Consider the following 88,473-nt stretch of genomic DNA (forward strand, 5'->3'; position numbering starts at 1 on the left):
TAACCGCGATATCTCGCGGATCCCCCTCCCTTGCCTGCTCAGTATCCTTATTTCCATACACTCTTCCTGTGTCTTCATGCCGACCTCCTCGGTCGGCATCTTTAACGGAAAAGTGGGTCAATTTTTAGGTGCCGCGGTGGGGCATTTTTATTCGTCCGAAAAAGAAGGTTAAAACCCCCGCCTTTCAGGCGGGTAGCATTCTGCTAGCAGCTGACTTGAAGAATTTCCCCACGTGAAAAAGCGCTATTTGTGCCGGAATTTTTGTGCACGTGGCTATTTTTGCGTAACGGCTGGCGAACTGACAAAAGAGATGATCTCGGAGTGCCTTTTGCATCATTTTGAACCAAATCCTCGTGACAGTTTTGATGTTGAGCCGTGAACCGGCTGCGCAGCCTGCCGGTATTGCTGGACTTTCAGTCCGCGATTTCAAACCCACCGACTTCAAGTCGGTGGTTGTTTAGTTTGCCGCTAACAGGATTGAAACAACGCAATCAAGGACTACGTTCCGGAAGACATGCCGTCGCCCCTCACGCAGGGGCTTGGATTGAAACATCCATTGTTACCCGGTTATCCCGACTGGCCTTCTGGTAGCCGAGCCCCCCCTTCATGCTGATCAAAGACCGGAATCGCGCTCGATTCCATCACCACGGTCTCTCCGTCCTTGCGGACAAAGGAACGGCAGAGCTGGTCATAGTGGCTGGTGCGCGGCGATAATCTTTTGAAACCGTTTGATGTCTTGCGGGGTTTCAATATCCTTGGCCGCTGTCCTCGTCCACGCCCCGGTACACCAGGCTTAAACGATGGCCGAGCGCGTCCGCCTCCTCACAGCCTGTGAGCCGTTCGGCCGGCGGATTCAAGCGGGTGACGAGGCGAGAGAAAGGTCGGAGATGTAGCCCCGTTGAACGATCTTGTCGTTGGCCGCCTGCGATGCCGCAGCAGGTACTCGCACTCCTGGCGGCGCTTGAATGCTTTCCACTGTAGCAGGTCAAAGGCGGGGCGCACCATGAACGATGAATCAATCAATGGCCTCGTTTTTGAAGCACTCCATGGTTTTGTTCAAGGCCCCGGTCAGGGGCAGGAGAAGGCCGCGCAGGATATGGGGGCTTTTCCAGATAGCTCCAGGCGCCCGATTGAATGGCGTGCTTGGCGCCGTTCGAGTCGCCCGAGCCGGTCATGATGATGATGTCGGGGCTGGAAGGGGTTGCGGCAAATCGGGGAAACCAAGTCCGTTGCCGTCGGGCATTTGCACGTCCAGAAAAATGACATCGAAGGCATCGGCGTGCGCTTGCTCCACGCCCAGCTACAGGGTGGACGCCATCTGGGCCCGGTAGCCGGCCCGTTCGAAATGCTTGACCAGCATCTGGGTCAGCATCACATCGTCGTCAACTACCAAAATATACGCCACAATAAACACAAATGAGGAAAAATTGAGAAGGGGAACCCAAGCGGCGGACAATGACCGTGCTGGCCCGCACCAGGGGTGGCATCCAAAGTTGTTATTGGCAAACAATTTGTCACAGCCGCAGTCATCCTTGCCAGAAGATAACACGTTATTTTGCGTACGAAATGATTGGCGTTATCCTGCAACAGCAAGGTTATCGAGCGGTAACGCGATAACAGATCCATGCTTTTGCGATGTTGCAGGCTAGCTGTTTGGCAAGGGATTCGCTTGATCCTTTATTGGTTGACCAATAAGCAGTGGTTGCATATTTTGCTTGCCCAGGGAGCGTTTCCGTGTTATTGGTTGAACCAATAAGCAGGAGGTATGGACCCGTGACATCGTCGCTTGCAAAAGAAGACAAGAAGTATACCTACGCAGTGCTGATCAAGCGGATCGGCGCCATGATCCGCAACGGTGAGTTGCAGCCGGGCAGCAAGCTGCCGCCTGAACGTAAGCTGGCTGAGACGTTCGGCGTGTCCCGCAGTAGCCTGCGTCAGGCTTTCCAGGCCCTGGCGGAGCGGGGCGTCATCGAGAGCCGGCAAGGGGATGGTACCTATCTGTTGACCGCCATCGAGACCCCCTTGTCCACCGATGCCATTGCCGATGCCATCAACGAGCAGAGTGGCCTGCTGCACGAAGTGCTCGAGTTCCGGCGATTGGTCGAACCACAGCTCGCCGTCCTGGCGGCCCAACGAATTTCGGCCGAAGGCATAGACCGGTTGAAGATATTGGTCTGCGACCAGCAGCGGGCCTTGACGGTCGGCCGCGAAGCCGACGGTTTTGATGCCGAGTTCCACCTGGTGCTGGCGGAAAGTACCGGCAACCGGGTGATTGTCCGGGTGATGGCCGCCATTCAGTCGATCGTGAACGAAAGCCGGTCGGTCTGGCTACAGACCAATGAACGCCGGCTGGCCTCAATGGAAGGGCATCTACGGATTATCGACGCCCTGGCGACCAGGAACGCTTCGGCGGCCGGTCTGGCCATGGAGCGGCACATCGCCGAGATCGAACGGCACATTTTCGGCGAGCAGCAGAAAACATCGCAACAAGTAGCGCAGGAAGGACCGGGCGGCACGATCCGGCCGTCAAAGTCAAACACTTCGGAGTGATGCAAGGAGAAGCAGGTTATGTCTGTAGAGATTATTGTGATGTATCTGGTTGTGGGTTTGATCGCCGGGGTGCTGGCGGGTCTCCTAGGCGTTGGCGGGGGGGTGGTGATCGTGCCGATGCTGGTCTTTTGCTTTACCAAGCAGAGCATTCAGCCCGACCAAATCATGCACATCGCCTTGGGTACCTCGCTGGCCAGCATTATTTTCACCTCGATTTCGAGTTTCATGGCCCACCACAAGCGGGGCGCGGTGGAATGGGTGATCGTCAAGCGAATCGTCCCCGGCATCCTGATCGGCACCTTTGCCGGGACCTTTGTGGCCTCACGGTTGCCCACCGCCTTTTTGAAGGGTTTTTTCTGTCTGTTTCTCTTCGTGGTCGCCACCCAGATGCTGTTCAACAAAAAGCCCTCGGCCTCGCGTGACCTGCCCGGAACCGGCGGCATGTTCGGCATGGGATCGCTCATCGGCGTGGTCTCGGCCCTGGTCGGCATCGGCGGCGGCTCCCTGTCGGTGCCCTTCATGATTTGGTGCAATGTCGCTGCCCATCGGGCCATCGGCACCTCGGCCGCCATCGGTTTTCCCATCGCCATTGCCGGCGCTGCCGGCTATATCGTCAACAACCTGGGCGGAACCGACCTGCCGCCATACAGCCTCGGCTTTGTCTACCTGCCCGCCTTGGTCGGCATCGTGTGCGCCAGCATGTTGACCGCGCCCATTGGCGTCAAGTTGGCCCATGCCTTGCCGGTGGACAAGCTCAAGCGAATTTTTGCCCTGTTCCTTTACGCGGTCGCCGCCAAAATGGCCTGGAGCCTGATCTTTTAACTCATCAGACGGAGGCAAAAAAAACGACGCCCCGTTGCAGCCGGGGCGTCGTGGTCAAAACGTTTGGAACCTGGTGGGGCCAGGCGTTTATTGCAAGGGGGAGGTCATGGGCGTTGCGGCCCCGCGCCTGGTCCTTGCTGCTGCATCCGTTGCTGTTCTTCTTGCCGGCGCTGGACTTCCTGTTGCTGCTGCCGCTGGCTCTCTTCCTGCTGACGGCGCATGTTTTCCTGTTGCATTCGCTGCTGATCGGCCTGCCGCCGTTGAAACTCCTGCTGTTGCTGCCGCTGGGCTTCTTCCTGCTGACGGCGCATGTTATCCTGCTGCATCCGTTGCTGCTCGCCTTGCCGGCGCTGGAACTCCTGCTGCTGTTGTCTTTGGCTCTCTTCCTGCTGACGGCGCATGTTTTCCTGTTGCATCCGTTGCTGCTCACCCTGCCGGCGTTGGACTTCCTGCTGTTGTTGCCGCTGGGCTTCTTCCTGCTGACGCCGCATGTTTTCCTGCTGCATCCGTTGCTGCTCACCCTGCCGGCGTTGGATTTCCTGTTGCTGTTGCCGCTGGGCTTCTTCCTGCTGAAGGCGCATGGTATCCTGCTGCATCCGTTGCTGCTCGCCCTGCCGGCGTTGGACTTCCTGTTGCTGCTGCCGTTGGGCTTCTTCCTGCTGACGGCGCATGTTTTCCTGCTGCATCCGCTGTTGCTCTTCCTGGCGGCGTTGGACTTCCTGCTGTTGTTGCCGTTGGGCTTCTTCCTGCTGACGGCGCATGTTATCCTGCTGCATCCGTTGCTGCTCGCCCTGGCGGCGCTGGAACTCCTGTTGCTGTTGCCGCTGGCCTTCTTCCTGCTGACGGCGCATGTTTTCCTGCTGCATCCGTTGCTGCTCGCCCTGGCGGCGCTGGAACTCCTGCTGTTGTTGCCGCTGGGCTTCTTCCTGCTGACGGAGCATGTTTTCCTGCTGCATCCGCTGCTGCTCACCCTGCCGGCGCTGGACTTCCTGTTGCTGCATCCGTTGCTGCTCACCCTGCCGGCTTGCTCCCGGGTCGCGCGGCTGTCGGCGTTGTGGGAAAGACGGGCCGCCTTCCTGGGACGACATCTCCCGAGGCGATCTGATCCGCCGCTCGCCTCCCTGGTCCCCCGGCTCGCGTGGCCCCAGATTGCCTCGCTCACGATCTCGATCCTGCGGGCCGGGACGCCGGTCACCGGAGGACTTGTCCAACTCGGCCCCAGGTGTTGCCGGGGCGGTGTCTTGCATCACCCGGTCGCGTGCGTCCTGGGCAGAGCGCATCCGCCGCCAGTCATCCTTCTGACCCGGCATCGGCCGTCCCTGACCGACATCGCCGCCACCGCGTTGGTTGATCGTTGACTCGGGCCCGGCATTTATAAGCTGCCGCTGGCGATCCTTGGGTTTCAACTCCTGGGTTGGGAAGGAAAGGCGTTCGGCCGGTTGGCTGGCCTGGCCGGCACCCACCACCTTGTTACTCACCAAGGGGCTGCGGATGGTGGTTGTCGTCGGTATCGCGGTCACCGTGGCCTTGTCGAGATCCTGGCGGATCTGCTCCCGTCCGAGAGGGCCGGCGTTCTGGAAAAGCCGCCGGTTATTGTCGATCCGGCCGAGCACGGTGGCATGCGGCTTGCGATCCACTTTGGTGTCGTTGAAGGTGAATCGCCGCCGGTCGGTATCGTAGCTGCCGATGACGTTCTTGTTGATTACCGGGGCGGGCTTGTATTTATTGACAATGGCCGTCCTGCTCAACCGCTGGACAAATGGGGTGTAGCGGTTGCCGCGGTAGAGGCGGTCGGCGGAAACGATGACCGCGCGGTCGAGATAACGGTACCGGTCGATATTGAGGTTGACCGCCGGGCCGCGGTTGATCACTATCCCCCGGCGTCCCCAGGGGCGATGGCAGTAGTAGTCCTCATTCGGCGCCAAGGGGACCCAGCCGATGGTGGAGCCGCTGTGAATCCAGCCGACCCGGCCCGGATACCAGCCAAAGGCGATGAACAAGCTGGGGGCGGTGTCGATGATCCGGACCACCGGCGGCATCCAGTACCAGCTCCGGAAGGCATCGACCCACACCCATGAGCCGTAATGGTGGGTGACATAGCCAAAGGACTCGGCCGGAATCCAGCAGTTATCGCCGTAGTAGACGCTCCAGCGGCCTTCGGTGAAGGGGCGCCAGCCCGGATCGATCCTGGTCGGCCGCCACATGTTGCGATAGTCGCCTTCGTAATAGACGCGTTCCCAGCGGCCATTTTCTTCCAGGGCATAGGATTCGTCGCGGATCTGCTCGGGCAGATATTCGGCCCCCTTACCCTGCGAGCGCAGCCGCTTGGCCCAGAGGCTGTCGCGTTGGCCGTTCCAGTCGTCCCAGGCCGCGTCGACCGTGCCGTTGCCGCGGGCAATGCCGCGTCGGTCGGCGATCAGCGAGGCATCCCGCTCCCGAACCTCGTAGCGGTTGCCGGTGGCCTCGTGGACGAAATCGACATTGCCGCGCACGGCGATCAATTCCATCGATTCGTCACCAACATAGAGATCGAAAACCGCGCCTTCCGACGCCACCGCATAGCCGAACGGGGTGGTTGCCTTGATCACCGCATCCCGGTTCTTGTTGTACATCCGCGCCAAGCCGGAGGCCACGTCCACGGTGGTTGCCTCGGGATTGAGGGCGATCATTTGCAGTTGGGTATTGCCGCCGATCCGAATCCAGGTCCGGTTGGGCAGGAGGAATTCCGCCTTAGCGCCGTTTTCGGCGTACAGGGCATCTTCCAAACCGAAGGGCGCATCCTGGACCGTTGCCACCCAGTCCTTGTTTTCACCGACATAGCGCAGCAGCCTGCCTTCCAGGTGCGCGATCCGGCCCACCATGATGCCGTCCTGATCGTCGTCGGCCGCGGCCCAGGTGCCAAACAGCAGCGGCACCCAGCAAAAAAACAGCAGAAAAAGGGGAATTCGTCCGGTTATGGGCATGGTTGTCTCCTTGATGTCGGTTACCGGGGTGCGTGCCTGGCTGGGCAGCCGGATAGGGTGCCGCCCGAAACATAAACGGTAGTGTAAAGATTCGCGCCGAGGAACGCAACGGATTGCACACGCGACCGAGCAGGGGAAATCGATTTTATCTATTTATCTGTACGATCAATCCGAGAACGGGATGGGGCTGCTGAAGTCGGGATTGTAGTGGCCGGCGCTGGCCATGTCCTGCAGCCAACCGTTGGTGAAACCGAGTCGTTCCAGTTCGGCGACCACCTGTCCGTACTCCGTCGGCACCAGCGGCCGGTCAAGCGGCGGACAGTCGGCCGTGGCGACGGTCGGCTGATATTGGGCCATCAGCGACAGGGTGAGGCGGGGCGAGAGTTCGCGCGCCAGAAACCGGAGCACCTGCAGGCTGTTCGCCACGGCACCGGGCAAGACCAAATGGCGGACGATCAGCCCGCGTTCCGCCTGGCCGCGGTCGTCGAGATGAAGGATGTTGCCTTTCTGGCGATACATCTCCGTCAGCGCCGCTGCCGCGACTTGCGGGTAATCGGCGGCGCCGGACAGGGTCCGGGCCAGGTGCGGATCGGCGTACTTGCAGTCCGGCAGATAGACATCGATCCACTCTTCCAGGGCCCGCAGGGTTTCGACGCGGTCGTAGCCGTTGCTGTTGTAGACCACAATCGGGCGAAAGCCGCGTTGCCGCACCGCCGCCACGATAGCCACCATCTGCGGCACCATGTGCGAAGGGGAGACAAAGCCAAGCCGGTTGACACCGGTTTTCAGGATGGCGGCAATGGCATCGGCCGCCTGTTCCGGCGAGCGGAAGGAGGTGGGGACGGGTCGGTGGTTGCCGGAAATCTGGTGATTCTGGCAGAAGCGGCACTGCAGGTTGCAATGGGCGAAGAACACGTTGCAAATGCCCAGGGGACCGCTGATCGCCGGTTCTTCTCCCCGGTGCAGGGTGATGGCGGCAATGTTCATCCCGGCGTCGGTCCGGCAAAAGCCATGGCCGCCGCCGCTTCGGTCGCAGGTGCATGCGCGGGGACAGACGCGGCAGGTTTGCAGGGAAGAGAGGGAGAGATTCGGTTCGATGGCTGTCGGCATGGTCGCGATTGTTTCCGTCTATAAAATGGCTGGTTGCGAAACGAGGCAGGGGCTCCCCGGTGTATCCCGCGGTGGCGGATGCCTGGAAATCAGCTGGTTCCCAGCCGCGATCTACGGTATACCGGTTTCGGTCTTCCTTCCGGCAGATTCCTTCAACCCGCGAACAAAAAAACATGGACGAGCAGAGCCGTTTAGTATCGCGCCTGCGCACCAGCTGCCGCTCCTCGGTCGCCAGCGCGCTGCTGATTCTCAAGTATGTGGTGCCGCTGCATATCGCCGCCGACCTCTTGCTCTATTTCGATGCCCTGCGGCCCCTGACCGTTGTTTTCGCGCCCCTGACCGCACTCTTCGACCTGCCGCCCGAGGCGGCGATGGCCCTGGCGGGCGGCGTGCTGCTCAACATCTATGCCGGCATCGCCTTTGCCGCGCCGCTGGGCCTGACCCCATACCAATGGACCATCCTCGGGGTTTTTCTCGGGGTCTGCCATTCGATGCTGGTGGAATGCGCCGTCATGTCCCGGCTGGGCATTGCCACCGTTTACTCGGTGGTGCTGCGCACCGTCGGAGCCTGTTTGGCGGTGGTGCCGGTGCTGATGCTGCCGGCCTCGCTGTTCGGCTCGGCCCAGCAGGCGAGCACGGCCGCTGCGCCCCAATACGCCGGCCTGGGGCAGGTGCTCGTCCATTCGCTGGGCAGCGCCCTGATTCTGGCAGCCAAGATCATCCTTTTGATCAGCGCGGTCATCGTGGCCATGGACCTGCTGCAAACGACCGCTCTGGTGCGCCGGCACCTGGCCCGGGTCAACACCGCCTTGCCCATCATCGCCGGCCAGCTGCTCGGCATCACCTATGGGGCCGGCATCCTGCTGCACGAAGCGGACCGGGGTGTGCTCAGCCGGGAGGATATTTTTTATATCGGCACCTTTCTCATGATCTGCCACTCGCTGGTCGAGGATGTGCTGCTGTTCGTCCTGTTCGGGGCAAGCTATTGGGTTATAATCGGGGTCCGCCTGTCGGCGGCCCTGTTGCTGAGTAGCCTGCTGCTGCGCCTGTTCCGGACGACGGCCCTGGGCCGGGTCGTCCGCCGCTGAAACGCGCTGTTGCGGCTGATTCCATCGGACCGCGCCGCGCAACCGATGCGCCTAAACCAAGGAGAGCGAACTTGTCCGAGCCCGCTTCAAGCCACCGCGATGGCCCCCTGGCCACCATCTACTTCTGCACCGTCGTCACTTTTTGCACCCTGTACGCGGCCCAACCGATTCAGCCGGTTTTCCAGCAGGAATTCGACCTGAGTTCGTTTCAGGCCATCCTGTTCACCACCTTGATGATGCTGCCGCTCGGGTTTGCGCCCATGTTCTACGGCGTGCTGCTGGAATCGTTTTCGGCCCGGACGATCGTCCGTATTGCCATCCTGCTGCTGGGCCTGCTCGAACTGATTTTCAGTTTGACCAGCGATTACCTGGTGCTCCTTGTCCTGCGCGGCATCCAAGGCATGGCCATCCCGGCGATTTTAACCTCGCTGGTCAGCTATATTTCGTTCACCGCCCCGAGGGAGGATATCCAGGCGGCCGTGGCCCGCTACATCGCCGCCACCATTCTGGGCGGTTTTCTGGGCCGCTTGCTCTCTGGCCTGTTCACCGACCTGTTTGGCTGGCGCTTTTTCTTTTTCCTGCTCGGGCTGCTTTTACTCTGGGGCTTTTTTCTGCTTCGCAATCTCAAGCAAGATGCCAATCTGGCATACAGCCGGCCCACCATGGCCCAGGTGGCGGAGTTGGTGCGGCAGCCCCAGTTCTTGTGGCTTTATTGCGCCATCTTTGCCGTTTTTTTTGTATTCGCCGGCCTGCTCAACTTTCTGCCGTTCCAACTCAAGCTCATCGATCCCAGTGTGGGCGAAACCGGCATCGGCCTGATGTATTCCGGTTATGTGATGGGCATTCTGGTTTCGCTCAATGTCCGCCGGTTGATCCGCCTGTTCGGCACCGAAATCCGGGTGGCCATGGCCGGGCTGTTGCTCTATGTCGCGGGTATCGGCGGCTTCACGATCCCGGACCGCTCGACCATGTTCGTGGCCATGTTCGTCTTTTGCACCGGCATGTTCATGGCCCACTCGCTGCTTTCCGGCTATGTCAACACCCTGGCCCGAAGCAAGAAGGGCATAGCCAACGGCGTCTACATCTCGTTCTACTACCTCGGCGGCACCGTCGGCTCCTTTGCCCCGGGCGCACTCTACGAGCATTTCGGCTGGAAGGCGTTTTTGGTCGGGCTGGTGGCCATGGTGGGCGGGGCCATGTTCTGCCTGTTCCGGTTGCAGCAGGCGGTCGCAACACTGCAACCGGCCGTTGAAGACGACGATTGAGGCCATCGGCACAAGCATGCCGCCAGGGGCAAACAAGGGAGGGAAGGGGACCGGCGCCGCGTGCGCCAAATAAAAACCCGGCCGCCCCTGGGCGGGGTCCGGGCCGGTTTACTGGCAAGCGACGGGTCAGCGGCTGGTGCGCAGGCAGCAGATCATGGTCTTGTAGACCAGCTTGGCGGCAAGCAGATGGGCATGCAAGCCGTTTTTCTGGGGAACCAGGCCGGTGACGTCAAAGCCGATGATCGCCTTTTCCCGGGCCACCATCCGGATCAGGTTGTTGAGCGTGTACCAATCGAGGCCGCCGGGTTCGGGCTTGGCCACCGCGGGCATGCAGGCCGGATCGAGGATGTCCAGGTGGATGGCCAAATACACGGATTCACTCAGCACATCGATGGCATCGGCCGCGGCGTTGAGGCCGTTGTTGTAGATGTCGCGGGCAAAGACCAGGTTGTCGATATGGATCTTGCTCTTTTCCGCCTTGGCCATGCTCCGGATGCCGATATGGGACACCATGCATTTTTCCTGGACCCGGGCCATGACATCGGGCTCGTCGGGCGCAATCGGATCGATCAGGTGCGGGTGGGCGCCGAGATGGAGGACGCTGAGGTTGTTATCCTGGGCCAGGGCGGCACGGACCAGTCCCTCGGTGATCAGGTGGCTGCCGCCGATGGCCGCGACCAGTTTGCCTTTCTTGAAGTGGGGGCTGCTTTGGTTGGCGATCTCATCCAGAACGTCCTGCCGGTTTTCCGGACAGATCAGGGGCTCCAAGGTTTGCGGACTCAACTCGTTGAGGTCGGTATTGGTCTCGACATCGTAATCCGACAACATCTGCGAGGCCTGGAGAATGGCCTCCGGTCCCTTGTCCATGCCGGGAATGCGGCCTGTGCCGCTGTAGGGAACCGGCAGGATGACGGCTTTGACCTGGTTGTACGGAGGCTTCTTTGCCGATAAATTGAGAAAATTCATTCGTCAACACCTCAAAAACGCAAATTCATAAGAACGACGGGGCCTTGGCTTGAAGACGAGAGTCTGTCAGTCATATTCCTCGTCGTAACGGTCATCCGATTCATCGAGATCGGCATCGATATCGTCATCGAGCAGTTTAAGGCGCAGAGGATCAAGCGAACGAATCATGAATTCGGCCTCGCAGTCGTTACAGTAGACAATATCCTCTTCCTCGCAAAAGCCATCCACGATGATGTCGCCGCCACAGATCGAGCACTCCTCGACCTGGACATCTTCCTCATCGTGTTCTCTATCAACAGCCATGGGTACCCCTACAAGATTGGGTTTATAAAGTCAGGCGCCTGTCCTGTCCTTGTTGCTATCCTGTCGCCGCGGCCAGGAGTCGCTTCTTTCCTGGCAGGCATACGTTCGCTGATGGAAATATACCGCATCCGCTCTGTCAATAAAAAATTGGTAAATTGCAACAATACCTGCAAGGTGGCTTCGTAATGCGACAGGTCGAGATCGGGCCGGCGAAAGACGATATTTGTCGCTTTTTTCAAGAGGCGCGCAGAGTGGAAATGACCGTGAGTGTTTGTCGTACCGGTAATTTGCTTGCATTTTGCCGAAAGACCCGTTAAGCGGAAACCAACCGTCCGGCTGGCGGAAAGAAGGTCGGCGCACTGTCTGGACACAGCGACGCGGCGTTCGGCGAAAGACGCCATTGCGGAATGCGGCAAGGGCGCATGTGTCGCCTGCGACGGCAGCGCGCAAACGCGGCAACACCGCGATCGAAAAGGAACATTCCATTTCTTCACCGCCGACCGGATGGTCGTGCCCGGTTCGCCGTATTGGAACACCTGGGGGGGACCGGAAGAAAAACGAGGTTGCCGAAGACAGGAAAAGGATCGCCGCCATGGGCGGCTCGGATGGCAACATGGCTTGACCGTTGCAAAAGTCCACGGCGCGCGATTCGGCACCGCCAGCCGGAATGATCAAGCAACTTCTTGATTTGTTAAAAATTAATTTGACCGGCGTTTGGTAAAACCATATAACAATAACTAATACTACGGCCGGACAAAGGCACGCGGGCCGGGTCGATAGTCCATGGATCGAATTTCAGCACTTGGAGAAGGACATGCTGGCGATTTGCGAAGAGTGTTCGAAAAAATACAACATTGACGAATCCAAGATGAAAGGGGAACGGGCTCGTTTTTCCTGTCAGGAATGCGGCCATATCATCGTGGTGGTGAAGCAGAAAAACGGTGCCCATGCTCCTGAAACTACGTTCGATGCCACCGGTTCCGGCAATAAATCGGCCTGATTTCTCCCCGGGAAGAGATCGGCCGCACCGACGCTGTTAATCCATGCTGCTACCGCGCGAAAAACCCTACCTCAACGGGCTGAACAGCTATTACCTGCACCTGGAGCGATTCATCGAACACATGCAGGGCGAGATCGGCTCAGGGGGAGTGCACTGTCTGTCGCCCAACCTGGAAATGATGATTTACTTCAATGAATACGAAGTGATCAGCAATCTGCTCCAGGAAAAGGGCCAGCACGCGAGCTTTGCCGCTACCCATGAAATCGCCCGTAGCGCCTTCTACGGTTCCATGTATTCGGTCAGGGTCTTTCAGCTCGACCCCAACGCCATTTTCTTTTGGGCCCAGATGCAGCCGTTCCAGCGGGCCAAGGCCTCGTTGAAATCGACCGAAATTCCCTTGCCCGATCTCATCTTCCGCCTCAAGCAGAAACAGTTTTCCGGATTCATCGATGTGCAGCTGATCAAGAAGAACGACGGCGGCACCTTGTTTTTCAACGAAGGAGAGCGGGTCGGCGGCTCGTACTCCTGGGGCAAGGGCGGCATGAGCACCTCCGATGAAGACTACAACTCCCTGCTCAGCCGCATTCAAATGAACGAAGGCAATTTCACCTTCGGCACCTTCCTCAAGGAATAGGCGGCGGGTCGGCGGCCTCGCACCCATCCGCTGTTCCGTATTTTTCTTCCCTCGTCTCCTCCCACCCCTTGCCAGCCAATTGGCCGCAGGCGGCGGCAATGTCCTCCCCCCTGCTTTGACGGATAAAGACCGTATAGCCGCAGTTGCGAAGGATGAGTTGAAAGCGGAGAATCCGCTCCGGATCGGGGCTGGCGAAGGCGGGATTGCCGGCGGGATTCACTGCCAGCAGGTTGATCTTGCACGGCACCCCCCGTAAGAGCGTGGCCAGCTGCTCCGCGTCCCGGTCGCTGTCGTTGATGCCCTTAAGCAGTGTGTACTCGAACATGATCCGTTTTCGCCGCTTTTGGCGGTAACTCCGGCACGTTTCGACCAATTTCGCAATGGGATAGCGGTTATTGACCGGCATCAGCCGGCTTCTGGTCGCATCGTTGGCCGCGTGCAGCGAGACCGCCAGATTGACGTCGGTAAGGTCGCCGAGCTTCTTCATCTGCGGCACCAGCCCACAGGTGGAAACCGTGATCCGCCGGTTGGAAAAATCCAGGCCGCGCTGTTCGGTAAAGATGGAGATGGCGTCGAGGAGATGGTCGAGATTGGCCAGCGGCTCGCCCATGCCCATGAACACCAGGTTGGTGAGCGGTCCCCGGTCGTGGGCCAGGGCCCAATCCCTGACTGCGCAGACCTGGTTGACGATCTCCGCGGTGCTCAGGTTGCGGATGAACCCCATGGTACCGGTCAGACAAAAGCCGCAGCCCATGGCGCAGCCCACCTGCGAGGAGACGCAGAGGGTGTTGCGGTCCTCCTCGGGAATCAGCACCGATTCGATCAATCGCCCGTCCTCGAGGAAAAAAGCGAATTTGACCGCGCCGTCGCGAGAGCATTCCACCCGGCAATCGTCAAACCGACTCATGGTCGCCGAACGGGCGAGAACGGCGCGAAATTCCTTGGCCAGATCGGTCATCTGGGCAAAATCGCCGATGCCGGGCTTGTAGATCCAGGCTAGCAACTGCCGCCCCCGAAAAGAAGGCTGGCCCAGGGATTCGACAAAGCGGACCAGTTGCTCCTGGGTGAGGTTTTTGAGGTCGGTTTTCGGTGATTGCGTATTCATCCGGCAGGTGAAGTATTTGGGGTAATTATCTGTTGGGGCAAATTGATTGCGGCTTGCCTACAGGGCGCGCCACAACTCCGGCTTGAGCGGCAGCAAGCCACCCACGGCCCGGTCGATGGTGGCCAGCATGCCCTCCCGGTCCTTAGGCAGGCGGCCGCTTAAGGAAAAATAGTTCGAGGCATGGTTGGCATGAAACTGGGTACGAAACGGCTCCAGTTGCTCCAGCAGGCAGCGCAATTCCTGGAATAGCCGGGCAGGATCGGGCAGGACGAAGCGGCCGGCGCGCATCAGTCGGTACAAAGGAGTTTCGGGGATCAGCATCAAGGTGAGAACCGCGATCTGATGCGGTTGCATGCGGCTGAGCGCGCGGGCGGTGGCGCTCGCATGTGCAAGCGAATTTTCCGCACCGGCAATGCCCAACAAACAGGTGATCGATAGGAAGATGGCGGCCTTGCGGACCCGCTGGCCGGCCTCGATCATTTGGGCGCTGTCAACGCCCTTGCCAATGGCTCGCAGGGTGGGGTCGTGGCCGGTTTCCAGCCCCATGTAGAGCCGGCTCATCCCCAATCGTTTATAGTCGCTGAGCTCGGCATCGGTCCTGGCGAGAATGTTCTGGCAGGAGGCATAGGAACTTATTCGGCGGATCCACGGCAGTTTGTGCCGGATCCGCTCCAGCAGGGCGATCAGGTGCGTATGGGGCAGGGCCAAGGCGTCGCCGTCGGCAAGAAACAAGGTGGTGTGGCGCTGGCACCAGGTGGCGGCAAAGTCGAGATCGGTCTCGATTTGCTGCCAAGGCTTGATCCGAAAGGGTTTGTCGCGGTAGGCGCCGCAGAAGGTGCAACGGTTGTGGGAGCAACCGGTCGTGACCTGGAGGATCAGAGAAAAGGCCTCGCTGGGCGGGCGGATGATGTCGCCTTGGTAGTCCACGGGCAGCGGGCAGGCCCGGACCGCAGCGGGTGGCCACGGTCCGGGCTTGGAGTGCGATCAGCCGTTTTTCTTTGCGAAATCGGCCATAAAGGCCACCAGTTTTTCCACCCCTTCCTTGGGAAAGGCGTTATAGATCGAAGCGCGGCAGCCGCCCACCGAACGGTGTCCCTTGAGTCCGTCGAGCCCGATGGCGCCGGCCTCACGGATGAATTGCGCCTCCAGTTCCGGCGTGGGCAGGTTGAAGGTGACATTCATCAGGGAGCGGGATTCCTTTTCCGCGTGGCCCCGGTACAGCTCGAGGCTGTCGATCGCCTCGTACAGCAACGCCGCCTTTTCTCGGTTGATCTTCTCGATGGCCGCGGCGCCTCCCATCTGCTTGAGCCAGCGCATGACCAGGCCGACACAGTAGAGGGAGAAGCAGGGCGGAGTGTTGAACATGGAGTCCTTGTCCGCATGGGTTTTATATTTGAGCATGGTTGGCACCTTGTCGCCGACCCGGTCGAGCAGATCGTCGCGGATGATCACCACGGTCACCCCGGCCGGACCCATGTTTTTCTGGGCGCCCGCGAAGATCAACCCGAATTTGGAGACATCCACCGGCCGAGACAAAATATCCGAGGACATGTCGGCAATCAGCATGGTGTCCCTGGCCGGCATGGTGGGGAACTGAGTACCGTAAATGGTGTTGTTGGTGACAAAATACAGGTATTGACTGTCGGCCGAAACCGTGTATTCGTCGTCGCGCGGCACGCGTTTGTAGGTGATCTCCTCGCTGGAATAGGCGACTTCCACCTGGCCGAACAGCTTGGCCTCCTTGATCGCCTTTTTCGCCCACACGCCGGTATTGAGATAGGTGGCTTTCTGGCTGCTGCCCAAGAGATTCATGGGCACCATGAAGAATTGGCTCGAAGCGCCGCCCTGGAGAAAGAGCACCTTGTAATTGTTCGGAATGCCCATCAATTCCCGGATCAGGGCCTCGGTTTCCTCGGCCACGGCCATGAAGGGCTTGGAACGATGGCTGAGTTCGATCAAGCCGATGCCGGAATTCTTGAAGTTGACGATATCGGCCGCCGCTTCCTGAAGCACGGCAGGGGGCAGGGTGGCGGGACCGGGGCTGAAATTGAAAATTCGTTCGGGCATTGGTGTTCTTCTCCTTGGAACAGAAGGGGTGATTGAAAATACAATTATCGGCGGATCTGCCGCAGGGCTTCATAAAGAACGATACCCGCGGCCATCGCGAGATTGAGGCTGCGGATATGGGGATTGCTCATGGGGATTGTCAAACAGCGGTCACTATACAGTGCCAGAATATCTTCCGGCAAGCCTTTTGTCTCCTTGCCGAAGATCAGTTTATCGCCGGGTTTGAACCGGACTTGGGTATAGGATCGGCTGGTTTTGGTGGTGAGAAAATACAGATGCCGTTCGTCCTGATCCTGCAGAAACGCATCGAAACTATTCCAATTGTTGATCCGGACATGGGGCCAGTAATCGAGCCCGGCCCGTTTGAGATGCTTGTTGTCGACAGAAAACCCCAAAGGATGCACCAGGTCGAGGACGGTGTCGGTGGCGCCGCACAAGCGGGCAATGGAACCGGTGTTAGGCGGTATTTCAGGTTCCACCAGAACGATATGCAGATCGGATGCGGACATGGTAACGGTTGAGCACGGAAACGGGAAAATTGCCACCGTATGTACTGAAAATGGATAGATGTTGCAAATTTAAAAATACGTCTTAGATTCTTCTTTCCTTTTTTTGATGGCGCTGTGACGCACCCGCCCGCGCCTTAGGCGGGCGGGCGACTGTTCCCTTCATGTTTCCAGTATCTTATCCCTTTTTTGTGCGGACACAATCATGGCATTGATCGTTCAAAAGTTTGGTGGGACCTCGGTGGGCTCCACGGATAAAATCAAGGCGGTGGCGCAACGGGTGCTGAAAAACCATCGCCAAGGCAACCGCATGGTGGTGGTGCTGTCGGCCATGTCCGGCGAGACCGACCGGCTGACCGGCCTGGCCCTGGCCATGCAGCATATTCCCGACCAACGGGAGATGGACATGCTGCTGGCCACCGGCGAACAGGTGACGGTGGCGCTGTTTGCCATGGCGATCAAGGAAATGGGGGCCGACGCCGTCTCCCTTTTGGGCGACCAGGTTGCCATTCGCACCGACAACATGCACACCAAGGCCCGGATTCATTCGGTCGATCCCGACCTGATCAATAAACACCTCGACCGGGGAAAGATAGTGGTTATCGCCGGTTTTCAGGGCGTGACCGATTCAGGCGATATCACCACCCTGGGCCGTGGCGGCTCGGATACCACGGCTGTGGCCCTGGCAGCGGCGATGCGCGCCGATGCCTGCGAAATTTTCACCGATGTCGAGGGCGTGTACACCACGGATCCCAACGTCTGCCCTCAAGCTCGAAAAATCGATTATATCAGCTACGACGAAATGCTGGAACTGGCCAGTTTGGGGGCCAAGGTCCTGGATATCCGGTCGGTTGGACTGGCGAAACGGTTTTCCGTGCCGGTGCACGTCCGTTCCACTTTTTCAGAAAATATTGGCACCTGGGTTGTCGAGGAGGACAAGATCATGGAATCCATGCTGGTTTCCGGCATTACCTATAGCAAGAACGAGGCTCGAATCACCATTAAGCAGGTTCCCGATCAGCCTGGAATCGCGGCGAAAGTCTTTTTGCCCATTTCCGATGCCGGTATCCTGGTGGACATGATCATCCAAAACACCACCGACGGCCGCCTGACTGACATGACCTTCACTGTCCTGCGGCGCGACTACGACCGGGCCATGGAACTGTTGAAAAAGGTGGCGGCCGACATCGGCGCCCAGGCCGTCAGCGGTGACGAAAGCATCGCCAAGGTATCGATTGTCGGCGTCGGCATGCGCAATCATCCGGGGATCGCCTCGACCATGTTCCAGATTCTGGCCAAGGAAGGGGTTAACATGATGATGGTGTCGACCTCGGAGATCAAGGTCTCCTGCATCATTGCCGAGAAATACACCGAATTGGCGGTTCGGGCCCTGCACGACGCCTTCGCCCTGGATAAAGACAATCTGCCGGCTGAAGAGGCCGAATAACACCGGAACACCATGGCCAGAGTCATCGAACTGTACGATACCACCCTGCGGGATGGAACCCAGGCCGAGAATTTCAATCTCTCGGTCGACGATAAAATCAAGGTCTGCCGGCAACTCGACCGGATTGGCATTGATTTCATCGAAGGCGGCTGGCCCGGTTCCAATCCCCTGGCCGTCGATTTCTTCAAGCGGATGCAGGGCGTGGAACTCAAGCAGGCGAAACTGGCCGCCTTTGGTTCGACCCGCCATTTCCACAAGAAACCGGAAGACGATGCCAATCTCCAGGCCTTGCTCGCGGCCCGGACCCCGGCTGTCACCATTTTTGGCAAGAGCTGGGATATTCACGTTATCGATGCGTTACGGATCGAACTTGAAGATAACTTGCAACTTATCGAGGATTCGCTTGCTTACCTGCGGCCCCGCGTCCAACACCTGATCTACGATGCCGAGCACTTCTTCGACGGGTTTAAAAACAACCGGGAATATTGCCTGGCCACCCTGGGCAAGGCGATTGCCGGCGGCGCCGAAACCATCGTGCTTTGCGACACCAACGGCGGCACTCTGCCGCACGAGATTCCGGAAATCGTGCAAAGGGTGATGCAGTATCGTACCGAACAGGGCAGCCAGGTCCGCATCGGCATTCACGCCCATAACGATTCCGAAACCGGAGTGGCCAATGCCTTGATGTGCGTTCACACCGGGGCCACCCATGTTCAGGGCACGGTCAATGGATTCGGCGAACGCTGCGGCAATGCCAACCTGACCTCGATCATCCCGGCCCTGGTATTCAAAATGGGACTGGAATGCAAGGTGGGCAAGCGGATCGACCAGCTGTACACCACGGCCCGCACGGTCAACGAACTGGCCAACCTGCCGCACAACCGCTATCAGCCGTATGTGGGCGAATCGGCCTTTGCCCACAAAGGCGGCATCCACGTCAGTGCCGTGCAGCGCAATCCCATGACCTATGAGCACATTGCCCCGGAAAAGGTCGGCAACGCGCGCCGGGTACTCATCTCCGATCAGTCGGGCAAGGCCAATGTCCTGATGAAGGCGCAAAAATACGGATTGAACATCGACCAGGACGACCCGGCGATGGCAGCCATTGTCAACGAGCTGAAAAATCTGGAAAACCAAGGCTATCAATACGAGGCCGCCGAAGCCAGCTTTGAACTTTTGATGCGCCGGGCCATGGGACTGCAGCGGGAATTTTTCCAGCTCGAAGCCTTTCGAGTGCTGCACCATAACCACGACAAGGCCAAGCAGCCGATCACCGAGGCCACCATCCGGCTCTATGTCAATGACAGTGAAGTGCACACCGCCTCCATGGGCGAAGGGCCGGTGAATGCCCTGGATCGGGCCCTGCGCAAGGCTCTGATCAGATTTTATCCAAATCTTGAGGAGATGGACCTCACGGACTACAAGGTTCGGGTCTTGACCGGCGAGCACGGCACCGGTGCCAAGGTTCGGGTCCTGGTGGAGAGCAAGGACATGGAGGAGAGCTGGGGGACGGTCGGCGTGTCGGTCAATATCATCGAGGCAAGCTGGCAGGCTTTGGTGGACAGCATCAACTACAAGCTGATGAAGGATGAAAAGCATCGATGCTGAGCGTCCGGCGATGGACAAGGCAAGCAGCAAGGACAAGCAAGTGCTTGTCCTTTTTCTTTTGGCCTGCGGCATCCTCGGGCTGCCGCTTCTGCACCATCAGCCTCAGCCGCATGTGCCGGTTTATGCCGTGGAACGCCTGGCCCACACCGAACAATGGCAGGTGGTCAACACTCCTTCCGACGCGTGCCGCTCACCGCAAGTGAATGGCGAAGAGGGAGCAATATCTCGCCTATCTTTTCAACAGTCCGGGGCATCGAACTGTTTTTCCGATTTGAATACATGGTGTCCATTGCCTCCTAGGCTTGCCCTGTTTTTTCGTTGCCCTTTGCCGATCAACCAATGCCGGCTTGAAGATCTCATGATGCTGCCCGGTATCGGGCCCCATCGCGCCACGCTGCTGTTGGCCGAACGCCGGAAAAAAGGACGGTTGCACTGCGCCGAGGATCTGCTGGCCGTCCCGGGCATTGGGCCCGCCACGCTGCAGCGCCTCTTACCCCTGATCAGTTTCGAATGATTGCCACCGTGCCCGCCATTGCCGCGCCGATCCTGGCCCTGGTCGGTCCCACCGCCATCGGCAAGACCGCCTTATCGCTCCGAATTGCAACCCGATTTCGCTGCGAGATCATCTCCATGGATTCGATGCAGGTGTATCGTTACATGGATATCGGTACCGCCAAGGCCAGCCAGGAGGAACAGCGGCTGGTTGCGCATCACCTGATCGACATCGTCAATCCGGACGAGCAGTACGATGCGGCCAGATTTGTCCAAGATGCCCTGGCAGCCATCGCCAGCATCCACCACCGTGGCCGCATCCCACTGTTCACCGGCGGAACCGGGTTATATCTTTCGTCGTTAATCAATGGCATGTTCGACATAATTAAAGTTCCGGATCATATTCGTGCCAACCTGCGCCAACGCCTGGAGCAGGAGGGGAGGGCGGCATTGCACCGGGAACTCTTGACCGTGGACCGGGAAAGCGGTGAACGAATCCATTGCAACGATACCCAACGTTTGTTGCGGGGACTTGAAATTTTCCATGCCACCAACATCCCCTGGTCGCAACACCTCCGCCGCCAACACCAAAACCAGACCAAATCGCCGTTTGCCCGGTTGCTCTTGGTCGGGCTGAGTTGCGAACACGAAGTACTTTACGATCGCATTCAACAACGGTCAATCGCCATGATGGGAGACGAATTTGCCCAAGAAGTTGAAGGGCTGCTGGCCCGGGGATACAAAGCCGACCTCCCCTCGATGCAATCGATCGGCTACAGACACATGCTGGCCTATCTTGCCGGCGATTGCGACCACCAAACCGCTCTTTCCACCCTGATCCGCGACACCCGTCGCTATGCCAAGCGCCAATTGACCTGGTTCAGGAACCAGCAACAGGTTGCCTGGCATCAGGTTGAACAGCCCGATATGGTGCTCGCGGCTGTCAACCGCTTTCTCAATTCCTGACGGAAAAGCCGGATGATACTTGCCAACCCAAATTATACGGTAGCCTGTAGCGGCAACGAGCGGGAAAGGGCGTTCGGTGCCGCGATTGCCAAGGCATTCGGTCTTGCACCCCAGGTGGGCGAAATTCTTTTTTCACGTAATATCGATACATTAGAGAAGGCAGAAGAGTTCCTGTGCCCTCAACTAAGCATGCTGCCGTCTCCGGAATCCATGAAAGGGATGCGCGAGGCCGTGGCTTGCGTTCACGCGGCCTGCGACACCGGCCAACCGATTTTCATCCATGGCGATTACGATGTCGACGGGATCAGTGCCACGGCGCTGTTGGTTTCTTTTTTTCGGGAACTGGGACGGCAAACCTATGCCTACATTCCCAACCGCCTGCAGGAAAACTATGGCCTCTCCATTGACTCGATCGATCAGTTGATAGCGCAGGGGCCGGGGCAGGGTGGGGTACTGATTTCGGTCGACTGCGGCATTTCGGCCGTGGCGGAAGTTGCATATGCCCGGCAAAGGGGACTTCGGGTCGTCATTACCGATCATCACGAGCCCAGAGGTGTGCTGCCAGAGGCCGACGCGATTCTTGATCCCAAGCAACCGGGATGCAATTTTTCTTACCCAACGCTATCCGGGGTGGGCGTGGCATTTTATCTGCTCATGGCTCTCCGTAAAGCGATGGGGCTCCGTATCAACCTGAAGCAGTACCTCGATCTGGTGGCGCTGGGTACGGTTGCCGATGTGGTGCCGTTGACCGGTGTGAATCGTATTTTGGTTCGTGCAGGGCTTGAAGTGTTGACCGCAACCAGCCGTCCAGGGCTTCTTTCTCTCTATTCGCATGCCGGGCTGGGAAAGCGCGACATTCTCGCGGAAGATATTGCATACAAATTAGCGCCCAGAATCAATGCCTCCGGCCGACTGGGGCAACCGGAAACAGGTTTGGCACTTTTGCTGGCCAACGACATGGAAAGCGGCCAGTCTGCAGCCAGCGTCTTGGAACAAATGAACAGTACTCGAAAACAACTTGAAATCGATGAATTGTCATTGGCCGAGGCGGCATGCGCCGAACAGGTGGGGGCTGGTAAGAACGGACTGGTCGTTTACCAGCCGCAATGCCATGCCGGGGTCCTGGGTATTTTGGCCTCGAGGTTGGTAGACAGGCACCGGCGGCCGGTACTTGTCTTTGCCGATGAATGCAAGAATGGGGTAGAGGGAATCATCAGGGGATCCGGACGCTCTGTTAAGGGGATCAATCTTTTTCAGATACTGACTCGTTGCGACCACTGGATCGAGCAATTCGGCGGTCATGCCATGGCGGTCGGCTTGACCCTCAAGCAGGAGAACTTAGAAGGATTTACGGCCAATTTTAATCAATATGTCAGCTCGTTGGAATGCGGATTGCAAACGATGAATCAGATTTGGATCGATTATTGCTTGGCCGATGCCTCGCTATTGACCGACCGCCTGATGCAAGCCGTACAACGGCTGCAACCGTTTGGCGAGGGCAATCCCGAGCCCATTTTCCTGCTGCCGGAACAGCGGCTGATTGCTCCTAAAAAAAAGAACGGACACCTGATGTTTCATCTTCAAGGGCAGGGGAGGATTTTCCCGGGCATTGGTTTTCATCTGGGGCAACCTCACCTCGACACGACCAAGCCGACCGATGTGCTGTGCCGGTTGAAACGTTCGTGGTTCAGAGGGGTGGAACGAAACCAACTCCAGGCCATTATGCTTGTATCGCCCTGATATAATCATATAAACAAAATTTAACATAATATATATTATGCGACATTAAATATTGCGGTGAGAAACCTTGTTTTGTGATGCCAATCCCTGTGCTTTGAATTAGCAGTTATGGTTTTTATAGCAACACCTTGTTTATTCGTTTGTATTTTATTTTCAACAAGCCGATACTGATAGATTTTCAATGAAGAACGATGCCGCAACCCGCTCCCAAACCATACAAATCAAGCGCCCGATTTTGGACACCTTGCCTTGATCAATTTGCTGCGGCCTGGGCGTGAATGCAGTCACACCGTTTCTGTTTTTCTGCTCAACTCTTCAAGCAAACCTGCGCCATATATTTTTTGAGAAGCCGCATCGGTTAGCTTCCTCACGTTTGATTGCCGACGGCGTGTGGATGAGTTTGAATTTGTTTGAATGACAACTTTAACTTCGAGCATCTCCCCTTCCCCGCGTCGTAGATGCAGATGCATTTTTTTGTTTTGTGAAACTTGGCCATGTTTATGAGCTATGGCCCCTCTTTTAGCTCGGCGCAGATGCTACGGACATAAAACTTGGCCTTGCTGCTCAGGTGGTGTAGTTTAATAAGTTTGATGACTTGCGCTTTTGTGGTTGAATCTTGAGCCATGACGCGTTGTGTTTTAGACAATGCATTGAATGCGTTTTTTAACCATGTGTATTGCCTTTTATTTTTAATGTTCAACAAGGCGAGCTTTTATGAATCGTGACATCTATCAAGAACCCTTGGTTTCTCGTTACACCAGCCGTGCGATGCAAGAATTGTTTTCCGAAAAATACAAATTCACCCATTGGCGCAAATGCTGGGTGGCCCTGGCCGAAGCTCAGCACGAACTAGGGTTGACTGCGGTAACCGCCGAGATGGTCGCCGAGCTCAAGGCTCATATTGACAATATTGATTATGAAGTGGCAGCTGCCAAAGAACGTGAAATCCGCCACGATGTCATGGCCCATGTCTTTGCTTACGGCCAACAGTGCCCCCTGGCCGAGCCGATCATCCATCTTGGCGCAACATCGCAGTTTGTGGTCTGCAACACCGACCTGCTTATCCAGAAACGGGCCTTACGGCTGATCAAGGGGGGCTTGCTTAAAGTGATCGCCAATCTTGCGAACTTTTGCGAGAACAACAAGGACATTGCCACATTGGGCTACACCCATTATCAGCCGGCGCAACCGACGACCGTAGGCAAGAGGAATACGCTGTATCTTCAAGATTTATTGATGGATCTTGATTACATCGAACACCTGGAGCGCCAGATTAAGGCCCGGGGGGCCAAGGGAACGGTCGGAACCCAGGCCACCTTTATCGAACTGTTCAATGGTGATCACGAGAAAGTTCGCGAACTCGACCGGTTGGTTTCCCGCAAAATCGGTTTTGGCGATGCCTTTCCGGTCACCGGTCAAACCTATCCCCGTAAGCTCGACATGAAAACCGCGGAAACCCTGGCCGGTATCGGCGCTTCTGCCCACAAATTCGCGGTTGATCTACGACTGCTTTCCAACCTCAAGGTGCAGGAAGAGCCTTTTGAGAGCAAGCAGGTCGGCAGTTCCGCCATGGCGTACAAGCGCAATCCGATGCGGGCCGAACGGATGACCGGTCTTGCTCGAAAACTGATGGGACTGCCGATCAATTTTGCAGCAACCGCAGCAAATCAATGGTTTGAGCGCACGTTGGACGACTCGGCCATTCGACGGATGGATATGGCCCAGGCCTTCCTGTTGACCGACGCTATTTTGAAGTTGTACATCAATATCACCAGCAATATGGTTGTCTATCCAAAACAAATAGAAAAACATTTGCGCGAAGAGCTGCCTTTCATGGCCACGGAAAAAATCCTGATGGCCTGTGTCGAGCGCGGTAAAAGCCGACAGGAAATGCACGAGGTAATACGTGAGCATTCGGTTGCATCCGGCTTTGCCGTCAAGAATAACGGCGAATCGAACAATCTGCTTGAATTGCTGGCCAGGGATAGCCGCATCCCCTTTGATCGGGTGGAACTGGAGAGCCTGATCGGCGATTATCAGCAGTTTACCGGCCGCGCCGCCGTGCAGACCACGGAATTTCTTCGGGAACAGGTTAAGCCGGTTCTTGAGCGCTACAAAGACATCGTTGCCCAGGATGTCGACGCGTCTCTTAGTGTTTAATGTTGTCCCGCAATCCCGTCGTTGCCATGCCTGTGGTCGTCGAATGGTTTCTCTTGATCCGACCTGAAAAAATCAGCTGGCTCCGCTTTATCCTTGAGGGATACGATGGGCTGGCCATTCTCTCCACCCTTGCGGTCGAAAGAGGCCTGGTGCGCATCCAGACGCTTGACTGCAATATGGCGGCCACCATGCGGCTTCTTGAAGAATTGGCTGAACAGTTGAGTCTATTTTCTTCTCAATCCAGTAATGATCGGACCTTGGTTTTATGAGTAAGAATTTGTACATCAAGACCTTTGGCTGCCAGATGAACGAGCGGGACTCGGAAATCATCGAACAGCTGCTTGCCCAGGAAGGGTATGTCGCCATCGCCGAACCCGAAGGTGCGGACCTTATCTTGATCAATACCTGCAGTATCAGGGAGAAGGCGGAACAGAAGGTCTTCTCCCTGCTCGGCTCTTTGCGGCCGGAAAAGCAAAAAAATCCAAAGCTGCTCCTCGGTGTGACCGGCTGCGTGGCCCAACAGGAGGGCGAACAGATTCGCGAGCGAATGCCCCATGTCGATCTGATCGTGGGCACCCAGCAGATCTACCGGCTGCCGGAACTGCTGGACCGCCTGAGCCAGGGCGTGACCAGCAAGGAAATCGCCACCAACATGGAGGCCTCCTTTACCATCCCCCCCTTTCAGAAACTCCTGAACAGCGCATTCCCCTCCCCTTCTTCGGCCGCGTATGGTTTCAAACGATTTGTCACCATCATGCAGGGTTGCGACAACTTCTGCAGCTATTGCGTGGTTCCGGGCACCAGGGGGCGGGAAATCAGCCGACCAATGGCCGATATTCTGGAAGAGGTGGAAATCCTGGTTTCGCAAGGGGTGCGGGAAATCACCCTGTTGGGGCAAAATGTCAATTCTTATGGCGCTGCCAACCAGGTTGCCGAACAGCCGGTCAACTTTCCCCGATTGCTGCGGGAAGTGGCTGCGATCAAAGGGGTGCAGCGATTACGCTTCACCACTTCTCATCCCAAGGATCTTACCGAAGAACTCATGCGTTGTTTTGCCGAGATCGACAATCTCTGCCCCCATTTTCATTTGCCGGTCCAATCGGGTTCCAATGCGGTGCTGCGGCGGATGAACCGAAAATACACGGTGGAAACCTATCTGGAAAAAGTGGAGTTGCTCAGGCGCTACCGGCCCGACATTGCCCTCGCGACCGATATCATTGTCGGTTTTCCCGGCGAAACCGACAATGATTTCCAGGCGACCATGGATCTGCTCAACCATGTACGGTTTCACGGCTCCTTTTCCTTCAAATATTCCGACCGCCCCCACACCCGCTCCGTCGAATTTGACGACAAGATTCCCGAAGAGGTGAAAAGCGCGCGGCTCGCGATGTTTCAGGAGCGGCAGGATGCGATATCCTTAGAGCGAAATCGAGAGTATATAGGGAAAAAAGTTGAAGTGATGATCGAAGGGGTGAACGAGGCCGGCCTCAAGGGCCGTACTGCGGGCAACCACATGGTTCACTGTGCAGACGGAGCAACTTGCCTGCTTCCCGGCGATCTTGCCACGGTACACATCCAGCACGCCGGCAAGCATTCCTTGAAGGGTGTGCTCGAGAACTGACGTTAACAATTTGACGCAAGGCACCAGAACAACATGATAGATCTGCATACTCATACTTTTTTCAGCGATGGCGCCTTGGTGCCGGCTGAGCATGTTCGCCGGGTCGAAGTGCTCGGATATACAGCCATAGCCATTACCGACCACGCCGATTCCTCCAATATTCACTTCCTGATCCCGGCGCTGCTTAAAGCGGCCAGGGATTTGAACCCCCATACCACCACTCGATTGATTGTCGGGGTCGAATTAACCCATGTGCCACCTGCCCTGATCGGCCCCTTGACCCAGGAATCGCGGGCCTTGGGTGCCCAGCTGGTGGTGGTGCACGGCGAAACTCCGGTGGAACCGGTTGCCCCGGGAACCAATCGGGCCGCCTTGGAAGCGGGCGTCGACGTTCTGGCGCACCCCGGTTTCATCACCGAAGCGGAAGCGAAGCTGGCGGCAAAAAACAATATCCTGCTGGAATTGTCCGGCCGCAAGGGGCACAGCCTGACCAACGGCCATGTGGCCCGGATGGCAGCCCTGACCAACGCGCCCTTGGCCATCAATGCCGATGCGCACGCACCGGGCGATTTCCTCACCGCTGCCATGGCGGAAACCGTGGGGATGGGCGCCGGACTCAGCCGGGAACAATATCAGACGGTCCGGAACAACATGGCCGCCCTGGTCGAGCGACTGCCATCAATCGGCTAACACTTTAATACGTAGAAAATTCCATGCATTATCAAGGAACGGTCTATCGGCCGCCCAGCGAGGCCAACAGCATACTGCTGCAGGTCACCACCGGTTGCTCGCACAACAAGTGCACCTTTTGCGGCATGTATAAGGGGCAGCGGTTTTCCCTTACTCCCGACGAGATTGTTTATGCCGACATCGACTATGCCGCCCGCCATTTCCCCCATGCCCGGAGACTGTTTCTTTGCGATGGCGATGCCCTGATTCTGCCGCAGAACACATTACGGGCCATTCTTGCCCGGATTCGCGAACAACTGCCCCATATCGACCGGGTCGGCATTTACGCCAACTGCAAGAGCCTCAAAGCGAAAACCGTCGAGGAATTGGAAGAATTGCGGCACCTTGGCCTGAAGATCGCCTACATGGGACTGGAAAGCGGCGACGACCGCACCTTGGCTGCCATCAATAAAGGGGCGACCGCTGCGGACATGGTCGCCATGGCGAGCAAGGCCAAGGCCGCCGGCATCATGTTGTCCGTGACCGTGCTGCTCGGCATCGCCGGTCCGGACCGCTCCTCGGTGCATGCCGAGGAAACCGGTCGAGTACTGAGTGCCATCGACCCGGAGTATGTGGGGGCGCTCAGCCTGATGATCGAACCCCAGACCAAGCTGCACGCCGATGTCCTGGCCGGTGATTTCGTCGTCCCCGGTCCCCTGGCCATTCTCGGCGAGTTGCGCGCCATGATCGCCGCCACCAATCTGCGCAACGGCCTGTTCCACGCCAACCATGCCTCCAATTATCTTCCGATTCGGGCCAAATTACCGGAAGAAAAGGCGGCAACCCTTGACCTGATCGACCAGGCCTTGGTCGGCAACCTGTCGCTGCGGCCTGAATTTCTTCGGGCCCTGTGAGCAATCTGCCGATATTCCTCAGGAAACCAAACACGCCTGCGACACTGGAGCAGTGCCCAACCTCCATTCCCATGAAGCCATGAAACCGGCGATCATCAATACCGACTATATCGAATTGGACAAGCTGCTCAAACGGGAGAATCTGGCGGCCAGTGGCGGCGAGGCCCGCTATTTGGTCAGCCAAGGCCTGGCGTCGGTCAATGGGGAGGTGGAAGCAAGGAAGCGGCGCAAGCTCTATCCCGGAGACCGGGTCGTCTGCCTCGGGGTCGAACTGCGGGTGGAGGCACGGCCCTGTTCCGCTCCGGAAGACGGGTCGGAACAGGGCGGGTAAACCGATAGGTTTGCGCCGGACGGAACCGAAAAGGAATCAGCGGGTCAGCCGTTCCTGGGCTTCCTGATAGCGACTGCGGGTTTTGTCCAGAATGTCCGCCGGTACCGGCGGCGGCGGCGGTTGCTTGTTCCAGGTGAGGCTTGAAAGATAGTCGCGCAGAAACTGTTTGTCGAAACTCGGCTGGCCCTGGCCGGGTTGATATCGATCCAAAGGCCAGAAACGCGAGGAATCCGGGGTGAGGACCTCATCGACCAGAGTCAGGGTGTCGCCGTCCAGGCCCATCTCGAATTTGGTGTCCGCGATAATGATGCCCTTGGTACGGGCATAATCGGCGGCACGCTGGTAGAGCTGCAGACTGACGGCAGCCATCTTCTCCGTTAGCTCCGCTCCGACCGCCTCCCGCATGCGTTCAAGAGAAATATTCTCATCGTGCAGGCCCTGCTCGGCCTTGGTGGAGGGGGTGAACAACGGTTGGGGAAACCGGTCCGACTCGCGCATCCCCGCAGGCAGAGTAAAGCCGCACACGGTCGTGTTTTTCTTGTAGGCGCTCCAGAACGAACCGCTCAGATACCCCCGGACAATGCATTCGATCGGCACCACCTTGGTCCGCTTGACCAACATGGAGCGGCCCTCCAACTGATCGCGGTACTGATGGCAGATCGCGGGGAATTGGTCGACCTCGGCACTGATCAGGTGGTTGGGCACGATGTCGGCCAACAGCTTGAACCAAAACAGGGAAATTTCGGTCAGCATCCTGCCCTTGCCGGGGATGGGATCGGCCATGACCACATCGTAGGCGGAAATCCGGTCGGTGGCCACCATCAGCAGTTTGTCGGGATGGCCGGAAATCTCGTACATGTCGCGCACCTTGCCCCGGTGCAGCAGGTGCAGATCCGGACAATCGGTGGCCAGCACAGCCTTGCTCATTGTTTCACTCCTTTCCTTCTTGATTAGAAAACATGACGATTGCTGCCGCCCACTGTGGTCATTGCCGGCACAAAATGCAACCGTCTTTTGATCGTGTCGGCATCCTTGACAAGTCGTGCCGGCACCTTACAATTTTCCTACACCGCGCCAACCCCAACCCCAACCAGGAGGTGCAGCCATGCCGTATGTCCGTTTCATAGACCGGCCGACATTCCGCAACCCGTGGGCCGAATTCGAGCGCATCCGCCAGGGACTCGACGAACTGTCCCGGTCGTACGCCGAAAAGAGCAAGGGCCAGGGCCGGGCCAATGTCTATCCGGCGCTCAATATTTACGAAGAAGCCGACCGGCTGGTGGTCACCGCCGAGTTGCCCGGCGTCAAGGCGTCGGATCTCGATCTGTCCATCGAGGGGGACACCCTCACCCTTCAGGGCAAGCGCGAGCGGCGGCAAAACGAGGCCGGGATTTCCTATCATCGCCGCGAAATCGAATCCGGCGGTTTCAGCCGGGCCATCGCCCTTCCGACCAAGGTGGATGCGGAACAGGTTGGCGCCCGACTGGTCGACGGCATTCTCACCATCACCCTGATGAAGGCTTCCGCCGTCACCCCGCGCCAGATCCAAATTACCGCCGAATAGGAGGAGGATGCCATGAGCGAACAGGAATTGAAGGTCCAGGAAAAGAAAGCGGCACGGCACGGCGGCGAAAACACCAAAAACGAAACCTATTTCGCCCCCCATGTCGACATCTACGAAACCGATCGCGAGGTGACGGTGATTGCCGACATGCCGGGGGTAACGGTGGAGGGTGTCGACCTGGCCCTGGAAGACAACATCCTTACCATCCAGGGCCATCGGGCGCCCCAGGCGCAACCTGGCCGGCTTATCCTCGAGGAGTACGAAATCGGCCATTATCTCCGGCGGTTCACCGTGGCCGAGAGCATCGACCAGGAGAAAATCGCCGCCTCCCTGGTCGACGGCGTGCTCACCGTGCGCCTGCCCAAGGCGGTGCCGGCGCAACCCCGAAAAATCGCGGTCAAACTCGGCTGACAGGTTGTCTGCCCGTCCGGCGCCTCACTGTCAACGGTTCTTCGCCTTGGTCAACTCGGGACAGGCGGGATTGGAGTAGTCGACCAGTTCCGCCACCAACGAACCGATCACGATCCTGGAATGGATCTCCACCGGTACCCGGCAGCGGTCGTCGGTGAGCCAGAGGGTGGTGTTGCCGCTTTTCTCGTACAGCCCCTTGAACTCCATCTTGGGCTGGACCACCAAGGTCGGCCTTTTGCCGAACATGGTTTCCCGCTCTTCCCGGTTGACGAGCGACACCTGCACCTCATGCCGCTTTCGATCGGCAAAGGTCGGAACCACGATGGGTTCACCCTCGCGGAGCACCAGGGCCCTGGTGATGATGAACGAGGCGAATTCGTTGTAGACCGAACCGGTGAGCTCGAATTGCTGCTCCTCTTCCTTGTTTTTCCGGTACCACACCATTCGCTTATCCTGGTCGTAGCGGGTCAGCCGGGTGATTTTCTTGCCGAATCCCTCCTTTTGCTCGACCTCGTAGCGGTACGGCAGCTTCATCGGGCCGCTGACGAAACAGACGAACCGGTCATCCACCGGATAAAAAACCTCCAACGGACCGTAATCCTTGACCTTTGCCGAGATGGCATAGGCGTCTTCCCTGCCCTGTTGCTTGTGGATATCCATGTAGATATCGCCGATCTTGAGACCGCCGCTCCAGCTGACCGCATAGTGCATGATCTCGCCCCCGGAAAAGACAACGGCAAGCACCTCCGGATCGAGCTGGGAAGGCCGAGTTTCGATGGCCTCGGCTTTTGCCGCGGCAACCGGACCGCTCAGCAGGATGGTCAACAGACAAACGATAATGGCCAAGGGCATGTCAGGCACCGGTTGCCAAGGCAATGCAGGTGGTTACGAACAGGGTCAGCGAGATCAAGCCGTTCATGGAAAAAAACGATTGCTTGATCCGGGAGAGATCCTTGGGCGTGACGATGAGATGCTGGTAGAACAGCGCCCCGCCCGTGACCGCGATGCCGCCGTAATACCAGTAGTTGAGCCCGGTCTGCAACCCGGTCAGGATGAACAGGAGAAAGGCCAGGACATGAAAGGCCACGGCGATCCGGAAACCGTTTTGGCGCCCGAAGATCGAGGGCATGGAAAACAGGCCGGCCTCGCGGTCGAAATCGGCGTCCAGGCAGGCGTAGACGCAGTCGAATCCGGCCACCCAAAACAGCACGCCCAGTGACAGCACCCACGGATATCCCTGGAAACTGGCGGATACCGCCACCCAGCCGCCCAACGGAGAGAAGGCCAGCGCCAGTCCGAGCACCACATGGCACAGCCAGGTGAACCGTTTGGTGAGCGAGTAGAAAAGCGTCAGGCCCAAGGCCAGCGGCGCCAGTTGCAGGGTCAATGGATTGAGCATGAAACAGGCGAAAAAAAACAATAAACCCGCCGCGATCACCATGGCCCAGGATTCGAGCAGGCTCACCTGGCCGGCAGGCAGGGCGCGGCTGGCGGTACGGGGATTGGCGGCGTCAAAGCGGCGGTCGACGATTCGGTTGAACCCCATGGCGCAGGTACGGGCACCGACCATGGCCAGGATCACCCAAAAAAACACCCGCAGCGAGGGGAGTCCCCGGGCGGCGAGAAAGGCGCCCATCAGGGCAAAGGGCATGGCGAACACCGTGTGTTCGAACTTGATCATCTCCAACAGGATTTTGAGTTTGTGCCACATGCTCATCCCTCTTGCCAGCGGTCGATACGCCCATCTTCCACCGGAATACCCAGTACATCGCAGAGCCGGGCGGCAAAATGGCGGGCTAGGTCGTCGGTGGTGCGCGGATGATGGTAAAACGAGGGCATGGGAGGGCAGATAATCGCTCCGGCCTCGTGGGCGGCCAGCATGTTGCGCAGATGGGTCCGGTTGAGCGGCGTTTCCCGTACGGCCAGCAGCAGGGGCCGCCGCTCCTTGAGGGCGACATCGGCACTGCGGTGAATCAGATTGCCGCAACAGCCGTTGGCAATGGCGGCCAGGCTGCCCATGCTGCACGGCAGCACGACCATGGCGTCGTAGCGGGCGGACCCGGAAGCCGGTGGCGCGAAGAAATCCTCGGGCGCAAACCAGCTGTTCACCAGGGGCAACTGTTCCGGTACCAGGCCCAATTCAAAGGCCAGCACCTTGCGCCCGGTCTCGGAAGCGATGCCGTGGACCTCGATGGATTGACCGGCCAGCAACTCGAGCAGCGCCGGAATATAGAGCATGCCGGTGGCGCCGGTGATGCCCAGAAGAATGCGTCGACACTCCGCCATGTTCACTCCTTGATGCCGATGTAGATGGAGACGATGCCGAAAGTCAGCGGCAACCGGGTCGCCGTGGCGAAACCGGCCTCGCGCATCATGGCCAGCAGTTCCTCCGGCTCGTAGAAGGCGGCGATCGAGGACGCCAGATACTGATACGCCTCCTTGTCGCCTGAGATCAGGCCGGCGATGACCGGCAGCACCCGGTTGAGATAGAAGGTGTAGATGGGTTTGACGATCGGGTTGGTGGGGCGGGAAAATTCCAAGATCAGCAGCTTGCCCGAAGGCCGCAGGATGCGATGCATCTCGCGCAAGCCTTGCAAGGTCCGGGACAGGTTACGGACCCCGAAGGCAACGGTGCAGCCCCAGAACATGCCGGACGGCGCCGGAATGACCTCGCCGTCGCCGCAGACCGGAACGATCCGGTCCCTGCGGTTGTCGTCAGGAAGGGCCCCGGCCCCGGCCCGCAGCATGTCCTCGCAGAAATCGACGGCCAGTACTCTTCTGGCTTCGGCCTGACGGGTCAGCTCCAGGGCCAGCGGCAAGGTGCCGGCGCAGAGATCGAGCACCCAGCCGTCGGGAAAGGCGCGCAACAGCCGGGTGGTCCGCCAACGCCAGTAGCGGTCGATCTGCAGGGAGAGCAGCGAATTGAGGAGATCGTACCGACCGCTGATCGAAGAAAATTTCTCGCGAACGAATTTCTTCTTGGCGTCAGGGGATTGCATATCGTTCATGCGCGCGTCGTTGGCATACTCCGGCCGGGGGGCACGACCGGTTTATTGGAATATCTTCAGGGGCAGGGCCGAGGGCGGCGCCTCGCCACGGTCGATCAGATATTGGAAGAAACGCTCCAGGGCCTGGCACTTCACCGGTGAAAGATCGTGCTGGATGCCCATGAGATAGGCCGAACAGGTCTCGCAATCCATGGGAATGCGGCGTGCGACCCGGTCGCAGATCTCGGCCATCCGCACCGCGCCCTGCTGTCGGCATTCGACCAGCATCTTGCGGATGGCCCTGGCGTTTTCCGGCTGTTCGGCCAAAAACGCCTCGCGCACCGCGCACACCGAAAACACAAAGGGCAGGCCGGTTCTCTCGTGCCACACCTCGCCCAGGTCGAGCTGCACCGGATATGGCCCCTCGGTCCGGAGCCGCAGGGCATCGTCGCCGATGGCCAGCACCGCGCTGACACCGTCAAGCCGCACGCCTTCGCCGCAGACCTCGCCGATCTCGTAGCGCGGCTTGACCCGGTAGAATTCCTCCAGAATGATCTTGACCAGCCGGACCGAGGTGTCGGATTGACCGGTCAGGCGGATCAGCTTGCCGTCCAAAGTCTCGGGTTCGGCCTGGGAAAAGAGGAAAACCGAGCCCACCGGGCCGGTGGCGCTGATCGACAGGTCGGCCAGGATCTGGTAGCGCTCGGGCCGGGCGGCATAGGCGTAGGAAGAGACAAAACCCATGTCGATCCGGTCCTCGGCCAGCAAAATGTTCAGTTGGCTCGGCTGCCCCTCGACCACCTGCCAGTCGTCGGGCAGAATTTGTTCCTTCCATATCTCGTAGATAGGGGCAACATTGATATAGTTCACCATGCCTATGCGTGCCATCGGTCGTGCCTCACTGCAAAATCCGGTCTAACTCGGCCTGTTCGCCGTTTTCCACCAAATAACGATAGAGCTGCTCCTCGCTCTCCACATCCTCGGGCAGCGGCACGGCCAGCAGATCCGCCTTTTTGCCGGCAGCCAAGGTCCCCAGGTGGCGGTCCATACCCAGGGCCTGGGCTCCGCCGAGGGTGGCCATGCGGAAGATCTCCGCCGCCTGCACCGCGGGATGCGCCATGGCCAGCAGCCGCATTTCCCGCCACAGGGAAAGCCGCGGATTGCTGGCCGCGCTGTCGGTGCCCAAAGCCGGCAACATACCATGATCGAGGTAGGTGCGCACCGGTGGCGTGCCGGTGCGCAGAAATTGATTGCTGCCGGGACAAAGGCAAACCTTGACGCCCTCCCCGGCCATGATCCGGACTTCCTCGTCGGCCACATGAATGGCGTGAATGCACAGGGTGCGGCTGTCGAGCAGGCCGAGATCGCGGAAATAGTGGATCGTGCCGCCACTGCCGCGGGGGACGAAGGAGCCGTCCCAAAAACCGCGCTGGCGAATGAATTCCACCATCTCTCCCCTGCCCTCCCGGATCATTTCGCCTTCGGCCGCAGGTTCGGCGGTGTGGATGGGAAAAACCTGTCCCAACGCCCTGGCCCGCTCCTTCAGCCGGCGTAGCAGGCGGGGATGGGTGGAGTACGGGGCGTGGCCGGAGCAGAGCGTGGCATCGTCTTCCCCATCAAGCCGTTGCATGTTTTTGGCCAGGCCGCGTTCGGCCAGGCCGAGATACTCCACAAAGGGCAGCAACCGGCCGGGAAAGAAGGCGGCCAGCGAGCGGCCGATGGCGGTGTTGCCGATATCGGCCAGCACGCCGGTACCACTGCGATACTGGTTTTCGGCAACGCAACGGGCCGCCTGTTCGGCCAGCTCTCCGGTTGCGCCGAGGCGGTCGCGGAGCTGCAACAGCCGGTTGATCCAACCGGTGAAGGTGGTGTCGAGGGGCGAGGCGGCCAAGGCGGCCAGATGCGAAAGTTCCAGGTGAATGTGGGCATTGATCAAGGCCGGGGTCAGGGCCATGCGTCGGTGCTCGCTCACCGTTGCCCCGGGATATTGCCGGCCAAGCCGCGCGGTTTCACCGACCGCGAGCAGGATGCCGTTCTTCACGGCGACCGCGCCGTTCTCGATGGGGGCGCCTTCGACCGGCACGACCCAGGCGGCGCTGTGAATGCGGATCAAGTCGGGGGCCATCACACCAGAGTGTAGTCCATCAACCGCTGCCTGGGGGTGAAACCGGCATCGGTCACCAAGCGCCTGATTTCCTCTTCCGACAGCCGGAAGCGGACTCCGGCCGCGGCCACCACGTTTTCCTCGATCATGGTGGAGCCGAAGTCGTTGGCGCCGAAAAAGAGCGAGAGTTGGGCGATTTTCGGTCCCTGGGTCACCCAGGAGGCCTGGATGTTCGGGACATTGTCCAGGAAAATCCGGCTTAGGGCCAGCATCCGCAGATAGCTGATCGCCGTGGTCTTGTCGATGGCGCGGGCGGCGGCCAAGGGGGTATGGTCGGGTTGGAACGACCAGGGAATGAAGGCGGTGAAACCGCCGGTCCGATCCTGGAGGTCGCGCACCCGCTGCAAATGCTCAAGCCGCTCCGCCAGGGTCTCGATATGGCCGAACATCATGGTGGCCGTGGTGCGCAGGCCGAGACCGTGGGCAGTGGCCATCACCTCGATCCATTGATCCGCATCGCACTTGTTCGGTGCCAGTTCCCGCCGCACCCGGTTGCTGAGGATTTCGGCGCCGCCTCCGGGAATGGAATCGAGCCCGGCGGCCATCAGCCGCTTGATCACCGTGGTCACCGAACAGCCGGATATCTTGGAAAAATGCACGATTTCCGGCGGAGAGAATCCATGAATATGGATGCCGGTGGCCTTCATGAACCGGAGCATGTCCTCGTAAAACTCCAGGGACAAATCCGGATGCAGGCCGCCTTGCAGCAGAATCTGGGTGCCGCCCAGGGCCTGGGTTTCGGCGATTTTCTGCGCCAGTTCCGCCTGGGTCAGCACCCCGCCGTTCCCCTCTTCCGGTGCCTTGAAAAACGCGCAGAACTTGCAGGCGGACATGCAGACATCGGTATAGTTGATGTTGCGGTCGATCACATAGGTGACCAACGGCTCCGGATGCAGCCGCATGCGGACGGCATGGGCCAGGAAGCCCAGTTGATGGAGGCTGGCCTGTTGCGCCAGGCACAAAAATTCCTCGCCGTCGATCCGCTGGCCGGACTCAATTTTCGCAATCGTCGTCTGCAACATACCGCTCAATAGGTAGCCAGGACATTGTAGAGGGTGTCGCGTTGCACCGGCTGCCGGCCCGCTTCCTGGATCAACCGGATCAACGTCTTGTGGCCGAGCGCCTGTTCGGTTTCCGCGCCGGCCATGTGCGTGATCACCTCCTCCTTGACCGTGCCGTCCATGTCGTCGGCGCCAAAGGCCAGGGCCACCTGGGCCATTTTGGGGCCGATCATCACCCAGTAGGCCTTGATGTGGGGGAAATTGTCGAGCATCAGCCGGCTGACCGCGATATTCTTGAGGTCGTTGATCCCGGTGGTGTTGGCGTGCTCGGCCATGGCGGTATTCTTGGGATGAAAGGCCAGGGGGATGAAGGCCAGAAAACCGTCGGTCTCGTCCTGGGCGCGTCGCAGGGCATCGAAATGCTCAAGCCGCTCCTCGATGGTTTCGATGTGGCCGTAGAGCATGGTGGCGTTGGTTTTCAATCCCACTCGATGCGCGGTTTTCGCCACCTCGATCCAGCCTTCGCCGGACAATTTTTTCTCGCAGGTCGCCTGGCGAATGCGCGGACTGAACACCTCGGCCCCACCGCCGGGCATCGAACCGAGGCCGGCATCGATCAATTGGCGCAGGGTCTGTTCCACCGACAAGCCCGCCATCTGGGCCAGATGGTGGATCTCAACGCAGGTGAAGGCCTGGATGTGCACCTCGGGCCGCACCTCCTTGATGCCGCGCAACATATCTATATAATAGGAAAAAGGCAGCTCGGGATGGAGACCTCCGACTATGTGCACCTCGCTGATCGGCTCGTCGAGCCGCTGCCTGACCTTGTCCTTGACCTCCTCCAGGGTCATTTCATAGGCCAGGGCATGGCCCTTTTCCTTGCCAAACGCGCAGAACTTGCACAGATTGATGCAGATGTTCGAATAGTTGACGTGTTGATTGTAGATGAAAAAGGCCTGGTTGCCGTTTTTTCGCTCCCGGACGATGTTGGCCAGATAGCCCAGGGCGAGGATATTGGGATGCCGGTACAGAGTGGCACCGTCGGCAAGGGACAACCGTTCCCCTCCCTTGACTTTTTCCAGAATGTTCCCCAAACCTGCCTGTTCGATATACGCATCCATAACGTGCCAACCTCGAAAACAAAAAAAGAAGCCCCTTGAAAAGGGGCTTGTCTTGATCAAAACCGGTAAAAAAACTAATCGAGGAAGAAACGGAGCTTTTCCCGGCGGCTGGAATGCCGCAGCCTGTTGAGCGCCTTCTTTTCGATCTGTCGGATGCGCTCGCGGGAAACATTGAACCGTTTGCCAATTTCCTCAAGGGTGTATTCCGCCTTTTCGCCGATACCGAACCGCAGGCGGATGATCTTTTCCTCGCGGTCGGTCAGGGTCGACAGCACCTCGGTCACCCGATGGGCCAGCTCCCTGTTCTGCACCGCGTCGTAGGGCGACTCGGATTCCTGGTTCTCAAGGAAATCGCCCAGGGTCGAGTCGTCGTCGCCGACCGGGGTTTCCAGGGAAATGGGTTCGCGCGAGGCTTCCAGGATGGCCAAAATCTTGTCCATGGGCAAGTCGGTCATCTTGGAGATTTCCACCGGGGTCGGTTCGCGGCCCAGTTCCTTGAGCAGCGAGTAGAAGGCCTTGAAAAACTGGCTCCGCAGCTCCAGGAAATGCACCGGCAACCGGATGGTGCGGGTCTTGTCGAGGATGGCCCGGGTGATGGCCTGGCGGATCCACCAGGAGGCATAGGTGGAAAATTTATTGCCTTTTTTGTAGTCAAAACGAAAAACGGCCCGCATCAAGCCGAGATTGCCTTCCTGGATCAGGTCGGCCAGGGTCAGGCCCTGGTGCATGTAGCGTTTGGCAATGGACACCACCAGGCGCAGGTTGGCCCGGATCATCGAATCCTTGGCAAATTCGATCGAACGGTTGTAGGCTTCGATTTTGGTGTTCAATTCGAACAGCTCGCGTCTTTCCGGATAATTCCGGTTGGCAATGCTGACGCAGTGCCGCATATAATTGAGCTGCTGCTTTTTCGGCTTGAGGGTCGGGTCGCGGCGCTGCCAGAGGTCGATGCGGTCGACTAGCATCTTGATTTCGGACACGCCGGATTGATCCTGGCGGATGGCATCGATGATGGCATCGAATCCCTCCCGGATCGTCTTGGAATACTTGGCTTCCTCTTCCGGGGTCAGCAGGTCGAACTGCCCCATCTCCCGCAAGTAGGTGGTGGTGGTTTCCTCGGATTCGTGCTCTTCGCTGTCAGGCAGGCTGTCGGAAACAGCTTCGTCTTCGCCGCACTTTTTCCCGGTCCATTCTTCGCCGGAAAGGGTCTTGCGCTTGCCCGATTCTTCCTGGGTGACAATCTCGATATTGTTTTCGCCCAGAAAATCGAAAAGTTCCTCGATGGCCCCAGGGTCTTTTATCTGTTCGGGGAGGAGTTCGTTGAGATGTTGAAAGGTAATACAACCTTCGTCTTTTCCGGCCTCAAGAAGGTCATTTTTTATACCAGAGAGCACCGCCTTCTCCTATCGATTTGTGCGTGGACACAAAGGTTTTAAAGACAAAAAGAATTTTATAGAATACTCTCTTGCAAGAAAAAAGCAACCGGAGAGTACCCCGCATGCGAAAAAAAGCAGAGACGCGAACCTTTTCATCGAATGGGCACTCACGCCCAAGCCCTTTGTTTCCTCGGACGGAAAATAAAAATATGAAGAACAATAGAACATTCGTAAACATTCTCCGGCAAAGGTCAAGCGGAATTTTGCTGCCGATTTTCTCCCTGCCGGGCCCGCACGGCATCGGCGATCTGGGCCCATCCGCCCTGCAATTTGTCGATTTTCTCAAGGCGGGCGGACAAAGCTGCTGGCAGATCCTGCCCATCGGTCCGGTCAACCCGCTGTTCGGCAATTCCCCTTACATGAGTCCTTCGGCCTTTGCCGGCTCTCCGTTATTGATCAGTCCAGAATTGCTGGTAGTCCAGGATCTGCTCCGGCCGGACGAGACCGAACCGCCGGAGTTTTCCGAATACTGCGTCGACTACGGCCGGGCCGCCCAACACAAACACAAGCTGCTGACCCTGGCGTGGCAGCGGTTTCAGTGCCGTTCCGACCGGGCCGACTTGCTGCAAAAGTTTATCCACGGCCATCCCTGGTGCATCGATTATGCCCTGTTTGTGGCCCTCAAACAGCGTTATCGCGACAAACCATGGTACGAATGGCCGGAAGACATTCGTCAACGCCGGCCCGAGGCTCTAGCCCAGGCCCAACGCGCCCTGCAGGACCAGGTCGACGCCGTGGTGTTCCAGCAGCATCTTTTTTTCGATCAATGGATTGAATTGCGAAATTATGCGCAGATACAAGGCATTCGCCTCGTTGGCGACCTGCCCATCTATGTGGCATTGGACAGCTCCGACGTCTGGGCCAATCAGGGGATTTTCCAGCTCGACGACAGCGGCACCCCCACCGATGTGGCCGGAGTGCCGCCCGATTACTTCAGCGCCACCGGACAGCGCTGGGGCAATCCCCTCTATCGCTGGGCCGCCGACGAAACGAAAACCCGTGCACAACTCTGGGATTGGTGGGAACAACGCCTGCGGCTGAATTTCCTGCTGGCCGACACGCTTCGGATCGACCATTTTCGTGGATTTTCAGCCTATTGGGCGGTCGCTGCAACGGAAGAAACCGCCATCAACGGTCGCTGGTTGCCGGGACCGGGCCAGCCATTTTTCGAGGAAATGGATCGACGGTTGGGGGGGATGTCCATCATTGCCGAGGATCTCGGCCTGATCACCCCGGATGTGGCATTGCTGCGGGACAACCTCGGCTATCCGGGAATGAACATCCTGCTTTTTGCCTTCGACGGCAATCCCCGGAACTCGTATCTTCCCTACAACATGGAAAAAAACAGTGTGGTCTACACCGGAACGCACGACAACGACACCGCGGTCGGCTGGTTTCTCAACCCCGAAGTCGCCTGGGAAAGCAAACAACGGGCCAAGCGGTTCGTCAACCGGCCCGACGACCATGCCGGCTCCTTCCATCAGGAGCTGATCCACCTAGCCCTGTCCGCGCCGTCCAACCTCGCGATTTTGCCGATGCAGGATGTGCTCGGCTTTGGCAACGACTGCCGCCTGAACGTCCCCGGCGTTTTGGCCGGCAATTGGCAGTGGCGATGCGCCGGCCACTACATCAACGCCGAAGTCGCGGCCTGGCTGCACAGCCTGACCGATTTGTTCGGCAGGTTGCCGCAAGCGCTCGACCATCAAGATAAAGATCAACAAGATTCATGAGTTACACGGAAAAACCAAGGAAAACTCAAGCGCGTGTCCTAATGGCGACCAAGGCGCCGGCAACTCCCGGTTCCGGAGTAAAGGAGACCAACATCGGCCTCGATAAGGGCGCAGCATGCACATGCACGGCTTGATGCGCGCCAAGTGGAGGCAATGCAACCACCGGCGGCAAATCGAACGAAGCGAGCGCACGGCTCAAACCTTGGCCCGCAGCCTTTAAAAAGGCCTCTTTCCTACTCCAAAGGGAAAAAAAGAATGCCTGTTGTTCGGCGGCGTCGCACGCTTTAAGGGCGTCAAATTCCCTGGCAGTGAAAAACGACTGCGCAATTTCCGCATATTCGCAAACAGGGCGAATCCGCTCCACATCGACCCCGATTCGACACCCCAGGACCAGCGCGATACAGGCCAACCTTTGGGTGTGCGAAACGTTAAACGCCAGGCCTTCGCCGTCTTTCATCCCGCACAACAAGGGCTTGCCCCAGGCATTGCAAGTCAGCCGCACCTCGCCGGGCGCGATGCCCAGGCAACGCGCCAATAGGCATCGCAGCACGCTGCGAACCAGAATGAAACGGTGCCGGTCCCGGTCAAAACGAAATCGTGCGGCCCGCTGCCATTCATCCGCCGTGAGCCCGGAATAAGCGTGCGGCGGCAGGCAGTGGCCCTGATCGCAATCAAATAAATAGAGGTAAATGGCCTTGTCGTGCACCTCCCCTGCTTCGGGCGACAGCAACAGCCGTCGTTCAAGACGGTGGAAATGAATTTCCACCGAAACGTTCGGATGAAAGATCGGCATACGCCGGTGTTTGACCGGCGACAGCGGCATGTAACCGGCCGCTTTCCGGCTGACGCAGCAAACCGGAGATATCGCGAAGCAACTCGACGAGCACCAAGTCCTGGGCACTTTTGATGAAAAAATGGTTACCCGCAAACATGCGGCAGCAAAAAATTCCGGTGCTGTGCCGCTGCCAGGCCTCAAGTTCCTCTTGCGCCACCTCCTTGTCCGCCAAACCGCCGTACACCGTGAGCGGACATGGCAACGGTGCTTCCTCGGCATACACGTAGGTTTCGTCCACGGTAAAATCCGCTCGCAAGAGCGGCAGATAGAAGGCCATGAGTTCCTTGTTTGCAAGCAACACTTCAGGGGTGGCCTCGTAGCGGCGTAATTCCTCAATGAAAACATGTTCCGGCAATTGATGGAGCGGACGCGGTTCCCGCAAATGCGGCGCCCGGCTGCCGGCGACAAAAAGATGCCGAGGCTGCGGTTGATGCTTCTTGCGCAGCAAACGGGCCAGTTCAAAGGCGAGTTTCGCGCCCAGGCTGTGGCCGAAAAAAGCAAAGGGTTTGTTCAGAAAAGGCAGCAAGCCTGCAAACATCTGCTCCACCAACAGCCGGAGATCGGTGTGGGGCGCCTCGGTGATCCTGTTTTCCCGTCCCGGCAGTTGCACGCCGCAGACTTGCACGCCAACGGGCAAATGTTCCTGCCATTGGCGGAATATCGACGCACCCCCGCCCGCATAAGGAAAACAAAACAACCTGAAATCAGGCTCCGAGCCAAGGGGTTGGGGAAAAATCCAAGAAGTGTGAGAGGCGTTGTTCAATCGCATATCCAGGTCTCCGTGCGGTTGGATTTGTCCAAAAAAAAGCGGTATTCCCGATAGAGGATCGGGTCGGGCACGGCACGGATCGTCTCTTTCCGGCGGACATGCCGAGGTTTGCCGCACTGACGCATCGCCGCGACCCACAGATGAGCCAGCGCCACCAAATACGACTCACTCTGAAACATGGGGATTTCACCGGATTCGACCGCGTGCCGGAGCGTGGCGAGCGCGCCATGGATGCCTTCCGGCCAGTGGATGGCGAAGATGTCGGCATAGGAGGGCGCGTCGCCCGGCGTGAACTGCACCGTGGTCGGCTCGTGGCCAGCCCGGTGACCGGCGTGAAAATGGCGGGCCATGACCGTATCCGGCGTATGTCCATGGGAAGACTGCTCCGCCGGGCCGGATCGAGGATATCCCTGGGTCCAGATCACAGGACCGAAAGGGCTGAGCAAAATAACGTTGCCGCTCTCCGAACCGATGCAGATCCGGTGCATGACGAGGTAGTTGTGCACCGCGTCGTCCGGATCGAAATAGTGTTGTATTTTCAGGTACACCGGTATGCCGGCCAAGGTGCCTTCGATGCATTTGAACGGTGCCGGGCCGGTTTCAGCCCCAACGTTCGGTGCGATTTCCCGGCCCAAGGGGTCGTGCAGGACGAACGGATCGAGGCCGCCCAGGGCCTGGCCCACGATATCCAGGGCGGAATACGGCAGGGCGGTGGTTATGTCGATGAACAGCGGCCGTTCGTGACGGCTGCTTTGCCGCACATAGTCGATGAAGGTTTGTACGGCCCGGACATGCACAAAATGGCTGTTGACATGGTAGTGCGTCCCCAGCCGGTGCGACAGGCGCAGGCATTCGAGCAGGTCCGCGGGATGGAGCGGATGCTCCTGGACGACATGGATGCCCCGCTGCAGCAATTCCATGGCGATTCTGGTGCCGTTGCCGCCCAGAAGGGTCGACTTGACGGCCACGCAAGCCATGTCGATATCTCCAGGCAATTGGACGGTTTTCGTGTACAAGGGCACGCCCAGTTCCCTCGCCAGGGCTTGCGACCGGGCGCTGCCCGCCGCCAGGATGCCGGCAAGCTCAAAGTCGCATGGTTGCCGCGCAAAAGCGGAAAGATAGAACCGGCCGTAATTGGTGCCGCAGACGAGCACCCGAGGTTTGGACCGCATCGTGCTCAACTCCGCCGGGTATGGAGAAGATGGCCGGCCAGCCGTCCGCCCAGGGCAAGAATGGTCAATACCGGCGGCACGGCCAGGGATTCGGGCAGAACGCTGGCATCGGCCACATAGAGATCGTCGACGCGAGTCTTGAGATTGGCGTCGACAATATCGCCGATTCGGCAGGTTCCGGCCGGATGCACCGCCGAAATCCGGGAAAACCAGATGTCCTTCGCCCCGGCGTTCTCCAGAACGTCCTTGGCCACTCGCTTGCCGTATTCGAGTTTGTTGCGATCGCCCGCGGTCAAGGGCTTGTGAATCGTGCCCTGGGCATCCAGCGAGCCGTTGCTGTCGTCGGCGATCTCGACCAACAGGGACAGGGCCTGTCTGCCGGCAAACATCCGGCCCCGAATCCCCTGCTCCCGCAGCATCTGCATATAGACCATGCCTGGCACGGACGCATCGGCCAGGGTCACGCCGCGTTCGAGCAGCACTCCCGCCTGGCGGTTGGATTCGCTTTGACCGGACAATTGACTATCGACATAACCGAAGGCAATCACGTAGGGATCGTTGAACAGCGATTGCCCGGCCTCGGCCAGACCGGAATTCCTCAAAATCTGCGGTGAGCCGATGCCACCCGCAGCCAGAACCACGGTCTCGGCGTTAATCCGAACAGGCTCCTTGCCCCTGCTCACCGCTTCCACTCCGACGGCTCGGTCGCCCTCGATCAATACCTTTTCGCAACGGGTGGCATTCAACAAGGTGGCGCCATGGCCGACCGCCTCGAGCACCCAACGACGCGCATCCCAGCGTGCGCCGGTCCGATCGCCCATGAACAGGGATCCTTGCTTGAATTTAGCGGGATCGACGAAGAAGCGATCGCAATTTTTCCAGGGCAAACCAAGTTGCCGGGCCGACCGGGCCAGCATACCCGCTTTTTCGCCCAACTGTCCGTCCGTCAGCGGCCTGATAACGATGTCGTTTTTGATGGCCCGGACCTCATCTTCGAGATCGATGCCGTGCGCTCTGAATTTTTCCCAAGGCGGTTCCTCGCAAACCCCGGCGTACATCATGGTGCTGCCACCGGTGGTCAACCCCCGGACCATTTTCATGACCGGTTCGGAACCGGTGCGCATGACGCTCTTTTTCAGCAGACGCAAGCCGCCGAAATACCGGATGGGACTGGCCCAGGGTCCGGAGTTTGGCGGGTGATCGTTTCCCCATTCAAGAATGATCACCCGTTTGCCGGCGGCGCTCAGTTTCCTGGCCACCGCCGCGCCGCCTGGACCGGAGCCAATCACCACCACCTCGGCGGTCATCGTTTGTGTCGTTGCCATGCAAGGCATCCTTTCATGTTATTTTTTGAGGGAGTGGCGCGGAAGTCGATCCGTCCTGGATACCGAACCAACAGGTTTTCCCGGCAAAGGGATAGGTGGGCAGGGAAATGCGCCGGCCGCCGCTGCCCGCGCCATACCCCAGCCAATCGACATTGGCACCGGCCTCGTAATAACGGGCCAAGGCCCGAACTGTTTGGTCATGTGGTTCCTCGCTCGAACCGGGTGCGGCCAGCCACAGACCTCGACGGGTCGCCGAGGTTTTCCAAGGGACAAAGCAAGAGGAAGCCGCGCCGATTTCCACAAAACAGACGGCCTGTTTTTGGATCAGGCCGGCAAGCTCGGCGCCGGGCAATGCCATTTCCTGTCCAGGCAGGTCGAAACGCCGATCCGGCCTGGGTTCCTCGGTGCGGCCGTCCGGCCCCAGCAACGAAATGCCGGTCTGCCGAACATCGATGGAACCCAGTTCCTCTTCCGGCGACAGTGCCAGTAGCTCCAGACCTTGTTCGGGGGCGATCCCCGCGGCCAGGCAGGAAGCCGTCAAGCGGCCAATGCCGCATCCGAAAACTGCATCCGGCCGCACCCCCCAGGATATCCACAGGGCGGCCAGGCCACGCTGCACCACATAGGCAAGGCAGTGCCGGGCGCGTTCGTCGTGCACTGTGGATTCGCCGGCCAGAACAGCATGGAGGGAAAGGCCCGTCAGGTGGGCGAACAGGGGTTGGCAGGCATCGATCACCGCTCCGAATCCGGGATGGCCCGCATGGAAAAGCCGATAGCCTTGGCCGGCAACGCGATCGGAAAACAAAAAGAATGTCGGATGGTCAGCCTGTGCTAACCTTGTGTTTTCCTCCGCCGACAACGGCACGGCCATGGCCAGGGCATCGGCCAGCGCCTTGTTGTCGGCGGCGGCCAGTGCCAGACGATGGCGATAATGCGGCCTGCCCACGTTGCTGGTCCAGCAGATGTCGGCAAAAAATGCCTCCGGATGCGCGGCCAAAAAATGGCGGTATTTTTCGATCAGTCGTGCAAGTGCCGCCGTGCTTTTTGCCGACAGGGTCAGCAGGAGACAACCCGAATCCGAAGGAATTTCAGGTGGTTCCCGATTCTCGGGTTTCGGTGCTTCCTCCAAAACGACATGGGCGTTGGTGCCGCCGATGGCAAAGGCGTTTACCCCGGCCCGTCTGGGGTGGACGTCGCTTTTCGGCCAGGGACGCAAGCGGTCCACCACGTAGAACGGGGTGCCCTGCAACTGGGGATTGGGGGTTTCGTAGTGGAGGCTGGGCGGCAATTCCCCATGCTTGAGGGCGAGGATCGTCTTGATCAGCCCGGCGATGCCGGCGGCCTGGGTCAGATGGCCGATATTGGTCTTGACCGAACCGATGCCGCAGTACGGGGCTTCGCTCGGACCGCCAAAGGCCCTGGCCAGCGATTCGATCTCGATGGAATCGCCGATGAAGGTACCGGTACCGTTGGCTTCCACGTAGGAGACCGTCCGAGGCTCGACCCCGGCCATGGCCAAGGCCTCGCCGATCACCGCGGCCTGTCCTTCCGGACTGGGTGATCGGTAATCGACCCTGGCCACGCCGCTGTTGTTGACGGCGGTTCCCCGGATCACCGCATAGATCTGGTCCCGGTCGGTCAGGGCGTCCCGCAGGCGTTTGAGCACCACAATCCCGGCGCCGCTGCCCGGCACCACCCCGCCCGCCTTGAGATCGAAGGCCCGGCAGCGGCCATCCGGCGCGAGCAGCGCCCCTTCCTCGTACAGATAGCCATGGTTCTGCGGCACGAACAAGGCCGAGGCCCCGGCCAGGGTCATGTCGCATTCGCCGCTTTGCAGGCTTTCGCAAGCAAGATGTACCGCCACCAAGGAAGAGGAACAGGCGGTCTGGACGTTGATGCAGGGACCGGTCAGATCAAGGCAATAGGCGATGCGCATGCTGCCTTGGTCGACCGCGTTGCCAAGGATCGCCTGCAAACTTTTCACCGTTCCCTGGGGGATCAACACCGGCGCCAACACGCCGGTATAGGTGCTGGTGCGCAGGCTGGTGAACACGCCGGTGGTGATGCCGTTGGCCGTCTCCGCCGATTTGTCGGCAAATTGGCCGGCATCTTCCATGGCCTCGTAGGCGCAAGCCAGCAACAGGCGCTGCTGCGGATCGATGTAGACCGCGTCCTCTTCGCTGTAGCCGAAGAATTCCGCATCGAACCGGTCGTAATCGGCGATCGTGCCCCGTTTGTTGACATAGTTGGGGTGCCGGAAAAGCTGCTCCGGAATGCCGGTTGCCCGCAGTTGTTCTTCAGTGAACGCCGAGAGCGATTCCACTCCGTCCCGCAGATTCGCCCAAAAAGCTTCCGGCGTGTCGGCGCCGGAAAAACGGCAACTCATGCCGATAATCGCTATTGCTTCTCTATCGCTGCACAATTCAGTCATAACTTCTCGAAATTAGATGTATCTATCAACATGACCCGTGCGGATTCAGGAAAAGAGCATCCCGGACTCCGGCGTCAGGCGTTGCAGCCTCAACCCTGTTTCCTGGGCCAGCTCCTCCAGGGTGAAGGTGTGCCAGAAATTGGTATTCTCGATCACGCAGGGCGGGCCGCCGCCCCCGCTGATCCGCCACCTGGCCTTAATCCGCATCAGATCGCCCTGCTCGGCCTTGCCGGAATACACCGCCTCGTAGCTGCGGCGGCCGATCTGCTCGCCCTCCACCAATTTCTGCTCAAAGTCCATGGGTTTGCCGATGGGAAGCAATTCGACGAACATGGGAGCGCCCGCTTCCAGTTTCGGGATCAGCCGGCGCCACAGGTGCTGCCGTTCATCCCGGTCAAAATGGCCGAGCACGCCGTACGCCACGACCGCGCCCAGCTTTTCCGGCAACGGCACGGCATGGATCGGGTCGCTGTAAATAGTGACCCGTTGGCGCAGATCCCGATCCTGCATGACCCGATGCATCAGCACGGCCCGCATGGTGGTGGAGGGCTCGACCGCGATGATCTCCACCACCGGCAGCGTTTCGGCGATGGCCAGGACCGTTCTTCCGGTCCCCGAACCGATGTCGAGCACCGGCCCTCCGATGGGGGCGAGCCGGCCGAGTTCCTGCCGGAACATCTGTTCGCTTTGGGAAAAGGATTGGAGGCTCAAGGGATAGAATTCCGCCACCTTGGTGTAGTTTCTGTACGAATCGTTTTTTGCCGGCATGGCTTCTGCGTTTGTCATGCACCTCTCCTTGATTGGAAAAATTATTCATGGATTTCCATCACGATTGCGTTCCGGTGGTCCTTCTCCGCAACGAAGCGCCGCGCCGTTTTGCCCGGCCGGCAGCCTGCGGCGGTTGCTGTCGGTCGCTTTGGCCTGCCGGTTTTGCAAGGAAGCGGGCCAATTGTTCAACCGACGGGTGGGTGAAGAAATCCACCACGCTGACCTCGCGTTCGAGCAGGCGGTTGAGTCGGTTCTGCATGCGCACGATATCGAGCGAATTGGCGCCCAAGGCGAAGAACTGCGCCGTCGGATCGACCTCGTTCAGATCGAGTACCTCGGCCACCACCCCGGCAATTTTTTGTTCCTCCTCGCTCAACGGCCGCATCGGGAGAATGCCGGCCGGCGCCGATGCCAGGATGCGCGGTGGCGGCAGGGCGCGGCGATCCACCTTGCCGTTGTCGCTGAGAGGCATGGCTGCCAGCACTCGCATCTCGGCTGGGATCATGTAATCGGGCAACAGGGAGCGGAGAAAGACCGTCAGCGCCTCGGGTTCGAGTGAAGGACCGTCGGCTGCGCCCACCAGATAGGCGACCAGGTGTTTTTCCTCGTTCCTGCCGGTATCGAAGCCCAGCACCAGGGCTTCTTCCACCTGGTGATGACGTTTCAGGGCCGCTTCGATCTCGCCAGGTTCGATGCGGTAGCCGTTGATTTTCAGCTGAAAATCCTTCCGGCCGAGAAACTCGATGGCGCCATCGGGCAAATACCTGCCCAGATCGCCGGTGCGGTACAGGCGCTTGCCGCTTTGCGGATGTACGATGAAACTGGCCGTTGTTTTGTCCCGGTCTTGCCAATATCCCCGCGCCAGGCCGATGCCGCCGATATACAGCTCGCCCGCGACCCAGTCCGGGCAGTCCCGCAGCTCTTGGTCCAACACATGCATTTTCTGGTTCGCCAGGGGAAAACCGTAGGGAATGCTCGGCCAGGCCGTGGTGTCGGCGTCCACGGCAAAATAAATCGACCAGATCGAGGCCTCGGTGGCGCCGCCCAAGCTGACCAGACGCGCCTGGGGCGCCAGGGTGCGGATGCCGGCGGGCAGATCCGTGGGCAGCCAGTCGCCGCTGAGCAGGGCCAGGCGCAAATCCGGCAGTGCGGTGTCTTCCCTGCCTTGGACAAAAGCCACCAACATCCGCATCAGGGCCGGTACGGAGTTCCACACCGTGATCTTTTCCTTTTGCATGAGCTCAAGCCAATGGGCGGGATTCTTGCCTTGAGTGGGATGCGGCAGCACCAGGGTTGCCCCGGCGGCCAGGGTGCCGAAAATATCGTAGACCGACAGATCGAAATGCAGTTGCGACAGGCCCAGAATCCGGTCGTCGCCGCCGATTGCCCAGCGCCGGTTGATATCGGCAATGGTGTTCACCGCACCCCGATGATCGATCATCACCCCCTTGGGCCGGCCGGTGGAACCGGAGGTATAGATGACATAGGCCAGATGGTCCTGGCGCAGCTCCGGCCGGGGCGCAACCGACGGGCCGTTGTCGACCGCATTGTCCTCGCGTACCGCCAAAGGAGTAACGGTCTTCGGCCATTGCAGGCTGTCCAGCAACCAGGGCTGGGTCAGGGCATATCGGACCCGGCCGTCTTCCAAAAGAAAAGCCAGGCGCTCGGCGGGCAGGTCGGGAGCAATGGGCAAATACGCCGCCCCGGCGATCAGCGTGCCCAGCACGGCCGCCACCTGCTCCCAGCCCTTTTCCATGACCACCGCGACCAGTTCGTTTGTGCCTACTCCCTGTCGGGCAAGAAGCGAGGCCAATTGTTCGGCGCGGTCCGCCAACTCGCCATAACTGAGGCGGCTCCGAGTGTCGATCACCGCGGTTTTGGCCGGATTTTGCCGCGCTTGGCGCAGAAACAATTCATGCAGTAATTCCGGCGGCGCTGCGGTTTCGGTGGCATTGACTCCGGTTCGTCGCACCTGCTGTCCGGCAGGCAGGCTGGCTGGCAACGGATCGTTCCAGGCGTCCTCGTCCCCGGCCAATTGCTCCACAAGGCGGCAATAGGCGGCAAACATCGCCTCGACCAGGCCGTCCGGGAATACATCGACCACATGGTCCCAATGCACGGCCAGCTCGCCCTCGAACACGCCCACCTGATTGTCGAGCACCACCTGGGGCGTCTGGCTGACATTGTGGATCATCCGGCCCAAGAGGCCGATAGCCTGGTGGTCGTCCCGATCGTTCTGCTCCATGCCGAGGAAACTGGTGAACACCACCGGCATGATGGCCGCCTGGGGCGTGCCGCGCTGTCGAGCCAGCTCGCGCAGCACCCGAACGCCGCCGAAATAGCGGTGATCGAGTCCCTGCCAGAGTTCCTGCTGGATCGCGCCGGCTTGCCGGAAAAATGCCTCTTCCGGTGAACGACGGACCGGCAACAGCTGCACCGAAGTGAAATCGCCGACAATATCCATCACCTGGGGATGCAGCGGCAAGCGGTTGAAAAAGGAGACATTCACGGTAAAGGTTTCGCTGTTGCTCCAGGTGGCCAGAACGTGGGCATAGGCGGTCAGCAACACCCCGGCCAGGGTCAGGTTCCGTTGGCTGGCCTTGGTTTGCAGGCTTTCCCGCAAAGCGGAGGGAAACCGCCGGCTCAACCGCCGAAAGCGCGGCCGATCGACCTGGGCAAGAGGCATGGCCAGCGGCAGGACCGGGGCCGGAGGTAGATCGGCCAGCCGGGCCAGATGATACTCCCGGTCGCGGCGAAAGAGCGGGGTTTCCCTGAAGGCCGCATCCGCCAGGACATAATCCCGGTAGGACAGCTCCAGCGGCGGCAGCACCGGGTCGGATTCCCGATAAAAACGGCTCCAATCCGTAAAAATGATCCCCATGCTCCACCCGTCCAGGATGAGGGCGTCGAAGCTTAAATGCAGTCGATTGGTGGCCTCGTCGATCCGGCTGATCCGGATGTCGAACAGCGGCCAGGTGTCGACCGGGTGCATCTGCTGCTCCATTTCCTTGCGTATCGCCAGCAGGGCCTCCAGCCGGGCTTCGGGGCCCAGCTCCCTGAAATCCTCGGTCCGGAAAGGGGACTCCGGCACGGTTTTCAGGATGCGTTGACGGCCGTCGACCAGTAGGACTGCCCGCAGCATCTCGTGGCGGGCCACCACTTTGTGCCAGGCGCGTTCGAGCCGTACCGGGTCCATGTCCACGGTTTCGATCTCGAAATAGGTATGGGTGGCCACGTTACCCAATTCATAGACAGCGCTGCGGCCCAGCCAATAGGCCTGTTGGACGTCGGTGAGCGGAAATGGCTGGTGCCGTGCGTCCAAGTCGGGCTGAACCTGAGGTAACGGAACACGCTCCTCTTGACCCGCACCATCCCCCGCCACCGCGGCCAGGGCCTTGGCCATGCCGGCAACGGTCGGCACCTGGAACAGCTCGGTCAGCGACAGTTCCACCTGGAAGGCCTTGAAAAAGGCGTTGGTCAGCTCCACCGCGTTGAGGGAATCGCCGCCGGCCTCGAAAAAGTTGGTATGCAGGTCGATCCGCGACTGTTTCAACACCTGCTGCCAGATGGCGACCACCGCCGCTTCCTGTTCGGTCGCCGTTTCCTCGCCCGGCCGGTCCGGGCATAAGGCGGCATGTTCCGGCACCACCAGAGCCTTGCGGTCGACCTTGCCGTTGGCGGTCAGCGGCAATTGCGGCAAAAAGACCAATATTTCCGGAACCATGTACTCGGGCAGGATGGCGCGCAGCGCGGTTTTGATCGCCGTGCCGTCCGGCCCCGCGCCGTTGTCGTCGGCACCGACCAGCCAGGCGGCCAGAAACGGGTTGGCTGCCTCGCGCTCGATCCGCTGCACCACCGCATCCCGCAACGAGGGCAAGGATTTCAACACGGTTTCGATCTCGCCGAGTTCGATCCGGTGTCCCCGAATCTTGACCTGGTGGTCGTCGCGCCCCAAAAACTCGATGGTGCCGTCCGGCAGGTACCGTCCCCGGTCGCCCGTGGCATACAGCCATTCGCCGGTCCGGGGGTGCATGAAAAACGATGCCTTGGTTTTCTCGGCATCGGCCCAGTATCCCCGCGCCAGGCCCACGCCGCCGATGTACAGCCCGCCCCGGACCCAATCCGGGCATTCTTTCAAGGTCTCGTCGAGCACATACATCCTCTGGTTCGCCATGGGCCGACCGTAGGGGATGGGCGCTTTTCGGGAGTGGGCCGCCGGGATGGGATGGCAGATGGACCAGATCGAGGCTTCGGTGGCCCCGCCCAGCCCCACCACTTCGGCCTGTGGATAGAGAGTTTCGATCGCGGCGGGCAGCTCCGGCGCGATCCAGTCGCCGCTCAAGAGCGCCAGCCGTAGCGAGGCGGTGATTTCCTCAGGCCGAATTTCGGCGTACTGCACCAACATTTGCATCAGGGCCGGCACCGAGTTCCAGACGGTGACCCGATGCTCGCGCATGCGCCGCAACCAATGGCCCGGGTCCTTCAGGCCGTCCGGATCCGGCAGCACCAGGGTGGCTCCGGCAGCCAGGGTGCCGAACAGGTCGTACACCGAGAGATCGAAATGCAGGGCGGAAATTCCTAAAATCCGGTCTTCGGGTCGCACCTTGAAGCGCCGGTTCATATCCTTGATGGTGTTGACCGCGCCGCCGTGGTCGATCATTACCCCCTTGGGCAGGCCGGTCGAGCCGGAGGTATAGATGACGTAGGCCAGATCCGCGGGTTGTTGCACACAATCCGGCAGGGGCGCGGCCAAATCCGCCTCGGTCGGTTCTGTCGCCACCACCAGCTCGACGCTGTCGGGCCAGGGGTGCGCATGCCGCAGATGCTCCTGGGTGCACACCAGGCGCGCCCGGCCGTCGGCAAGCACATGGTGCAGCCGTTCGGGCGGCATGTCGGCGGCAATGGGCAGATAGGCGGCTCCGGCCATGAGGATGCCCAGGGCGGCCGCGACCTGCTCCCACCCCTTGTCCATGACAATGGCAACCAGGGTGTTGGGTTCGGCCCCGGCCGCGCGGAGCCTGCGGCCAATCGTGCCGGCATGGGCCGCCAGTTGGCGATAGCTGATGCTGGTCCGGCCCGCGAGAACGGCCGGTTGGTCCGGCCGCAGGGCGGCCTGTTCCGCAAAAAGCTCATGGAGCAACTGCGGACCGGCAAACATTTCGGCGGTGGCGTTCATGGCCCGGTGCCGGGCCCGCTGCCGGGCCGGCAGATGCAGCACCTCGTCCTGCTGCCAGAGATCGGCATCCGTGGCCAGGCCGAGCAGCAGTTCCAGATAGGCGGCCATCATATCCTCGATCATGCCATCCGGGAAAAATTCCCTGGCCGTGTCCCAGACCAGCAGCAACCGGCCCGAAATTTCAAAGGCCTGGTGATCGAGCAAGACCTGCGGGGTTTGGGAAATGCCGTAGACAAAGTCGCCCAGGCTGCTTTTACCGATGGCATCCTCGTCGCTCCGGCTCAGGCCGAGCGCGCTGGTGAAGACGATGGGCATGCCGTCGCCGGCACCGCCTTGAACCTGCCCCATCTCCCGCAGCAGCTCGACGCCGCTGTAGCAGGGATGGTCCAGATCTTCCCAGAGTTGTTGTTGCAGGTTGAGGCAGCGTTGGGCAAAAGATCGGCCCTGGCCGCTGTCCACAGCCAGCAAGGTAAGCGAGGTGAAATCGCCGACAATGGCGTCGATCTGCGGATGAAGGGGCAGACGGTTGAACATGGTCAGGTTGATGGTGAACCGCGACTGGCCGGACCAGGTGCCCAGCACCTCGGCATAGGCCGCCAGCAGCAGGCCGGACGGACTGACGCCCATGGCCTGGGCCCGCTGCTTCAGGCTGCTCCAGTTTTCGCTCGATACCTCCTCGCGCAGCCGATGAAACCGGTACCGGTCGCCGGCAAGAGGCTGGCGGGCCAGGGGCAGTTGCGGCGCCGGCGGCAGTTGCTCCATCCGATCGAGCCAATAGGCCCGATCGCGCTGGTAGGCGGCACTTTTGCCGATTGCCGCCTCGTTGAGCACATAGTCGCGGAAGGACAACTGCGGCCGGGTCAGGGAAGCGGCGGGGTCCGCATAGAGCCGCGACCAGCCGTTCAGGACGTGGAACATGCTCCAGCCGTCCAGAATCAGGTTGTCCAGGCTGATGTGGATGCGGGCTCGGTTGGGGCCGTACAGGGAGACCCGCACGTCGAACAGGGGCCACCGGTCGATGGGCAGCACCTGGTGCGACATCTCCATCCGCACCTCGGCCAGGCCCTTTTCGGCGTCCGGAAGCGCAAGCGCGGTGAAATCGTGGCAGGTCAAATGATATTTCGGCACCTCGGCCAGAATCTGCTGGCTGGTGCCGTTTTCGAGAAACACGGCCCGCAGCATGCCGTGGTGGGCGATCAAGCGTTGCCAGGTGGCCTCGGCCCTGGGCAGATCCAGATCGACGGTGTCGTATTCGAAGTAGCAGTGCGCCGCGACCCGGCCCAGGGGATACAGGCCGCTGCGGCCGACCACATAGGCGTGCTGCACGGAGGACAGCGGAAAAGGTAGATGTTCCCCTTCTGGATCGGCAACGATTGGGGGTAGATCCGTTCTCGATGCGCTGTCCGGCCGGGGATCTCTGGCCTCGATCTGCAGGCCGGCGGCCAGCTCGCGGACGGTCGGATGGGCAAAAAGCGTGCGAAGGGGCAGTTGGACCTCGAATCGGTCCCGCACCCTGGCCGCGATCCGGGTGGCCAACAGCGAATCCCCACCCAATTCGAAGAAATTGGCCGACACGCTGACCTGTTCCAGCTGCAAGACATCCGCCCAGATCGCGGCCAGCTGCTGCTCCGTTGTCGTGGCGGCAGCGGTGAATTGACCGGTGTCGCCGCGTTCCAATCCCTGCGGCACAACCAGCGCCTTGCGGTCGATCTTGCCGTTGCCGGTCAAGGGAAAGGCGGTCAGCGACACGCAATGGGCCGGCCGCATGTAGTCCGGAAGTTTATGGGCAAGGAAATCCTGGAGCAGCTCCGGGGCAAAAACTCGGACCCGATTCGGAGCTTGCGCCATGAGCACGGTCTGGCCCAGGGTCGTCGACATCTCGCCGAACGGCACCTCGACGCGATGAAATCCGGCCTCTTGCAAAACAGCGGCCCACCGGTGGTGGTTTAAAAACGGTTGCCTGGTAATGGCCCGTTCGTCGGTGAACCGGAGAAAACCTTCCTCGAGCAAGGCGGCGCTGAGCTGTTGCAGATGGCTGTTCACGGTGCCTTCCCGCGCCAACAGCAGGCCACCGGGGGCGAGCAGGCTTTGGAGGTTGGCGAGCGCGGTGGGAATATCGCCGGCCCGATGCAGGGCCTGATCGGCGACGATCAGGTCAAAGGCATGGAGAGACCATCCTTGCAGAACCGGTTCCCGGTCGATGTCGAGCAGGCGGATGTCGACCGAGGACAAGTCGGCAAAGGCTGTCTGCAAGTGCTCGACAAAAAAGAGTGACTGCTCGCTGAAGGTGCAATGGACAGGCAACGATGCCACTTGGTCCAGCCAGGCACGGGCCGCCTTGAGGCTGCGGGTGCCGAGGTGGAGGATTCTGAGCGGCTTGGCCTCGGTTGCCTGCCGGGCCAGGACACCGGCCACGGCCCGCATGGTGTCCAGGGTCTCGGCCGCGCCCGGCAACAGGCCGGACAGCGATTCCGGCGTCAGTTGGTTTTCCTCGGCAAAAAAGACCTCCAACGCCTGCCGCTCGCCGCGCAGCAACGGCACGCAGAACGGCTCGACCCGGTCCAGCCAGGCGTGGATTGCCCCGGCCGCATCAGTGGCAATACTGCCGTCTTCGGCAATCGGTTCGGTTGAGCCGATTGCGCGGCTCGGCGGTGGTTCGGGCCAGGCAACAGGATCGGCAGCAAAGGTATCGTTTGCTTTCCGCACCAAGCCCTCGCGCACCAGAATGACCAGCCATTGCCGGAAAAGCTCGTGATAACGGGGTGTAATTCTCGACTTTTCGAGCAATTCCTCAGTGTGGCGTGGCTTGTCGGTTCCCGCGAACAGCCCCAGAGCGTTCAGGATGCGGGCCAGGGCCGCCAGGGCCATCCGTTCGATTGTCCGGTGCAAGGTTTTCAGGGCCGCCGGGTCGATTTGGCCCCTATCGAGCCGTATCCGTTGTTCCGCGCCGGCCCGGCTGCCCTGCCAGCGCGCATCCGCCTCTTGTGCCTCGATTTCACGAACCAGGGACAGCTCGTCCCATTCCGGTTGCAGGGCCAGGAACGCGCACAATTGATTGTCCGCCCCCACGGTGACCACCGCTTCCCGGACTGCGGCATGGCTCTTGATGGCGGCCTCCACCTCACCCAATTCCACCCGGTAGCCGTTGATCTTGACCTGATGATCCTCACGGCCGAGGAACTCGATATCGCCCGAGGGCAGATACCGGCCCAGGTCGCCGGTTTTGTACAGGCGTTCGCCGGAGTCCGGGTGCCGCAAAAACACGGCCCCGGTCTTGTCGGCATCCTGCCAGTATCCGTGGGCCAGGCCGATGCCGCCGATGTAGAGCTGCCCGCTCGTCCAGTCGGGCCTGAGCCGCATGGCCGCGTCGAGCACGTACAACCGTTGATTGGCCAGTGGCCGGCCATAAGGAATGCTGTTCCAGTCGGCGGGGACATCGTGGTCCACGGGATAGGCATTGGACCAGATGGAGGCTTCGGTGGCGCCTCCCAGGGCGATCACCCTACCTCCGCCGGTCATGGTCCGAATCTTGGCGGGCAGGTCCACCGGAATCCAGTCGCCGCTCAACAGCGCCAGCCGCAGGGACGGATACAAAGTGCCGGTCTGTTGCCGGTGTTCCACCAGCATGCGCATCATGGCCGGCACGGAATTCCAGATACTGACCTTGTGTCGCCGGATCAGCTCCACCCAATGCGCCGGCTCCTTGACCGCATCGCTTTCCGGCAGGACAATGCCGGCGCCGGCGGCCAGGGCGCCGAAGATATCGTAGACCGAGAGGTCGAAGCCCAGATTGGCCAGGGCCAGCACCCGGTCGTCCGGTCCCACGGCAAAACGACGGTTGATATCGACAATGGTGTTGACCGCGCCCCGATGGTCGATCATCACTCCCTTGGGTTGGCCGGTTGAACCGGAGGTGTAGAGGACATAGGCCAGGTCTTCCGGTTTTTGGACCGGCGCGGGCAAGAGCGTTTCCCCCTCGCCCTCGTCAAGATCGTCGACAGCAATCGATTCGATCCCCTCGGGCCAATCCAGGACCGGCAGCAGCCACGACTGGGTGAGCACGGTGCGGACCGCGCCTTCCGCCAGCAGATGGTGCAGGCGCTCGCGCGGCTGGGACGGATCGATGGGCAGATAGGCTCCGCCGGCAACCAGAACGGCCATCGTCGCCACCACCTGCTCCCACCCTTTTTCCATGACCACGGCAATCAGGCTGTTCACCGATGCGCCCCGGTCGCGGAGCAAGAGGGCCAGATGTCGGGATCGCCGCGCCAATTGCCCGTAGCTCAGGCTGCGCCCGGGGGCGATGATTGCGGGATGGTCGGGCCGTTTTGCGACCTGGGCTGCAAAAAGGGTGTGCAGCAGCTCATGGCATTCAGGCGCCCGGGTGGCATTGATCTCTTCCCTGTGTTGCTGCTGGCTTGCCGGCAGCAGGTCGAACCGCCGTTGTTGCCAAGCCGCCTCGTCAACGGCCAGTTGCCGGAGAACGCGGCCGTAGGCGGTAAACATCTGCTCCAGCATGTTTTCCGGGAACAAACCGGCCACGGCATCCCAGATGAGCACCAGTTCGCCGTCCTGCTCGAACACCTGGTGGTCCAGCCAAACCTGAGGTGTCTGGCTGATATTGTAGACCAGTCGGCCCAGCCAGTTGTTGGCCGAGGTGTTATCGGCAAGTTGATCGACTCCCAAGGCGCTGGTGAAGACAATCGGCATGAAGCCGCCGCCGTATTCCTTGCGCTGTCGGGCCAGTTCGCGCTGGATCTGGACGCCGCCCACCAGGGGATGGTCGAGATCCTGCCACAACTGGCGTTGCAGGGCGCGGGCCCGGTCGACGAAATGTTCTCCCGCATCATTATCCACCGCCAGCAGGGTCAGCGAGGTGAAATCGCCGATCAACTCGTTGACCTGGGCATGGAGCGGCAAGCGGTCGAACTGGGTCAGGTTGAGGGTAAATTGCGGACTCTTGCTCCAAAAGGCGATAATTTCGGCAAAAACCGCCAGCAGCATTCCGGACGGAGTGATGCCGGCCGCCCTGCCCTTTTGCCGCAACGCCTGCCAGGTTGCGGCATCGAGACGATCCGCCAGGCGGGTGAAACGATGCTCCTTCAGTTCGCCGGGGCCGCATGCCAGCGGTAATTCCGGTGCCGGCGGCAGTTCCGGGATTCGGGCGAACCAGTATTCCCGGTCTTTCCGGTCGTGGGGCGAATCGCGCAGGGCCTCTCGGGCCAGAACATAATCCCGAAAGGAAAGCGCCAGCTCCGGCAGGGCGCCTTCGGGCTCGTCGTAGAGCCGCCGCCACTCGCTGAGCAGGTGGAACATGCTCCAGCCGTCGAAGATGAGATTGTCGAAACCGATGTGCAGGCGCACGCCCTGGCCGGGCACAAGCGTGGCCCGGACATCGAACAGCGGCCACTGATCGCTGGGCAGCACCTGGTGGGACATGGCCTTCCGCAGCCGCATCAGCTCGATTTCGGCCTGGGAGGGGCTGTGATCCCGCAGGTCGAGCACCCGGATGCGATAGGGTTCCACCTGGGCAAGAATGTGCTGGCGGCCGTCGGCCAGCATCACCGCCCGCATCATGTCGTGCTGCTCGATAAGCCGCTGCCAGGCGCGGTTGGCGCGCTCGAGGTCAAGCGTTTCAACATCGAGTTCGAAGTAGCAATGCGAGGCCACCTGCCCCAGGACATAGTCGCCGCTGCGGCCGATCAGGTAGGCCTGCTGGATCTCGGTGAGCGGAAAGGGTTCGTGCCGGTTGGGCACATCTGGAACCAACGGCGGATATGCAGGGGAAACGGCCGGTTTTTCAGCAGATTGGCCGTCGTCTTGCCCCAGCGCTTTTGCCAGTTCGGCCAGGCTCGGGTTGGCGAAGAACTGCTCCAGCGACAGGGCCAGTCCCAACTCGTTCTTGATCCGGGTGACGATCCGGATCGCCAACAGGGAATCGCCGCCCAGCTCGAAGAAATTGTCGTGTCGGCCAGGTTGCGACGACAGCACCTCCTGCCAAACGGCCGCCAGCTTGGTTTCCAGCGGCCCCTGGGGGGCGCGGTCGCCGCCGGTGCGCTCTTCCTGCACGGCAACCTGTGGCAGGGCGGACCGGTCCAGCTTGCCGTTTGTGGTCAGCGGCAAGGCTTCCAGCAGGGTATAGATCGCCGGCACCATATAGGACGGTACCTGTTGTTCAAGAAAAGCACTCAGCCGGTCCGGGCAAAATTGCCGCACCCGCAGCGGCGACCGGGCCACCAGCACATGCTGCTCGAAAAAGGCGGCGCCCAGTTCGTTGCGCTCGGGAAAGGTCGCCAGAGGCTCCAGGCCACTTTCCGCCAACAGGGCCTGCCACTTGTCCACCGCCACCAGGGGCAAGTTGTCCTTGAGCCGTTCGTCGGCAAAATGGCTCAGTCCCTCGATAAAACCGATGCTGAGCATTTGCAGGCGGATGTTTTTGGTGCCCTCGAGGATGACGAAATGGCCGCCGGGAGCCAGCAGCCGACCGAGCGCGGCCAGGGTGGTGTTCAGATGGCGGGCGTCGTGCAGGACGTTGGCGGCCAGGACCAGGTCGAAACTGTGCGGCGTGAATCCCTGCAGCAGCGGATCCCGGTCGATATCGAGCTGCCGGTATTCCACAAAGGGATAAGCCTTGAACTTTTCCTGGGCCCCGGCCACGAAAAAAGCGGTGATATCGGTATACAGGTAACGGGTCCGGCTGGCCGGCAAATGCGGCAGGACCGAGGCGGCGGTGCCGCCGGTGCCGGCGCCGATTTCCAGAATCCGCACCGGGCGGTCGGCAGGCAGGGCCGCGACAATGGCCGCCACGATTTGGCCGACGATGCGGTTGTAGTAGTCGGCCAGGAGGTTGTGCTGATAGAGGGCTTCGGTGACATGCCAGGAACCTTCGGGGAAAAAGAGTTGCAGCGGGTTGAGTTCTCCCCGCAGCAGGGCGGGATGGCTGGCGCAGCACTGCCGCAGGTAATCGAGCAGGATGGCGGCGTGGGTATCCCGCTGCGCGGCGGCGGTGATTTTCTCCCAGCGCGCGGCCAGTTGTTCCGGTGAGGTTGCTGCTGCCAGGGCCCGCGTGCTGATCCAGGTCTGGGCATCTTCCCGGTGCAACAGCCCCTCTTCGGTCAGGACCGCCAACCATTGGCCCAGCAGGCGGCGATATTCGTCCTTGATACGGCAACGCCTGAGCAAGAGATCAAGCGTGTACCGCTCCCCTTCCCGGATGAACACGCCCATGGCGTTGAAGCTCTGGCAAATCATCGGCACTGCCAGGTCTTCCATGCCTTGCCAGAATTGGGTGTATGCCTCGCGCACCTCCGGAGCGGGCAGCCGGGCGGCCTGTTGTTGCCCGGCCTGCACCAGACCGTGGGCAAGACGGGTTGCTTCGTCCTCGTCCTGCACCAATTCGTCGAAAAGCGTGGCGTCGGCCGAATCGGCCACGACATAGGCGGCCAGGTGCCTGCTTTTGCCCGGCGTGCCGACTGCGGTCACCACCGCCTCCTGCACGCCGGGATGGCGGCGCAGCAGGGTCTCGATTTCGCCGGTTTCGATCCGGTGCCCCCGGATCTTCACTTGGAAATCGCGCCGGCCGAGAAATTCGAGATTGCCGTCGGCCATGTACCGTCCCAAGTCGCCGGTGCGGTACCAGCGAAGGTTGTCGCGCACCACAAAGCGTTCGGCGGTCAACTCCGGTGCGCCCCGATAGCCCTTGGCCAGCCCGGCGCCACCAATCCACAGCTCGCCGGCCACGTGATCCGGGCAATCGCGGCCCAACTCGTCGACGACCCGGTAGGCCTGGGAACGCAAGGGGTGGCCGTAGGGAATGGATTGCCATTGTTTCGGCAGCGGCAAGGAGACATCGAACACATTGGACCAGATGGCCGCCTCGGTGGCGCCGCCCAGAGCCACCATTTGGCAAGACGGAGCCGCGGCTCGCAACCTGCCCGGCAGATCGAGCCCGATCCAATCGCCGGAGAGCAGCGCCAATCGCAGCGGCAACGGATCCGATGCAGTGGATTCCGCCACGTGCAGCAGCATGTCCAACAGCATCGGTACCGAATTCCACAGGGTCGCCTGGTGTCGGCGTATCAGCTCCAGCCATTGGCTTGGATCGCGTCGATGCTCTTCTCCAACCAAAACCAGGGAGCCGCCCCGGCCCAGCAGCCCGAAGATGTCGTAGACCGACAGGTCGAAATCGAGAGAGGAAACCGCCAGCACCCGGTCGGTCTCCCGGACCTCGTAGCGGTCGTTGATGTCGTCGACGGTGTTCCAGGCGGCCCGATGGCTGACTTCCACGCCCTTGGGCGTCCCGGTTGAACCCGAGGTGAAGATGATATAGGCCGACTGGCCGGGATGCACGTCCATCGGCTGCGGCAGCGCCCGCATCGGGTCGGCGGCGGCGATATCGAGCGGCATGCAGTCCGGCGGCCAGGCCAGGCTGGACAATCGGTCGCAATCGGTGAGGACATGGGCGATGGCGGCCTGGCTGTGCACGGATTGACGGCGGGACGCGGGCTGGTCGATGCCCACCGGCACATAGGTTGCGCCCAGGGCCAGGATGCCGAGGGCGGCCGCGATCTGGTCCGCGCCCCTGGGCAAGGTGATGGCGACCGCGTCGTTGCCGGCCACGCCATGGTGCTTGAGCAAGGCCGCCACCCGGAGTGCCTGGTCGGCCAGCTGGCCGTATCGTATCGGACCGCGCTGCGGATCGATCAAGGCGATGCGCTCCGGGGTCGCGGCCGCGTGGCGGAAGAAATCGTGATGCAGGCATTGTTCCGTTTTTTCCGGCACGGCTGCGGGCAAGGCCAGCGCCTGTTGCCAACGGTTGGCCGGGGCCGAGTCGGCCAGCAGGTCGCAGGCGGTCTGCCACTGTTCCGCATCGGCGGTCAAGGTGTCGAGCAGCCGGGCATAGGCGGCAAACATCCGGTCGACCAAACCCTCCGGGAAGAGCGCGTCCACCGCGTCCCAGGCCAGGAGCAGTCCGTCCTCGTCCTCGTAGGTTTGAAAATCGAGCCACACCTGCGGGGTCTGGCTGATCATCCAATGCAGCCTGCCAAGCTGTTCCCTGCATTCGGGACCGATCAGCGGCGTCCCCAGATTCGAGGCAAAAACCACCGGCGCCGCGGTCCTCTCTCCGGTCCGCAGGCGGGCGAGATCGCGCAGCACCTGCACCCCGGAATAGCGCGCGTGGGCCACGTCCTGGTGGAATTGGGACTGGATGTCGTGCGCCCGCTGGACAAAGGTCCGCACCTGGCTGCAATCGATTGCCAGCAACAGCAGGTTGGTGAAATCGGCGACAACGTGGGCGAGCTCGTCGGCATGTTCCTGCCGGTCAAAGAGCGGGATGTTGATCAAAAACCGCGAGGTGGCGCTCCAGCGATCGAGCACCTCGGCATAGGCGGTCAACAGCACCATGGCCGGGGTCAGATGATGGCTGGCGGCCTGGCGCTGCAATCGTTGCCAGGCCGCCAGGGGCAGGCGATGCAGGCGCCTTGTGAATGCAGGCGCCCGCATCTTTTCCGGTTGGAGGGCAAGCGGCAGGCCGGGGGCGCCGGGAAGCTCGGGCAGACGTTTTTGCCAATATTGGCGGGCGGTTTCCAGGTTGTGTTCCTGGCTGGCGGCTTCCCGGCGAAGATAGGCGGCAAAACTCCAGTCAGCCGGTGCCGCCAGGGGCAATTGTCCCGCATAGGCGCGAGCCAGGTCGCGGAGGACGAGGTGCAGACTGTGCACGTCGGCGACCAGCAGGTCAAGATCGAAATGCAGCCGGGTGCGGTGCTCCGGCAACAGACTCAATTCCAGCCCGGCCACCTCCCCCAGCTCCACGCGCAGCAGGCGATGCGACAGGCGCGCCCTGGTGGCTGCCAGTGCCTCTTCTCGCTGTGCCGGAGCATGGTCGCGGAGGTCATGCACCGTTATTGCGGAGGAGAACGGAGTCTCCAGGATTTCCTGCTCGCCCTGTTCGAGAAAACGGGCCCGGAGCATGGGGTGATGCTGCTGCACGCGCAGCCAGGCACCATGCAGCCGTTCGGGATCCACGCCCTTGCCATCGATTTCAAGGTAGGCGTGACAGGAAATATCGCCCAGGGGCTGATCCGGCCGACGGCCGATCCAATAGGCGTACTGCACGTCGCTCAAGACAAAGGGCCCTTGGTCTTGAGCCTCCGGCAGTTCGGCATGGAGGGCTTTTTTCCTGTTTTGCCGCAGGGTGAGAAACCGGGACCACTGGTCCAGCCGGGGCCGTTCCATCAGGGCGGCAAAGCTCACGTCCATGCCGGCGCGCCGCCATTTGTTGACCAGGCGCATCACCTGCATCGAATCCAATCCCAATTCGACGAGATTGTCCTCCATGCCGATGGCAACGGCCTCGGACAGCATCTCCTGGATATCCTTTCTCATTGCCGCAAGGCTGAGGATGGGGCGGGCGGTTGTCTGGGGCATATTGAGCGGCGTGTCGAACATGGGCGTTTTCCTTGTAATCAGATCCAAAAGGCGGGATGGAAACCAGACACACGAACCACGGCGGCTGCCGTGCCTGGGGATCGGAGAAACAGTCTCCGTACTTTCAATCGATAAGTCGACTTGTTACGCTAGGTTGTCACCAATGGGGCCATGTGCCGGCAGTTCATGGCTGTCATCTGGCCGAGCATGAAATGAGCGACATCCGCCCGGGAGATTTTTCCGGCCCTGACCCCGGCGAGGTCGGCTCGCACCGCATAGGCGCCGGTCAACGGACCGTTGGTCAGAAAACCCGGCCGCACGATTACCCAATCGCGGTCGGATTCCCGGATGGCGCGCTCCTGACGATCTTTGTCGTCGTACATGGTGCGCAGCAGCATTGGCCGGATGAGCCTGTCGTACACGAAACCGCCATGCCCCCGGCTGTCCCCGGCACCTATCCCGGTGACGCACACCAGTTTCCCGACCCTGTGCGCCCGCATGGCGGCAAGGACATGGAGCGTGCCGGTTGAAAACAGGGAAACGGGGGTACAACTCGGCCGGCAGCCGATGGTCAGACCGACCGCATCCTGCCCGACCGTGGCCCTGTACACCGCATCCGGGTCGCGGATGTCGCCTTGCATCACCTGCAACAGGCCGCCGGTTTGCTTGAAGGTGGACGGGTTGCGAACCAAGGCCGTAACCCGGTGGCCGCCGGCCAAGGCCTGTTCGACCAGATGCGCGCCTATGCCGCGGCTGGCTCCGATAACGAGAATATTCACGGCCTTGTCCTGCTCCTCGGGGTGGAATGAGAATGATCCGGTATTGGGCCGTTCGCTGCGCACCTGTTGTTCACGCATGCACCAAATAACGGGACACGCTGCTGATCTTTTCGCAGGTTTCCTCGATTTCCCGTTCCGGGGTGGATTTCTCGACAATGCCCGCCCCCACCTGCATCCAGGCCTGCTGCTCCTGTTGGTAGACGCTCCGCAGCACCAAGGCCGCATCGAGCGCGCCGGTATGGTCGGCCACCATCACGCATCCCGCATACAGGCCGCGCGGGCAGGGTTCCATCCGGGCTATCGCCGCCAGGGATTCTTTCTTGGGGATGCCGGTGGCCGTGACCGCCGGAAAGAGCGCATCGAAGGCGTGCCAGGCGGTATAGCCGTTTGCGAGTTGCCCTTTGAGACGTGATGCCAGATGCTGCACCGAGTTCCGCCGGGAAACCGACATGAAGTCGTTGACGCAAACCGATCCGTGCCGGCAGACCTTGCACAATTCGGCAAAGGCCAGTTGGACGGAAACCGCGTGTTCGTGGACCTCCTTGGTATCGTTGAGCAATTCGTCGCGCAGCCGGCACTCCTCTTCCTCGTTGTCGCCCATGGAGCGGGTGCCGGCCAAGGGACGGGTGCTGACCCAGCCGTCCGCATCGGCCTCGAGCACGGTTTCCGGGCTGAAACCGCAGGCTTGCAGGCCGTCCAGCTTGAGCAGGTAGGAACGGGCGGGGGTGTTCGGTCGGCGGCCGGCCACATAGCTGGCTGGCATGTCGATCGGCCGCGCCAGCGGGATAGCGCGGGAAAGGATGACCTTCTTGTAGTTGCGGGAGGAGATTTCCCGCACCGCCTCGGTCACGGCCTGGCCGTAGACTTCGGTATTGCAGGTGCGCATATCCGGGACCGCGAGCCGGCGGGTGCGGATGCGCTCCTCGAGATTCATCACCCGTTGCGACCGGCCGTTATCCCGCACAACCTCCTGCTGGATGGACGCAAACAAATCGACGAGGCGTTGAAAGGGCTCGCCCTCCATGGCGCGCAAGCTCGCCCAATTATCCTTTAGGTGCACCTCATAGGCCGGGACAAACAGTTGCAGTAGATCGTGCGCCGGCCCGGTTGCATCCAGTTGATAGGTGTGGCGCGCCAGCTCGAAATGGGCGATGCCGTAAACCCGCCATCTGTCCAACGGCAGGGAGCGCAAGGCCTGATCAACGGAATCGGCGGCAGAGCCGCTGGGCCAGGAAAACACCTGTTCTCCCGCTTCCAGCGTCGTGGTTTGCACGTTGAAGCGCAGCCGGGCCGCCACCCCGAACCCCAAAAACCACTCCCCGCCCCGTTCGTAGACCAGATAGTCTTCCGCCAGCCCGGACTCGGCGAAAAGTCCGGCATACAGCAGGGGATCGCCCTGGAATGGCAGTGTTTTCTCGCAAAATGCCTGTTGCGGACAGACCGTGTTCGTTTTCATTGCAACCTCGTATCGTTGTGCGTGGATGGGATCGTTTTCCGGGTCAGCCAGCGGCCATGGCGACCAGCTTGCGCTTGTCGATTTTTCCCGCTCCGGTCAAGGGCCAGAAATCGATCAACTCGAGTTGATCCGGGATCTTGTGGCGAGCCGCCCCCTTGGCCAGCATAAAGGTCCGGATTGCCGGCAGATCCAGGGTGGCGCCCTTGGCCATCACGAACGCGCAACTGCGTTCGCCCAGATGTTCATCCGGCAGCGGGACCAGCGCGGCATCCTGAATGTCGGGATGCGCTTTCAGCATGGCCTCGATTTCCGGGGCGGCGATCTTTTCCCCGGCGCGGTTGACGATGTCCTTGATCCGTCCCTCGACAATGAAATTGCCCTCAGCCGTGATCCGCACCCAATCGCCGGAGCGGTAAAAACCGTCCTCGGTAAAAGAACTTTTGTTCTGTGCCTCGGCGCAATAGTATCCCCGGATGGTATAGGGGCCGCGCACCTGCAGTTCGCCGGCTTCGCCGTAGGCAACCTCCTTGCCGTCCGCATCGACGATGCGGATCTCGTCGTCGGGAGAAAGCGGTCTTCCTTGAGTGTGGAGGACGATTGACTCGGGATCGTCCAGCCGGGTGTAGCACAGCAGCCCTTCGGCCATGCCGAACACCTGCTGCAGCCGGCAACCCAGCGTCGGCCCGACCCGGGCGGCCAGTTGAGGGTCCAGGGCCGCGCCGCCCACCTGGAGCAGAACCAGGGAAGACAAATCGGAGCGTTCCCATTCGCAGGCATTGAGCCAAAGATTGACCAGGGGCGGCACCAGGGCGGTATGGGTCACCCGTTCTCGTTCGATCAGGGGAAAAGCTTCCTCGAAGGCCGGGGAGCGGGTCAGCACCACCTTGCCGCCGACCGAAAAGGTCCCGATAATGCCGGGACAAGCCAGGGGGAAGTTATGGGCGACCGGCAGCGCTGCCAGATAGACGGTGTCGGCGGTAAATCCGCACAACTTGGCAGACTCGCGGGCATTGTAGGCATAGTCCGCATGGGTGCGCGGAATGAGTTTCGAAGTTCCGGTGGTGCCGCCTGAAAGCAGCAGCACGGCCGTGGCCGTGGCGTTGGGCTGGCCGTCGTCGGCATAGGTTTCGTTCGGGATCTCGATGTGGCAGGTGACGCCGTGGTCGTCGGTCCAGGCGCCGTCGATCAGGACATAGCGCAGGCAGTTGTGCCGTTCCTGCGCTTTTTCCGCCAGGACACGATGATCATGCCCCAGAAAGGCGGCGGTGGTGATGTAGGCCGTCGGCCTGGCCAGGTCGCAAAAGGCGTCGATATCTCTTTCGCGGTTGGCCATCATCATCATGACCGGGACGACGCCGAGGCGGAACAAGGCAAAGGCGGTGACAACGAATGCCGTGCTGTTGGGCAATTGCAGGAGGACGCGGTCGCCGCAACGCAATCCCAGACGATGCAGGCCGACAGCCATTGCGTCCACGCGGCGGTCAAGATCGAGATAGGAAAGACGGTCCTCACCGTCGACCAAGGCGATCCGCTCGCCGTGCGCTTGCGCCCACCTGCGTAGCTGTTGCCCTAAAGGCCAAGGTTGCCAATACCCTTTTTCCTGATAGCTCCGGGCTGCCTGTTGATACCACTCGTTAGTTCGGATAAGCATAATTAATTAGTTTAACCTAAAATTAATAGACAAAAAAATTTGCCCCTATTTATCGTGTTAGTAGCCCTTCACCGTAAACGAAAGGTGAAGGGCAACACGATCATGGTGTTGACCGGTTGTCCCTGGATCTTGCCGGGGATAAACCGCATCTTGGCCGCAGCCTCCAAGGCGGCGTCCTCGAAGTATCCGGCCGGGGCGGCGGCAAGCACCGAGCACACCTGCGGCTGTCCGGCCTTGTCCACAACCAATTGCACCATGACCTCACCCTCGACCTCCATCCGTCGGGCCTTGAGCGGATATTCCGGCGACACCCGGCGGGCGATCGAGGGCCGCTGGTCCACATGATCGGCCTTGTAGGCCGCGACCCCGCCAAACCGTTGCGGCTGCGGCCCATGTTGCTCGGGCGCCGGGGTCACGGGCGCCTCCGGAACGACCGGGGCGAGCGGCGGTTCGGGTACTGGTGCAACTGGTGCATCGTCTTTTTTATGCACGCTGATCTTCTTGCTCTTCGGCTGCTCCACCGTCTTTTTGGGCGGCGGCGGTTCGACCGGTGTTCTTGGTGCGGGCCGCTGCGGTTCCGGTGGGGGTGGAGGCGGTTCGACCGTGGGGGCTGGAGCTTCCGGCAAAGCCAGTTCAGCCAGCTGCACACGGTACACCGGCTCGTCGACCCGTGACTCCTGCCCGGAAAAGATGAAAAGCGCTCCCGCCGCAGCACCATGCACACAAAGCGAGAAAAGCAAAAACAACAATCGCCGCAAAACCAGCCCTCTACCCTTTTGGTTTAAGGCCCGCGTCGCGGTACACCGACCGGGTGTCCGTCTCGGCGTCGCCGCTTTTGCCGGCATCCGTTTCCGCGCCGCCTCCTCCCGCTCGCTGGGACGGGGCAATGGTGACCAGCCCTACGTTGGTGATGCCGGCGCCGCGAATGGTGCCCATCACCTCCATCACCACCCCATAGTCGACCTTGCTGTCGGCGCGCACGAAAAGCTGCCGGCCGGGATTGCGGACATTGATCGTCAGCACCGAAACCAAATCCGCAGGGGCTACTTCATGGGTATCCAGAAAAAGCGCGCCGTTTTCTTTGACGGTCAGGATCATGTGATCGTTTTCCGTGGCCAGGGTCTCGCTGTGTTCCACCTTGGGCAGCTGCACATCCAGCCCCTCGGTCATCATCGGCGCGGTCACCATGAAAATGATGAGCAGCACCAGCATGACATCGACAAAAGGCGTGACGTTGATTTCCGCCACAAAATCGTCCTGTCCGGAAGAATTGGTCACGGCTGTCGCTCTCCCGCGAAGGAAAGCCCGGTCTCGTGCCGGGCGACCTCATGTTGCATCCGGTTGAGCAACTGGCCGGCATAGTTGATGCAAATGCCCTCGATATCGGTCAACTTGGCACGGAAGATATTGTAGCCGCAGGTGGCGGGGATGGCGACGAACAACCCCACGGCCGTGGCGATGAGCGCCTCGGCAATGCCCGGCGCCACGGTGGCCAGGGAAACGCTTTTCATCTGGGCAATGGCCTGGAAAGAATGCATGATTCCCCAGACCGTGCCGAACAAGCCGATAAACGGCGCGGTGTTGGCGGTGGTTGCCAGCAGGGCCAGGGAGGATTTCAGGCGGGCCATTTCCTCGGCAATGCCGAAATGCAGCGCCCGGCGCACATTGTCGTTGAGCAGCTTTTCCGCGTCGCCGGTGATGTTGATGCGGTTGAATTCCCGCACCGCCCGCCGGGTGATGCCGAAAAGGGGCGAGGCCGCATTCTTCTCCAAACCGTTCAAGGCGGCGGGCAGCGATTGGGCGCTGTCAAAGGCGGCCAATCCTTGATCGGTGCGCTTCCGGGCAAACAGCAGGGCAATCCATTTGCCGCCCATATAGGCCCAGCTCATCACGGACATGAAGAGCAAAAAGGCCAGGACGCACTTGGAAACAAAGGTCGCCTGCACGACGGCATTCAGCATGGACTCCATAATCTAGATACCTCGCGAGCACAAAGGCGATCAGAACTTGTAGGCCACCAGCAGGCCGAAGGAACCCGGTTCGCCTTCCTGGATGAGCGTTCCGCCCAGCCATCTCATGCTGCGTTCCTCGTATTCTTCGTTAAAGATATTGCGGCCCCAGAGCATGATGTCGAATTTCTCCCCCTCGTAGCCCATCCTGGCGTTGACCAGGGCGCGGCCGTCGACCTTGAGGTCGTTTTCCGCGCTGGAATAGTTGGAACTCACCCCCACCACATCGGCGCCGATGTACCAGCCGGATTCCCAGCGGTACATGATTCCGGCGGCATAGGAAAACTCGGGCGCCCCCGGCGTCTTGTTGCCGCTGTAGTCGCGCGCGTTGTAACCTTCGGTGGTCCAATCCTTGATCTCGCTTTCCAGATAGCCGAGCGAGCCGGTCAGGGTCAGGCCGGGCATGGGTTTGTACTGCACATCGAACTCGACGCCGTAGGATTCGACCTTGGCGGCATTCACCACATACCGTTCGAACGGCGACACGTACTCCACCACCTGCTTGTCATCGACATCGATGTAAAAAGCGGCCAGATTCATCATCAGTCGGTTGTCCAGCATCTTGCTTTTGATGCCCACTTCATAGTTCCAGCTGTATTCGGGCTCGTAGGAGAACAAGTCCTGGCTCATGGCGAAGTAGTTGTCGAAACCGCCGGACAGAAACCCCCGACTGACCTTGCCATAGGTCATCACCTGCGGCGCCAGGTCGTAGGAAATGCTGGCGCTCGGCAAAAACACCGTGTCTTCGACCGTGTCTTCCAGGTGCATCGTCCCCATTCCCATCATGCCCGAATTCACATCCTTCTTGCCTTCCAGGCGCGAATATTCGACCCGGCCGCCCAGGTTGAAATGCCATTTTTCCCACATGTGCAGGGTGCCCTGGGCAAACAGCGCCCCGCCCAGATCGTCTTGGTCGGTGACATGGTCGGTGATGCTGTAGTTGCCGGTTTGGATGTCCTCGCTGTACACGTAAATGCCGGCCAGCCAGTCGAAACGCCGGCCCTTGCCCGGCTTGGAAGCGATGCGCAACTCCTCGCTCCAGATATCCACGTCGTAGTCGGCGTTGAACACCGGGTACTGGGGATAAAGATCCACCGGGGTCATATCCATGTCGTACTTGTAGTCCTGGCTGTAGCTGTGACGCCCGGTCACCGAGGTGATGTCGACCTCGGCGCCGCGGTATTCGGCTTTCAAGATCTGGGCATTGGCATCGACGGAATTCTTGTTGGGTCCGTTCCAGGCGATTTCATTGTGATCGGTGGCAAACGGCCCGTCCGTGAACCGGTAGACGCCGATTCCGTCCGCCTCATGCTGCCCCTGGAGAATCAGAGACACGTCCCAGGCGTCGGTCGGGGTCCACCTGGTGGTGACCCGGCCGTTGAAATGCTGGGCGCGGGTGGCGTCTTCCAGGCTGTTGGGAGTGGTATTTTCCATCCAACCGTCGGTGGTGTAGTTCTGGATCGCCACTTTCATGGCCAAAGTGTCCTGCACCAGGGGTACGTTGACCGTGGCGCCTTCCCGGTACATGGGCACGCCGCCTCGCGCGTCCCACATGCCGATCTCGCCGAACACCTTGCCGCCGAATTCGTTGGTGGGCTGGCTGGTGATCACGTTGATGACCCCGGCCTCGGAGTTGCGGCCGTAGAGGGTGCCCTGCGGCCCCTTCAGGACCTCGACCCGCTCGACATCCAAAAGATCCAGGTTCTGCATCTGGTGGATGGGATAATTGACGCCGTCGACGTACAGGCCAGTGGCCGAAAAAAGCGAACCCTGCTGCGGCGAGATGCCGCGAATGGAGATGATGTTTTCCGTGCTGTTTTTCTTGACGAACACGTTGGGAACGTAATCGGTCAGATCGTACAGTTTTTCGACATGCCGTTCCTCGATCGCGCTTTTGGTGTAGGCACTGACGCTGCCGGGAATGCGCTGGACATCCTGCGCGGTTTTTTCCGCGGTGACCACAATCGGCTCCAGGTAATACAAGTCGTTTTTCTTCTCCTCCTCCGCGCCGTGGCCAACGGCCAGCAGCTGCGGGACAAAGACGGCGGTCATGCACAAGCTCCGGCAAATCCTCATTGCTCCCCCCTCGAGTCAAACTATATGGTTATTAAGTTTTTTAAGAATGGCTAACAGTGTACCGTATTCCTCGCTCCGGTTCTGTCATTCCGGGAATATTTTTTTGCCTTTCATGCACGCAAGTCGTTCGTCTTCTTCAGGCAGGCCGCATGCTCCAGCCGGCGGTCCGGCTCTGCAATGCCCAAAGGTGTTGATACAGGCCGTTTTCGGCCAACAGTTGTTCGTGGGTGCCCTGCTCGATCACCCGGCCGTGGTCCAGCACCACGATCCAATCGGCCCTGCGGATGGTCCGCAGCCGGTGGGCGATGATCAGCACGGTCTTGTTGGCGACCAGGGCATTGATGGCCCGTTGCACATAGATTTCGTTTTCCGGGTCCAGGGAGGCGGTGGCCTCGTCGAGCAGGATGATCGGGGCATCCTTGAGCAGGGCCCTGGCGATGGAAATGCGCTGCTTTTCGCCGCCGGACAAGGTGCAGCCGCCCTCCCCCACCTGGGTGTCGTACCCCTGGGGCAAGGCCGTGATGAAGTCGTGGCAGCACGCTTTTTTGGCAGCCTCTTCCACCTCCCGGCGGGTGGCGTTTTTCCGGCCGACGGCAATATTGTTCCCGATGCTGTCCCGAAAAAGGTACACATCCTGGAACACCATGGAAATGCGCGCCAAAATGCTTTCGGGATCGCAGGTTGCGAGGTCGTGTCCGGCCAGGGAAATGGTCCCCTGCCGCACATCCCAGAACCTGGCGATCAGGCGGGTGATGGTGGACTTGCCGCTGCCCGACGGCCCGACCAGGGCGGTCACCCTGCCGGCCGGCGCCAGAAAGCTGACCTCTTGCAGCACATCGGTATGGCGGTAGGCAAAGCTGACCCGGTCGAAGCGGATGTCGCCGCCGCAAGGGGCCTGGCCGGTGCCGGGCAGCGGCGGTTCCTGGCGGATTGCCATGATGCGGTCGGCGCTCAAGGCGGTGTACCGCAGCTCGGCGTAATGGACCAGGGCCACGGAAAGCGGTTCCACCACCCGCATGCCCAGCAGCAGAAACAATAAAAATATCGGCAGGGACAGTTCGCCGTCGACCAGGAGAAAGGTGCCGATCAAGAGCATCAGGGTCAGGCCGGAACGCAGGGCGGCGATGGCGATCAACACGATGGGCACCACGATGATTTCCATCCGCAGCGATTCGCGCTTCAGCCGGGCAAAGGCCTCGCGCAGCGCCTCGAACCGCTCGCCGCTCAGGTTGTGGGACTTGATCTCCCGCATGCCGAGCAGATATTCCTGCAGCCGGCCGGCGCAATCCTCCCTGGCACGGACATGCCGCCCGCTTATTTTCTTCTGCAGCCCGGATGACAGCCACATGATGCCGAAACAGAGCGGCAGGGGCAGGAACATGGCCAGGGCCATCTGCGGGCTGAACAAGAGCATGATCGAAAAGACGACCACCGGCAGGATGACCGCACTGACCAACTGCGGCACGTAAAAGGAGACCGTGGTCTCCACGTTGCTGTAATCGTTGAGCAGCATGGTGGTGAGGGCGGCGGGATCGCGACGGCCGAAAAAGCCGAGCGGCAGCTTGCGCAGATGTTCCGCCAGCTCGGTCCTGCCGGTTGCCGAGAGTTGGTAGGCCACCATCGCCGTCTTTTCGTGAGCCCGGGCCCGGGCCGCGTATTCCACCAACATCCACCCCGCCAGCAGGGCGCAGATGCCCCACAGTTTTTCCATGTGCATCGCCTGCTCGCGGGCATGGGCGAGGTAGATGGTGTCGAAGACCGCGAAGATGAGCAAACTGGGGACGATCTGGCAGAAACCGGTCGCCAGGGACACCAGACAGGGTTCGAGCAGGGCCCTGGGATTGCCGCCCGTGATGTTGTACAGAAAATGCTTCATGCCGCCTCCTTGATTGCGCCGCTTTCCCCGGCCGGCAGGTGCCATGCCTCCGCGTCGGTGTAGGCCTCCCACATGCGCCGATACAGCCCCTGGGCGGCGAGCAGTTCCTCGTGTTGTCCGCGTTCGGCGATGCGGCCCCGATCCATCACCAAGATCTGGTCCGCCTCGCGGATCGAAGCGAGCCGATGGGCGATGACCAGCACGGTCTTGCCCTTGATCAACGAGTTGATGCCCTCTTGAATCAAGGCTTCGTTTTCCGGGTCGGCAAAGGCGGTAGCCTCGTCCAGCACTAGAATCGGCGCATTCTTGAGCAGGGCCCTGGCAATGGCCAGGCGCTGCCCTTCCCCGCCCGAGAGATAGGTGCCTCCCTCACCGATCCGGGTGGCGTATCCGTCGGGCAGGGTCGAAATGAATTCGTGGCAGCGGGCCGCCTTGGCCGCCGCCACCACCTGCTCCCGATCGAGGTCCGCGCGGCCCATGCGGATGTTTTCCTCGATGGTGTCGTGGAACAGGTGCACGTCCTGGAACACGAAGGAAACCGTGTCCATCAGTTGGGCGGTGCCGATCTCGCGGATATCCACCCCGCCGATCCGGATTGCGCCCGAACTCACGTCCCAGAAGCGGGGAATGAGGTTGGCGATGGTGGACTTACCGCTGCCCGACGGCCCGACCAGGGCGGTAATAGTATTTTCCTCGGCCACGAACGACACCCCGGCCAGGGCCTCCGGCGCGGCATTATCGGTGGCGGCATCGGTGGCGCTATCGGCCTCGGCATAGGAGAAATGGACCGCCTCGAAGGCAACGGCATGCGTCTTGGGCACTGCGGGTCGATCCGGTTCCGCCAAGGGACCCGTGGCGAACAGGGCATCGATCCGCTCCACCCCCTCGGCGATCATCCGCAAATTGCCGCCGATGTTCAGGAGCTTGAGCACGGGCATCGGCAGGCCGGGCGCCATGACCAGAAAGAGCAGCAGGGTCACGGCAAAGGAAGAAGGATCGGGCTCGCCACCAAGCAGGTACAGGCCCGTTGGCAGGACAAAAGCCAGGATCGAGGAGAGGATCACGAAAAACAGGGTATAGGGGTGCTTGTAGGTCCGGCTGATCTGCTCGGCCTGCTCCCGGTAACCTTCGATGGCGGCATGAAATCCCAGAAAGGAGCGGACCGTGATCCCGAAGACCTTGACCGCGGGCATGCCGCGCACGTACTCCACCCCGGCCGCGTTCATCTTTTCCAGGGCGTCGTGGTATTGCCGGGTGTGTTCACGGGCCTTTTGGCCTTGAAACACCACACCCTGCATGACGAAAGCAGCGACGATGGGCAGGGTGCAGGCCAGGGCCAGGCGCCAATCCAGCACGAACATGCCTGCCAGCATGAGCAACGGCAGGGAGACGGCGCCGGCGAGATCGGGTAATTGATGGGCGATGAACGCCTCGACCTTTTCGACATTGACTTCCAACGTCTTCCTGATGGTGCCGGTCGATTCGCGGGTGTGGAACCCCATGGGCAGAGCGGCCAGATGCCGTGCCAGGCGGATGCGGAGGTTGTAGAGGATGTCGAACGCGGCGTAATGGGAGGCGATGGCGCTGGCATACAACAGGGCCAGGGCGGCCAGGAGGGCGACAAAGGCCGCGATGGCCCAGAAAAGCAGCAGGTTCACGTCGTTGGCAGACGGATTTGCGGCATTGCGGAGCAGTTCCTTGAGGATATGGTAGGCCGAGAGAAAGGGGGCCAGCATCAGCAGCGAGCTGACGATTGCCAAGCAGCAGGCCAGCACCAGGAGCCTTCGCTTGGCATCCGCTATTTCCAGTAACCGGGCAATGCCCGTCTTTTTTTTCGCCGTCCGCATGTTCGCCATCCTGTCGACTCGGGTTCATGGATGGCGATTAGTACGATGAATCGGCGGAACCTTCCGTCACCTGGCGAATATTTTTTTGTTGTTGCGGAATCGGGGCGCCTCTGTGGCCGGTCCGGGCCGGGAAGACCTCAAACTCAAAGCAAGACCGGAGCCGGGCGAACCAGGATGGCAAAAGAGAAACGACGGGGAAAAACGACGGGAAACCGAAACGCTTACGGTCTCGCCTTGTGCAGGGACCATTGCTTGGCCCGCTGCTGGACCTCCCACATCTGGCAGTACCTTCCCCGTTGCGCCAGCAACTGGGCGTGGGTGCCCTGCTCGACCAGGCGGCCGTCGGCAATGACCAGGATGCTATCCGCCTTTATGATGGTGGACAACCGGTGAGCGATGACGATCACCGTCCGATTGCGCACCAGGGTGTCGATGGCGCGCTGGACCTCCACTTCGCTCTCGGTGTCGAGCGAGGCCGTGGGTTCGTCGAGAATGACGATGGGGGCATTCTTCAGAATGGCGCGGGCAATGCTGATCCGTTGGCGTTCGCCGCCGGAAAGGCTGCCGCCGATATCGCCGACCCGGGTTTGGTAGCCTTGGGGCAGTTGGTGGATGAAATCGTGGCAGTACGCCGCCCGGGCAGCCGCCTCGACCTCGCTGTCGCTGGCTTCCGGCCGTCCCATGCGGATATTGTTGAAAATTGTGTCGTCGAACAAATAGACGTCCTGGAAAACGACCGAAAGGCAGCTCATCAGCGTTTCCTGCTGCAGAGTTCGGACGTCGCAATTGCCGATGCGGATCAACCCGGACTGGGGATCGGCATAGCGCATGATCAGTTTGGCAACGGTGGTTTTTCCCGATCCCGAAGGGCCGACCAGCGCGGTCAACGAGTTGGGCGGCAACGAAAAGCTGACCTGGGCAAGGGCCTTGCTCTCCTGTCCCTTATAGGCAAAGTCGACCTGCTCGAAGGTGATGGAATAGCGGTCGGGCTGCCCGGCTGCGGGGAGCACGGGCAGATCCTCGGTGGCCAGCAGTTCCCGGATGCGGGCAAAAGATGATTCGACAACATCGAGCACGGTCGTAACATTGACGAAAATCGCCAGGGGCTCGGACAAGCGGCTGATCATCACCAGGAGGGCGGCGAGTACCGGGACGGTACAGGTGCCACCCAAAACCCGATAGGTCCCCAACGCCAGGACCGTCAACAGGCCGAGTTCCACCAGGGTGGACATCAACAGCGCGGGCATGGTCGCCTCGATCAGTCCGTTGGCCTGTGCCACTCTCAAAGTTGCGATCGAGGCCTGCATCCGGTCCGATTTTTCCCCAACCTGGTTGACGGCCCGCAGCACCGGCAGGCCCTGGATGTATTCGATGCTGTCCGACTCGACATCGGCATAGGCCCGGGCCACCTCTTTTTTCTCCTCGTGCGACGACCGCCGCCGCCAACGGTAAATGGGCACAGCCAAGGGAAAAAGAAGGACCAGGACCAGCGACAGCCGCCAATCGGCCCACAAGGTGCCCACGATCACCACTGTCGGCACGACCAGGGTCTGGAGGATCAACGAGGCAACCACTCCCATGTGCAGTACGGCATTGTCCACACAAAGCGAAAGCGTGGCACTCAGATCCCCGGTCCTGTGGCCGGACAACGCTTCCAGGGGCATGCGCCGCAACCGGTCGCCCAGTTTTTCCCGCAGTTGGTGGGTGACGTCGACGATGGCGCCGGTGTAATCGAAGTTATGGGCCAACCAGCGGCAGCAAAGGTCCACCCCTCCCAGCACAGCCATCGCCGTCAGCCACCATCCGGCGGCGCGCGGATCGGGCGGATTGGCGAAAAGCGCCTGCAGCAAGGGATAGAAACAGAGGTAGGCGCACCCCTGGGCCAAAAAGGAGAGGGCGAACAACAGCAGGCTGCGTTTGAGCAAACCGGCCTCCCCGTCGGCGATCGTCAAGGCCAGCCGGTATGCTTCGCGCAGGGTGAGCAACCGTTTGCCGGTATCGTTATTTTCGGTATCGTTGTTCATGCCCGCACCTCGCCCTGCTTAAGATCCCATTGTTGCGCCGTCTCGAAATTGCGCCACAATCGTTTGTACACGCCTTCTTGATCGACCAGTTGACCGTGGGTGCCGATCTCCGCCACCTCGCCTTGGTCGAAAACCACGATCTGGTCCACGTCCTTGATGGTGGCCAGGCGATGGGCAATGACGATCACGGTCCGGTTGCGCATCAGGTTGGCGAGCGCCTCGATGATCTCCTCCTCGTTTTCCGGATCGGCAAAAGCCGTGGCTTCATCGAGGATGACGACCGGCGCGTCCCTCAAAATGGCGCGGGCAATGGTGATTCGCTGTCGTTGGCCGCCTGAAAGCCGGGTTCCCCGGTCACCGGCCCGGGTTTGGTATCCATCCGGAAGCGTGAGAATGAAATCGTGGATCCTGGCGGCCTCGGCGGCGGCAACCACCTGCTCAAAAGACGCCTCGGGCCTGGCCATGCGGATATTGGCCTCGATGCTGTCCTGGAACAGGAAGGTATCCTGGAAAACAAAGGAAACCGTGGCCATCAGCGTCTCGGGAAGCATGTCGCGGATATCCGTGCCACCGACCCGAATCCGGCCGGCAGTGACATCCCAGAACCGGGGAATCAACTTGGCCACCGTGCTTTTGCCGGCACCGGACGGCCCGACCAGGGCGGTCACCGTGCCCGGCGAGGCGATGAAGCTGACATCTTTCAAGGCATCTTCCCGCCTGTTTTCATACCTGAACCAAACCCGGTCGAACAGGACCGACGCATCCTTGGGCTGCTGCGGAACGCTGGTTTTCGGCAACACGGGCACATTCAGGATTTCCTGGATACGCAAGGCGCTGGCCTGGGATTTCTTGATGAAATTGTTCAACCACATCAAGGGCATCAACGCGTCGGCCATGCCGGTGCTGAGCAGCAGGGCCGCGATCAGCGCAGGGAAGTCCAGGCTGCCACGGGCCAACAGCAAAGTGCCAACGCCGGCGACGGCAACCAGGGTGGGCACGGGGCTAAGAATCAACATCCCCAGCCGGGCTGATACGCCGGTGGCGGCAATCCATTTCTTGAGCGCCAGACGATAGCCGGCCAGGGCCTCCTGAAAACGGCGGAAAGAGCCCGAACCGTCGTCAAAGGTCCGCACCACCGGCATGGCCTGGACAAACTCGATCACCGCCGCGTTGATCCGCTCTTGGCTCTGGGCGTACTCCTGGCGGTGGGAGACGGAATCCCGCATGACGAAATACATCAACAGGGCGCCGAAGCAGAGCAAGGCGACGCTGGTCGCGGCCAACCGCCAGTCAACGAGCATGAGCATGACCAGCGAGGCCGCCGGCGCCGCCATGCTGCGGCCGATAAACGGGGTGCTGTCGGCCACAAAGGCGTGCAGGTTGCGGACATCGTCCAGCAGCACTTTTTTTAGGGTGCCGGAACCGGAAGCCACCACAAACCCCAGGGGCACCTCGGCCAGATGGGCGGACAATCGGGTCCGCAAGATCTGTTCGAGCCGGAAGGCGCCGAGATGGGAGGTTCTGAAGGCGGCATTGCGACAGACAAAGGCGAACACGGTCACCGTGCCCAACAGGAGCACGCCGGTGGTCGGGGAAAAACTGATTCCCAAAATCTTGGCGGGGTTGTTCATCAACGCCGAGACCGCCGCCGCCAGCAGGACCAAGGCAAAGACATTGGCCAGGGCGGCAAGCCCCGCGAGCAGCATCGCTTTTTTGGTTTCAGCCGAGACCGGCGCCATGATGGTCCAAAGGCCTTTTTTTGGTTGTTTGTTTTTATTTTTCATTATTTTCACAGAATACAAATTACTATCAATTGTATTGCGACGACAAATAACCGGCGAGTCGTTTTCCCAAGCACATAATTGATAGAGCTGGAGGTATTGCCATTGATTCGGGCAATACGCTTGCATCGCAGATATAAAGATTTTTTACATCTGTTGAAAGATTGCTATCAACGACTCTTCCGATTTTGCAAGACCCACCTGGATGAACACCGGCTATTTTCGAAAACCAAATGTCTTTAGCTCCAGCAGCTTCAAGTATTTTTAACGCAACATCTTTCCCTTTATCGAGCTTTTCAAGATCTTTATCCGACAAGGTCTTTTTTATTTTTCCATATTTATCGATACTTCCGCTTATATCGTCGTCAATTTCAACTAAAATTGAAATGCATTTATTTCTACATAATAATTTTTCATACTTTTTATTCTCTATAGTTAATTTAACATATGCCAGTAAAGGCAGGGTTGAATCCCCAAGAGCGATTCCATCTTCAAGTAATATTCCCCCTTGTCTCGTAACTTCAGCACCGTTAATTTTATGATCGAGATAACCGATTGCCACCACATAGGGATCGACAAATATACCCGATCCGGATTCAACTCCAGAATTATTCAAAATAACCGGTGAACCTATGCCTCCAGCAGCAAGAACAACAATATCGGAAAAAAAATCCTTTTTTTGACCATTTGCCGTGGTCACACAAATTCCGCTCACGCATCCAGATTTTATTATTAATTTTTCACAATAATGTTCATTATATAATGTAGCTCCATTTTTTATCGCCTCGTTAATCCATACTCGAGCATCCCATCGTGCCCCTGTTTTGTCTCCAAAAAGGTAAGAAGATTGCTTGAATTTATCAGGATTTAAAAAAAATCTATCAATATTTTTCCATTTTAATCCAGTTTTTATTGCAGCTTCTTTGATTATCCTTCCTGAAACACCCATTTCATGATCTTGAAGCGGTCGTATTATTATTTCTTTTTTTATGTCATCAATTTCATCTTTTATATTAACTCCATATTTTTCAAACAACTGTAACGGAGGATCCCAAGAAGCACCTCCATAAACAAGCGTTGATCCTCCAGTTGTAATTGCCCTTACAATTTGTATCCGTGGAGTTCCGTCTGTAGTTAAATAAGCATTCGATTTATGCTTGATTCCTCCAAAACATCTGAAGGGATTAGCAAAGAATCCTCCTTGAGGCGAATTATCCTTTCCCCACTCAAAAATAGAAACACGATACCCTTTCCGTGCCATCTCCTTTGCAACGGTTGCGCCTCCAACACCGGATCCTACAATAATAACATCCTGTTTTTTCATGGTATTGTTTCCTTTGTGTTACAGAGAATCAAAGCGCCGGCCAATCCAGTCAGGTCTTGCACGACATCGAACGATCATGGATCGCGTGTCATCTTCGCGGCCTGGTACGTTCCAATACAATTGGAAGAGTCCTATAACGAATCGGTAAAACCTTCCGTCATATCGAGAATAAATTCTTGCCATTGCGGAACAACGCGAGGCGGTTCCGTTGCCGGTGGTTTTGGTGACAGAAAAAATTCCGCAGATGAAAGAGCAATCGCGTGCTTCTTTGTATGGTTTGCGCGCGTCAAGGGATGATTGCAGCCTTTGGCGCGCGCAGCCGCTACCGAACGACGAACAAAAAGCCAATGCCGACATCGTATGAACAAGAACCTGCCGTTTCCCTGTTTCGACCGCTCCGTTCTCCGCATCCGCCTGACCATGGCGCTGTGCCTGCTGCTGTGTGCCTTGTCGGCCAATGGCTGCGGTGGTGATGCCGCCAACAGGGCGCAAGGATATGTGGAGGGCGAGTATGTGTACGTGGCCTCGCCGTTTGGCGGCCGCCTGGAGACGTTGAAGGTGCGGCGAGGACAGGCCGTGTCGCCGGGCACAGGTTTGTTTGACCTGGAAGCGGTGGAGGAGCGGGAAGAGGTGGCGCGGGCCGAGCGGGAACTGGCGGCCCAGAAGGCTGTTCTGGCGGATTTGCGCCTGGGCAAACGCCCTCCGGAGTTGGAGGCGGTCCGTGCCCAGTTGGCCGGAGCCAAGGCCGAGGAGGAGCGCTCCGCCAAGCAGCTTCGGCGCGACACGGCGCAAAGAACCTCCGGTGCCATTTCCCAGGCGGACCTGGAAGTCAGCCAGACCCGGCATGCCACCGACGCCCAGCGAGTGCGGGAACTGGGCGCGCAACTGGAGGTGGCGGAGTTGGCGGCCCGCGAGCACCAGATCGAGGCCCAAGTCGCCCTGGTCGGGAAAGCGGAAGCAGCCCTGGCCGAATGCCGCTGGCGCCTGGCGCAAAAATCGCCGCTGGTGCCGGTTGCGTCTCCTGCCCCGTGCCTGGTGGTGGACACTTTGTTCCGCATCGGGGAATGGGTTCCCCCCGGCACACCAGTGGTCAAACTGCTGCCGCCGGACAAGGTCAAAATCCGTTTTTTCGTTCCAGAACAGACAGTTACCCGATTAATCCTAGGACAACGGGTTCTGGTGCGGGTGGACGGCTGGCAGGAGCCGGTCGCCTGCCGCATCTCGTTCGTGGGGCCGGAGGCGGAATACACCCCGCCGGTCATCTACAGTAACGACACCCGCCGGAAACTGATCTTTCCGGTGGAGGCCCACCCGGATGCGCCGCCCGATTTCGCTGCGTCCCAGGCGCAGAACCAACAGGAACAAACCGTCCGCGTTCCCACGCGGCCGCCGCTGCATCCGGGCCTGCCCGTGACCGTGGAATTGCCATGAGCGCCCTGCCCGCCCCGGCCATCGCGGTTCGGGGATTGAACAAATTCTTTGGCGGCCGGCACGTGGTGAAAGACCTGTCGCTCACCGTGGAGCCAGGGGAAATTTTTGGCTTCCTCGGTCCCAACGGCAGCGGCAAAACCACCTCTATCCGCATGCTGTGCGGCCTGTTGACCCCGGATTCCGGCACCGGCACCTGCCTGGGGATGGACATCCGCAGCCAAAGCATCGTCATTCGCAGTCATGTCGGCTACATGACCCAACGGTTTTCCTTTTGGGAAGATCTGACCATCCGGGAAAACCTCGCCTTTACCGCCCGGATTTACCGTGTGCCCGAGCGCCGCGCAGCCGTGGAACGGGTGTTGGCCGACCTGAACCTGCACGGTCGGGCCGATCAATTGGCCGGCAATCTGTCCGGAGGATGGAAACAGCGTCTGGCCCTGGCCGCCTGCATGTTGCACGACCCGCGCCTGTTGCTGCTGGACGAACCCACCGCCGGGGTGGACCCCAAGGCCCGACGGGATTTCTGGGACAACATCCATCAACTGGCCGCCAAGGGCATGTCCGTGCTGGTCAGCACCCATTACATGGACGAAGCGGAGCGGTGCCACAAGCTGGCGTATATCGCCGACGGTGTGCTGCTGGCCCAGGGCACGGCGGCCGAAATGATCGATCGGGAAAATTTGACCACCTTTGCCGTCAGCGGCTCCGAACCGGCCGTCGCGAGCCGAATGCTGGCCGGCCGGCCCGGAGTGGAGCAGACCGTGGCCTTCGGCGCGACCCTGCACGTCATCGGACGAAACAAGCAAACCCTGGCCGCCACTTTGGCCGAAGTGGCGCAAGAACACGATACCCTCCAGGTGCGTCCCATCTCCACCGGCTTGGAAGAGGTGTTCATCCATCTCATGGGCCGGAAGGATGCAGCGGCCGCCGGTGGTGAACAACCCTGCGAGCAACTCGGCGGGCAATCTGGCGAACAGCCCGCCGGAGAATCGACGCCGGTTGCTTCAACCCCTGTAAAACCGACTGCCGGCATCGCCTTTTCCTTGATTCGCTGGTGGGGCATCGTGCTCAAGGAGTTTCTGCAACTGCGGCGGGATCGGATGACCTTCGGCATGACCATCGGCCTGCCCATTGTTCAGGTCATGCTGTTCGGTTTCGCGATCAACATGGATCCCAAACATATGGATACCGCCGTCCTGGCCGGGGAACACAGCGAATTCACCCGTTCCTTTCTGTCGGCAATGGACAACAGCGGCTATTTTTCCTTTGTGGAGGAATTGCCGAGCGAAGAGGCCGGCCGCCAAGCCCTGGAACAGGGCCGAGTCCAGTTTGTCCTGACCATTCCGCCCGATTTTTCCCGTCGTCTGGTCCGCGGCGAGCGGCCGTCGCTGTTGCTGGAAGCCGATGCCACGGACCCGGCGGCTTCTTCCCGGGCGGTCTCCTCGATGCTGATGCTGGTCCGTTCCGTGTCGACCCGCGATTTCCAGGGTCCCCTCCTCTCCCTGCGCGCCTCGCAGCCCGCCTTCGACGTGCGGGTGCACAACCTGTACAATCCGGAATGGAGTTCCCAATACAACATCATCCCCGGCCTCATCGGCACGGTGCTCAACATGACCATGGTGATGATGACCGGCCTGGCCATGACCCGCGAACGCGAGCGCGGCACCATGGAAAACCTGCTGGCCGCGCCGGTCAGGCCCCTGGAAGTGATCAGCGGCAAGATCGTACCCTATGTGTTCATCGGCCTGACCCAGGTCACGCTCATCCTGCTGGCGGCCCGCTTTCTCTTTCACGTCCCCTGCCTCGGCAGCCTGGCGGCCGTGTATGTCTCCGCCCTGCTCTTCATCACCGCCTGCCTGGCCATGGGCATCACCTTCTCTTCGCTGGCCCGCAACCAGATGCAGGCCATGCAGCTCACCTTTTTTTATTTCCTGCCGGGCGTGCTCATTTCCGGCTTCATGTTTCCTTTTTCCGGCATGCCGCCGTGGGCCCAGCATATTGGCAATGTGCTGCCCATCACCCACTTTTTGCGGCTTATCCGGAGCATCATGCTCAAGGGTGCGGATCTCTGGCAGATGTGGGTGCATATCTGGCCCATTGCCCTTTTCACCGTTGTCGCCATTGGGGTGGCTGTCAAATGCTACAAAAAGACCTTGGACTGAAAACGACCTGCCTGGTCCTGTTGTGCCTGCTGCCTGCCGGATGCACGGTGGGGCCGGATTTCAAGCCCCTTGAACCGACCGGGGCCTCGCGTTTTACCGAAGAGCGACAGCCCGAGGCCATGGCCGACATCCCGGCCGAGGAGGGCCGGGGCACGGCCGGCAGTGCCCAGGTGTTGGTGCCGGGGCCGCCGCATGCACAGTGGTGGAAACAACTGGGCAACGAGAAAATGAGCGGCCTGGTGGAACGAGCCTTTAGCCATAGCCCCGACCTGGCGCGCATCAGGGCCGTGTTGCGTCAGGCCGAGGAAACCTGGCGGGCCGAGGCGGGAGCGGTGTGGTTTCCCGCCTTGGATTTGACCGCCTCGGCCACGCCGCAACAGCTCAACATGGCCCAGATGGGCTCTTCCGGCTCGCTGCCCACCGGCATGTCCTATGCCCCCAGTCCCTTCACCCAATACACCGCGGGGGTGAACCTCAGGTATACCCTGGATATTCTCGGCCAGGGCCGGCGGCAACTGGAAGCGCTGGCCGCCCAGGTCGACCGGCAACAATACGCCCTGGAGGCGGCCCGGCTTTCCCTGGCCGGCGCCGTCGCGGTGGCGGCGGTCCGGGACGCCGAAACCAGGGCGTCGATCGCAACCGTCCGGACCATGCTCGATATCCGCCGGCAGCAGGTGGCGATTGCGCAAGCCAAAAACGAAGCGGGCGGGGCCTCGTCGTATGCGGTGAGCACGGCCAAGAACGACCTGGCCGACTTGGCGGCCACCTTGCCCCCGCTTGAACAAACCCTGGCGGCCAATCGGCATCAATTGGCTATTCTTCTCGGCAGTCCGCCTTCCGAGGCGCATGTGCCCGAATTTTCCCTGGAGGAGTTCACCTTGCCCCCCCGCCTTCCCCTTGCCCTGCCCGGTGAGGTGGTGCGTGGTCGGCCCGATGTCCGCGAGGCCGAGGCGCTGGTGCATCAAGCCACGGCCGAGGTTGGGGTGGCGGTTGCCGACCTGTATCCCGGCATCACCCTGGTTGGCAGCGCCGGCTACAGCGTTTCGCGGCCCATCGATGACAAGCCAGCCCTCTTTCTCGACCATGCCGGGGTGTGGAGCGTGGGCGTCTCCCTGTTTCAGCCATTGTTTCAAGGCGGAGCCCTGCAAGCCCGCAAGCGCATGAAGGAGGCCGGGGCCGAAGAGGCGCATGCCGCTTGGCAGCAGGTGGTGTTGCGCGCCTATGCCGATGTGGCCGATTGCCTGGGTGCCCTGGAAACCGGCGCCCGCACCCTGGTTGCCACGGCGGACGCGACCCACGAGGCCCGCGCCAGGTATCTGCTTGCACAACATCAGTATGATTTGGGGGCGATCAATCGTGCGGATCTGCTGGAGGCGGATCTCAAATGGCGGCAGGCAATACTGGAGGAGACCGGGGCGCGGGCAAACCGTTTCGTCCAGACCCTGGCCCTGCTGCAGGCCACCGCCGCAACTCCGGAAAAGGAACGGGAACGTCTTTCGTTGGCGCGATATCGGAAGGGGATGTGAGCGCTGACCCGTTTAAACCGCGGTTTCGGCCGAGTTCAACTCCGTTTGATACCGCTTCGGCTGGATGCCGTACTGGTCGAGGAACGCCCGGGAAAGGTGGCTGGGGGTGGCGAAACCGCATTCGTACGCCACCTCCGAAACACTTTTTCTGGTGTCTTCCAGCATTTTCTTGGCACATTCCAGCCGCCGCGTCCGCAGGACGCCAAAGACCGTGTCGTGGTGGACCAGCCGGAACAGCTTGTTCAACCTGGTGTGCGTCAGCCCTACTTTTTTCGCCAGGCAAAGCAAGGAAGGCGGCGAGGCCAGATCCCGCATGAGCAAGTCGTGCACCCGCTGGACCGCCTCCAACTCGAAGGCGGCGATCTTCTTGCACTCTTCCCCGGATAAATCGAGCAGGCTGAGTTGATTATAAAAAAGCTCCATGGCCTTGTATTCCAGGAAAACCTTTTTCAGGCCCCGATTCAGCATCGGGCAATCCAGAATCTGCCGGACCGTGATCTCCAGGGGAAGCGGTAAGGTGAACTCCCGGTAAAAGAACGCCTTGGTCATTTCGGCCACCAGATTCCTGACCTGTTCCGCCGAGCTCGCCTCGGTCTGCCGCGTCAATTGGTGCAAGGTGTTCGGCGCGATCAGCAAGGCGATCGACCGCAGGGGGCAACCGGCCTCGGTGACGCATGTGCCACGGGTATCCGGCACATAGGAAATGGAATACTGTTTCGATGCGATTCGGCCGGAGACCTTGGTGCCGTCGTTGTGGACGATGCGAATCCGGGTGCTGCCGGAAAGGCAGTATAAAAATTGGATGGGAGGGTTCGAGGTCTCGTAATCGAAACAAAGCGGCGTGCCAAGAGGCGGCACATTCTGCACCGCCAGCTTGATACCTGGCCGGATTTGATACTCATCCCAGATCAGGTTTTCTTTCTTTTCCGCCATCCATTGGTATTCGCTGCGCGCGGGACTTTGCCAATGTTGCGTCTCCATCCTTCCCCTCCCTGAAAAGTGGCGCTTGCCAGAAACATCCGGTGCGCCCGAACTTTTTTTTTCGCAAGGCGCCTTGCTGGACACGCGCCGTTCTGCGACTTTTTTCCTGATCCCCCTGCCACTGGAGGGGTCCAGCCAGACTCCGGCCACCATTGCCATGGCGCCGATTATCCGGTGCCTGCTTTCGGTAATTGTACCTGGAGCAACAGGATTCCAGCCAGATAGGCCAAACAGGAAACGATCCAAACCTATACGGTAAAAATCAGGGAGTCAATATATTTTTAGGCATGTTTAATTTTACAAAGAAGGAAACCCCAGCCAGTTTGTTCGGATGCCGTCGCAACAATCGGATCGCCGTGCCCTTTGACGGTTCCCCAAATAAATGATCGATCATGCCGGAACAAGGCCGGCCCGCTGGCATCGCCGTGTTGGTATCGGCAATTGTTGTGTCGTGGGAGTGGACCGATGCTATTCGGTAAATCCTTTTTCCTGCATCATGGCAGCATTGTTGAACAAGGCCATGCCGGTCTTCATTTGCCGGAATTGCAAAAAACGGTAGAAATTTTCCTTTCCCGGCGAGGCATACAGGATCACGTTGAAGTGAGGCAACCGGTCGAGAAGATTGTTGATAATGACGGTGCCGATACCCTTTCTTTGATATTCAGGCGCCACGGCAATATCGTAAAACGCGGCTTGATACACCCCATCCGAAATGGCGCGACCAAACCCGATAAGCGCTCCCTTGTCCCAGACAAACACGGTGGCATAACTGCCCAGGAAAGCGCGGCGATGGATATCTTCGGTGTAATTTCCCATGCCAACTCTTTTGAGGATCTGACGGACAAGGTCAAAATCAACAACAGAGCAATCAAAAGTTATATCGATACTCATAATATTAACCTCGTCTGTAATATGTTGCAAAGAACGATCAATGGTTGTTCGAGCTAATCGTGTGAAATTGATATCAATCGGCATGGACTTGGAGTTTTTTGTTTACCACGAGCTCCGGCTCATTTCTGGCCACTTGTGCCATTAACCCGGCTAATATCCCGCTTGTCAACCGATACGGCTACCCACAGCAACGATATGCAGGCCAAGCGTCCCCAACAAAGCTTCCAGTTCGAGTTCCCGGCGGCGCTCTCGCGGTCATGATCAAGCAACATGGTTACAAAGGAAACAGTCGTGTCCATAAGGCTGGGCATTTCTTTCCGATCGCCGGTTATCCCTGTCACCGTAATTTTTTTAAAATAACGGAAGATTATCAAATTGAAAACAAAGACCAATCGCTGGCACGCGCCCTGCTGCCTATGGACGATTGTTTCAATTTTCTTTCCAATCGTTGTGATTGCTATGAAAAAATTATTTTTATCCAAATTGATTCTTTTGCTGGCCATCGGTGGTTTGCTGTTTGCTCCTCAATATACAGGTGCTGCCGGAGAATCGATGGTCTGGAAGACGATGAGCTGTGAAGCGGCGAAAATAGCTTCTTTTCCGTGGAGTCGAGATTTATTGGTTTTGTTTGTCCACGCGGAAACAAGCAGTAAAACCCAGCAATTGCACGAGGCGTTCAAAAAACTGCTGGATGATGCCCTGGACAATCGCGACGAAAGCGACTTTCGCGAGGACAAACGAACTTCACAATCCTTGCAACATAAAAAGCTCAAGTTTCTGAGTTGAGTTAACTTGCCGTTATTATGTTTGTACTGCGGGCTAACCTTTTCCCCGTTTGCAGGATATCAACGGCAAAGTCCATGACTGTATCAACAAGGGCCAGCACTGCATCTTCGGTGATGAGGCCGGCAATTCTGACTTTGTCCAGGGCGAGGCTGAGCAGCCGTTGCATGGCTTCGGCCAGGTTCAAATCCTGCTGCTCTTCACTGCAGGCGTAAAAGAGCGAGCCAAGGG

Annotated in this window: 65 protein-coding genes and 2 pseudogenes; 25 read left to right on the top strand and 42 right to left on the bottom strand. The window is 59.9% G+C overall.

The genetic code is table 11. From position 1 onward, the window contains the following. The first annotated feature begins 1,773 nt into the window (after window positions 1-1,773). Window positions 1,774-2,550, top strand: coding sequence for a FadR/GntR family transcriptional regulator (locus RMR13_RS01270; RefSeq protein ID WP_310598831.1), 777 nt, complete (start codon window positions 1,774-1,776; stop codon window positions 2,548-2,550). A gap of 18 nt (window positions 2,551-2,568) precedes the next feature. After that, window positions 2,569-3,372: a sulfite exporter TauE/SafE family protein gene (locus tag RMR13_RS01275; protein ID WP_310598832.1), complete on the top strand. Its 804-nt coding sequence runs from the start codon at window positions 2,569-2,571 to the stop codon at window positions 3,370-3,372. Window positions 3,373-3,476: 104 nt separating this feature from the next. On the opposite strand, the gene RMR13_RS01280 is transcribed toward RMR13_RS01275, so the two are convergent. After that, window positions 3,477-6,335, bottom strand: a complete 2,859-nt coding sequence (locus tag RMR13_RS01280) for a DUF6600 domain-containing protein (protein WP_310598833.1) — start codon at window positions 6,333-6,335, stop codon at window positions 3,477-3,479. 165 nt (window positions 6,336-6,500) lie between these two features. Next, window positions 6,501-7,445 (bottom strand): radical SAM protein, encoded by a 945-nt coding sequence (locus RMR13_RS01285; RefSeq protein WP_310598834.1) that lies wholly within the window; start codon window positions 7,443-7,445, stop codon window positions 6,501-6,503. 173 nt (window positions 7,446-7,618) lie between these two features. Here RMR13_RS01285 and RMR13_RS01290 point away from each other — a divergent pair, with 173 nt between their 5' ends. Next, entirely contained in the window at window positions 7,619-8,533 is a 915-nt protein-coding gene (locus RMR13_RS01290; protein WP_310598835.1) for a nucleoside recognition protein, read from the top strand. 71 nt (window positions 8,534-8,604) lie between these two features. Further along, window positions 8,605-9,798, top strand: coding sequence for an MFS transporter (locus RMR13_RS01295; protein WP_310598836.1), 1,194 nt, complete (start codon window positions 8,605-8,607; stop codon window positions 9,796-9,798). 126 nt (window positions 9,799-9,924) lie between these two features. Here RMR13_RS01295 and RMR13_RS01300 read toward each other — a convergent pair whose 3' ends face one another. The 3 genes from RMR13_RS01300 to RMR13_RS01310 all read right to left on the bottom strand — a co-directional run bounded on the left by RMR13_RS01300 (window position 9,925) and on the right by RMR13_RS01310 (window position 11,603). Further along, window positions 9,925-10,764, bottom strand: a complete 840-nt coding sequence (locus RMR13_RS01300) for an arginase family protein (RefSeq protein ID WP_310598837.1) — start codon at window positions 10,762-10,764, stop codon at window positions 9,925-9,927. Window positions 10,765-10,830: 66 nt separating this feature from the next. Next, window positions 10,831-11,067: a hypothetical protein gene (locus RMR13_RS01305; protein ID WP_310598838.1), complete on the bottom strand. Its 237-nt coding sequence runs from the start codon at window positions 11,065-11,067 to the stop codon at window positions 10,831-10,833. A gap of 8 nt (window positions 11,068-11,075) precedes the next feature. Further along, complete coding sequence (locus RMR13_RS01310) at window positions 11,076-11,603, bottom strand: hypothetical protein (protein WP_310598839.1); 528 nt, start codon at window positions 11,601-11,603, stop codon at window positions 11,076-11,078. 278 nt (window positions 11,604-11,881) lie between these two features. Here RMR13_RS01310 and RMR13_RS01315 point away from each other — a divergent pair, with 278 nt between their 5' ends. Together RMR13_RS01315 and RMR13_RS01320 are read left to right on the top strand one after the other, a co-directional pair. Beyond that, the gene (locus RMR13_RS01315; RefSeq protein WP_310598840.1) at window positions 11,882-12,067 is read left to right on the top strand and encodes a zinc-ribbon domain-containing protein; all 186 of its coding nucleotides are present in this window, start codon (window positions 11,882-11,884) and stop codon (window positions 12,065-12,067) included. A 43-nt stretch (window positions 12,068-12,110) separates the two neighbouring features. Then, a complete protein-coding gene (locus tag RMR13_RS01320) occupies window positions 12,111-12,701 on the top strand; it encodes a hypothetical protein (RefSeq protein WP_310598841.1) in 591 nt (196 codons plus the stop codon). On the opposite strand, the gene rlmN is transcribed toward RMR13_RS01320, so the two are convergent. From rlmN to RMR13_RS01340, 4 genes are read right to left on the bottom strand one after another with little or no spacing between them, the layout of a single operon-like run. Then, window positions 12,691-13,806, bottom strand: a complete 1,116-nt coding sequence (gene rlmN / locus RMR13_RS01325) for a 23S rRNA (adenine(2503)-C(2))-methyltransferase RlmN (RefSeq protein ID WP_310598842.1) — start codon at window positions 13,804-13,806, stop codon at window positions 12,691-12,693. The two genes, RMR13_RS01320 and rlmN, sit on opposite strands and share 11 nt — an antisense overlap. 57 nt (window positions 13,807-13,863) lie before the next feature. Continuing rightward, on the bottom strand, window positions 13,864-14,733 hold the full coding sequence (locus tag RMR13_RS01330) for a radical SAM protein (RefSeq protein ID WP_310598843.1): 870 nt from the start codon (window positions 14,731-14,733) through the stop codon (window positions 13,864-13,866). 57 nt (window positions 14,734-14,790) lie between these two features. Beyond that, window positions 14,791-15,873 carry a 3-phosphoserine/phosphohydroxythreonine transaminase gene (gene serC / locus RMR13_RS01335; RefSeq protein WP_310598844.1) on the bottom strand — a complete coding sequence of 361 codons (1,083 nt, stop codon included), beginning with the start codon at window positions 15,871-15,873 and terminating at the stop codon, window positions 14,791-14,793. A 44-nt stretch (window positions 15,874-15,917) separates the two neighbouring features. Continuing rightward, entirely contained in the window at window positions 15,918-16,382 is a 465-nt protein-coding gene (locus tag RMR13_RS01340; RefSeq protein WP_310598845.1) for a tRNA (cytidine(34)-2'-O)-methyltransferase, read from the bottom strand. 202 nt (window positions 16,383-16,584) lie between these two features. Here RMR13_RS01340 and RMR13_RS01345 point away from each other — a divergent pair, with 202 nt between their 5' ends. From RMR13_RS01345 to recJ, 5 genes are read left to right on the top strand one after another with little or no spacing between them, the layout of a single operon-like run. Continuing rightward, window positions 16,585-17,826, top strand: a complete 1,242-nt coding sequence (locus RMR13_RS01345; protein ID WP_310598846.1) for an aspartate kinase — start codon at window positions 16,585-16,587, stop codon at window positions 17,824-17,826. A gap of 12 nt (window positions 17,827-17,838) precedes the next feature. Beyond that, the gene (gene cimA / locus RMR13_RS01350; RefSeq protein WP_310598847.1) at window positions 17,839-19,434 is read left to right on the top strand and encodes a citramalate synthase; all 1,596 of its coding nucleotides are present in this window, start codon (window positions 17,839-17,841) and stop codon (window positions 19,432-19,434) included. After that, window positions 19,415-19,948 (top strand): helix-hairpin-helix domain-containing protein, encoded by a 534-nt coding sequence (locus RMR13_RS01355; protein WP_310598848.1) that lies wholly within the window; start codon window positions 19,415-19,417, stop codon window positions 19,946-19,948. The genes cimA and RMR13_RS01355 overlap by 20 nt, the downstream gene beginning before the upstream one ends. Beyond that, window positions 19,945-20,892, top strand: a complete 948-nt coding sequence (miaA, locus tag RMR13_RS01360) for a tRNA (adenosine(37)-N6)-dimethylallyltransferase MiaA (protein ID WP_310598849.1) — start codon at window positions 19,945-19,947, stop codon at window positions 20,890-20,892. The genes RMR13_RS01355 and miaA overlap by 4 nt, the downstream gene beginning before the upstream one ends. 12 nt (window positions 20,893-20,904) lie before the next feature. After that, window positions 20,905-22,632, top strand: a complete 1,728-nt coding sequence (recJ, locus tag RMR13_RS01365) for a single-stranded-DNA-specific exonuclease RecJ (RefSeq protein WP_310598850.1) — start codon at window positions 20,905-20,907, stop codon at window positions 22,630-22,632. Window positions 22,633-22,916: 284 nt separating this feature from the next. On the opposite strand, the gene RMR13_RS01370 is transcribed toward recJ, so the two are convergent. Beyond that, on the bottom strand, window positions 22,917-23,069 hold the full coding sequence (locus RMR13_RS01370) for a hypothetical protein (RefSeq protein WP_310598851.1): 153 nt from the start codon (window positions 23,067-23,069) through the stop codon (window positions 22,917-22,919). A gap of 277 nt (window positions 23,070-23,346) precedes the next feature. On the opposite strand from RMR13_RS01370, the gene purB reads away from it, so the two are divergent. The 6 genes from purB to RMR13_RS01400 all read left to right on the top strand — a co-directional run bounded on the left by purB (window position 23,347) and on the right by RMR13_RS01400 (window position 28,327). Next, entirely contained in the window at window positions 23,347-24,792 is a 1,446-nt protein-coding gene (purB, locus tag RMR13_RS01375) for an adenylosuccinate lyase (protein ID WP_310598852.1), read from the top strand. A gap of 26 nt (window positions 24,793-24,818) precedes the next feature. Continuing rightward, entirely contained in the window at window positions 24,819-25,061 is a 243-nt protein-coding gene (locus tag RMR13_RS01380) for a DUF4911 domain-containing protein (protein ID WP_310598853.1), read from the top strand. Further along, the gene (gene miaB / locus RMR13_RS01385; protein WP_310598854.1) at window positions 25,058-26,413 is read left to right on the top strand and encodes a tRNA (N6-isopentenyl adenosine(37)-C2)-methylthiotransferase MiaB; all 1,356 of its coding nucleotides are present in this window, start codon (window positions 25,058-25,060) and stop codon (window positions 26,411-26,413) included. The genes RMR13_RS01380 and miaB overlap by 4 nt, the downstream gene beginning before the upstream one ends. A 33-nt stretch (window positions 26,414-26,446) precedes the next feature. Next, entirely contained in the window at window positions 26,447-27,103 is a 657-nt protein-coding gene (locus RMR13_RS01390; protein ID WP_310598855.1) for a histidinol phosphate phosphatase domain-containing protein, read from the top strand. A gap of 23 nt (window positions 27,104-27,126) precedes the next feature. Further along, window positions 27,127-27,996, top strand: a complete 870-nt coding sequence (locus RMR13_RS01395; RefSeq protein WP_310598856.1) for a radical SAM protein — start codon at window positions 27,127-27,129, stop codon at window positions 27,994-27,996. A gap of 79 nt (window positions 27,997-28,075) precedes the next feature. Further along, on the top strand, window positions 28,076-28,327 hold the full coding sequence (locus tag RMR13_RS01400) for an RNA-binding S4 domain-containing protein (RefSeq protein WP_310598857.1): 252 nt from the start codon (window positions 28,076-28,078) through the stop codon (window positions 28,325-28,327). A 36-nt stretch (window positions 28,328-28,363) separates the two neighbouring features. Here RMR13_RS01400 and RMR13_RS01405 read toward each other — a convergent pair whose 3' ends face one another. Continuing rightward, window positions 28,364-29,254, bottom strand: coding sequence for a phosphoribosylaminoimidazolesuccinocarboxamide synthase (locus tag RMR13_RS01405; RefSeq protein ID WP_310598858.1), 891 nt, complete (start codon window positions 29,252-29,254; stop codon window positions 28,364-28,366). 178 nt (window positions 29,255-29,432) lie between these two features. Here RMR13_RS01405 and RMR13_RS01410 point away from each other — a divergent pair, with 178 nt between their 5' ends. Continuing rightward, window positions 29,433-29,891: an Hsp20/alpha crystallin family protein gene (locus RMR13_RS01410; RefSeq protein WP_310598859.1), complete on the top strand. Its 459-nt coding sequence runs from the start codon at window positions 29,433-29,435 to the stop codon at window positions 29,889-29,891. Window positions 29,892-29,903: 12 nt separating this feature from the next. Next, window positions 29,904-30,302 (top strand): Hsp20/alpha crystallin family protein, encoded by a 399-nt coding sequence (locus RMR13_RS01415; RefSeq protein ID WP_310598860.1) that lies wholly within the window; start codon window positions 29,904-29,906, stop codon window positions 30,300-30,302. 30 nt (window positions 30,303-30,332) lie between these two features. Here the strand turns inward: RMR13_RS01415 and RMR13_RS01420 are convergent, their stop codons facing one another. The 9 genes from RMR13_RS01420 to RMR13_RS01460 form a co-directional block, all read right to left on the bottom strand. Beyond that, window positions 30,333-31,154, bottom strand: coding sequence for a DUF3108 domain-containing protein (locus tag RMR13_RS01420; protein ID WP_310598861.1), 822 nt, complete (start codon window positions 31,152-31,154; stop codon window positions 30,333-30,335). A 1-nt stretch (window position 31,155) separates the two neighbouring features. Further along, window positions 31,156-32,013: a UbiA-like polyprenyltransferase gene (locus tag RMR13_RS01425; RefSeq protein ID WP_310598862.1), complete on the bottom strand. Its 858-nt coding sequence runs from the start codon at window positions 32,011-32,013 to the stop codon at window positions 31,156-31,158. Window positions 32,014-32,015: 2 nt separating this feature from the next. Next, the gene (locus RMR13_RS01430) at window positions 32,016-32,588 is read right to left on the bottom strand and encodes a UbiX family flavin prenyltransferase (protein ID WP_310598863.1); all 573 of its coding nucleotides are present in this window, start codon (window positions 32,586-32,588) and stop codon (window positions 32,016-32,018) included. Window positions 32,589-32,590: 2 nt separating this feature from the next. Next, entirely contained in the window at window positions 32,591-33,310 is a 720-nt protein-coding gene (locus tag RMR13_RS01435; protein WP_310598864.1) for a ubiquinone/menaquinone biosynthesis methyltransferase, read from the bottom strand. A 42-nt stretch (window positions 33,311-33,352) separates the two neighbouring features. After that, on the bottom strand, window positions 33,353-34,177 hold the full coding sequence (locus RMR13_RS01440; RefSeq protein WP_310598865.1) for a menaquinone biosynthesis protein: 825 nt from the start codon (window positions 34,175-34,177) through the stop codon (window positions 33,353-33,355). 10 nt (window positions 34,178-34,187) lie between these two features. After that, a complete protein-coding gene (locus RMR13_RS01445) occupies window positions 34,188-35,414 on the bottom strand; it encodes an amidohydrolase family protein (RefSeq protein ID WP_310598866.1) in 1,227 nt (408 codons plus the stop codon). Further along, the gene (mqnC, locus tag RMR13_RS01450; RefSeq protein ID WP_310598867.1) at window positions 35,414-36,475 is read right to left on the bottom strand and encodes a cyclic dehypoxanthinyl futalosine synthase; all 1,062 of its coding nucleotides are present in this window, start codon (window positions 36,473-36,475) and stop codon (window positions 35,414-35,416) included. Before mqnC ends, RMR13_RS01445 begins: the two co-directional genes overlap by 1 nt. Window positions 36,476-36,480: 5 nt before the next feature. Next, window positions 36,481-37,575, bottom strand: coding sequence for an aminofutalosine synthase MqnE (gene mqnE / locus RMR13_RS01455; RefSeq protein ID WP_310598868.1), 1,095 nt, complete (start codon window positions 37,573-37,575; stop codon window positions 36,481-36,483). A 74-nt stretch (window positions 37,576-37,649) separates the two neighbouring features. Continuing rightward, a complete protein-coding gene (locus RMR13_RS01460) occupies window positions 37,650-38,969 on the bottom strand; it encodes a sigma-70 family RNA polymerase sigma factor (protein ID WP_310598869.1) in 1,320 nt (439 codons plus the stop codon). Between the two features lie 191 nt (window positions 38,970-39,160). Here RMR13_RS01460 and malQ point away from each other — a divergent pair, with 191 nt between their 5' ends. Then, entirely contained in the window at window positions 39,161-40,741 is a 1,581-nt protein-coding gene (malQ, locus tag RMR13_RS01465; protein WP_310598870.1) for a 4-alpha-glucanotransferase, read from the top strand. A 25-nt stretch (window positions 40,742-40,766) separates the two neighbouring features. Here malQ and RMR13_RS01470 read toward each other — a convergent pair whose 3' ends face one another. From RMR13_RS01470 to RMR13_RS01560, 19 genes are all read right to left on the bottom strand, one after another. Further along, entirely contained in the window at window positions 40,767-41,534 is a 768-nt protein-coding gene (locus RMR13_RS01470; RefSeq protein WP_310598871.1) for a 4'-phosphopantetheinyl transferase superfamily protein, read from the bottom strand. After that, window positions 41,482-42,345 (bottom strand): alpha/beta fold hydrolase, encoded by an 864-nt coding sequence (locus RMR13_RS01475; RefSeq protein WP_310598895.1) that lies wholly within the window; start codon window positions 42,343-42,345, stop codon window positions 41,482-41,484. Before RMR13_RS01475 ends, RMR13_RS01470 begins: the two co-directional genes overlap by 53 nt. Further along, complete coding sequence (locus tag RMR13_RS01480; protein WP_310598872.1) at window positions 42,336-43,517, bottom strand: Gfo/Idh/MocA family oxidoreductase; 1,182 nt, start codon at window positions 43,515-43,517, stop codon at window positions 42,336-42,338. The genes RMR13_RS01475 and RMR13_RS01480 overlap by 10 nt, the downstream gene beginning before the upstream one ends. Before the next feature lie 5 nt (window positions 43,518-43,522). Beyond that, window positions 43,523-44,842, bottom strand: a complete 1,320-nt coding sequence (locus tag RMR13_RS01485) for a GMC family oxidoreductase (RefSeq protein ID WP_310598873.1) — start codon at window positions 44,840-44,842, stop codon at window positions 43,523-43,525. 13 nt (window positions 44,843-44,855) lie between these two features. Then, window positions 44,856-47,273: a type I polyketide synthase gene (locus tag RMR13_RS01490; protein WP_310598874.1), complete on the bottom strand. Its 2,418-nt coding sequence runs from the start codon at window positions 47,271-47,273 to the stop codon at window positions 44,856-44,858. A 45-nt stretch (window positions 47,274-47,318) separates the two neighbouring features. Next, a complete protein-coding gene (locus tag RMR13_RS01495) occupies window positions 47,319-48,059 on the bottom strand; it encodes a methyltransferase domain-containing protein (protein WP_310598875.1) in 741 nt (246 codons plus the stop codon). Window positions 48,060-48,099: 40 nt separating this feature from the next. Next, on the bottom strand, window positions 48,100-63,666 hold the full coding sequence (locus RMR13_RS01500; protein ID WP_310598876.1) for a non-ribosomal peptide synthetase: 15,567 nt from the start codon (window positions 63,664-63,666) through the stop codon (window positions 48,100-48,102). A gap of 128 nt (window positions 63,667-63,794) precedes the next feature. Beyond that, window positions 63,795-64,424 (bottom strand): SDR family oxidoreductase, encoded by a 630-nt coding sequence (locus RMR13_RS01505; RefSeq protein ID WP_310598877.1) that lies wholly within the window; start codon window positions 64,422-64,424, stop codon window positions 63,795-63,797. Window positions 64,425-64,494: 70 nt separating this feature from the next. Further along, complete coding sequence (locus tag RMR13_RS01510) at window positions 64,495-65,880, bottom strand: salicylate synthase (protein ID WP_310598878.1); 1,386 nt, start codon at window positions 65,878-65,880, stop codon at window positions 64,495-64,497. A gap of 43 nt (window positions 65,881-65,923) precedes the next feature. Beyond that, window positions 65,924-67,531: an AMP-binding protein gene (locus RMR13_RS01515; protein WP_310598879.1), complete on the bottom strand. Its 1,608-nt coding sequence runs from the start codon at window positions 67,529-67,531 to the stop codon at window positions 65,924-65,926. A gap of 68 nt (window positions 67,532-67,599) precedes the next feature. Continuing rightward, a complete protein-coding gene (locus tag RMR13_RS01520) occupies window positions 67,600-68,178 on the bottom strand; it encodes a TonB family protein (RefSeq protein ID WP_310598880.1) in 579 nt (192 codons plus the stop codon). A gap of 121 nt (window positions 68,179-68,299) precedes the next feature. Continuing rightward, a complete protein-coding gene (locus RMR13_RS01525) occupies window positions 68,300-68,809 on the bottom strand; it encodes an ExbD/TolR family protein (RefSeq protein ID WP_310598881.1) in 510 nt (169 codons plus the stop codon). Then, complete coding sequence (locus RMR13_RS01530; RefSeq protein WP_409070239.1) at window positions 68,806-69,501, bottom strand: MotA/TolQ/ExbB proton channel family protein; 696 nt, start codon at window positions 69,499-69,501, stop codon at window positions 68,806-68,808. Before RMR13_RS01530 ends, RMR13_RS01525 begins: the two co-directional genes overlap by 4 nt. A 30-nt stretch (window positions 69,502-69,531) precedes the next feature. Beyond that, on the bottom strand, window positions 69,532-71,592 hold the full coding sequence (locus RMR13_RS01535) for a TonB-dependent receptor (RefSeq protein WP_310598883.1): 2,061 nt from the start codon (window positions 71,590-71,592) through the stop codon (window positions 69,532-69,534). 160 nt (window positions 71,593-71,752) lie between these two features. Further along, the gene (locus RMR13_RS01540) at window positions 71,753-73,492 is read right to left on the bottom strand and encodes an ABC transporter ATP-binding protein (RefSeq protein WP_310598884.1); all 1,740 of its coding nucleotides are present in this window, start codon (window positions 73,490-73,492) and stop codon (window positions 71,753-71,755) included. Beyond that, complete coding sequence (locus RMR13_RS01545; protein ID WP_310598885.1) at window positions 73,489-75,339, bottom strand: ABC transporter ATP-binding protein; 1,851 nt, start codon at window positions 75,337-75,339, stop codon at window positions 73,489-73,491. Before RMR13_RS01545 ends, RMR13_RS01540 begins: the two co-directional genes overlap by 4 nt. A gap of 221 nt (window positions 75,340-75,560) precedes the next feature. Continuing rightward, complete coding sequence (locus tag RMR13_RS01550) at window positions 75,561-77,363, bottom strand: ABC transporter ATP-binding protein (protein ID WP_310598886.1); 1,803 nt, start codon at window positions 77,361-77,363, stop codon at window positions 75,561-75,563. Then, window positions 77,360-79,102, bottom strand: a complete 1,743-nt coding sequence (locus tag RMR13_RS01555; RefSeq protein ID WP_310598887.1) for an ABC transporter ATP-binding protein — start codon at window positions 79,100-79,102, stop codon at window positions 77,360-77,362. Before RMR13_RS01555 ends, RMR13_RS01550 begins: the two co-directional genes overlap by 4 nt. Window positions 79,103-79,172: 70 nt before the next feature. Then, window positions 79,173-80,468: a GMC family oxidoreductase N-terminal domain-containing protein gene (locus RMR13_RS01560; RefSeq protein ID WP_310598888.1), complete on the bottom strand. Its 1,296-nt coding sequence runs from the start codon at window positions 80,466-80,468 to the stop codon at window positions 79,173-79,175. A gap of 360 nt (window positions 80,469-80,828) precedes the next feature. On the opposite strand from RMR13_RS01560, the gene RMR13_RS01565 reads away from it, so the two are divergent. The 4 genes and pseudogenes from RMR13_RS01565 (at window position 80,829) to RMR13_RS01575 (ending at window position 85,587) form a co-directional block, all read left to right on the top strand. After that, on the top strand, window positions 80,829-81,899 hold the full coding sequence (locus RMR13_RS01565; protein ID WP_310598889.1) for an HlyD family efflux transporter periplasmic adaptor subunit: 1,071 nt from the start codon (window positions 80,829-80,831) through the stop codon (window positions 81,897-81,899). Then, a pseudogene (locus tag RMR13_RS15335) lies at window positions 81,896-82,333 on the top strand (ABC transporter ATP-binding protein); the annotation flags it as partial. The gene RMR13_RS01565 and the pseudogene RMR13_RS15335, both read left to right, overlap by 4 nt. Window positions 82,334-82,930: 597 nt before the next feature. Then, the gene (locus RMR13_RS15340; RefSeq protein ID WP_409070240.1) at window positions 82,931-84,061 is read left to right on the top strand and encodes an ABC transporter permease; all 1,131 of its coding nucleotides are present in this window, start codon (window positions 82,931-82,933) and stop codon (window positions 84,059-84,061) included. After that, complete coding sequence (locus tag RMR13_RS01575) at window positions 84,037-85,587, top strand: efflux transporter outer membrane subunit (protein WP_310598891.1); 1,551 nt, start codon at window positions 84,037-84,039, stop codon at window positions 85,585-85,587. Before RMR13_RS15340 ends, RMR13_RS01575 begins: the two co-directional genes overlap by 25 nt. A gap of 12 nt (window positions 85,588-85,599) precedes the next feature. Here the strand turns inward: RMR13_RS01575 and RMR13_RS01580 are convergent, their stop codons facing one another. Both RMR13_RS01580 and RMR13_RS01585 read right to left on the bottom strand, forming a co-directional pair. Continuing rightward, window positions 85,600-86,568, bottom strand: a complete 969-nt coding sequence (locus tag RMR13_RS01580; RefSeq protein WP_310598892.1) for an AraC family transcriptional regulator — start codon at window positions 86,566-86,568, stop codon at window positions 85,600-85,602. 468 nt (window positions 86,569-87,036) lie between these two features. Next, on the bottom strand, window positions 87,037-87,459 hold the full coding sequence (locus RMR13_RS01585; RefSeq protein WP_310598893.1) for a GNAT family N-acetyltransferase: 423 nt from the start codon (window positions 87,457-87,459) through the stop codon (window positions 87,037-87,039). A 375-nt stretch (window positions 87,460-87,834) separates the two neighbouring features. Here RMR13_RS01585 and RMR13_RS01590 point away from each other — a divergent pair, with 375 nt between their 5' ends. After that, on the top strand, window positions 87,835-88,245 hold the full coding sequence (locus tag RMR13_RS01590; protein WP_310598894.1) for a hypothetical protein: 411 nt from the start codon (window positions 87,835-87,837) through the stop codon (window positions 88,243-88,245). Window position 88,246: 1 nt separating this feature from the next. On the opposite strand, the pseudogene RMR13_RS01595 reads toward RMR13_RS01590, so the two are convergent. Then, a pseudogene (locus RMR13_RS01595) lies at window positions 88,247-88,473 on the bottom strand (IS4 family transposase); the annotation flags it as partial.

The sequence above is a fragment of the Desulfobulbus sp. genome (assembly GCF_031547805.1).
In the GTDB taxonomy this organism is placed as follows: Bacteria; Desulfobacterota; Desulfobulbia; order Desulfobulbales; family Desulfobulbaceae; genus Desulfobulbus.

Excerpts from the sequence above, each read along its gene's own strand:
- RMR13_RS01275 (WP_310598832.1), top strand. The coding sequence starts at position 2,569 with ATGTCTGTAGAGATTATTGTGATGTATCTGGTTGTGGGTTTGATCGCC.
- RMR13_RS01280 (WP_310598833.1), bottom strand. The coding sequence starts at position 6,335 with ATGCCCATAACCGGACGAATTCCCCTTTTTCTGCTGTTTTTTTGCTGG.
- RMR13_RS01285 (WP_310598834.1), bottom strand. The coding sequence starts at position 7,445 with ATGCCGACAGCCATCGAACCGAATCTCTCCCTCTCTTCCCTGCAAACC.
- RMR13_RS01290 (WP_310598835.1), top strand. The coding sequence starts at position 7,619 with ATGGACGAGCAGAGCCGTTTAGTATCGCGCCTGCGCACCAGCTGCCGC.
- RMR13_RS01300 (WP_310598837.1), bottom strand. The coding sequence starts at position 10,764 with ATGAATTTTCTCAATTTATCGGCAAAGAAGCCTCCGTACAACCAGGTC.
- RMR13_RS01305 (WP_310598838.1), bottom strand. The coding sequence starts at position 11,067 with ATGGCTGTTGATAGAGAACACGATGAGGAAGATGTCCAGGTCGAGGAG.
- RMR13_RS01315 (WP_310598840.1), top strand. The coding sequence starts at position 11,882 with ATGCTGGCGATTTGCGAAGAGTGTTCGAAAAAATACAACATTGACGAA.
- RMR13_RS01320 (WP_310598841.1), top strand. The coding sequence starts at position 12,111 with ATGCTGCTACCGCGCGAAAAACCCTACCTCAACGGGCTGAACAGCTAT.
- rlmN (WP_310598842.1), bottom strand. The coding sequence starts at position 13,806 with ATGAATACGCAATCACCGAAAACCGACCTCAAAAACCTCACCCAGGAG.
- serC (WP_310598844.1), bottom strand. The coding sequence starts at position 15,873 with ATGCCCGAACGAATTTTCAATTTCAGCCCCGGTCCCGCCACCCTGCCC.
- RMR13_RS01340 (WP_310598845.1), bottom strand. The coding sequence starts at position 16,382 with ATGTCCGCATCCGATCTGCATATCGTTCTGGTGGAACCTGAAATACCG.
- RMR13_RS01345 (WP_310598846.1), top strand. The coding sequence starts at position 16,585 with ATGGCATTGATCGTTCAAAAGTTTGGTGGGACCTCGGTGGGCTCCACG.
- cimA (WP_310598847.1), top strand. The coding sequence starts at position 17,839 with ATGGCCAGAGTCATCGAACTGTACGATACCACCCTGCGGGATGGAACC.
- RMR13_RS01355 (WP_310598848.1), top strand. The coding sequence starts at position 19,415 with ATGAAAAGCATCGATGCTGAGCGTCCGGCGATGGACAAGGCAAGCAGC.
- miaA (WP_310598849.1), top strand. The coding sequence starts at position 19,945 with ATGATTGCCACCGTGCCCGCCATTGCCGCGCCGATCCTGGCCCTGGTC.
- recJ (WP_310598850.1), top strand. The coding sequence starts at position 20,905 with ATGATACTTGCCAACCCAAATTATACGGTAGCCTGTAGCGGCAACGAG.
- RMR13_RS01370 (WP_310598851.1), bottom strand. The coding sequence starts at position 23,069 with ATGCTCGAAGTTAAAGTTGTCATTCAAACAAATTCAAACTCATCCACA.
- purB (WP_310598852.1), top strand. The coding sequence starts at position 23,347 with ATGAATCGTGACATCTATCAAGAACCCTTGGTTTCTCGTTACACCAGC.
- RMR13_RS01380 (WP_310598853.1), top strand. The coding sequence starts at position 24,819 with ATGCCTGTGGTCGTCGAATGGTTTCTCTTGATCCGACCTGAAAAAATC.
- miaB (WP_310598854.1), top strand. The coding sequence starts at position 25,058 with ATGAGTAAGAATTTGTACATCAAGACCTTTGGCTGCCAGATGAACGAG.
- RMR13_RS01390 (WP_310598855.1), top strand. The coding sequence starts at position 26,447 with ATGATAGATCTGCATACTCATACTTTTTTCAGCGATGGCGCCTTGGTG.
- RMR13_RS01395 (WP_310598856.1), top strand. The coding sequence starts at position 27,127 with ATGCATTATCAAGGAACGGTCTATCGGCCGCCCAGCGAGGCCAACAGC.
- RMR13_RS01400 (WP_310598857.1), top strand. The coding sequence starts at position 28,076 with ATGAAACCGGCGATCATCAATACCGACTATATCGAATTGGACAAGCTG.
- RMR13_RS01405 (WP_310598858.1), bottom strand. The coding sequence starts at position 29,254 with ATGAGCAAGGCTGTGCTGGCCACCGATTGTCCGGATCTGCACCTGCTG.
- RMR13_RS01410 (WP_310598859.1), top strand. The coding sequence starts at position 29,433 with ATGCCGTATGTCCGTTTCATAGACCGGCCGACATTCCGCAACCCGTGG.
- RMR13_RS01415 (WP_310598860.1), top strand. The coding sequence starts at position 29,904 with ATGAGCGAACAGGAATTGAAGGTCCAGGAAAAGAAAGCGGCACGGCAC.
- RMR13_RS01420 (WP_310598861.1), bottom strand. The coding sequence starts at position 31,154 with ATGCCCTTGGCCATTATCGTTTGTCTGTTGACCATCCTGCTGAGCGGT.
- RMR13_RS01425 (WP_310598862.1), bottom strand. The coding sequence starts at position 32,013 with ATGTGGCACAAACTCAAAATCCTGTTGGAGATGATCAAGTTCGAACAC.
- RMR13_RS01430 (WP_310598863.1), bottom strand. The coding sequence starts at position 32,588 with ATGGCGGAGTGTCGACGCATTCTTCTGGGCATCACCGGCGCCACCGGC.
- RMR13_RS01435 (WP_310598864.1), bottom strand. The coding sequence starts at position 33,310 with ATGAACGATATGCAATCCCCTGACGCCAAGAAGAAATTCGTTCGCGAG.
- RMR13_RS01440 (WP_310598865.1), bottom strand. The coding sequence starts at position 34,177 with ATGGCACGCATAGGCATGGTGAACTATATCAATGTTGCCCCTATCTAC.
- RMR13_RS01445 (WP_310598866.1), bottom strand. The coding sequence starts at position 35,414 with ATGGCCCCCGACTTGATCCGCATTCACAGCGCCGCCTGGGTCGTGCCG.
- mqnC (WP_310598867.1), bottom strand. The coding sequence starts at position 36,475 with ATGTTGCAGACGACGATTGCGAAAATTGAGTCCGGCCAGCGGATCGAC.
- mqnE (WP_310598868.1), bottom strand. The coding sequence starts at position 37,575 with ATGGATGCGTATATCGAACAGGCAGGTTTGGGGAACATTCTGGAAAAA.
- malQ (WP_310598870.1), top strand. The coding sequence starts at position 39,161 with ATGAAGAACAATAGAACATTCGTAAACATTCTCCGGCAAAGGTCAAGC.
- RMR13_RS01470 (WP_310598871.1), bottom strand. The coding sequence starts at position 41,534 with ATGCCGATCTTTCATCCGAACGTTTCGGTGGAAATTCATTTCCACCGT.
- RMR13_RS01475 (WP_310598895.1), bottom strand. The coding sequence starts at position 42,345 with ATGCGATTGAACAACGCCTCTCACACTTCTTGGATTTTTCCCCAACCC.
- RMR13_RS01480 (WP_310598872.1), bottom strand. The coding sequence starts at position 43,517 with ATGCGGTCCAAACCTCGGGTGCTCGTCTGCGGCACCAATTACGGCCGG.
- RMR13_RS01485 (WP_310598873.1), bottom strand. The coding sequence starts at position 44,842 with ATGGCAACGACACAAACGATGACCGCCGAGGTGGTGGTGATTGGCTCC.
- RMR13_RS01490 (WP_310598874.1), bottom strand. The coding sequence starts at position 47,273 with ATGACTGAATTGTGCAGCGATAGAGAAGCAATAGCGATTATCGGCATG.
- RMR13_RS01495 (WP_310598875.1), bottom strand. The coding sequence starts at position 48,059 with ATGACAAACGCAGAAGCCATGCCGGCAAAAAACGATTCGTACAGAAAC.
- RMR13_RS01500 (WP_310598876.1), bottom strand. The coding sequence starts at position 63,666 with ATGTTCGACACGCCGCTCAATATGCCCCAGACAACCGCCCGCCCCATC.
- RMR13_RS01510 (WP_310598878.1), bottom strand. The coding sequence starts at position 65,880 with ATGAAAACGAACACGGTCTGTCCGCAACAGGCATTTTGCGAGAAAACA.
- RMR13_RS01515 (WP_310598879.1), bottom strand. The coding sequence starts at position 67,531 with ATGCTTATCCGAACTAACGAGTGGTATCAACAGGCAGCCCGGAGCTAT.
- RMR13_RS01530 (WP_409070239.1), bottom strand. The coding sequence starts at position 69,501 with ATGGAGTCCATGCTGAATGCCGTCGTGCAGGCGACCTTTGTTTCCAAG.
- RMR13_RS01535 (WP_310598883.1), bottom strand. The coding sequence starts at position 71,592 with ATGACCGCCGTCTTTGTCCCGCAGCTGCTGGCCGTTGGCCACGGCGCG.
- RMR13_RS01540 (WP_310598884.1), bottom strand. The coding sequence starts at position 73,492 with ATGAAGCATTTTCTGTACAACATCACGGGCGGCAATCCCAGGGCCCTG.
- RMR13_RS01545 (WP_310598885.1), bottom strand. The coding sequence starts at position 75,339 with ATGCGGACGGCGAAAAAAAAGACGGGCATTGCCCGGTTACTGGAAATA.
- RMR13_RS01550 (WP_310598886.1), bottom strand. The coding sequence starts at position 77,363 with ATGAACAACGATACCGAAAATAACGATACCGGCAAACGGTTGCTCACC.
- RMR13_RS01555 (WP_310598887.1), bottom strand. The coding sequence starts at position 79,102 with ATGGCGCCGGTCTCGGCTGAAACCAAAAAAGCGATGCTGCTCGCGGGG.
- RMR13_RS01560 (WP_310598888.1), bottom strand. The coding sequence starts at position 80,468 with ATGAAAAAACAGGATGTTATTATTGTAGGATCCGGTGTTGGAGGCGCA.
- RMR13_RS01565 (WP_310598889.1), top strand. The coding sequence starts at position 80,829 with ATGAACAAGAACCTGCCGTTTCCCTGTTTCGACCGCTCCGTTCTCCGC.
- RMR13_RS01575 (WP_310598891.1), top strand. The coding sequence starts at position 84,037 with ATGCTACAAAAAGACCTTGGACTGAAAACGACCTGCCTGGTCCTGTTG.
- RMR13_RS01580 (WP_310598892.1), bottom strand. The coding sequence starts at position 86,568 with ATGGAGACGCAACATTGGCAAAGTCCCGCGCGCAGCGAATACCAATGG.
- RMR13_RS01585 (WP_310598893.1), bottom strand. The coding sequence starts at position 87,459 with ATGAGTATCGATATAACTTTTGATTGCTCTGTTGTTGATTTTGACCTT.